At 64.7% G+C, this 115343-nt stretch carries 92 protein-coding genes (2 of these 92 cut by a window edge); 64 read left to right on the forward strand and 28 right to left on the reverse strand.

Annotation, left to right across the window (positions count from 1 at the left end):
* The 13 genes from yidC to J5J83_RS16090 form a co-directional block, all read left to right on the forward strand.
* Positions 1–92, forward strand: partial view of a membrane protein insertase YidC gene (gene yidC / locus J5J83_RS16030; RefSeq protein WP_212350845.1) — the 3' portion only. It extends 1552 nt beyond the left edge of the window; the window shows 92 of its 1644 coding nt (coding positions 1553–1644); its start codon lies beyond the left edge, outside the window; the stop codon is at positions 90–92.
* The gene (gene mnmE, locus J5J83_RS16035) at positions 61–1422 is read left to right on the forward strand and encodes a tRNA uridine-5-carboxymethylaminomethyl(34) synthesis GTPase MnmE (protein WP_212350846.1); all 1362 of its coding nucleotides are present in this window, start codon (positions 61–63) and stop codon (positions 1420–1422) included. The genes yidC and mnmE overlap by 32 nt, the downstream gene beginning before the upstream one ends.
* Before the next feature lie 105 nt (positions 1423–1527).
* The gene (locus tag J5J83_RS16040; protein ID WP_212350848.1) at positions 1528–1812 is read left to right on the forward strand and encodes an oxidoreductase-like domain-containing protein; all 285 of its coding nucleotides are present in this window, start codon (positions 1528–1530) and stop codon (positions 1810–1812) included.
* Complete coding sequence (locus J5J83_RS16045; RefSeq protein WP_212350850.1) at positions 1796–2587, forward strand: methyltransferase domain-containing protein; 792 nt, start codon at positions 1796–1798, stop codon at positions 2585–2587. The genes J5J83_RS16040 and J5J83_RS16045 overlap by 17 nt, the downstream gene beginning before the upstream one ends.
* Positions 2587–3360 (forward strand): TSUP family transporter, encoded by a 774-nt coding sequence (locus tag J5J83_RS16050; RefSeq protein WP_212353249.1) that lies wholly within the window; start codon positions 2587–2589, stop codon positions 3358–3360. Before J5J83_RS16045 ends, J5J83_RS16050 begins: the two co-directional genes overlap by 1 nt.
* A gap of 272 nt (positions 3361–3632) precedes the next feature.
* Complete coding sequence (gene rsmB / locus J5J83_RS16055) at positions 3633–4883, forward strand: 16S rRNA (cytosine(967)-C(5))-methyltransferase RsmB (RefSeq protein ID WP_249116035.1); 1251 nt, start codon at positions 3633–3635, stop codon at positions 4881–4883.
* On the forward strand, positions 4843–5442 hold the full coding sequence (locus J5J83_RS16060; RefSeq protein WP_249115751.1) for a DUF4390 domain-containing protein: 600 nt from the start codon (positions 4843–4845) through the stop codon (positions 5440–5442). Before rsmB ends, J5J83_RS16060 begins: the two co-directional genes overlap by 41 nt.
* On the forward strand, positions 5439–7559 hold the full coding sequence (locus J5J83_RS16065; protein ID WP_212350854.1) for an ATP-binding protein: 2121 nt from the start codon (positions 5439–5441) through the stop codon (positions 7557–7559). The genes J5J83_RS16060 and J5J83_RS16065 overlap by 4 nt, the downstream gene beginning before the upstream one ends.
* A 3-nt stretch (positions 7560–7562) precedes the next feature.
* Entirely contained in the window at positions 7563–8810 is a 1248-nt protein-coding gene (locus J5J83_RS16070; protein ID WP_212350856.1) for a response regulator, read from the forward strand.
* Between the two features lie 131 nt (positions 8811–8941).
* The gene (gene trkA / locus J5J83_RS16075; RefSeq protein ID WP_212350857.1) at positions 8942–10348 is read left to right on the forward strand and encodes a Trk system potassium transporter TrkA; all 1407 of its coding nucleotides are present in this window, start codon (positions 8942–8944) and stop codon (positions 10346–10348) included.
* A 4-nt stretch (positions 10349–10352) separates the two neighbouring features.
* A complete protein-coding gene (locus J5J83_RS16080; protein WP_212350858.1) occupies positions 10353–11825 on the forward strand; it encodes a potassium transporter TrkG in 1473 nt (490 codons plus the stop codon).
* Between the two features lie 174 nt (positions 11826–11999).
* Complete coding sequence (hemE, locus tag J5J83_RS16085; protein WP_212350859.1) at positions 12000–13070, forward strand: uroporphyrinogen decarboxylase; 1071 nt, start codon at positions 12000–12002, stop codon at positions 13068–13070.
* Positions 13071–13472: 402 nt separating this feature from the next.
* On the forward strand, positions 13473–15647 hold the full coding sequence (locus J5J83_RS16090; RefSeq protein ID WP_212350861.1) for a primosomal protein N': 2175 nt from the start codon (positions 13473–13475) through the stop codon (positions 15645–15647).
* A gap of 18 nt (positions 15648–15665) precedes the next feature.
* On the opposite strand, the gene J5J83_RS16095 is transcribed toward J5J83_RS16090, so the two are convergent.
* From J5J83_RS16095 to J5J83_RS16125, 7 genes are all read right to left on the reverse strand, one after another.
* Positions 15666–16577 carry an ROK family protein gene (locus tag J5J83_RS16095; RefSeq protein ID WP_349251907.1) on the reverse strand — a complete coding sequence of 304 codons (912 nt, stop codon included), beginning with the start codon at positions 16575–16577 and terminating at the stop codon, positions 15666–15668.
* Between the two features lie 7 nt (positions 16578–16584).
* A complete protein-coding gene (can, locus tag J5J83_RS16100) occupies positions 16585–17238 on the reverse strand; it encodes a carbonate dehydratase (RefSeq protein WP_212350865.1) in 654 nt (217 codons plus the stop codon).
* 184 nt (positions 17239–17422) lie between these two features.
* Positions 17423–18139 carry a uracil-DNA glycosylase family protein gene (locus J5J83_RS16105; RefSeq protein WP_212350867.1) on the reverse strand — a complete coding sequence of 239 codons (717 nt, stop codon included), beginning with the start codon at positions 18137–18139 and terminating at the stop codon, positions 17423–17425.
* Positions 18140–18145: 6 nt separating this feature from the next.
* Positions 18146–18469: an AzlD domain-containing protein gene (locus tag J5J83_RS16110; RefSeq protein ID WP_212350869.1), complete on the reverse strand. Its 324-nt coding sequence runs from the start codon at positions 18467–18469 to the stop codon at positions 18146–18148.
* Entirely contained in the window at positions 18466–19173 is a 708-nt protein-coding gene (locus J5J83_RS16115) for an AzlC family ABC transporter permease (RefSeq protein ID WP_212353255.1), read from the reverse strand. Before J5J83_RS16115 ends, J5J83_RS16110 begins: the two co-directional genes overlap by 4 nt.
* Positions 19173–20477, reverse strand: a complete 1305-nt coding sequence (locus tag J5J83_RS16120; protein ID WP_349251908.1) for an AmpG family muropeptide MFS transporter — start codon at positions 20475–20477, stop codon at positions 19173–19175. Before J5J83_RS16120 ends, J5J83_RS16115 begins: the two co-directional genes overlap by 1 nt.
* A 69-nt stretch (positions 20478–20546) precedes the next feature.
* Positions 20547–24317: an EAL domain-containing protein gene (locus tag J5J83_RS16125; protein WP_212350871.1), complete on the reverse strand. Its 3771-nt coding sequence runs from the start codon at positions 24315–24317 to the stop codon at positions 20547–20549.
* Positions 24318–24405: 88 nt separating this feature from the next.
* Here J5J83_RS16125 and J5J83_RS16130 point away from each other — a divergent pair, with 88 nt between their 5' ends.
* From J5J83_RS16130 to J5J83_RS16155, 6 genes are all read left to right on the forward strand, one after another.
* Positions 24406–24636, forward strand: coding sequence for a hypothetical protein (locus J5J83_RS16130; protein WP_212350873.1), 231 nt, complete (start codon positions 24406–24408; stop codon positions 24634–24636).
* Between the two features lie 25 nt (positions 24637–24661).
* Positions 24662–24979: a hypothetical protein gene (locus J5J83_RS16135; RefSeq protein WP_212350875.1), complete on the forward strand. Its 318-nt coding sequence runs from the start codon at positions 24662–24664 to the stop codon at positions 24977–24979.
* A 355-nt stretch (positions 24980–25334) separates the two neighbouring features.
* Positions 25335–26468, forward strand: a complete 1134-nt coding sequence (locus tag J5J83_RS16140; protein ID WP_212350877.1) for an amino acid ABC transporter substrate-binding protein — start codon at positions 25335–25337, stop codon at positions 26466–26468.
* Positions 26469–26525: 57 nt separating this feature from the next.
* Positions 26526–27713, forward strand: coding sequence for an amino acid ABC transporter permease (locus tag J5J83_RS16145; RefSeq protein WP_212350879.1), 1188 nt, complete (start codon positions 26526–26528; stop codon positions 27711–27713).
* A gap of 12 nt (positions 27714–27725) precedes the next feature.
* The gene (locus J5J83_RS16150) at positions 27726–28823 is read left to right on the forward strand and encodes an amino acid ABC transporter permease (protein ID WP_212350881.1); all 1098 of its coding nucleotides are present in this window, start codon (positions 27726–27728) and stop codon (positions 28821–28823) included.
* 53 nt (positions 28824–28876) lie between these two features.
* On the forward strand, positions 28877–29605 hold the full coding sequence (locus J5J83_RS16155; protein ID WP_212353261.1) for an amino acid ABC transporter ATP-binding protein: 729 nt from the start codon (positions 28877–28879) through the stop codon (positions 29603–29605).
* A 75-nt stretch (positions 29606–29680) separates the two neighbouring features.
* On the opposite strand, the gene metW is transcribed toward J5J83_RS16155, so the two are convergent.
* Together metW and J5J83_RS16165 are read right to left on the reverse strand one after the other, a co-directional pair.
* The gene (metW, locus tag J5J83_RS16160) at positions 29681–30268 is read right to left on the reverse strand and encodes a methionine biosynthesis protein MetW (protein ID WP_212350883.1); all 588 of its coding nucleotides are present in this window, start codon (positions 30266–30268) and stop codon (positions 29681–29683) included.
* Positions 30269–30270: 2 nt separating this feature from the next.
* On the reverse strand, positions 30271–31398 hold the full coding sequence (locus tag J5J83_RS16165) for a homoserine O-acetyltransferase (RefSeq protein WP_212350885.1): 1128 nt from the start codon (positions 31396–31398) through the stop codon (positions 30271–30273).
* A gap of 460 nt (positions 31399–31858) precedes the next feature.
* Here J5J83_RS16165 and thiS point away from each other — a divergent pair, with 460 nt between their 5' ends.
* The 6 genes from thiS to J5J83_RS16195 all read left to right on the forward strand — a co-directional run bounded on the left by thiS (position 31859) and on the right by J5J83_RS16195 (position 40038).
* A complete protein-coding gene (gene thiS, locus J5J83_RS16170; RefSeq protein ID WP_212350887.1) occupies positions 31859–32062 on the forward strand; it encodes a sulfur carrier protein ThiS in 204 nt (67 codons plus the stop codon).
* 80 nt (positions 32063–32142) lie between these two features.
* Positions 32143–32928, forward strand: a complete 786-nt coding sequence (locus tag J5J83_RS16175) for a thiazole synthase (RefSeq protein WP_212353264.1) — start codon at positions 32143–32145, stop codon at positions 32926–32928.
* Positions 32925–33653, forward strand: coding sequence for a tRNA (guanosine(46)-N7)-methyltransferase TrmB (gene trmB, locus J5J83_RS16180; protein ID WP_212350889.1), 729 nt, complete (start codon positions 32925–32927; stop codon positions 33651–33653). The genes J5J83_RS16175 and trmB overlap by 4 nt, the downstream gene beginning before the upstream one ends.
* A 40-nt stretch (positions 33654–33693) precedes the next feature.
* Positions 33694–35511, forward strand: a complete 1818-nt coding sequence (gene sppA / locus J5J83_RS16185; RefSeq protein ID WP_212350891.1) for a signal peptide peptidase SppA — start codon at positions 33694–33696, stop codon at positions 35509–35511.
* 238 nt (positions 35512–35749) lie between these two features.
* On the forward strand, positions 35750–36928 hold the full coding sequence (locus tag J5J83_RS16190) for an efflux RND transporter periplasmic adaptor subunit (protein WP_212350893.1): 1179 nt from the start codon (positions 35750–35752) through the stop codon (positions 36926–36928).
* Positions 36925–40038: an efflux RND transporter permease subunit gene (locus J5J83_RS16195; protein ID WP_212350895.1), complete on the forward strand. Its 3114-nt coding sequence runs from the start codon at positions 36925–36927 to the stop codon at positions 40036–40038. Before J5J83_RS16190 ends, J5J83_RS16195 begins: the two co-directional genes overlap by 4 nt.
* Positions 40039–40081: 43 nt before the next feature.
* On the opposite strand, the gene J5J83_RS16200 is transcribed toward J5J83_RS16195, so the two are convergent.
* The 3 genes from J5J83_RS16200 to J5J83_RS16210 all read right to left on the reverse strand — a co-directional run bounded on the left by J5J83_RS16200 (position 40082) and on the right by J5J83_RS16210 (position 43407).
* The gene (locus J5J83_RS16200; RefSeq protein ID WP_349251909.1) at positions 40082–40498 is read right to left on the reverse strand and encodes a secondary thiamine-phosphate synthase enzyme YjbQ; all 417 of its coding nucleotides are present in this window, start codon (positions 40496–40498) and stop codon (positions 40082–40084) included.
* On the reverse strand, positions 40495–42612 hold the full coding sequence (gene ovoA / locus J5J83_RS16205) for a 5-histidylcysteine sulfoxide synthase (protein WP_212350897.1): 2118 nt from the start codon (positions 42610–42612) through the stop codon (positions 40495–40497). Before ovoA ends, J5J83_RS16200 begins: the two co-directional genes overlap by 4 nt.
* Before the next feature lie 63 nt (positions 42613–42675).
* On the reverse strand, positions 42676–43407 hold the full coding sequence (locus J5J83_RS16210) for an SDR family oxidoreductase (protein ID WP_212350899.1): 732 nt from the start codon (positions 43405–43407) through the stop codon (positions 42676–42678).
* A 125-nt stretch (positions 43408–43532) separates the two neighbouring features.
* On the opposite strand from J5J83_RS16210, the gene J5J83_RS16215 reads away from it, so the two are divergent.
* The 5 genes from J5J83_RS16215 to J5J83_RS16235 all read left to right on the forward strand — a co-directional run bounded on the left by J5J83_RS16215 (position 43533) and on the right by J5J83_RS16235 (position 49665).
* Positions 43533–44528 carry an alpha/beta fold hydrolase gene (locus tag J5J83_RS16215; protein WP_212350901.1) on the forward strand — a complete coding sequence of 332 codons (996 nt, stop codon included), beginning with the start codon at positions 43533–43535 and terminating at the stop codon, positions 44526–44528.
* 88 nt (positions 44529–44616) lie between these two features.
* Positions 44617–45021 (forward strand): H-NS histone family protein, encoded by a 405-nt coding sequence (locus J5J83_RS16220; RefSeq protein WP_249115754.1) that lies wholly within the window; start codon positions 44617–44619, stop codon positions 45019–45021.
* Between the two features lie 51 nt (positions 45022–45072).
* The gene (locus tag J5J83_RS16225; protein ID WP_212350903.1) at positions 45073–45321 is read left to right on the forward strand and encodes a PsiF family protein; all 249 of its coding nucleotides are present in this window, start codon (positions 45073–45075) and stop codon (positions 45319–45321) included.
* 127 nt (positions 45322–45448) lie between these two features.
* Entirely contained in the window at positions 45449–46594 is a 1146-nt protein-coding gene (locus tag J5J83_RS16230; protein ID WP_212350905.1) for an exonuclease SbcCD subunit D, read from the forward strand.
* Positions 46591–49665, forward strand: a complete 3075-nt coding sequence (locus J5J83_RS16235) for an SMC family ATPase (protein ID WP_212350907.1) — start codon at positions 46591–46593, stop codon at positions 49663–49665. The genes J5J83_RS16230 and J5J83_RS16235 overlap by 4 nt, the downstream gene beginning before the upstream one ends.
* A gap of 217 nt (positions 49666–49882) precedes the next feature.
* On the opposite strand, the gene J5J83_RS16240 is transcribed toward J5J83_RS16235, so the two are convergent.
* Positions 49883–50176 carry a hypothetical protein gene (locus tag J5J83_RS16240; protein WP_212350909.1) on the reverse strand — a complete coding sequence of 98 codons (294 nt, stop codon included), beginning with the start codon at positions 50174–50176 and terminating at the stop codon, positions 49883–49885.
* Positions 50177–50293: 117 nt separating this feature from the next.
* On the opposite strand from J5J83_RS16240, the gene J5J83_RS16245 reads away from it, so the two are divergent.
* On the forward strand, positions 50294–51376 hold the full coding sequence (locus tag J5J83_RS16245) for a metal-dependent hydrolase (RefSeq protein ID WP_212350911.1): 1083 nt from the start codon (positions 50294–50296) through the stop codon (positions 51374–51376).
* 30 nt (positions 51377–51406) lie between these two features.
* Here the strand turns inward: J5J83_RS16245 and J5J83_RS16250 are convergent, their stop codons facing one another.
* The 3 genes from J5J83_RS16250 to J5J83_RS16260 all read right to left on the reverse strand — a co-directional run bounded on the left by J5J83_RS16250 (position 51407) and on the right by J5J83_RS16260 (position 54345).
* Positions 51407–52507, reverse strand: a complete 1101-nt coding sequence (locus tag J5J83_RS16250; protein WP_212350913.1) for a BMP family ABC transporter substrate-binding protein — start codon at positions 52505–52507, stop codon at positions 51407–51409.
* A gap of 33 nt (positions 52508–52540) precedes the next feature.
* Positions 52541–53548: an adenosine deaminase gene (locus J5J83_RS16255; RefSeq protein ID WP_212350915.1), complete on the reverse strand. Its 1008-nt coding sequence runs from the start codon at positions 53546–53548 to the stop codon at positions 52541–52543.
* Positions 53549–53706: 158 nt separating this feature from the next.
* Positions 53707–54345, reverse strand: coding sequence for a TetR/AcrR family transcriptional regulator (locus J5J83_RS16260; RefSeq protein ID WP_212350917.1), 639 nt, complete (start codon positions 54343–54345; stop codon positions 53707–53709).
* A gap of 170 nt (positions 54346–54515) precedes the next feature.
* Here J5J83_RS16260 and J5J83_RS16265 point away from each other — a divergent pair, with 170 nt between their 5' ends.
* From J5J83_RS16265 to J5J83_RS16295, 7 genes are all read left to right on the forward strand, one after another.
* Positions 54516–55703 (forward strand): efflux RND transporter periplasmic adaptor subunit, encoded by a 1188-nt coding sequence (locus J5J83_RS16265; RefSeq protein ID WP_212353287.1) that lies wholly within the window; start codon positions 54516–54518, stop codon positions 55701–55703.
* A gap of 11 nt (positions 55704–55714) precedes the next feature.
* Positions 55715–58873, forward strand: coding sequence for an efflux RND transporter permease subunit (locus J5J83_RS16270; protein ID WP_212350919.1), 3159 nt, complete (start codon positions 55715–55717; stop codon positions 58871–58873).
* The gene (adeC, locus tag J5J83_RS16275; RefSeq protein ID WP_212350921.1) at positions 58870–60273 is read left to right on the forward strand and encodes an AdeC/AdeK/OprM family multidrug efflux complex outer membrane factor; all 1404 of its coding nucleotides are present in this window, start codon (positions 58870–58872) and stop codon (positions 60271–60273) included. The genes J5J83_RS16270 and adeC overlap by 4 nt, the downstream gene beginning before the upstream one ends.
* Before the next feature lie 127 nt (positions 60274–60400).
* Positions 60401–60829: an RNA polymerase-binding protein DksA gene (gene dksA / locus J5J83_RS16280; RefSeq protein WP_212350923.1), complete on the forward strand. Its 429-nt coding sequence runs from the start codon at positions 60401–60403 to the stop codon at positions 60827–60829.
* A 69-nt stretch (positions 60830–60898) separates the two neighbouring features.
* Entirely contained in the window at positions 60899–61159 is a 261-nt protein-coding gene (gene yidD, locus J5J83_RS16285) for a membrane protein insertion efficiency factor YidD (RefSeq protein WP_212350925.1), read from the forward strand.
* A gap of 9 nt (positions 61160–61168) precedes the next feature.
* Positions 61169–62578 carry a DUF2868 domain-containing protein gene (locus J5J83_RS16290; RefSeq protein ID WP_349251910.1) on the forward strand — a complete coding sequence of 470 codons (1410 nt, stop codon included), beginning with the start codon at positions 61169–61171 and terminating at the stop codon, positions 62576–62578.
* Complete coding sequence (locus tag J5J83_RS16295) at positions 62575–63948, forward strand: GTPase/DUF3482 domain-containing protein (RefSeq protein WP_212350927.1); 1374 nt, start codon at positions 62575–62577, stop codon at positions 63946–63948. The genes J5J83_RS16290 and J5J83_RS16295 overlap by 4 nt, the downstream gene beginning before the upstream one ends.
* A gap of 24 nt (positions 63949–63972) precedes the next feature.
* On the opposite strand, the gene J5J83_RS16300 is transcribed toward J5J83_RS16295, so the two are convergent.
* Positions 63973–65637, reverse strand: a complete 1665-nt coding sequence (locus tag J5J83_RS16300; RefSeq protein WP_212350929.1) for an ATP-binding domain-containing protein — start codon at positions 65635–65637, stop codon at positions 63973–63975.
* Positions 65638–65884: 247 nt separating this feature from the next.
* On the opposite strand from J5J83_RS16300, the gene J5J83_RS16305 reads away from it, so the two are divergent.
* The 6 genes from J5J83_RS16305 to recD all read left to right on the forward strand — a co-directional run bounded on the left by J5J83_RS16305 (position 65885) and on the right by recD (position 76793).
* A complete protein-coding gene (locus J5J83_RS16305; RefSeq protein ID WP_212350931.1) occupies positions 65885–66499 on the forward strand; it encodes a MarC family protein in 615 nt (204 codons plus the stop codon).
* Between the two features lie 14 nt (positions 66500–66513).
* Positions 66514–66732 (forward strand): DUF3820 family protein, encoded by a 219-nt coding sequence (locus J5J83_RS16310; RefSeq protein ID WP_212350933.1) that lies wholly within the window; start codon positions 66514–66516, stop codon positions 66730–66732.
* A 98-nt stretch (positions 66733–66830) separates the two neighbouring features.
* Entirely contained in the window at positions 66831–70280 is a 3450-nt protein-coding gene (recC, locus tag J5J83_RS16315) for an exodeoxyribonuclease V subunit gamma (protein WP_212350935.1), read from the forward strand.
* A gap of 31 nt (positions 70281–70311) precedes the next feature.
* Positions 70312–71163: an archaetidylserine decarboxylase gene (asd, locus tag J5J83_RS16320; RefSeq protein ID WP_212353292.1), complete on the forward strand. Its 852-nt coding sequence runs from the start codon at positions 70312–70314 to the stop codon at positions 71161–71163.
* A gap of 30 nt (positions 71164–71193) precedes the next feature.
* Entirely contained in the window at positions 71194–74943 is a 3750-nt protein-coding gene (recB, locus tag J5J83_RS16325) for an exodeoxyribonuclease V subunit beta (RefSeq protein WP_212350937.1), read from the forward strand.
* Complete coding sequence (gene recD, locus J5J83_RS16330; protein ID WP_212350939.1) at positions 74943–76793, forward strand: exodeoxyribonuclease V subunit alpha; 1851 nt, start codon at positions 74943–74945, stop codon at positions 76791–76793. The genes recB and recD overlap by 1 nt, the downstream gene beginning before the upstream one ends.
* Here the strand turns inward: recD and J5J83_RS16335 are convergent.
* From J5J83_RS16335 to J5J83_RS16355, 5 genes are read right to left on the reverse strand one after another with little or no spacing between them, the layout of a single operon-like run.
* Positions 76756–77670 (reverse strand): metal ABC transporter substrate-binding protein, encoded by a 915-nt coding sequence (locus J5J83_RS16335; protein ID WP_212350941.1) that lies wholly within the window; start codon positions 77668–77670, stop codon positions 76756–76758. The genes recD and J5J83_RS16335 overlap by 38 nt on opposite strands.
* A gap of 16 nt (positions 77671–77686) precedes the next feature.
* On the reverse strand, positions 77687–78511 hold the full coding sequence (locus tag J5J83_RS16340; RefSeq protein WP_212353295.1) for a metal ABC transporter permease: 825 nt from the start codon (positions 78509–78511) through the stop codon (positions 77687–77689).
* A gap of 44 nt (positions 78512–78555) precedes the next feature.
* Positions 78556–79314, reverse strand: a complete 759-nt coding sequence (locus J5J83_RS16345) for an ABC transporter ATP-binding protein (protein WP_212350943.1) — start codon at positions 79312–79314, stop codon at positions 78556–78558.
* 1 nt (position 79315) lies between these two features.
* Positions 79316–79474, reverse strand: a complete 159-nt coding sequence (locus J5J83_RS16350) for a hypothetical protein (RefSeq protein ID WP_212350945.1) — start codon at positions 79472–79474, stop codon at positions 79316–79318.
* A 45-nt stretch (positions 79475–79519) separates the two neighbouring features.
* Positions 79520–79996, reverse strand: coding sequence for a Fur family transcriptional regulator (locus tag J5J83_RS16355; protein ID WP_212350947.1), 477 nt, complete (start codon positions 79994–79996; stop codon positions 79520–79522).
* A 115-nt stretch (positions 79997–80111) separates the two neighbouring features.
* Between J5J83_RS16355 and J5J83_RS16360 the strand changes: the two genes are divergently transcribed.
* From J5J83_RS16360 to J5J83_RS16375, 4 genes are read left to right on the forward strand one after another with little or no spacing between them, the layout of a single operon-like run.
* Positions 80112–80624 (forward strand): DUF2796 domain-containing protein, encoded by a 513-nt coding sequence (locus tag J5J83_RS16360; protein ID WP_212350949.1) that lies wholly within the window; start codon positions 80112–80114, stop codon positions 80622–80624.
* Entirely contained in the window at positions 80621–81340 is a 720-nt protein-coding gene (locus J5J83_RS16365; protein ID WP_212350951.1) for an ABC transporter ATP-binding protein, read from the forward strand. The genes J5J83_RS16360 and J5J83_RS16365 overlap by 4 nt, the downstream gene beginning before the upstream one ends.
* Entirely contained in the window at positions 81337–82614 is a 1278-nt protein-coding gene (locus J5J83_RS16370) for an FtsX-like permease family protein (protein ID WP_212350953.1), read from the forward strand. Before J5J83_RS16365 ends, J5J83_RS16370 begins: the two co-directional genes overlap by 4 nt.
* An 11-nt stretch (positions 82615–82625) precedes the next feature.
* Complete coding sequence (locus J5J83_RS16375) at positions 82626–83210, forward strand: DUF3299 domain-containing protein (RefSeq protein WP_212350955.1); 585 nt, start codon at positions 82626–82628, stop codon at positions 83208–83210.
* A gap of 21 nt (positions 83211–83231) precedes the next feature.
* On the opposite strand, the gene J5J83_RS16380 is transcribed toward J5J83_RS16375, so the two are convergent.
* On the reverse strand, positions 83232–83612 hold the full coding sequence (locus tag J5J83_RS16380) for a PilZ domain-containing protein (protein WP_349251911.1): 381 nt from the start codon (positions 83610–83612) through the stop codon (positions 83232–83234).
* Positions 83613–83807: 195 nt separating this feature from the next.
* Here J5J83_RS16380 and J5J83_RS16385 point away from each other — a divergent pair, with 195 nt between their 5' ends.
* The 5 genes from J5J83_RS16385 to J5J83_RS16405 all read left to right on the forward strand — a co-directional run bounded on the left by J5J83_RS16385 (position 83808) and on the right by J5J83_RS16405 (position 92924).
* Entirely contained in the window at positions 83808–86018 is a 2211-nt protein-coding gene (locus J5J83_RS16385) for a type I secretion system permease/ATPase (protein ID WP_349251912.1), read from the forward strand.
* Positions 86018–87451, forward strand: coding sequence for an HlyD family type I secretion periplasmic adaptor subunit (locus tag J5J83_RS16390; RefSeq protein WP_249115756.1), 1434 nt, complete (start codon positions 86018–86020; stop codon positions 87449–87451). Before J5J83_RS16385 ends, J5J83_RS16390 begins: the two co-directional genes overlap by 1 nt.
* Positions 87448–88062: a response regulator transcription factor gene (locus tag J5J83_RS16395; protein WP_212350956.1), complete on the forward strand. Its 615-nt coding sequence runs from the start codon at positions 87448–87450 to the stop codon at positions 88060–88062. Before J5J83_RS16390 ends, J5J83_RS16395 begins: the two co-directional genes overlap by 4 nt.
* A gap of 130 nt (positions 88063–88192) precedes the next feature.
* Entirely contained in the window at positions 88193–92563 is a 4371-nt protein-coding gene (locus J5J83_RS16400; protein ID WP_212350958.1) for a retention module-containing protein, read from the forward strand.
* A 31-nt stretch (positions 92564–92594) separates the two neighbouring features.
* Entirely contained in the window at positions 92595–92924 is a 330-nt protein-coding gene (locus J5J83_RS16405) for a hypothetical protein (protein WP_249115757.1), read from the forward strand.
* Between the two features lie 53 nt (positions 92925–92977).
* On the opposite strand, the gene J5J83_RS16410 is transcribed toward J5J83_RS16405, so the two are convergent.
* Together J5J83_RS16410 and J5J83_RS16415 are read right to left on the reverse strand one after the other, a co-directional pair.
* Positions 92978–94891: a LapD/MoxY N-terminal periplasmic domain-containing protein gene (locus J5J83_RS16410; protein ID WP_212350962.1), complete on the reverse strand. Its 1914-nt coding sequence runs from the start codon at positions 94889–94891 to the stop codon at positions 92978–92980.
* Positions 94892–94919: 28 nt separating this feature from the next.
* On the reverse strand, positions 94920–95630 hold the full coding sequence (locus tag J5J83_RS16415; protein WP_349251913.1) for a transglutaminase-like cysteine peptidase: 711 nt from the start codon (positions 95628–95630) through the stop codon (positions 94920–94922).
* Positions 95631–95919: 289 nt separating this feature from the next.
* Between J5J83_RS16415 and J5J83_RS16420 the strand changes: the two genes are divergently transcribed.
* The 3 genes from J5J83_RS16420 (at position 95920) to J5J83_RS16430 (ending at position 101908) form a co-directional block, all read left to right on the forward strand.
* The gene (locus J5J83_RS16420) at positions 95920–97362 is read left to right on the forward strand and encodes a TolC family outer membrane protein (RefSeq protein ID WP_212350964.1); all 1443 of its coding nucleotides are present in this window, start codon (positions 95920–95922) and stop codon (positions 97360–97362) included.
* Positions 97363–97463: 101 nt separating this feature from the next.
* Positions 97464–100946 (forward strand): ATP-binding protein, encoded by a 3483-nt coding sequence (locus J5J83_RS16425; RefSeq protein WP_212350966.1) that lies wholly within the window; start codon positions 97464–97466, stop codon positions 100944–100946.
* Positions 100943–101908, forward strand: a complete 966-nt coding sequence (locus J5J83_RS16430) for a response regulator transcription factor (RefSeq protein ID WP_212350968.1) — start codon at positions 100943–100945, stop codon at positions 101906–101908. The genes J5J83_RS16425 and J5J83_RS16430 overlap by 4 nt, the downstream gene beginning before the upstream one ends.
* 31 nt (positions 101909–101939) lie before the next feature.
* Here J5J83_RS16430 and gorA read toward each other — a convergent pair whose 3' ends face one another.
* Entirely contained in the window at positions 101940–103277 is a 1338-nt protein-coding gene (gorA, locus tag J5J83_RS16435) for a glutathione-disulfide reductase (RefSeq protein WP_212350970.1), read from the reverse strand.
* 203 nt (positions 103278–103480) lie between these two features.
* On the opposite strand from gorA, the gene J5J83_RS16440 reads away from it, so the two are divergent.
* The gene (locus J5J83_RS16440) at positions 103481–105376 is read left to right on the forward strand and encodes an ABC transporter ATP-binding protein (RefSeq protein ID WP_212350972.1); all 1896 of its coding nucleotides are present in this window, start codon (positions 103481–103483) and stop codon (positions 105374–105376) included.
* The gene (locus tag J5J83_RS16445) at positions 105373–105915 is read left to right on the forward strand and encodes a YgjP-like metallopeptidase domain-containing protein (protein WP_212350974.1); all 543 of its coding nucleotides are present in this window, start codon (positions 105373–105375) and stop codon (positions 105913–105915) included. Before J5J83_RS16440 ends, J5J83_RS16445 begins: the two co-directional genes overlap by 4 nt.
* A 29-nt stretch (positions 105916–105944) precedes the next feature.
* Here the strand turns inward: J5J83_RS16445 and J5J83_RS16450 are convergent, their stop codons facing one another.
* Positions 105945–106457, reverse strand: coding sequence for an RcnB family protein (locus J5J83_RS16450; protein WP_212350976.1), 513 nt, complete (start codon positions 106455–106457; stop codon positions 105945–105947).
* A gap of 61 nt (positions 106458–106518) precedes the next feature.
* Complete coding sequence (dbpA, locus tag J5J83_RS16455; protein WP_212350978.1) at positions 106519–107979, reverse strand: ATP-dependent RNA helicase DbpA; 1461 nt, start codon at positions 107977–107979, stop codon at positions 106519–106521.
* A gap of 160 nt (positions 107980–108139) precedes the next feature.
* Between dbpA and urtA the strand changes: the two genes are divergently transcribed.
* The 6 genes from urtA to J5J83_RS16485 all read left to right on the forward strand — a co-directional run.
* On the forward strand, positions 108140–109396 hold the full coding sequence (gene urtA / locus J5J83_RS16460; protein ID WP_212350980.1) for an urea ABC transporter substrate-binding protein: 1257 nt from the start codon (positions 108140–108142) through the stop codon (positions 109394–109396).
* A 176-nt stretch (positions 109397–109572) separates the two neighbouring features.
* Complete coding sequence (gene urtB / locus J5J83_RS16465) at positions 109573–111192, forward strand: urea ABC transporter permease subunit UrtB (protein ID WP_212350982.1); 1620 nt, start codon at positions 109573–109575, stop codon at positions 111190–111192.
* A gap of 305 nt (positions 111193–111497) precedes the next feature.
* Entirely contained in the window at positions 111498–112697 is a 1200-nt protein-coding gene (gene urtC, locus J5J83_RS16470; RefSeq protein WP_249115758.1) for an urea ABC transporter permease subunit UrtC, read from the forward strand.
* Positions 112694–113557: an urea ABC transporter ATP-binding protein UrtD gene (urtD, locus tag J5J83_RS16475; protein WP_249115759.1), complete on the forward strand. Its 864-nt coding sequence runs from the start codon at positions 112694–112696 to the stop codon at positions 113555–113557. The genes urtC and urtD overlap by 4 nt, the downstream gene beginning before the upstream one ends.
* A 255-nt stretch (positions 113558–113812) precedes the next feature.
* Positions 113813–114505 carry an urea ABC transporter ATP-binding subunit UrtE gene (gene urtE / locus J5J83_RS16480; protein ID WP_212350984.1) on the forward strand — a complete coding sequence of 231 codons (693 nt, stop codon included), beginning with the start codon at positions 113813–113815 and terminating at the stop codon, positions 114503–114505.
* Between the two features lie 35 nt (positions 114506–114540).
* Positions 114541–115343, forward strand: partial view of a LysR family transcriptional regulator gene (locus tag J5J83_RS16485; RefSeq protein WP_212350986.1) — the 5' portion only. It continues 151 nt past the right edge of the window; only the first 803 of its 954 coding nucleotides appear in the window; it begins with the start codon at positions 114541–114543; its stop codon lies beyond the right edge, outside the window.

Raw genomic sequence — 115343 nt, forward strand, 5'->3', positions numbered from 1 at the left:
GGGTGGTGAACAATATTCTGTCGATTGCTCAGCAGTGGCAGATCACGCGGATGATCGAGCGTGGCAAGGCAGGCAGCAGCAAGCCTGCCTGACACCATCGCCGCAATTGCAACGGCGCCGGGCCGGGGAGGTGTCGGCGTCGTTCGCATTTCCGGCGCCGCGCTGGCGCCTTTGGCGCGGGCGCTGAGTGGGCGCGAGCCCAAACCCCGGATGGCCAGCTTCACGCGTTTTCTGGGGAGCGCTGGGCAGGCGCTCGACGAAGGGCTTCTGCTCTACTTTCCTGCGCCGGCCTCATTTACCGGCGAAGACGTCATCGAGCTTCAGGGCCATGGCGGACCGGTGGTCATGCAAATGCTTCTCGACCGCTGTCTCGAGCTCGGGGCGCGGCTGGCGGAGCCCGGTGAGTTTACCCGGCGCGCCTTTCTCAACGGCAAACTCGATCTGGCTCAGGCCGAGAGCGTCGCCGATCTCATCGAAGCCTCCACCGCAGCGGCGGCACAGTCCGCGCTCCGATCGCTATCGGGGCGCTTCTCCGAAGAGATCCAGCTGATCCGCGACGGCCTGATCGACCTGCGCATGCTGGTCGAGGCGACGCTGGATTTTCCTGAGGAAGAGATCGATTTTCTCGAGCAGGCGCGCGCCATGCCGCGGCTGCTCGACATCCGGCAGCGCCTTGAAGGCGTACTGGATCGTGCGCGCCAGGGCGCGCTATTGCGCAGTGGATTGAACGTGGTGCTTGCAGGCGCGCCGAACGTTGGCAAGTCGAGTCTGCTGAACCAGCTCGCCGGCGAGGATCGTGCCATCGTGACCGAGGTGGCAGGCACGACCCGCGACGCCTTGCGAGAGACCATCCAGATTGAAGGCATCCCGCTGCACATCATCGACACCGCGGGGCTGCGCGACACCAGCGATGTGGTCGAGCGGATCGGCATCGAACGCACCCGGCGCGAGCTCGAACGCGCCGATGTGGTGCTGCGCCTGGTCGATGCTGTCCGCCCCGGCGAAGCCGACGGCGGAACGGATATCGATCTCGAGTTGGTGCCGGGGGTCGAGTGCATTACCGTGATCAACAAGATCGACCTGTGCCAGCTGGCGCCCGCGCGGCTCGAACGCGACGGCGTGGTGGTGCTGCAGGTGTCGGCGCGCGAGGGGCTGGGCATCGATCTGTTGCGGCGTGAATTGCTCCGTGTTGCAGGCTGGCATGCGCACGGTGAGGACGTGATCCTCGCGCGGGAGCGCCACCTGCTTGCGTTGAAGGCCGCGCTGGCGCACATCGACCTTGCTGCGGGGCAACTTTGTGCGCTGGAGTTGTTCGCTGAAGAGCTGCGACTGGCCGGGGAGAAGCTGGGCGAGATCACTGGCGAGTTTTCTGCGGACGATCTGCTCGGCGTCATATTCTCCCGTTTCTGCATCGGAAAATGATGGGAAGATTGTTTTTGCATGGCGTTGGCATGAAGGACGGTGCGGTCCTGCGGTTGGTCTTGGCGTGACACCGATACGTTTGCCTGCACCCGGCGGTGATGCACAATGAGCCTCGATCCCTTTGCGCTTCCGTTGAAGAACGTCGATGACGCGCAGCACATGATCGGGCTTGCCCTCGATCTGCTTGCCGATGCCGGCCTGAGCCATCGACCGCCACCATCGCCACCCGACAGTTGCTGCGGCCGCGGTTGCAACGGCTGCGTGTGGGAGGGCTACTTTGCTGCGCTCGGGTACTGGCGTGATCAGGTGGCAGAACGTCTCGCCTCGGTCGAGATGGTGTGCCGTGAAGATTTGATGCGAGTGGAGTCTGGCGATGACGTGGAACGCTGACCAATACCTTACCTTTCACGATCTGCGGCTCAGGCCTGCCCTCGATCTGCTGAACCGGATTCCTGGTATCGAGCCGCGTGAACTTGTGGATCTCGGTTGCGGACCCGGCAATCTGACCGGTTTGCTGTTGCAGCGTTGGCCGCAGGCGCAGGTGCTCGGCGTCGACAGTTCGCCAGCGATGCTGGAGCGGGCACGCGCACGATGGCCGGCCCTGACATGGATCGAGGCGGACCTTTCGCGGTGGATGCCGCGCGAAGCGGTCGACCTCGTGTTTTCCAATGCCGCGCTGCATTGGGTCGACGATCATCCGCACCAGCTCCGACGCCTGGCGGGCATGCTGGCCGACGATGGGGTGCTGGCAGTACAGATGCCTGCGAATTTCTCGGCTCCATCACACCGATTGATCCGCGACATCGCGGCGCGGCCTGAATGGTCGGCGGTGCTCGGGGAAGCGCGGATGGGGGCGGTACTCGATGCCGATGCTTACCATACGTTGCTGAGCGCATGCTTCGCGACGGTGGATGTGTGGCAGACGACTTACTTTCAGGTGCTGCAGGGCGAACATGGGGTGTTCGACTGGCTGGCGGGTACGACGCTGGTGCCGTATTTTTCGAGGCTGGACGTGGTGCAGCGTGATGCCTTCGGTGCGGCGCTGCGCGAGGAGCTGAGTGCAGCTTACCCAGTACGGACTGACGGGTCGGTGCTGTTTCCGTTTACGCGGACCTTCATGGTCGCACGGACACCACAGATCGTTGTTTCACGTGAAACATGCTGATCGAGGGCGAGCTTCTCTTCGTCGTACTCGGGTTGGGTGCCTTCTGTGCGGGCTTTGTTGACTCGGTGGTCGGGGGTGGCGGTCTGATACAGATTCCGGCACTGTTCGCTGCATTCCCATCCGTACAGCCTGCAGTGCTGTTCGGTACGAACAAGGTTGCCAGTATCGTCGGAACGACCAGCGCCGCCGTTCAGTACGGGCGCCGGGTCACGATACCGTGGCGTATCGCGCTGCCAGGCGCGGCAGCTGCACTGGTCGGGTCGTGGTATGGTGCGAAGGCGGTGGTCTTTCTTCCCCCGACCGTACTCCGCCCCTTAATTCTGCTGCTCCTGGTGCTGGTGGCGGGCTATACTTTCATGCGCAAGGATATGGGCTCGGTATCTCGCGAGGCACCCTATACGCTCAGGACGCAACTCGTCGCAGTCGCCATCGGCGCAGGCATCGGTTTCTACGACGGCTTCTTCGGTCCGGGAACCGGCAGTTTTCTGATCTTTCTGTTCATTCGTTGCCTGGGAATGGACTTCCTGCGTGCATCGGTGACTGCGAAGATTCTCAATGTCGCTACCAATCTGGCCGCGATCTGCTATTTCGCTGCGACGGTCGAGATACTCTGGAAATTGGCGCTCGTGATGGCCGCCTGCAACCTCGCCGGTGCCATTGTGGGGTCGCGGACGGCGCTGCGCCATGGCACGGTTTTCGTTCGTAAGATGTTCCTGTTCGTGGTGTCGCTGCTGATTGCAAAACTTGCCTATGACACGCTCGCGGGTGTCTGATGGCAAGGTGTTCCACGTGAAACACGCGAAACCTGTCGTGCGACTCAGCCCATGCGGCGCAGGCGTGGCATCGTGACCCGGCCTCGGAGAAGCGTCCGATGCGCACCGGCAGGAACGAGGCCGTCGCGACGGCCAACCATCCACACAAGAAGATAGCCGTGAATCGACATAGCAAGCGACAAAACGCATCCGCCCGCAGCGGCGATCAGCACCAGGGCTCGCCGCGCCCGCCGGCAAGACCCGTCCTGCCCGAGGACGGGCTCGGTTACGCCCTGCAGCAGGCCGCGTTGCTGGTCGCCCATGTGCTTGACGGCGGCAATCTGACCGATCTGTACGAATCGACCCTGCGCGAAAATCCCCAGTGGTCCGACGCGACCCGGGGGGCGATTCGCGACTTGAGCTGGTCGACCCTGCGCGAATTTGGCCGTGGTGATGCGCTGCTCGTGCAGTTTCTCCATAAGCCGCTGCCGATCTATCTGCACGCACTGTTGCTGGTGTCGCTGTACAGACTCGAGCAGCGGCCCGCACAGTCGCATACCCTGGTGGATCAGGCGGTCGATGCCGCGGCGGCGGTGTACCCCGCGCTCAAGGGCGTGGTCAACGGTGTGCTGCGAAACGTCATGCGCGAAGCGCACCGGCACGACACTTGGCGGAGCGAAGACATCGCGGCACGCTACGCCTACCCGCAGTGGTGGATCAATCGGGTGCGGAGGGATCATCCGCAGGGATGGGAACGCATCCTCGAAGCCGGAAATCTGCATCCGCCCATGGCGCTCAGAGTCAACGCGCGGATGACTTCCCCCGCTGCCGTGTTGGAGACCCTCGATCATGCCGGGATCCCCGCTCGTGTGCTTGACCATGGTGCCGTGTTGCTGCAACAGCCGATCCCGGTCGCGCGTCTGCCGGGCTTTACCGAGGGACGTCTGTCGGTGCAGGATGCCGGTGCGCAATGGGCCGGCGTCTGGCTGGACGCGAAGGATGGTGAGCGTATTCTCGATGCATGTGCTGCGCCGGGGGGTAAGACCGCGCACATACTCGAGCGCGCAGATGTCGAGCTGACGGCGTTGGAACTCGATCCCGTCCGCGCCGCGCGCGTGAGGCTCAATCTCGATCGCCTCGGGCTGAAAGCGAACATCAAGGTTGCCGACTGCCGAAAGCTGTCAACGTGGTGGGATGGCAAGCCCTTTGATCGCATCCTTGCCGATGTGCCCTGTTCCGCGTCCGGCGTGGTAAGACGGCACCCCGACATCAAGTGGCTGCGGCGGGAGGAGGACATCGCCGGGTTCGTCCATCAGCAGGCGGAGATTATCGATGCACTTTGGCAGACGCTGGCGCCTGGTGGCACAATGCTCTACGTGACCTGCTCCGTTTTCGCCGACGAGAATCATCGTCAGATTGCGGCATTTCGCGCCCGCCACCCGGATGCAGAGCCCTATGCCATTGAGGCTGATGAAGCGTGTTTCTTGCCACCGACTGCGGACCATGACGGCTTTTTCTATGCGCGCCTGCGCAAGCATTGCTGATCTCGCCCGGCAGTTGTTCCTGCTGCTGGCGCTGGTTTCGTTTACCGCGCTTGCAGCTGATGAGAGCCGAATCACCCACGCCGAAATCGTCGAGGGGGAGGGCGGCTATGTGCTCAACGCCGACATCGAACTCGACCTCAATTCCCGCCTGACGGATGCCGTCACCCGGGGGGTGGCGCTGTTTTTTGTTGCCGAGGTGATCATCGAGCGGCCGCGCTGGTACTGGATGAACGAGGTGGTCGCCGAGCGCGAGCTCAATTATCGAATTTCCTACCATGCCATCACCCGCAGTTACCGCTTGTCGATCGGCTCCCTGCATCAGAGCTTTGACAGTCTCGATTCGGCACTGCTGACGATGCAGCGTATCCGAAACTGGCAGGTCGCCGGGCTGGAGGATCTGACGCCCGGTGTGTCGCATGAGGCATCGCTGCGTTTCCGCCTCGATACGGCCCAACTGCCCAAGCCATTCCAGGTTACGGCCATTGGCAGCCGCGAGTGGAACGTCGGGACCGACTGGTTACGCTGGACTTTCCTGCCCGGGGCGGCCACTTCCAGATGAAGCGCATCGTCCTTGCCGTCGTCGCCGCCATTGCCGGCATTTCGCTTTACTTGCTCACCTCCGCAAGTGCGAACTCGGATCTGTTTGCCGAGCGCTATCCGTATCTGCTGGCGCTCAATGGGGTCGTCGCGGTCGGTCTGGCGGGCCTGGTGGGGGTGCAGTTACGCTCGCTGTGGCGCGAGTACCAGGCGCGGAAGTTCGGCTCCCGCCTCAAGTACCGCATGATGATGATGTTCGCCCTCATGGCCCTGCTGCCAGGCCTGGTGGTGTATGCAGTGTCGCTGCAGTTTGTGGTGCGCAGTATCGAGTCGTGGTTCGACGTCCGCGTCGATTCCGCCCTCGAAGGTGGCATCGCGTTGGGGCAGAATGCACTCGATTACCTGGTCAGCCAGGTCAATGCCAAAGCCGGCGACATGGCGCTTGATCTGGAGGGGGTAGAGAATTTTTCGCCCACCCATCTGAATCGCCTGCGTGAGAATGCGGGGGTCGGGAGTGTCACGGTGCTGTCGACCGGCGGACAGGTGCTGGCCACCGCCAGTGACAGCCTGTCTGCCCTGATGCCGGACCTGCCCTCGTCGGCGCAGATGCGACAGGCGCGCCAGAGTCGCAGCGTCAATACCGTCGATAGCTACCCGGATGGCAAGCTGTTGATACGGGTCGTGGTGCCGATTCCAAGCCGCTCTTCGCTGAGCGAGCCGAACCTGCTGCAACTCACTCAGCCCGTGCCCGACACCTTTGCCCGCCATGCCGAAGCGGTGCAGGAGGCTTTCCGTGACTACCAGCAACTGACGCTCGGGCGCGTGGGGCTCAAGCGCATCTACAGCCTGACCCTGACCTTGACGCTCCTGCTTGCCCTGCTGACCGCGGTGGCGGTCTCCTTCGTGCTGGCGCGTCGTCTTGCGGCGCCGCTGCTGATCCTGGCCGAAGGTACGCAGGCGGTTGCGCAGGGCGACTACAGCCCTCGCCAGGCCCTGCCCGCAAGGGACGAACTCGGTGTCCTCACGCAGTCGTTCAACCAGATGATCCGGCAGCTTGAAGATGCACGCGCCGCCGCCGACCGTAACCGTGCAGCGGTGGAAGCCGCACGTGCCTATCTCGAGAGCGTGCTTGCCAACCTGTCGACCGGCGTACTCGCATTCGCCAACGATGGCACCCTGCGCGCGGCCAATCGTGGCGCGATGGAGATTCTTGCCGATGACCTGGCCGGTTTCGAAGACATTGCACTTGCCGACTGGGTACGGCACCATGCGTTCCGCGACGCGCTGCTGGAGGGTTTTGCGACGCACGACGGCGACTGGCATGAGCAGATCGACATTCCGTCGCCGGATAGTTCGCCGCTGACGCTGCTGGTCCATGGTTCGCGACTGCCGGAGAGCACCGGCGGCGGGTTGGTGGTGGTGTTCGACGACATTTCCCGCCTGGTCGAGGCGCAGCGCACGGCGGCATGGGCGGAAGTGGCGCGGCGCCTGGCACACGAGATCAAGAATCCGCTTACACCGATCCAGTTGTCCGCCGAGCGACTTGCACTCAAGCTCGCCGATCAGCTCGACGAGAACGGAAGGGCGATGCTGGAGCGCGCGACGCGGACGATCGTGAATCAGGTCGAGGCGATGAAGAATCTCGTCAATGCCTTTCGTGACTACGCGCGTCTTCCGGCGCCCGAACTGGTCGCGCTCGATCTTGCGGCGCTGATACCCGAGGTGCTGCATCTGTACGAGAGTGCGCCGGTGCAGATTCGACTGCAGGTGGACAGGGGGCTGCCCAAGGTGCTTGGCGATGCATCGCAGATTCGCCAGATCATCCACAATATACTGCAGAATGCTCAGGATGCGGTCGCTGGCCGGGACGATGGCGAAGTGTCCCTGATCGTCCGGGTCGAGGGCGACAGGGTGTTGCTGGTATGTCGCGACAACGGCCCCGGTTTTCCGGCGGAAATCCTGGCCCGCGCATTCGAGCCTTACTTTACGACCAAGTCCAAGGGGACAGGGCTTGGTCTCGCAATGGTCAAGAAAATCGTGTCCGAGCACGGCGGCGACGTCAGAATCGCCAATCGTGACAGCGGCGGTGCGGAGATTCGCATCCGCTTGCGGACCACCATGACAAACGGTGAAAACTGAATTATGGCGAAGCTACTCATCGTTGATGATGAAATGGGAATCCGGGAGTTGCTCTCCGAGATCCTGCGTGACGAGGGGCATGACATCGAGCTGGCGGAGAACGCGGCAGCGGCGCGTGCTGCGCGCAATGCCTCGCGCCCGGACATGGTGCTCCTCGATATCTGGATGCCCGATACCGATGGCATCACGCTGCTGAAGGAGTGGTCGGCCAACGGCCAGCTCAACATGCCGGTGGTGATGATGTCCGGTCACGGCACGATCGATACCGCGGTGGAGGCAACGCGGATCGGTGCCATCGATTATCTCGAAAAGCCGATCGCGTTGCAGAAGCTGCTGGCGTCGGTGAAACGCGGGCTGCAACGGCCCGTTGCGGTCGGCACGCCCGCACCGCTGACGCTGGCCGCCTTCACCCGCTCGGCACCCTTGCGCGAACTCAAGCGCCGGATCGAACAGATTGCCGACAGCTCCCGGGTGCTGCTGTTGCGCGTTGGCGGTGGCAGTCTTGCCGAACTCGTCGCACGCAGTCTGCAGGTGGCCGGTTCGCCGTGGCTCGATCTGAGCGCCATCAGCACGCCGCTCGACATCAATCAGTTGCAGGCCAGCCACGGAGGCTTGCTGTACGTTGCCGAACTGTCGCGACTGTCGCGCGCGCAGCAGAAAAACCTCGCATTCGCGCTCGAGCGCCTCGATCGTTACGACCTCCGGCTGGTCGTCGCCACCGAACGTACTCATGACGCGCTACTGGCGGACGGCTGGGACGAAATCGTGCTCGACCGGCTGTTCGAGATCAGTCTTGCTCCGCCAACGATGAGCGACATCCGCGACGATCTCCCGGAGCTGGCGGCGCAGATCCTGCTGCACCTGGTCGAGGCGAGCGATGTTCCTCTGCGAAAGTTTTCGTCCGCCGCCCTGAATCACATGCGTACGCATCCGTGGACCGGGGGCTATGGCGAATTGCGTGCCGCGGTGCGCTCGCTTGCGCTGGCCACGCTCGAAGAGGAAATCGGCCTGTCCGACGTGAGGCGCCTGCTGTTACCCAATGCGGATACCGCATCGAGCGCGATCCCGCTCGACCAGCCGCTGCGTGAGGCGCGCGAGGCCTTCGAGCGCATGTACTTCGAGCACCATCTCCGGCTCGAAAGCGGCAACATGACCCGGCTCGCCGAAAAAACCGGGCTGGAGCGGACGCACCTTTATCGCAAGCTCAAGCAGCTCGGCCTGCAGGCCGGTCGTCGTCACGAGGAAAACTGATGTCGGCATCGCGAGTCCATATCCGCGCGCGAAGGGGCGGAATGCGATTTGCCGCGCTGCAACATTCTGTTTCGATGCCACGCAACACCGCGTAGAATCGCCCGTCTTAGGGTTCATCTGGGGTCATCCCGTTGAAAATCATTATCCTTGGTGCAGGGCAGGTCGGTGCGTCGGTCGCCGAGAATCTGGTCTCCGAAGCAAACGACATCACGCTGGTCGACACCAGTGCGGATTATCTCGCCGAGCTGCGCGAGCGGCTCGAGGTGAGAACCGTGTGTGGCAATGCGGCGTCGCCCTCGGTCTTGCGCGAGGCGGGGGCCGAGGACGCCGATCTGCTGATTGCCGTCACCCAGTCCGATCAGACCAATCTGTGTGCCTGTCGCATCGCGAAAACCCTGTTCAACCTGCCGACCCGGATCGCGAGGCTGCGCTCCACCGATTACGTCGATCACCCCGAATTGCTCGACGACACCAACTTTGCCGTCGACTTCTCGATCTGCCCCGAGCAGATCGTAACGGACCACATCAAGCGTCTGATCGCATTTCCGGAAGCCCTTCAGGTGCTGGATTTTGCCGATGGCGTGGTCAGCCTGATCGGTGTGCGCGCGTTCGAGGGCGGTCCGCTGGTCGGACATCCGCTGAAGGCGCTGCGCTTTCACCTGCCCAACGTCGAAGTGCGCATTGCGGCGATCTACCGTAATGGCGAGCCGATCATTCCGGAAGGCGATACCGTGATCGTGCCTGGTGACGAGGTGTTCTGTCTCGCCGCGACCGTGCATATCCGGCAGGTCATGCGCGAACTGCGTCGCACCGACAAGCCGATGCGACGCATCATGATCGCGGGCGGGGGCAATATCGGTTTCCGCCTGTCACGATCGATCGAGAACGACTACCACGTCAAGATCATCGAGGTCGACAAGCACCGGGCCGACATGCTGGCCACCCAGCTCGGCCGCTCGCTGGTCCTGCGAGGCGATACCACGGACGAGAAGCTGCTCGAGAACGAGGGCATCGATGAAACCGACCTCTTCGTCGCACTGACCAACGACGAGGAGGACAACATCATGTCCGCCTCGCTGGCCAAGCGCATGGGCGCGCGCCGCACGCTGGCGCTGATCAACCGCAAGAGCTACGTCGACCTGGTTCAGGGCGGGCCCATCGACATCGCCATCTCACCGGCCAATACCTCCATCGGCTCGCTGCTCGCCCACGTTCGCCGGGGCGATGTGGTGGCCGTTCACAGCTTGCGCCGTGGCGCGGCCGAAGCGCTCGAGATCATCGCCCACGGCAAGCCGAAGGACTCCAAGGTCGTCGGACGCCGTATCGAGGAGATTCCGCTGCCCAAGGGCGCGTCGATCGGTGCGATTGTCCGCGATGAGCGCCGTGGGGGGGATGGCAAGGTGATCCGCCGCATGGTGATCATTCCGCACCACGATACCTTGATTGAAAGTGGCGATCACGTGATCGTGTTCTGCACCCACAAGAATCTGGTAAACAAGGTGGAGAAGCTGTTCCAGGTCAGCTTCACGTTCCTCTGAGCGCATGTATTCGTCCTTCGTGCGTCCCTACCACACCGCGCTCAATGCGCTAGGCCTGATCATCCTCATCTTCGGGCTGCTGATGCTGTTCCCGCTGACGGTGTCGTTCTCGCTCGATGACGGTGCGACCATGGCCTACGACCAGGCGATCGTGCTCACCCTGCTCAGCGGTGCCTTGCTGTGGCTGTGGACGCGAGGCCAGAGGCGCGACCTGCGGGTGCACGACGGCTTTCTTCTGGTGGCATCCACCTGGGTGGTACTGCCGGTCTTCGGCGCCCTCCCCCTGCTCGGCTACCTGCCCCACCTGTCCTTTGTGGACGCCTATTTCGAGGCTGTTTCGGGACTGACGGCAAGCGGCGGGACGATTCTGAACGGGCTGGACGATCTGCCGATCTCGATCAACCTGTGGCGTACCTTCATGCACTGGATCGGTGGCATGGGGGTGATCGTGCTGGTGGTGGCCATCCTGCCGCTGCTCGGCATCGGTGGCCGGCAACTGTTCAAGGCGGAAGTGCCGACGCCGATGAAGGAGAGCAGTCTCACCCCACGCATCGCGGAGACCGCCAAAGGCCTGTGGGTCACCTACATCCTGCTCACCGTATCGTGCGGATTCAGTCTGTGGTTTGCCGGCCTGGAACCCTGGGATGCGGTGATACATGCATTTTCGGTGGCCGGGCTCGGCGGCTTTTCGAGCAAGGATGCGTCACTGGGGCACTTCCACAATGTGAACGTGGAAATCGTCGCGATGGTGTTTGCGTTGGCGTCCGCGCTCAACTTCGCCACCCATTACCTGGCCTTGTCGCGACGATCGCTGATGCCCTATTTCCGCGATCCCGAAATCCCCTTCTTCTTTGGCGTCCTGCTGGCCAGCACCGCCATGCTGACGGTGTACCTGATGGAAGTGAATGCGCATGCGGATTTCCCGACGACGCTGCGCTATGTGTCCTTTCACGTCGTCTCGCTGTCCACCTCGCTGGGGCTGGCTACTTACGACTACACCCTGTGGCCGATGTTCGCGCAGATCTGGGTGCTCTTTCTCGGCAGCTTCATCGCCTGTTCGGGCTCTGCCGGTGGTGGCATCAAGATGATGCGCGCCATCATCCTGTACAAGCAGGTATCACGCGAGATCATCCGCTCGCTGCACCCCACCGCGGTGCGTCCTGTCCTCATGGGCAGGCAACCCCTGTCGGAGGGCATCCTGCACGCGGTGCTCGGCTTCAGCTTCATGTATATGGTGAGCATCGTGTCGTTGACGCTGATGCTGTCCGCCAGCGGCCTCGACCTGGTCACTGCCTTCTCGGGCGTGGTCGCATGCCTGAACAACACCGGTCCGGGGCTCGATTCGGTGGGTCCGGCGTCGAACTATCAGTCGCTGAACGACTTTCAGACCGCCGTGCTGGCCTTCACCATGATCCTGGGGCGATTGGAGATCTTCACCCTGCTGGTGGTCCTGACGCCGGCCTTCTGGCGTCGCTGAGGCCCGCGCTGCGGCCTTGCAGTGGGCCTGCGGCGGAGCGGGCGTGGATGAGTCGCGGTCGGCGGCGGTCGACAGAACCTCTTCGGGTGCAAACTGACCGCGCTCAACCCATCCGCCCCGATCACAGGCGATAATCACGCTTTGTTGCCAATCGTCTGCAAGAGAGGACACGACGTGAGCCGCCTTAAGAATGACACTTTCCTGCGTGCCCTGCTGCGCCAGCCAACCGAATATACGCCCGTATGGCTGATGCGCCAGGCCGGACGATATCTGCCGGAGTATTGCGAGACGCGCAAGCGCGCCGGCAGCTTCCTGCAACTGTGCAAGAGTCCTGCCATGGCCTGCGAGGTGACGCTGCAGCCGCTGGCGAGATACGACCTCGATGCCGCGATCCTGTTTTCCGACATCCTGACCGTACCCGACGCCATGGGCCTGGGTCTGTACTTTGCCGAGGGCGAAGGGCCGCGTTTCGAACGCCCGCTGCGCGAAGAATGGGAGATTCGCAACCTGTTTGCCCCCGATCCCCATGTCGAACTGCAATACGTCATGGATGCCGTGGCCGAGATCCGGCGTGCGCTCGATGGCAGCGTGCCGCTGATCGGCTTTTCCGGCAGCCCGTGGACGCTGGCCTGCTACATGGTCGAGGGCGGGTCGTCGGACGATTACCGCAAGGTCAAGAGCATGGCCTACAGTCGCCCCGACTTGATGCATCACATCCTTGCCGTGACCGCCGATGCCGTGGTCAGTTACCTGAATGCGCAGATCGAAGCGGGCGCCCAAGCGGTGATGGTGTTCGACTCATGGGGTGGTGTGCTGTCCGAAGCGGCATACAAGACCTTCTCCCTGCCCTACCTCGAGCGCGTGGTGGCAGGCCTGATTCGCGAACGCGACGGTGAACGTGTGCCGAACATCGTGTTCACCAAGGGCGGCGGACTGTGGCTGGAGTCGATCGCCGATATTGGCTGCGACGGTGTCGGACTGGACTGGACCATGGATATCGGCCGCGCACGCCGCCTGGTGGGCGACAAGGTTGCGCTTCAAGGCAATCTGGATCCCAACGTGCTGTTTGCGCCACCGGATGTGGTGGCCGCTGAAACACGCAAGGTCATCGATTCTTTCGGTGCGCACCCGGGACACGTCTTCAATCTCGGTCACGGCATCTCGCAGTTCACTTCGCCTGACAACGTGTCGGTCATGGTCGATACCGCGCACGAGCACAGCCGGATCGTCCGCGCGCGAGGCTGAGCGGGCGCGGTCATGAGGCCGCAGGGTGCCGGATGAGTCGGCGCTTTGCGGTCCGTGTCAAGCAAAAAAAGTAGGTTTTTCGCTTGACTTATACACATCGAAGACCCCCCGCCGGACAATATTCACCGAGATGGTGCGCGTATGCAGTTAGTTTTTCAAGCTGTTGTTTTAATAGAATAAAAAACTTGCTGCATGTTAAGGCAATGTGACAGAAGTGCTTGACCCGCGCCGCTTTCAGCCCGATTCTCCCAGCTTTTGCACAAAGTTATCCACAGGATTTGTGGACAAGCCGGCAGGGGCTTACCCGGCAAGCGCTTACCGCATCTTTTCGAGGACTGACTTCAGGTTTAATCTTCAAGTTGTTGAAAATAAATAAAAAATAGATAGCTTTCCCCCAGCCAAATGCCGATCATCCGTGTCGCTCTTCCCCTGCCAGTTCCACAACTATTTGATTATATTTCGGAAGATGCAAACAATGAGGATATTGGGCGATGTGTTCGGGTGCCCTTCGGTCGTGGTGAAAAGAGCGGCCTGATCGTTTCCCTGCCTGCCGAGCCGGATATCGATCGCACGCGCCTCAAGGCGGTTTCCCACATTCAGCGCGACGTGCCTGCCCTGCCGGCGGACTGGCTCGAGCTGGTCGGTTTCGTCGCGCGCTATTACCACGCGGCACTTGGCGAGGTCATTTCGCTCGCGCTGCCGCCGGGCTTGCGCCGCGCCGACGGCGTCAGCGCGGCGGAGATCGACCCCCTGCTCCAGGTGTCTGCCGCCGGGCATGCGGCGCTGGCCGGGACGCGTCGCGACAGTCGGGCATTGTCGCTGTTGCGCGACACGGCTGCGCTCGGCGAGGCCGCGCGTCGCAGTGTGGTGCGTGCGCTCGAATCCGGCGCGGCAGTGGGCGATCTGCTCAAGCGTGGCTGGTTGCAGCCCGTTGAGCAGCAGCGCCCACGGCACCTGGCATCGGTACGGCCAGCGCTGACCGCGGAGCAGGACACGGCCATCGGCACGGTGCTTGCCGCCGGCGCGGGTTTTCGACCCTGGCTTCTGCATGGGGTGACCGGAAGCGGCAAGACCGAGGTCTACCTGCGTCTGGCCGAACACGTGCTGGCTGCGGGCGGGCAGGTGCTGATGCTGGTGCCCGAGATTGCGCTCACGCCTCAACTGGAAAGCCGCGTGGCGCAGCGTTTTCCCGCTGCGAATGTGGTCAGCCTGCACTCCGGACTGGCCGAGGGCGCGAGGTCGCGGGGCTTCGTCCAGGCCTTGAGCGGACACGCGGATATCGTCATGGGAACGCGTCTGTCGGTGTTTGCGCCGCTGCCCCGGCTGGGCATCATCCTTGTCGATGAAGAGCACGACGCCTCCTACAAGCAGCAGGAAGGGGTGCGGTATTCGGCGCGCGACGTTGCCGTGTGGCGCGCGCACCAGCGTGGGGTTCCGGTGGTGCTCGGGTCGGCGACGCCCTCGCTGGAAAGCTGGCAACATGCAGGCAATAAACGTTATGGTCTGCTGCGCCTGACCCATCGCGCGGTCGCCAGCACCTTGCCCAGGGTGCGCGGGGTCGATATCCGGCGAATGAAGCTGGACGAGGGGCTGAGTCCTGCGCTTCAGGCGGCGATTGCGGAGCGCCTGGCGCGCGGCGAGCAGAGTCTGGTGTTCATCAATCGTCGCGGCTATGCGCCGGTGCTGTCGTGCCCCGCGTGTGGCTGGGTCAGCCATTGTCCGCATTGTTCGGCCAACCTGGTCGTGCATCTGGCCGATCGGCGCCTGCGTTGCCATCACTGCGGTTGCGACGGTGCCATTCCCCATGTGTGCCCGAGTTGCGGCAACCAGGATATCCAGCCTTTCGGGCGCGGCACGCAGCGGGTCGAGGCGAGGCTGAGCGAGCTCTTTCCGCAAGCCCGCGTGCTGCGGGTTGATCGCGATGCCGCGCGCACGCGGGCGCAGTGGGAGGCCCTGCTTGAAAAGATTGCCGCGGGTGAGGCGGACATTCTGGTCGGCACACAGATGATGGCGAAGGGACACGATTTTCCCCGGCTCACGCTGGTGGGCGTGATCGGTGCCGACGCCTCCTTGCACGCGGCGGATTTTCGTGCGCCCGAACGCCTGTTCCAGCAGTTGATGCAGGTCGGTGGGCGTGCGGGGCGGGGCACCTTGCCGGGCGAGGTCCTGATCCAGACCGAATACCCTGCCCATCTGCTCTATCAACACCTCGGGCGGCATGATTTCGATGCCTTCGCGCGCATGGCCCTGGACGAGCGTCGTGTTGCCTGCTTCCCGCCCTTTACCCATCAGGCCATGCTCAGGGCGGATGCCCCTGAACTGTCGGATGCGGTCGAGTTCCTGCAGCATGCACGCCGCCTGGCGCAATCCTGCGCGCCCGAGACGCTGCGCCTGTTTGATCCGGTTCCGATGCGTCTGACCCGTCTCGCGCGCCGCGAGCGCGCGCAACTGCTGGTCGAGGCCGACGGTCGTGCCCCGTTGCAGGCCTTTCTCGGACAGTGGATGGAAATGCTCCATGGCCAGCGCACCCCGCGGCAGCTGCGCTGGCAACTCGATGTGGATCCGCTCGATGTGTGATGGGTGTGTGCCTGCCGTCTAGCGCTTGTTGGCGCCCGCCGGCCACAGCCAGGCCGCACCGCGCACGCCCGACGAATCGCCGTGGCGGGCAGGCCGCAGACGCGTCAGGATGTGGTCGGAGAAGATGTGCTCCGCCCATCGTGCGGGCACGTTGGAATACAGTCGTTCAAGCTTGGAGAGGCCGCCACCGAGCACGATCACGTCGGGGTCGATGAGATTGATGACGGTGCCCAGCGCACGCGCCAGGCGAGCTTCGAAGCGCTGCAGGCTGGCTTCACAGCTGCGGTCGCCGGCGCGAGCCGCGTCTGCGATCTGTTGCGCGTTCAATGTGCCACCGTGCCGGCGGGCGTGGTCGGCGGCAAGCGCCGGGCCCGACAGGTAGGTTTCGATGCATCCATGACGGCCGCAGTAGCAGGCTGGCAGTGGCAGATCGTCCGCGACCGGCAGCGGTAGCGGCGAATGGCCCCACTCGCCGGCAATGCCGTTGGCGCCGATGAGCAGTCGCCCGCCCACGACCACACCACCGCCGACGCCGGTGCCGAGGATGATGCCGAATACCGTTTCCGCGCCGGCGCCCGCCCCGTCTGTGGCCTCGGAGATGGCCAGGCAGTTGGCGTCGTTGGCCAGTCGGACTTCGCGCTCGAGCAGGGTCTCGAGATCCCGTCGCAACGGCTTGCCGTTGAGACAGGTGGAGTTGGCGTTGCGCATGAAGCCGTCGAGACGCGATAGCGAGCCCGGCGTGCCGATGCCGACACTGGCGCGTTCACCGATCCGGGTTTCGGCAAACGTCACCAGTTCGGCAATGGCCTCGAGCGTTGCTCGATAGTCGCCCTGCGGGGTCGGCACGCGCCGGCGCAGCACTTCGCGTCCGTCGCCGGCGAGGGCGACGATCTCGATCTTCGTGCCACCAAGGTCGATGCCGAGGCGCACGCTGAACTCAGCCGCGCGCCATGCGTTCGATGCCGTCGCGATAGCGCTCCAGCGCCTCCTCGCGGCAGCTGGCGCTGATGCCGAGATCATGCACGAGACCGTTGTCCAGGCCATAACACCAGCCGTGGACGCTGACGTCCTGACCGCGCTCCCACGCTTCGCGCAATACCGAGGTCTGGCTGATGCTGACCACCTGTTGCATGGCATTGAGTTCGCACAGGCGGTCAACCCGTTCCGCGTGGCCTTCGACCATGTTGAGCAGGTTCTCGTGGCGATCGCGAACGTCCTGCACATGGCGCAACCAGTTGTCGGTCAGGCCGATACGATTGTCGTTGAGCGCCGCCTTCACGCCACCACAGCCATAGTGGCCGACAACGAGAATGTGCTTCACCCGCAGCATGGCTACGGCATAGTGGATGACCGACAATGCGTTGAGATCGGTGTGTACGACGACGTTGGCGATGTTGCGATGGACGAACACCTCGCCCGGCGCAAGGCCGATGATCTGATTGGCCGGCACCCGGCTGTCGGAACAGCCGATCCAAAGATATTCGGGCGATTGCTGGTTGACGAGGCGGGCGAAGAAATCGGGGTCTTCGCTGTGCATGCGTTCCGACCAGTCCTTGTTGTTCTTGAAGAGGGTGTCGAGCTGATGGCTCATTCGATCGTCCTGACGGAAAAGTGAGCGGTGGATCCGCATGATTATGAATGGCTTGCGACTTGCATGTCAGCAGGGATGGTCGGCGCGAAGGCCGCGCATGGCCGATGATGGCGCCAAAGGCGAAGACCGGAGACGTGACTTGCCGCGGCGGTGCGGCATGCGCACGCCCATCGATACCGCAAGATCACCATATCCCGAGGTCGCTCAGCTGCCTGCTGGCGGCTTCGGCCCAGCCACGGTTGGCGGCAGGGCTGGCGGGACTGGGATGAAGAATGCGCCCTACGCGCAGCCCAGGCCTGCCCGCAAGGGCGCCAATGGCGCGCTGCTCGGCCCACACGCCGATGCCGATTACCCACTCGGGATTCAACGCCTCGATCAGCGCGCGCAGGTGTACATCGCAGGCCGCCAGCAGGGGGCGCTGTTCGGCGACGGGCAGTTTGTCCGGGGTCAGGTTCCGGCCCTCGTCGAAGAAGGCCAGGGGACAGTAATTGGCGACGAAGTGATCGGCAAAGAAGGCCTCGGGGTGGCCGAAGCGATCGCGGAACAACCCCCACAGGCGTTGGCCGCTCACTTCCGAGCGCGTGCATGCAAAGCCTTCCACCGGGCGTTTCGGATTCGGCACGCGCGGTTGCGCGACCGGCCCCTCGAGACCGAGCCAGTCGCGTGCGGTGCTGATCTCGCCAAAAGGCACGCCGATCTGGGCCATGCCGAAGGGGCCGGGATTCATGCCGATGAACACCACCCGCTTGCGGCCCTCGCCATAGCGCCGGAGGTAGCTGTCGTGGATCTCGCCGGCATAGTCGAGCGGGTTGTAGACATGGGTGACGGGCGCGGAAAAACGCATCTCGTCGACGGTGGCGGACAATGTGTGGGCTGCGGCGATCAGGGTGGAGGCGGTCATGAGTGGTCAGAGAATGAGTTTCAGGGCATACAGCGTGGCCATGCCGGTTGCGATCGTGGCCAGCACATTGCCGCTGCGCCAGGCCACCCCGGCTGCAACCAGGGCGGCCCAGGGTCTGGGGGTGTCGAGCGCGATGCTCACTGCACCGCCATCGATGAACAGGGCGCTGGCCGTCAGGGCGGCAAAGCTGGCGGGCGCGATGTACTTGCACAGGACTTGAAGCCAGCCCGGCAGGCGGTTGCCCGCGAACAACCCGATCATGGCGTAGCGGTAGAAAAAGGTGACGGCTCCGACGACGAACACGAGCGCGACCATGGCCAAGGTGTTCATGCCACACGCTCCAGGCGACGTGCTGTCCATACGCCGGCGGCCAGCCCCGTAATGATTGCGATCACCAGCCCGAGCTTGAACGGCAGTGCTGCCAGCAGCAGCGCGGCCGCACCCGCGACCATCGCGGCGGCCTGACCGGCGCGCTCGCGCAACAGCAGCGTGAGCAAGGCGATGAAAGTCAGCGGCACGGCAAATTCGAGCTCCCACTCGGGCGGAATGGCGGCACCGAACACCAGGCCGAAGGCAGTCGACAGTTGCCAGGCAAACCACAGCGTGAAGCCTGCGCCAAGGAAGTACCAGTGGCGCATGTCCGGGTCGGCACTCGCTTCCCGCGCCTGATAATGCAGTACGGCCACGGCATAGGCCTCGTCGGTCAGCAGGTAGGCCAGCACCATGCGCCAGCGTCGGGGCAGATGGGCCAGATAGCCTGCCATCGAGGCACTGTAGAGCAGGTGGCGGACATTGAGCAGGCCCGAGGTCAGCGCGGTCGGCATCAGGCCGGCACCGGCTGCAAGCATCTGCACGATGACGAGCTGTGCGGCGCCGGCAAACACCACTGCCGATGCCAGCTGCGCAAGCCATGCCGGCACGCCCGCTGCCAGCGACGAGATGCCGTACAGCATGCCGAACGGGATCGCGCCCAGCAGCAGCGGCGCCTCGTCGCGACAGCCGGCGATAAACTCGCGGGATGCGGCGCGGTGCATCACGTGTTCGACTCCGGCACCGGCGCAACGCCGACAGGCGAGACGCGATCACCGTTCCACGGTGCGACCCGGAACAGCAATAGCATGCCCGGAAAGGCAAGGAAGAAACACAGCCAGAAGAAGCTGTACCAGCCCATGTATTCGACCAGCCAGCCCGCCGTGGCGTTGATGAAGGTGCGCGGAATCGCCATCAGGCTGGTGAACAGCGCGAACTGGGTGGCGGTGTAGGCCGGATTGGTGGTGCGCGCCATGAAGGCGACAAAGGCGGTCGTGCCAAGTCCCGCCCCGACCGCCTCGCCGGCAATGACGACGGCCAGCACTGCCAGGCGCGCGGCATCCGATTCGCCTGGCCCCAGCCATGCCATCCAGACAAAGCCGAGGATGGTGATGAACTGCACCACCCCGAACAGCCACAGCGCGCGGTTGATGCCGATCTTCACCATCCAGATGCCGCCGAGGATGCCGCCGATGACCATCGGCCACAGCCCGGCATTCTTGGCGATGATGCCGATCTCGGTCTTGGTGTAGCCCATGTCGAGGTAGAAGGGTGTGGCCAGCGCGGTGCAGAGTGAATCGCCCAGTTTGTAGAAGAACAGGAAGGCCAGCACCAGCAGGGCAGAGCGCACGCCGTGGCGACCGAAGAATTCGCGAAAGGGCTCGACGACCGCGTCGCGCAGGGTGCGCGGGCTATTGCTGGCGGCGAAGGGTTCCTTGACCGCCAGCGTCATGAACAGGCCGGGCAGCATGAATGCGGCGGTGATCACGAACACCTGGCTCCAGGGCAGATAATCGGCAAGGATCAAGGACAGCGAGCCCGGCACCAGGCCGGCGATGCGGTAGGCGTTGACGTGGATCGCGTTGCCCAGCCCGAGCTCCGCATCGGGCAGGATCTCGCGGCGGAACGCGTCGAGTGCGATGTCCTGGGTGGCGGACAGAAAGGCCAGGGTGGCGGTGAGGCCGATGACCAGCGGCAGATGCTCGCTGGGCGACAATTGCCCAAGCCACGCGATCGAGGCCACCAGGCCGAACTGCGATACCGCCATCCAGCTACGCCGTCGTCCGAGCCAGGGCAGCAGGCCGAAGCGGTCGAGCAGCGGCGCCCACAGGAATTTCCAGGTGTAGGGAAACTGGATCAGGGCAAACGCGCCGATGGTCTTCAGCGACAGGCCTTCGGTCTTGAGCCAGGCCGGCACCAGATTGAGCAGCAGGTACAGCGGCAGGCCGGAAGCGAAGCCGGTGAAGATGCAGATCAGCATCCGGCGATTGAGCACGATGTTCAGCCAGGCGGGTCGGGAAAGATGCACGGGCGGCTTTGGCTTGGACGAAGCCGCGATTATCCCAGATCGGCGTCGTCCGGGGCGGACGCAATCGAATCAGCGTGTGGCGATACCGGTGCGAATCAATGCCTCGATCTCGTCGGCAGGCAAGGGTATGCTGAAGTGATAGCCCTGCAGCTCATCGCAACCCAGTTCATACAGGCGCGCGACCTGAACGGGCGTTTCCACGCCTTCCGCGATCACCGACAGCCCCAGGTTGTGTGCCAGCGAGACTGCTGCGGCAACAATGGCTGCATCGTTGGCATCGGTTTCGATATCGGAGACGAAGGAGCGGTCGATCTTGAGGTGATCGAGCGGAAACAGCTTGAGATAGGAGAGCGACGAGTAACCGGTTCCGAAGTCATCGATCGCGATCTGCACCCCGAGCCGCTTGAGCTTGCCCAGCAAGGCGGCAGCCTCCTGCGGTTTTTCCATGATCGAGCTCTCGGTGATCTCGAGCTCCAGCAAATGGGGGTGCAATCCGCTGCTGCCGAGCGCGTTCGCTACGCGATCGGTGAGGTCGCCGGCGCGCAGCTGCATCGCGGACAGGTTTACCGACATGCGCAAGGGCGCGATACCAGCCGCCTGCCACTGCCGGGCTTGCTCGCAGGCGGCATGCAGCACCCAGTTGCCGATATCGACGATGAGGCCGGTCTCTTCGGCCAGCGGGATGAAGCGCGCGGGTGCGATCAGCCCGTCTTCAGGGTGGCGCCAGCGCAGCAGCGCCTCGACACCGCTCAGCGTACCGTTCGCTGCACGGTATTGCGGCTGGTACCACAGTTCGAATTGCTGATGCTGTACCGCGTGGCGCAGCTTGCGTTCGAGCTCGATGCGTTCCATCGCACTGCGATTGAGCTCTTCCGCGTAGAACTGGAAATTGGCCCGGCCCAGCGATTTCGCGTGATACATCGCGGTGTCGGCGTTGCGCATCAGCGTGGCGGCGGTATCACCATCTTCCGGGAACAGACTGATGCCGATAGAAGGTGTCGTGTGCAGCACGACTTCATCCAGCTCATACGGTTCCGACAGTCGCGACAGGATTTTACCCGCCGCCAGCGCGGCGTCATTCTGGTCGTGCAGACCCTGGAAGACGACCACGAACTCGTCGCCGCCCAAGCGCGCAACGATGTCGGTCTCCCGCACTGTTTCGCGCAGCCGCGAAGCGACCTGAACCAGCAAGGCGTCGCCGACATGGTGGCCTAGCGAATCATTGATGGTCTTGAAACGATCGAGATCGAGAAACAGCACTCCGACCCTTCGTTCCATGCGTCGCGCGCCGGCGATGGCCTGCTTCAGCCGCACGCCGAGCGAGAAGCGGTTGTCGAGGCCGGTCAGGGTGTCGTGGTGGGCCAGGTGCTGGATGGCCGCTTCGGCACGCTTGCGCTCGGTGATGTCGGAGAAAATCGCGATGAAGTGGGTCGGCGGCGCGTCGACCGTCTCGCGGACCATGCTGATGCTCATCCAGCGTGGATAAACTTCGCCATTGGCGCGGATGCCGGTCGTTTCTCCGGCCCAGAAACCACTTTTCGATGCCGCCGACCAGGGGGTGGCGCGGCCGTCGTCGCCGGCCTGATCCGGCTCGAACACCTGGCCGACGACCTGCGCCTGGGCGTAACCGGTAATGACTTCATGTGCCGGGTTGACCGACAGCACGCGCAACTTGCCGTCGGTGATCACGATGGCTTCCGGACTGTGTTCGAACACCTTGTCGGCGAGCTGCAGCCGTTCTTCTGTCGCGCGCCGCTCGGTGATGTCGGTATAGACGGTGACGAAGCTGCCATTGGCGAGCGGGCTGCCCTGGATATCGAGCACCCGACCGTCGGGACGAACGCGCACGAATTGGTGTGCCTTGCCCTGTCGCGCACGTTCGACCAGAGCACGGGTGATGACGTCCGGGTCGCCGGGGCCGTATTCACCGCGTTCCGCGTTGAATCGCAACAGGACTTCCAGATTGGGCAAGCCGTCGGCGAAGAGCGCATCGGGGAAGTCGAGCAGACGCTTGAGCTGGTCGTTGCAGGCGATGATCTGCAGTTGGTCGTCGATCAGTGACACGGCATTCGGAATGTTGTCGAAGATCGTGCGCAGCGTCTCGTTCCTGGCCTCGAGTTCCTCCTCGATCTGCTTGCGTTCGGTAATGTCCGTATACGTGGTGATGAAGCCCGCGACCTTGCCCTCCATCCGCAGCGGTTCTCCGATCACGAGATGGGAGCGCCCGTTGGGCTTGGTTCGCTCGAAGCGGTGGGGGCTGAACTGCTCGGCCAGCTGGCGCCGCTGCCGCACATGCTCGACGGGGTCGCCTGGGCCATACTCTCCGCGCATGGCCGGCACCATGACCAGATCGTCGAAACTGACGTTTTTCACCACGATATCGGCGGGCAGTTCGAGGACCTCGATGAACTGCGCGTTCCAGTACTGCAGGCGCAGGTGCTCGTCGAACACGCTGATGCCTTGCGGCAGGTGATTGACGATTGCGGTGAGATAGGCCGTCTGCCGGTGCAGTTCGATGGCGATCGTCTGTTGCGCGGTGACGTCCTGCACGGTGCCGATCGCCCTGATCGGCTTCCCGCTGGCGTCGGCTTCGACGCGAATCCGGTTGTGGAAATGCGCAACACTGCCGTCGGGACGAATGACACGGTATGAAACCGAACTCAAACCGGCTGCGGCGTAGGCCGTCTTGAGTGTTGCTTCGAGGCGTTCGCGGTCGGCTGGGTGGACGCGTCGCATGAAGCCTGAATAACTCGCTGGTTCGTCGTCGGGGATGCCGATCAGCGCCCGGGTCTGCGGCGACCACCACAGATGATCATGCTCGAGGTTGCGCTCCCAGCGCCCCAGCTGTGCCATCGACATGGCGTCTTCAAGCTCGCCTTGCATTGCTTCGAGCTTGTGCAGGCCCTGCTGCTCTGCGTCGAGCCGACGCTGGATGAAGCGCTGCTGCCGGTGCCAAATCCGACCGATGGCGAATGCCCCTGCAAGCAATAACAGGCCAGCGACCATGGCGGCCGTCGCAATCCGGGTTTGCGTGCCAGCCAGCACTCGGTCGCGATCGAGGGCGCTCAACACCACCCAGTTGGTGCCACTGATGCGGGTGGCGACGGCGTAGACGATGGCTCCGTCCGGCCCCAGGCGGCCGCTCTGGACCGTACCCGACGTCAGACTCGCCTGCAGCAGCGGGTTGTTCGCCGGAATGGGGTCGAGGGCGGTGAGGGTGCGCTGCCTGGGCTCGAGGGGAACCAGGCGGGTGCCTTCGTCCACCAGCAACAGGTTGTGCTTGCCGCGCACGACGTCCTGGCTGTGCTCGAGAATGGGGAAGATCTGTTTGTCGGGGCGGACCCGCAGCAGAATCGACCGGACCATCCGGGGAGCCTGCCGTGGTTCATCTTGGCGTACCGCCAGCGGGACGGCGAGATCGATGTAGCTGCGTCCGTGATCGTCGTACTGAAGCGCGCTGAGCGCCGGTACGTCGTTTCCCTGTGTATGCGAAATCAGCTGGTGGCTTGCAGGCGAGACCGCATGTGTCTCACCCAGTTCGTACAGGACTTGTGCGTCCGAATCGAGAACGAGCACGCTGTCATAGCCGAAGACGTCGATGTAGCCATTCAGCCATTCGCGCACATCTTTGTCATGCAGGCTGCCGGTGGTCCGAAGCTCGTGCTCAAGTCTGTCCAGGGCGAGACGGTTTCGGCGCAGCACCTCTCCATCGCCAACGCGTTCGGCACGCCAGTGCACGAGTTCCGCCGCAAGCCGGGTCGCTGTGGTATGCAGCTCGACGCCGGCGTTGTGCTCGAGTTGCTCGAGCCGGTTCAGGTAATAGGCTGCAAATGCAAGCACGAACGCCAATGCCACCGCTGCAAGGACGGCGAGCAATTGTCGTGAATACGAAGAGGGCCTGGCGCGAGGCAAATCCTGCGGGAACGAAATGGAGCAGATCTCTGTACGATGGCTGTGCATCTGCGGGATGCACACGGCGCGGGTTGCGAAAAGAAGGCTGGAGGCGCAAAAGCGTGGCGGGATTCTGACAGTCACGGTGGGTGCGAACAAGCTTGCGCTGCAGCATGGGGCGGGCGACGAAGGCCGCTCGTGGTCTACACAATTCGATACGTTCCTTGTGCTGGCAGATCACTACGACAACAATGTCGCCACCACATGAATCCACACGAATGAAGGAGGCCGGCATGTCGCATACCGTGATCGTGTCTTTTGGCGAAAACCGCGAATACGAGTTTCTCGTCCACGATGCGGACGTGGCCGGGTTGGACAAGGATCAGGCCCGCAGCTGGTTGGCGAAGGAGTTCGATGCGCTTGAATGCACACCATCGAATCCAATGGGCAAGGTGCTGGCGCTGGACATGATCCTCAACGTGGCCAAATACGGAGGCGAATCGCGCTTTCAACAGGCCGGCGAATGGGCAAGGAAGTTCGCTGCCATTGTGGCGGTCGTACTCGCGCGACCGGTCATGAAAGTTGATGTGCGAAATTTCACCGTCGGCTGAGATATTGCACTGCGAAATCGCGCAGTCCTGCGCAGAGACGTGATACCCATCGGGTTTTGCGGCAAAGCGGGAAGTCATCAGCATGGAAATCCGCCCGGGCAAGTCCCTGCCCCGGCGGGTTTTTTTTCGTCCGCACGATTGAATACGGTACTACGTAGTTTCCCTAGAGGCATTGCAATCACGTCGATTCACTTTAATACTTAGGACACAGACGAGCGCGGATGTCGCAATGCAAAAGGGATTTTTTGGTGCATGCGTCGCCCCGTTCTGGTGCCTCTGATTCTTTTTGGTGAAACACAGGCAATTCACTGCTGGCCTGCAGGCCAGCAATTCCTGAAACTCCTGGAGATGTCGTATGAAAGCAGTCAAGACCACCATTGCAGTTGTTGCCGCAACGGCCGCACTGGGGCTGGCCACTCAGGCCAACGCCGGTTCCACGCTGGATGCGGTGATGAAGAAGGGTTTCGTGCAGTGCGGCGTGAGCGACGGCTTGCCCGGATTCTCCTACACCGACGAAAAAGGCCAGTATCGCGGCATCGACGTTGACGTATGCCGCGCTGTCGCCGCTGCTGTCTTTGGCGACGCGAAGAAGGTCAAGTTCACGCCCCTGACCGCGAAGGAGCGTTTCACCGCCTTGCAGTCGGGCGAAGTCGATGTGCTGTCGCGCAACACCACCTGGACCAGCTCGCGCGATTCGGCCATGGGCCTGAACTTTGCCGGCGTCACCTACTATGACGGCCAGGGCTTTCTCGTCAGCAAGAAGCTCGGTGTCAAGAGCGCCAAGGAGCTCGACGGTGCCGCGGTGTGTATCCAGGCCGGTACCACGACCGAACTCAATCTGTCCGACTACTTCCGTGCGACAGGCATGAAGTACACGCCGATCAGCTACGACAAGTCCGACGAAACGGTCAAGGCGCTCGAAGCTGGCCGTTGCGACGTGTTGACCTCCGACCAGTCCCAGCTCTACGCGCAGCGGATCAAGCTCGCCAATCCGGATGGCTACGTGGTGTTGCCTGAAGTGATTTCGAAGGAGCCGCTCGGCCCGGTAGTGCGTCAGGGCGACGAAGAGTGGTTTGACGTTGTGCGCTGGACGTTGTTCGCAATGCTCAATGCCGAAGAGGCCGGCATCAGCTCGAAAAACGTGGAGCAGGAAGCAAAGTCCTCCAAGAATCCTGATGTGCGCCGTCTGTTGGGTGCCGATGGTGAGTTGGGCAAGGACCTCAAGCTGCCCAAGGATTGGGTGGTACAGATCGTCAAGCAGGTCGGCAATTATGGCGAAGTGTTCGATCGCAACGTCGGTGCCGGCAGCGAGCTGAAGATTGCGCGTGGTATCAACGCGCTGTGGAACAAGGGTGGGCTGCAGTACGCACTGAGGTGCCCTACGTTTTCCGCCTTCCAAGCGGTCGTCCTTATGCTGCCATTTTCGATCGTACGACGACTACGTTGGAAGACGAAATTCGTGGGGCAGCTCACACCGCCGGTACGCTAAGCCGGATGGCCACCGTTGCAAGACGGTGGCCATTTTCCTTTCAACAAGGACGTTTCCATGCATACTGATCCGCCCAAGGCCGACGCTCCGCGCGGTTCATTACTGACCGATCCGAAAGCGCGCGCCTGGACCTTTCAGATTCTGTCCATCCTCGTCGTCATCGGCGTCGGCTGGTACCTGTTTCACAATACTCAGCAAAACCTGGCAAATCGCGGCATCACGTCGGGTTTTGCCTTTCTCGACAATTCTGCGGGCTTTGGCATCCTGCAGTCGTTGATCGACTATACCGAGCGCGACAGCTACGGCCGCGTGTTCGTGATCGGTCTGCTCAACACCCTGCTGGTATCCGTGCTCGGCATCTTCTTCGCCACCGTTCTCGGTTTTCTGCTCGGCGTGGCACGTCTGTCGCCCAACTGGCTGATCAACAAGCTGGCTACGGTCTACATCGAGACCTTCCGCAATATCCCCCCCTTGCTGCAGATCTTCTTCTGGTATTTTGCCGTGCTGCGGGCGATGCCTTCGCCGCGGCAGAGTTACAGTTTCGGCGACGCACTGTTTGTGAATATCCGGGGTGTGTATCTGCCTGCGCCCGAGGCAGCGGGCGGTCTTGTACCGTTCTTCGTCAGCCTTGCCCTTGTCGTCGTGGCCTGGGTCGTACTTGCACGCTGGGCGCGCCGCCGCCAGGAAGCAACCGGTGTGCGCTTTCCGGTGATATGGGCGAATCTTGCCCTGCTGCTGGCGGTGCCCCTGCTTGTGTCGCTGGTTTTCGGAAAGCCATTCACATGGTCGCTTCCCGAGCTGAAAGGGTTCAACTTCGTTGGTGGTCTGGCGGTGATCCCCGAACTGGTTGCCATCACCTTTGCGCTCAGCATCTACACGGCGGCGTTCATCGCGGAAACCGTGCGCTCCGGCATCCTGGCCGTGAGTCACGGGCAGACCGAGGCCGCGCGCTCACTCGGTTTGCGCCCGGGTCTGATCCTGCGCCTGGTCATCATTCCACAGGCGATGCGCGTCATCATTCCGCCCTTGACCAGCCAGTACCTGAACCTGGTGAAAAACTCGTCGCTTGCGGCCGCCATTGGCTATCCCGACCTCGTGTCGCTGTTTGCAGGCACGGTGTTGAACCAGACCGGTCAGGCCATCGAGACCATTGCCATCACGATGTCGGTGTATCTCGCCATCAGCCTGAGCATTTCGCTGTTGATGAACTGGTACAACAAGCGTATCGCTTTGGTCGAGCGCTAAAGAGTCGAGCCCATGAGCACACATACTTTCAAACCGAGTCTTCCGCCGCCGGTCATGTCCGTCGGCGCAATGGGCTGGATGCGGGCACACCTGTTCTCGAACTGGTTCAATTCCGCGCTGACCCTTCTGGCACTGTATCTGGTCTGGATCACGATTCCGCCCATCATCAGCTGGGCGCTTATCAATGCCGACTGGGTTGGTGACAATCGTGACAGCTGCACCAGCGGTGGCGCGTGCTGGGTATTCATCAAGGTACGGCTGTCACAGTTCTTCTATGGCTTTTACCCGGAGGAGTTGCGCTGGCGCGTCAATCTCACCGTGATACTCGCCATCGTCGGCGCGGCACCCTTGTTCATCAAAGCCATGCCCCGCAAGCTGCGCTATGGCGCGGCTTACCTGCTGATCTATCCGGTGCTCGCCTACTGGCTGCTCCATGGTGGCATCCTCGGCATGACGCTAGTGGAAACGAGCAAGTGGGGCGGCCTGATGCTGACGCTGGTGATTGCCGTCGTCGGCATTGCCGGAGCCATGCCGCTGGGCATCCTGCTGGCCCTGGGGCGGCGCTCCGACATGCCGGTGGTCAGGGTGATCTGCGTCACTTTCATCGAGTTCTGGCGTGGTGTACCGCTGATTACCGTGCTGTTCATGTCGTCGGTGATGCTGCCGCTATTCCTGCCCGAAGAGGTAAACATCGACAAGCTGCTGCGGGCGCTGATTGCCGTCACGCTGTTCGAGGCCGCCTATGTGGCCGAGGTGGTGCGCGGCGGCATGCAGGCGATCCCCAAGGGTCAGTACGAAGCGGCCGGCGCAATGGGGCTGGGCTACTGGCGCATGATGGGTCTGGTAATCCTGCCGCAGGCGCTCAAGCTGGTGATCCCGGGCATCGTCAACACCTTCATCGCGTTGTTCAAGGACACCAGTCTGGTGATCATCATCGGCTTGTTCGATCTCTTCAACAGCATCCACCAGGCGACGGTCGACCCCGCCTGGCTTGGTTTCGCGACTGAAGGCTATGTCTTTGCGGCCCTGATGTTCTGGATTTTCTGTTTCAGTATGTCCCGCTATTCGATGTACCTCGAGCGCAAGCTCGACACGGGCCACAAGCGTTAGGAGTTTAGGTAATGAATGAAGCCAAGATCAAGCATGCGCTCGGCGAGAAGGAAATGATCCGCATCGAAGGCATGCACAAGTGGTACGGCGAATTCCATGTGCTCAAGGACATCAACCTGAGCGTGCGGCAGGGCGAACGTATCGTGCTGTGCGGACCGTCCGGTTCGGGCAAGTCGACGACCATTCGCTGTATCAATCGCCTGGAGGAGCACCAGCAGGGCAAGATCATCGTCGATGATGTCGAGCTCACTTCCGATCTCAAGCATGTCGAAGCCATCCGCCGTGAAGTCGGCATGGTGTTCCAGCATTTCAATCTTTTCCCGCACCTCACGGTGCTCGAGAACTGCACCCTGGCACCACTGTGGGTACGCAAGATTCCCAAGCGCGAAGCGGAAGAAGTTGCGATGGAGTACCTCAACCGGGTCAAGATACCCGAGCAGGCGCACAAGTATCCGGGGCAGCTATCCGGTGGCCAGCAGCAACGCGTGGCAATTGCGCGTGCATTGTGCATGAAGCCAAAGATCATGCTCTTCGACGAGCCGACATCGGCGCTAGACCCCGAGATGGTCAAGGAAGTGCTCGATACCATGATCGGACTGGCCGAAGACGGCATGACCATGCTGTGCGTCACCCACGAGATGGGCTTTGCCCGTACCGTGGCGGACCGGGTGATCTTCATGGACAAGGGCGAGATTGTCGAGATGGCGGACCCGGAGACCTTCTTCTCCAGCCCGAAGTCCGAGCGTACCAAGCTGTTCCTGGGACAGATCCTGAACCACTGATCACCGCCGACGAGAGAGAACGCCCCGCCATTGCACTGGCGGGGCGTTCTCCGTTTACGCGCCGGGATCTGGCAATCAGTTGCGCCCGAGGCGGTACACCGCCATGCTGCCGAGAAAATTCGGCTCGTCCGTCACCACTTTGCCTTCGTCGAAGGCCAGCCGTTCACGCACGGCAATGCCGTTCATCTCACATAGCGCATCAAAATCGGCAATGGTGAAGAAGCGCACATTGGGGGTGTTGAACCACTGGTGCGGCAGGCTCTCGGACACCGGCATGCGGCCGTTGATGATGCTCTGACGGTGGCGCCAGTAGCCGAAGTTGGGAAAACTCACCACGGCTTCGTGACCGACGCGCAGCATCTCGGCCAGAATGCCCTGGGTGTTGTGCATGGCCTGCAGCGACAGGCTCATGATCACGTGGTCGAAGAAGCCGTCTTCGAAATCGCTCAGGCCCTTGTCCATATTGGCCTGAATCACGTTGATGCCGTTCTTCACGCAGGCCAGCAACTTGTCGGGATCGTTCTCCACCCCGTAGCCTTGCACCTGGCGCACGTCGATCAGGTGCTTGAGCAGGCTGCCGTCGCCGCAGCCCAGGTCGAGCACTTTCTCGCCCGTCTGGATCCACTGGGCGATGACGTCGTAGTCGTAGCGGTAGGCGGCCATGCTTACACCTTGATGCGGTCGAACCACGCGGTGAGCACTGCGTGGTATTGGGGTTCATCGAGCAGGAAGGAGTCGTGACCCGCTGCACAGTCGATTTCGGCGTAGCTGACGTTACGCTGGTTGTGCAGCAAGGCATAGACGATCTCGCGCGATCGCGAGGGTGAAAACCGCCAGTCGGTGGTGAAGGACACCACCAGGAAGTCGGCTTCGGCCTTGGCCAGCGCCGCCGACAGATTGCCGCCGTGGGCGAATGCAGGGTCGTAGTAATCCAGCGCCTTGGTGGTCAGCAGGTAAGTGTTGGCATCGAAATAGCCGGCAAACTTGTCACCCTGGTAGCGCAGGTAGGATTCGATTTCGAACTCGACGTCGTAGCTGTAGACGGCCTTGCCGTGACGCAGGCTGCGGCCGAATTTCTCCCCCATCGAGTCGTCGGACAGATAGGTGATGTGACCGATCATGCGCGCGAGTTTCAATCCGCGCACCGGCACCACGCCGTGATCGTAGAAGTTGCCGCCATGAAAGTCGGGATCGGTGAGGATGGCCTGGCGCGCCACCTCGTTGAAGGCGATGTTCTGCGCCGAGAGCTTGGGCGCGGACGCGATCACCGCGGCATGGCCGACGCGGTCCGGGTATTGCAGGGTCCACGACAGTGCCTGCATGCCTCCCAGACTGCCGCCGACGACGGCGGCAAAGCGCTTGATGCCGAGTCGGTCGGCGAGGCGGGCCTGGGTGTCGACCCAGTCTTCCACGGTGACGAAGGGAAAGGCCGCGCCCCAGGGTTTGCCGGTGGCCGGATTGATCGAACCGGGCCCGCTGGAACCGTAGCAGCTGCCGAGGTTATTGACGCCGATGACGAAGAACTTGCGCGTGTCGAGCGGCTTGCCCGGTCCCACCAGGTTGTCCCACCAGCCCAGGCTGTCGGGCTCGTCCGCGTAGCGGCCGGCGACATGGTGCGAGCCGGAGAGCGCGTGACAGACGAGGACGGCATTGGAGGCGTCGGCGTTGAGCGTGCCGTAGGTTTCATACACCAGGTCGTAACTCGGCAGCGTGCCGCCGCTGCGAAGCGGGAGGGGCGTTTCAAAGTGGGCCGTCTGCGGCGCCACGATGCCCACGGATTGCGGTTGGATCATGGTCGGTATCTGCAAAAAACAAAAAACCCAGCCGGCTGAAAAACGCGGACTGGGTTGCCCTCGCTTTAGCCGTATTTATTGAGCGCCCGCAAGCTATGGATCAAATCGGCGCTGAGTGAAGCGAAATTAGCGCGCGTAACTGCAAATGTCAAACCCGCGCGCACTGCGAGTCGTGCCTATGGTGGGGCTTGTGGGGCGGGGCAGCATGCCGGGCAGACGTTCGCGGCCTTCGGCTTCCCGGCTGGCAGGCCCTCATCGGGGCGGCGATGCAAACTCGCCCGATGAGGCCGGGCTCAAACATGCATCGCCTTGTTTCCCGCTGAGCACCTTCCAGCCGGCGCTCTCGACAGCCCGTCACGCTGCCCCGCCCCACAAGCCTTGTCGTTCCTCAGCAATCGCCACGAGCGAGCTGGACCCACGTGGTAAAATCGCAGCCCTTGAACCCGCCAAATCCTGCAGCATGATCAGCATCATCCTCAACGGCCAGCCCGAAACCCTCGACGACGGTCTCACCGTACTGGCCCTGCTCGAACGCCGCGGGCTCGTCGGCAAACGTCTCGCGGTCGAGCGCAACGGCGACATCGTGCCGCGCGCACGCCATGGTGAAACCGCGCTGGCCGACGGCGACTGCCTCGAGATCGTCGTTGCGGTCGGCGGCGGCTGAACCTTCGTGGTCCCGTTCGTGTCGTCTTCAGTCAGCGCATCGCGCGACCTTTCCGATCTTCCTCTACAGGTCCAAACATGATCAATGATCCCCTGGTGATTGCCGGCAAGCACTATGGTTCCCGCTTGCTGGTGGGTACGGGCAAATACAAGGACTTCGCCGAAACGCGCGAGGCCATTGATGCCAGCGGCACGAACATCGTCACCGTGGCCATCCGTCGCACCAACATCGGCCAGAATGCGGACGAACCCAATCTGCTCGACGCCCTGCCGCCCGATCAGTTCACCATCCTGCCCAACACCGCCGGCTGCTATACCGCCGAGGATGCGGTCCGCACGCTGCGCCTCGGCCGCGAACTGCTCGACGGTCACGCCCTGGTCAAGCTGGAAGTGCTCGGCGACCCGAAATCGCTGTTCCCGAACATGCCGGAAACACTCAAGGCCGCCGAAACCCTGGTCAAGGACGGCTTCGACGTCATGGTGTACTGCGCCGACGATCCGATCCAGGCCAGGATGCTGGAGGACATCGGCTGCGTTGCCATCATGCCGCTGGCCTCCCTGATTGGTTCTGGCATGGGCATTCTCAATCCCTGGAATCTGCGCCTCATCATCGACACCGCCAAGGTGCCGGTGATCGTCGATGCGGGCGTGGGTACTGCGTCCGATGCCGCGATCGCGATGGAGCTGGGTTGTGACGGCGTGCTGATGAACACCGCGATCGCGTTGGCGGGGCAGCCGGTGCTGATGGCCAGCGCCATGAAGAAGGCGGTCGAGGCCGGCCGCGAGGCCTTCCGTGCCGGGCGCATGCCGCGCAAGTTCTATTCGGCCGACCCGAGTTCGCCGACGACGGGGCTGATCGGTTCATGAGCGACACCCACGAGCGGGTCGAGATCATCGGCCAGGACAGCCCGGAACATCGCTTCTCCAGTCGCAGCATCCGCAGTTTCGTGCTCCGGCAGGGGCGGATGTCCGGGGCGCAGCAGCGCTTCATGGACGACATGCTGCCGAAGATCGGCGTGGCCTATCAGCCGACGCCGCTCGATCTCGATGCCGTTTTCGGGCGTCACGCACCGAAGATCCTGGAAATCGGCTTCGGCATGGGCGAAACCACGGCGAAGATTGCTGCGGCTGCGCCCGAGCGCGACTTCCTCGGCATCGAAGTGCACACCCCGGGCGTTGGCGCATTGTGCAAGCTGGTCTCCGAGCACGCACTGCACAATGTCCGTATCATGCAGCATGATGCCGTCGAGGTGCTGCGGGACATGATTCCAGACGGCAGCCTGGCCGGTGTGCACGTGTTCTTTCCCGATCCGTGGCGCAAGGCGCGGCATCACAAGCGACGCATCATCCAGCCCGACTTTGTCGCGCTGGTGGCGAGCAAGCTGGCGCCGGGCGGTTATCTGCACTGCGCGACCGACTGGGAGCACTACGCGCACTGGATGCTCGACGTGCTGGCTGCGGAGCCGGCACTCGAGAATACCGCGGACGGTTTTGCGCCACGGCCGGACTATCGGCCGTTGACGAAGTTCGAGAACCGCGGGCTGAAGTTGGGGCACGGCGTGTGGGATCTGGTGTTCCGCCGACGAGGCTGATTTGATCAACGAATAGCGAGGCAACACGGCGATGGGTGGCATGTTCAGGTTTTTCGGTCGGGTGTTGCGCGCACTCTGGCGTTTCGTCGATCTGATCCGCCGCACGGTGGTCAATCTGGCGCTGCTGGCCGTGATCGTCGGGCTCGTCGCGGTTTTCTTTCATCCCGAACCGGACGTTCCCGACGGTGCCGTCCTGGTGCTTCGCCCTGCCGGTGCACTGGTCGAGCAGGCCATGCTCGACGATCCGCTGGCCTTGCTCGGGGTTGACGGCAAGGGCGGACAGACGGTGCTGCATGACTTGCTCGAGATCGTGCGTGCCGCGCGCGACGACAGCCGCGTTGCCGCACTCGTGCTCGAGACCGACGATCTGGAGGCTGCCAGTCTGTCGAAGCTGGCGGAACTGCGCGCGGCGATCGCCGAGTTCAAGGCGACCGGGCGACCGGTGCTGGCGCGCGGTGATCGCTATACCCAGGGACAGTACTATCTCGCCTCCATCGCCGATGACGTGCAGATGGCGCCTGACGGTTTCGTGCTGCTGAGCGGCCTGTCGCGCTATACGAGTTACTTCCGCGGCGCGCTCGACACGCTCGGGGTCAAGGTCCACGTGTTCCGTGTCGGGGAGTACAAATCCTTCTCCGAGCCCTTCACCCGCAGCGACATGTCCGACGAGGACCGCAGCGCGACCCGTGATCTGCTCGAAGGCGTGTGGCAACACGTGCGCAAGGACCTGGCTGCGGCCAGAAAACTCACGCCCGAGACGCTCGATGGCTACATCGTCCATTATCGCGATGCTCTCGCCGCCACTGCCGGCGATACGGCCGAGGCGGCGCGCCGCGCCGGACTGATCGACCGCTTCTCGACCCGTGACGAATGGCGTGCCCAACTCATCGAGCGTTTCGGCGCCGACGGCGCCGGCAAGGATTTCCTCCGCATCGACGCCGACACCTACCTGGCTGCGTTGCGTGCCGCACGCAAGCCGTCTTCGGATCACATTGCGGTGTTGGTGGCACAGGGGGCAATCACCGATGGCGAGCAACCACCCGGAGTGGTGGGGGGCGAGACCTTCTCCCGCCTGATCCGAGAGGCCCGCGAAGATGACACGGTCAAGGCGCTCGTTATTCGCATCGACAGCCCCGGCGGCAGTGCCTGGGCCTCGGAGCAGATCCGTCATGAACTCGAACTCATGCGCAAGGCGGGCAAGCCGGTGGTGGCGTCGATGAGTTCGGTTGCGGCGTCCGGCGGCTACTGGATTGCGGCAGGTGCCGACGAGATCTGGGCATCGCCGACCACCGTCACCGGGTCGATCGGCATCTTCGCGCTGTTTCCCGAGTTCGCCGAGCCCCTGCGTCGCATTGGCGTGACCGTCGATGGGGTGGCAACCGGGCCGCTTGCAGGGGCGCTCGACCCGCGCCGCCCGCTCGACCCCGACGTTGCCGATGCCATGCAACTGGGCATCGAGCACGGCTATCGACGCTTCCTGCAGATCGTCGCCGAGGGGCGTGGCATGAAGACCGACGAGGTCAATCAGGTCGCGCGCGGAAGGGTGTGGACCGGCGAAGCCGCGCTCGGGCTGGGGCTGGTCGACGCACTCGGCGGTATCGATCCGGCCGTCAAGGCGGCTGCAAAGCGCGCCGGGCTCGAGGACTATGCGCTGCTGTGGCCGGCAGTGGGGCTGTCGCCGCGGCAGATGCTGGTGCAACGTTTCCTCAGTTTCAGCGGCTTGGCAGGCGGGGTGACACACAGCTCCACTGCGCCGGTCGCGCAACTGCTGAGCAGGCTCGAAGCGGATGCGCGTGCGCTGCTGAACTGGAACGATCCGCAGCACATTTACGCCCACTGTCTGTGCGAGGCGCCCTGAGCGCTTCGATCGCGTAGGGGAACCTGGCGGTGGTCGAAGGCGTCCGATTCCGGGTCGGGCAGGCCGATGTCGTGTTGCACGAAGGCTTGAAATGTCTCGACCCGCTTCCGCCGCATTCAGTAAAATCAGTTTTCGCTAATAAACAAGCGGAATTGGAATTCATTGCCTGTTGCAGCCGGTCGGCCCACGGTCGCCCTTGAGAGGTGCTGGCTTCTGTTCCACGACCGGATGAATCCCCATGCGTCGCCGCCTGCTTCCCCTCGTCATCATCGCCGCCGCCGTTGGCATCTTTGTCCTGCTCAAGTCGACGCGTCCTGCGCCGCCAGTGGTCGAAGCGCGCGAGCGAGTCTGGCGCGTGGAGGCGATGGTGGCCGAGCCGGTCACCGCCAGACCGACGCTGGTGCTGTACGGGCGCATCGAGGCACCCGACCGGGTGCGCGCGGCTGCGCCGGTGGCCGGGCGATTGCTCGACGTTGTGGTGCGCGACGGTGATCGGGTTGCTGCCGGGACCGTGCTGGCACGACTCGATCCGCGTGATCTTCAGCCGCGCGTGACCCAAGCGCGCGGGGATGTCGAGCGCGAGATCATCCGCCATCGCAGCGATCTGGCCGCGATCGAGCACGAGAAAACCCTGCTGGCGCTGGCCGAAGCCAAGCAGGCACGCTTCGAGAAACTGCGCAATGCGCGGCTGGGCGCCGAGAGCGCATTCGATCAGGCGCGCGAGGAGCTGGCGCGGGTGCGACTGTCCTTGACCCAGCGCCAGCAGGCCATCGCCGAACATCCCGCACGCCTTTCGCAACTGCGGGCGAAACTGGCCGAAGCCGAACGCGACGCACGCCGGGGCGAGATCGTGGCGCCTTTCGCCGCACGCATCGGCAAGGTCGAAGTCGCGGCGGGTGACCAAGTGCAGCCGGGTCAGACGCTGCTCAGCCTGTATGCTTCGGACGCGCTCTTCCTGCGCGCCCGCGTGCCCGCCCTCTATGCCGAGGAATTGCGCATGGCGCTGGTCCGTGGGGAGCAGCTGGAAGCGACGGCCGATTTCGGCGCCACCACCATTCGTGCCAGTCTGGAGCGCATCGGCGGCGAAGCCGACGCGAGGGGGGTGGATGTTCTGCTGCGTATCGACAACGGTGCCAACCTGCCGGTGGGCGCCTTCGTCAATGCGGTGCTGGCGCGTCCGCGCGTCTCCGGCGTGCTGCTGCTGCCCTATTCCGCCCTGCACGGCGGCGACCGTATCTATGCCGTGCGCGATGATCGTCTGGTGAGTCTGAAGGTGGCACGGGTCGGCGAGCGCCGCGAGGCGGACGCCGTTCAACTGCTGGTTCGTGCAGCCGATGCACGGCCCGGCGAGCGGGTGATGCACACGCACCTGCCCAACGCCATCGACGGTCTCGCGGTCGAGGTGATCGAGCCATGAAGCAACACGGCCTGCTGGCGGCGCTGGTTCACCACAAGGTGGCGGCCAACGTCCTGATGCTGCTCGCCTTCGTCATCGGCGTGATCGGCATCACGCGCATGAACGTGCAGTTCTTTCCGACCTTCGAGCTCGACATCATCTCCGTGCGCGTGGTGTGGACCGGCGCCTCCGCGGAGGATGTCGAGATCGGCATCACCACGCCGCTTGAGGAGCGCCTGAAGACCGTCGACGGCCTGAAGAAGATGTCGTCTACGTCGGCGCAGGGGGTATCCAGCATCACGCTGGAACTGCGCGAGGGCACGGAGCCCCTGCAGGCGCTCGATCAGGTGCGGCAGCGCGTGGATGAGTTCCGCAATTTGCCGCGCGATGCGGAAACGCCGCAGGTCAGCCGGGTTTCGCGCTACGACCAGATCGCGCGCCTGCTGATTCGTGGCAGCAGCGTCGCGGAGTTGCGCCCCTGGGTGCGGCGCTTCGAAAGCGAGCTGCTCGCGGGCGGCATCGACAAGGTCACCATTACCGGCATGCCGGAAGAGCGGATTGCGATCGAACTGCCCTCGGCGGCGCTGGAAACGCTCGGCCTGTCGCTGGCCGATGTCGGCGAACGCGTTGCCCAGGTGTCGCGCGACGTACCGGCCGGGGTGGCAGGCGAGCAGGATGGCGCGCGCGAGATCCGTGGCCTGGAACAACGCCGCGATGCGCTTGCCTTCGACAACCTCGCGGTTGTGAGCGATGCCCGTGGGCGGATTACGCTGGGCGAGCTCGCGTCCGTCACCCGCGAGCCGCGCGCGGGCGCGCTGGCATTGAGCGAGGGCGGCGACGTCGTGATCGAGATGCAGTTGCAGCGCGCCGAAAGCGGGCATTCGCTGAAGGCGGCGCAGGTGTTCGATACCTGGCTGCAGAAGACGCGTCCGACCTTGCCGGCCTCGATCAGGCTCGAGGTCTACGACGCGCAATGGGAGCTGATTCGTGACCGCATCCAGTTGCTGATCAACAACGGACTGTCCGGCCTGTTGCTGGTGGTGCTGGTGCTGTATGCCTTCCTGCCGGCGCGGGTGGCGTTCTGGGTGATGGTCGGCATTCCCACGGCCTTTCTCGGCACGCTCGGGCTGATGCTGGTGTTCGGCGGCACGATCAACATGATGAGCCTGTTCGCACTGATCATGGCACTGGGCATCATCGTCGATGATGCGATCGTGGTCAGCGAGGATGCCGATACCCATCGCAGCATGGGCGAAGGGCCGGAACAGTCGGCGCTGGGCGGGGCCAGGCGCATGCTGCTGCCGGTGCTGGCGGCATCGCTCACTACGGTGGCCGCCTTCATTCCCCTGATGATGGTGGGCGGCATCATCGGCAACATTCTCGGTGACATTCCCTTTGTCATGGTCATGGTGATCCTGGCCTCGCTGCTCGAGAGTTTTCTCATCCTGCCCGCCCACCTCAAGCATGCGCTGCAGGGCGAGTTGTCGCGCAAGACCTCGCGCCTGCGCCAGCGCCTCGATGCGGCCTTCGCGGGGTTTCGCGACGGTCCCTTCCGTCGCGCGGCGACGCTGGCGCTCGACTGGCGCGGCACGACGGTCGCCATCACCCTGGCGACGATGGTGCTGGCCATCGGCCTGCTGGCCGGCGGGCGTATCAACTTCGTGTTTTTCCCCACGCCGGAAGGACAGGTGGTCTATGCCAATGCCACGTTCGTTGCCGGCACGCCGCGGGCTCAGACCGCGGCTTTTCTCGCCGACATGGAACGCGCCCTGGCCGAGACCGAGCGCGAACTGGGCGATGGCCTGGTGCACACGGCGGTGTCCCGCCTGGGCGGCACGATCAGCAGCGCGGCCGGTGCCGCGGCCAAGGGCGACCAGCTTGCGTCGATGATGATCGAGCTCAGCCCGCCGGACCAGCGCAGCGTGCGCAATGAGCGCTTTCTGGCAACCTGGCGCAGCAAGCTGGTCGAGCCCCCGGGTCTCGAACTGCTTACTTTCAACTCACGCCAGTCCGGACCGCCAGGACGCGATCTCAATGTGCGCCTCACCGGTGACGACGCAGAATCGCTCAAGGCCGCGGCACTCGAGCTGGCGGAAACGATGAAGAGCATCGACGGGGTCGGCGAAACCGAGGACGACATGCCCTTCGGACGGGAACAGCTGGTGTATCGGCTGACGCCGGCCGGCGAGGCGCTGGGTCTGACGACGGAGAGCCTCGGCCGGCAGTTGCGTGCGGCCTTCGACGGCCATCTCGCGCAGCTGGTGCAGGTTGGCCGCGATGAACTCGAGGTGCGGGTGATGCTGCCACGCAATGAGCGCGAACGTCTCGATGTGTTCGAGCGCCTGAGCGTCAGTCTGCCCGACCGCAGCTTTGCGCCCCTGGCCACGGTGGCCAGCTGGGAATCACGCCGCGGTTTCGAGGCGCTGCGTCATGCCGATGGCCGGCTCGCGGTCGAAGTCTCGGGCGAGGTCGATACCAATCGCACCAATGCCAATGCGGTGCAGGCCGAACTGCTGCGCGATGCCCTGCCCCGCCTGGCCGGAAAATACGGTCTCGCCTACAGCTTCGAAGGGCGCTCGGCCGACCAGCGCGAAACCATGGCCGACATGCGCAATGGTCTGGTGATCGGCCTCGGCCTGATCTATCTCGTGCTGGTGTGGTCCTTCGCATCCTGGAGCTGGCCGCTGGTGGTGATGTCGGCCATCCCGCTCGGCCTTGCCGGTGCCATTTTCGGCCACTGGCTGCTGGGCATGAATCTCACCATTCTGTCGATGTTCGGCCTGTTCGGCCTGTCCGGCATCGTGGTGAACAATTCCATCATCCTGGTGAGCCTGTTCAAGGACCTGCATCACAAGGGGGCCGATGTGCATGACGCGCTGATCGGTGCCGCCTGCGGGCGTTTGCGCGCAGTGCTGCTGACCTCGCTCACCACCATCGGCGGGCTCATGCCGCTGATGTTCGAAACCTCGCTGCAGGCCCAGTTCCTGATCCCGATGGCGACCTCGATCGCGTTTGGACTGGGCGTGTCGGCAGCGCTGGTCCTGTTCTTTGTGCCGGCGCTGTTGTCCTTGCTGGAGAGTTTCAAGGACTGGATCGGCAGGCTTTACGGCAAGGCTTCGCCCGCAAGCTGACCGGTGCACGGCGGCAGGGGGTGTAGGGTCTGCCCCTGAGATGTCAACACGGGATGATGGTGACGACGATCTCGCGCTCGTGCCCCTGGTTGCGGTGCTCCCACAGGTAGATGCCCTGCCAGGTGCCGAGGAGCAGCCTGTCGTTCGCGATGGGCACGGTCAGCGACACCGCGGTCAGTACGCTGCGGGCGTGGGCGGCCATGTCGTCGTCGCCTTCGAGTGCGTGACGATAGGCCGGATCGCCGTCCGGCGCCCAGCGCCGGGCGAGTGTCTCAAGGTCGCGACGCACGTCCGGGTCGGCGTTCTCGGTGATCAGCAATGCGCAACTGGTGTGCCGCACGAAAATATTGGCGATGCCGCTGCCGACACCGCTGTGCGCAACCAGCGCGGCGACCTCGGCGGTGACGTCGGTCATCGCACGGGCACGCGTCGAGATCGTGAAACGCGTCTGACGGGTCACGACCGGCGTTTCCAAATCGTCAGCTCCGACAGCGTGTGCTGATGCTTGCGCCGCGTCTCGCGGATTACGAAAGGCACGGCCTGCGGTCCCTGTACGAGTTCGAACTGTGGCGTGAGGATCTCCTTCAGGCCATCGAGGGTGGTCCACGACTCGCCATCCTTCTTGAAGCCGCCGATCCACTCCTCGCGCCTGGTGTGTTCCTCCAGCCAGGTATAGGGCGAAGCCAGGATCAGCAGTCCGCCCGGATTGAGGCGGTGGGCGACGTCCCTGAGGAAGCGGCGCGGGCTGTACAGACGGTCGATGAGGTTGGCGGCGAGGATGAGGTCGAAGCCGGTGTGGATGTCTTTCAGGTTGCAGGCGTCGCCTTGCCAGAATTCGACACGGCCGGCGGTGTCGGCGAGGCCGAGCTCGTCCAGGCGGCGCTCGTGGTAGCTGACCAGCTCGCCCTCGTCCGGCAGGGTGTAGCGCAGGCTGCCGCTTTCGGCGAGCTTGACTCCGGCCTGGATAAAGCGTGCCGAGAAATCGATCCCGACCACGCGCTTGAAGGCGCGCGCCAGCTCGAAGCTGGCACGACCGGTGGCACAGCCCAGATCCAGTGCGCGCTCGAAGCTGCGATTGCCGAGGCGTTTGTGGGCGTCGATGGCGATGTCGGCAAGCGCTTTGGGGAAGTTGGGTACGCCGAAAATCTCGTCACCGTAATGGAACTCGGCGTACTGCGACAGCAAGGCGTCGGTTTCGTAGGCCGATGCGGGATTGGTGACCGGGGTGTCGGTGACCACGTAGCGGAAGCCGGCGTGCTGGAAGAAGTGGCGGCGGAAGGCGTAGCGCGACGCATGGCGCGACTCGTTGCCGGTGGCGATCCAGCTGCCGCCCTTGATGATGTTGTGACGGTCGTCGAAAGTCGGCGTGGTGAAGTCGTCATAGATCGGGTGCACCGCGAAGCCGTCGAAAGGATAGGTCGGCGTCTCGCACCATTGCCATACATTGCCGACCACATCGAAGAGCTCGCCGTGGGCGAAGCGATCCACCGGGCAGCTCGAGGCACCATGATCGAGGTGCAGATTGGCCCCCGCCGGTGCGTTGTGAGGTACGTCCGAGAGTCCCGCATGGTCGTACAGGCGATGCCATTCGTCTTCTGTCGGCAGCCGCACCGGCAGGCCGCTTTCGCGTGATTTCCAGCGACAGAATGCGCGCGCCTCGAGACAGTTGGTCTCCACTGGCCAGTTCCAGCGCATCGGCACCTCCGCGGTCATCAGGCGCAGCTTCCAGCCCTTGCCGTCCGGTATCCAGAAGGTCGGGTGTTCGGCGCGGGCAAAGCGTTTCCAGCCCTTGCCTTCCTCGTCCCACAGGCTGTCGTCCGCGTAGCCGCCCGCCTCGACGAAGGCGCGAAACTCCTGGTTCGACACCAGGTGTCGTGCCGCCTTGAAGGCGGCGACGTCAGCCTTGTGACGGCCGTACTCGTTGTCCCAGCCGTAGTAGGGGTCGTCCAGCGCGCGGCCCAGGCTGACGGTGCCTGCCGGGATGTCGACGAGAGTGTTTTCCGGGGCCATGCCATGTTCGGCGGAGGCTTGCCATGCCGGGTGCGGCCTGACGAAGTCGAGCGCATGCTGGCGGATCAGCACCGATGAGGTTTCGAGGTGAATGCGTTCATGCTCGATGCCCATCAGGACCGCCCACATCGGATCGCTCCAGCCGATCGGCAGCGTGAAGCGCGTGTCGCGGATGACCCGCTCCACCATGGCGCGCACCTTGCGCCGGTAGTCGGCGACCTCGGCCACGCTGGGCCAGTCGTACCGCGCGTCGTCGAGGTCGTCCCAGCTCATTTCGTCCACCCCGACCGCGAACATCGACTCGAGCCGCGGATCGATGCGCTCTTCGATCAGGCCGGCGAGGATGAACTTGTTGACGAAGAAGGTCGCCGTGTGACCGAAGTAGAAGATCAGCGGATGGCGCAGGCTGATCGGCTTGATGGTGTAGGCCGTCTCGCCGACGAGGACCTCGAACAGCGATTCGTAGCGATCGAAGGTGGCACGAAAGTAGTCGAGCAGTTCGGCGCGTTTGGCTTCGACGTCCTGCCCGTCCAGTTGCGGGCTGCGGGGAAAGAGTGGATTCATGTGGGCACTGGGCATCGGCGGAACGTCTTGGTAAATGGTGGGGGGGCGGATCCGGGGCGGCAGTCAGGCCAGTTCCCTGAGGTCGGCGACCGGCGTGCGTCCGAAGGCATCCGACAGCACATGGCTGACCAGTGCAGCGGCACAATGTTCCGGGCGCGCGAGTGCGCCACTGCGCTTCAGGTCTGCGAATCGCTCACGCTGGGGGAAAGCGCTTGCTTCGGTCGCGCGAATTTCGCCCTGCATGTCGGTGTCGACGACGCCGGGGGCGAGACTGCAGATCTGCAGGCCAGGCCGGGCTTCCTCGGCGACGGCGCGCGCATGGTGATCGAGCGCGGCCTTGGTTGCGCAATATACGCTCCAGCCGCTATAAGGCGAGCGTGCGGCGCCGCTGGAGATGTGCACGATACGTCGCGGGTGCGCGGCGCTGGCGCCCGCTGCAAAGGCATTGGCAAGCATGAGCGGTGCCGCCACGTTGGCACTGACGGTCTGCGCAATCCCGCCCGCCGGCTGTGTGCCGAGCGGACCGATGGGCTGGAGCAGGCCGGCATTGTTGATCAGTATCGCCGGGCTTTCGGCGCCGACGAAACCGGCGAGTTCGCCGCTGCTCAGCCAGTCGTCGAGTGCGTCGAGCTTCGACAAATCCAGTGCGGTCTGCCGCAGCAGCCCCGGAAAGCGCGTTGCAAGGCCGGCATTCCCATGGCGCGCAATTCCGAGCACGGTGACGCCGCGCTCGAGCAGGTTCTCAGCAATCGCCGCGCCGAGCCCGCGGCTATGTCCGGTCACAATGGCGCGCATGCCTTCTTCCTGTGGAGAAAACCCGATTGTGGGCAGTAATTGGCGTCCGGATCAAGTTGCCGGCATGCCTGCCTCTTTGATCGAAAGCGCTGCCCGCAAAGCCATGCTCTGATATTTTCTTCTCCATGACCGGCCTTCAGCCCTTTCATCTGTTGTATCCGCTTGCGCTCGGTGGCGTTTTGCTCGCCCTGCGCGCGGGTATGCGTTACGCAATCCGCACCGGGCTTGCTGCGCCCCGGATTGCCGAGACCGCAGGCCCCGAGTCGCTTGGGCTGGGGTTTTCGACCGAATTTATCCCGACTGCCAACGGCAAGAGTCTGCACGCATGGTTGATTCCACCCGATCCCGATGCCGACGCGGCGGGAACGGTCATCGTGCTGCATGGCTGGGGCGGCAATGCGCAGATGATGCTGCCGCTGGCGCGACCATTGCACGAAGCGGGATGGGCGGCCTTGTTCATCGACGCGCGCTGCCACGGGCGCTCCGATGGCGACAGCTTCGCCTCGCTGCCACGCTTCGCCGAGGACGTGGAGGCCGCCTTCGAGTGGCTGGTGGCGCGCCCGGGGTCGAGCACTGGCCGGCTTGTCCTGCTCGGCCATTCGGTCGGCGCTGGCGCGGTGCTGCTGGCAGCAACACGACGTCGCGAAGTGGCGGCCGTCGTCAGTGTGTCGGCCTTTGCCCATCCGGCAGACATGATGCGCAGCTGGCTCGCCGCCAAGCGCATTCCACGCTGGATCGAGGCCTACATCCTCGATTACGTGCAGGCGACCATCGGCTTTCGTTTCGACGACATTGCGCCGCTGACCAGTATCGCTCACCTGCATTGTCCGGTGCTGCTGGTGCATGGTGAACATGACGAAGTGGTGCCGGTGGCAGACGCCTCCCGCCTGCACGCGGCGCGTGCCCACGACAGGGTGGAGCTGCTCACCCTGCCCGGGAATCACGCGTCCTTCGAAGACATGGCGCAGGACATGAACAACATCATTGCGTTCCTGCGCGCCGCGCCAGCTGTGGCGCCATCGGCCGCCGCCGACGTCGATCCGAAGTCGTCCTTGCCCACCCTTGCCGTCGCGGCCAAGTCACCGCGCTTGCGATCGACCGCGCGTTCGTCCAGCCCCTGACTTTAGTTGTATATTCGCCGCGCTCTTCGTCGTGCGTCGTGGCATCATTGAACACTGATTCAGTCACGCAAGGATCGCCGCACGCATCATGGTCATCGACCTGAAAAGTTATAGTCTTACCCAACTCAAGACACTCGAGGTTCGCATCGCGCGCCAGATCGAGCGCCAGCAGTCCGCGTGCAAGACGCGACTGCGAAGGCAGCTTGAGACGCTGGCGCGCGAACACGGGCTTGCGCTGGAGGATGTCTTCAGTCCGACGGTTACGGATAGAATCGTGGAGCGCAGCGCGCCCGATCACGTGAAGGCAGCGGACACCGAGAAGCCGCGCCCGGCAAGATATCGCCACCCGAGCAATCGCGACCTCGCCTGGTCGGGCCGCGGTCGCCCGCCGCACTGGGTCACGGCGTGGCGGGCCAATGGCGGATCGATGGACGCGCTCGCGATCGCTGCGGAGAAGCTCGCACCCAGGCCCCGCCGCGTGAATTTGAGTTGAACCCGCTTCAACCTGCTTTATCGACAGACTGCAACACCACGGAGAGCCACGATGAAAAGAGTTTTTATTGCGGGCCTGCTGGGCCTGTTCGCGTTTTCGGCGTATGCGGAGGACATGAGTTGCAGCGCCGCTGCAGTGGAGAAGAAGCTTGCGGGCGCCGCCAAGACCAGTTTCATGAAGAAGTGCGAGCGTGATACGCAGACCCGCTGTGAAACGGCTGCAGCCGAAAAGAAGCTTGCGGGCGCCGCCAAGACCAGTTTCACCAAGAAATGCGTGCGCGACGGGGTGGGCGCCAACTGAGCGTTCCCGCATGGTGGGCGCGTCCTGGATGCGTCCGGACGTGGCGGGCTGAGGGGCGATGTGCGGCCCATGAGTCGGGGAGGGTGTGCGACACTTCCACCCCGACAACATGGCTGACCGGGCTCCAATGCGTTTCCTCCACACTGCCGATTGGCATCTTGGCCGCGTCTATCACGGTGTTTCGCTGCTGGAAGACCAGGCGCATGTGTTGCGCGGGTTCGTGCGCATCGCCGCAGAACTGCGTCCCGATGCAATCCTGATCGCGGGCGACATCTACGACCGTTCGGTGCCGCCTGCCGATGCAGTGCGCCTGCTCGACGAGGTGCTGACCGAGCTGGTCTCGGGGCTCGGGATTCCGGTGGTCGTAATTGCCGGCAATCACGATGGTCCCGACCGGCTGGCCTTCGGCTCGAGTCTGCTCACCCGGGCCGGACTGACCGTGTGCGGGCCGGTGAGCGCAAACGTGCAGCCGCTGATGCTGCGCGATGCGGACGGCGAGGTCGCGGTCTATCCCCTGCCCTACGCCGAGCCTGCGCTGGTGCGTGCGGCGCTGGGTGACGACACGATCCATGATCACCACGCTGCGCTTGCTGCCCAACTGGACGCGATTCGGGCAAGCCACCCAGAAGGCGTGCGTTCGGTCGTGATGGCGCATGCCTTTGTGCTCGGCGGCAGCGAGTCGGAGTCCGAACGGCCACTGACCGTGGGTGGTACCGGTGCCGTCGATGCCAGCGTGTTCGAGGGCTTCGACTACGTCGCGCTCGGGCATCTGCATCGGCCGCAGCGCGCCGGAAGCGATCGTGTGCAGTATGCCGGTTCACTGCTCAAGTACTCCTTCGCCGAAGCCGGTCACCTCAAGTCGGTCAACCTGGTCGAGCTCGACGGCGCCGGGCAGTGCCGTGTGGAGCAGATCGCGCTCAAGCCGCGGCGCGATCTGCGCATTGTCGAAGGCAGGCTCGAAGACATCGTTGCCGCGGCTGCCGATGATCCGGGCCGCGCCGACTATGTGCTGGCCCGTCTCAGTGACAGTGGCGCCCTGCTCGACGCGATGGGCAAGCTGCGCTCGGCCTATCCCAACGCGCTGGCGATCGAGCGCCCGGCGCTGCATGGCGAGGGCGAAGGGCGGGCGGCGGCCGATCACAGGCGAGTCCGGATCGACGCGCTGTTTGCCGGTTTCTACACCGAGATGACGGGGCAGGCGCTCGACGGGGCCGGTTCCGCGGTGCTTGCCCGCATCGTCGATGCGCTCGAACACGAAGGGCGCCACGCATGAAGCCGCTCAAACTCGTCCTGCAGGCCTTCGGTCCGTTCGCCGGCCGCGAGGAGATCGACTTCACGCTGTTGCCGGCAGGCGCGTTGTTCTTGATCTCCGGACCCACCGGTGCGGGCAAGACCTCGATCCTCGACGGCATTACCTGTGCGCTTTACGGTGACACCTCGGGTGGCGAGCGCAGCGCACGCGAGATGCGCAGCCATCACGCCGACCCCGCTGTGCTGACCGAGGTCGAGTTCGAATTCGCCCTTGGCAGTGAGCGCTACCGGGTGCAGCGCACGCCCGAGCAGGAACGCCCGGCGCAGCGCGCGACCCGCAGCGGCGACACCATGGTGAAGGTGCCGGCGAAGGCCGCCCTGTACCGTTTCGACGCGGCAGCCGACGGCGACGGCTGGGAGCCGATGTCGAGCAAGAGCACCGACGTGACACAGGATGTCACCAGATTGCTCGGCTTCGAAGCCGAACAGTTTCGTCAGGTCGTCCTGCTCCCTCAGGGCCAGTTTCGCAAGCTGCTGGCGGCCGGCTCCGGCGAGCGTGAGAAGATCCTCGAAACCCTGTTCGGCACCATCGCCTACAAGCGGGTGCAGGACGCGCTCAAGGCCGAGGCCGCCGCCTTGAGCAAACGCGCCGAGCATGCCCGCATGCAGCGCCAGATCCTGCTGGAGCAGGCCGGGGCGGACTCAGCGGAAGCCCTTGCTGCCCAGCGTCAGGCGCTGGACGAGGCCTTGCGCGCGCTGGTCGAAGACGAGAAGCGCGCACGTGAAGCAGACCTTCAGGCGCGGATTGCCTTGCAGGCGGCACGGGCGCTCGACGCCCGCTTCGTCGAGCGTGAGGCGGCGGTGGCAGCCATGCAATCGCTCGAAGCGCGTCAGGCGGAAGCGGATCGCCAGCGCAGCCGTCTCGGCATGGCACGCAAGGCTTTGCAGGTGCTGCCAGCCGACCGTTCGTTGAGTGACGCGCGTCATCAGGCGAAAGGCGCTCGTGAGGCGGTGACAAGGCTGTCGCAAGAGGCGGGCAGGCTTGCCGATGTGCTGCGCGCGGCGGCTCAGGTGCTGGCGCGTGAGCATGGGGACGCTCAGGTGCTGGCACGCGAAGCTGCCCAGCGTGAAGTGCTGCGCTTGGAGGGGCTGGCGGAGAAAGTACAGCAACTAGCGCAGGCCGAATCCGAACTGCAGGTGCTGCAGAAGGCCAGGGCTGTGGCCGACGCGGCGCTGGCCACGGCGACGAAGGAGGCGGAAGCACTCGGCACGCGCCGGCTTGCGCTGGCACAGCGGATCGAGGCATTGCAGCCGCAGGCGGCGGGCGTCGAGGCACTGGAGCTGCGACTCAAGCAGGCCGAGCAGCGCGAACGTGCAATGCACCATCTGGCGCAGCAGCAGCGCAAGCGCGACGGCTTCCTGCACGCTGAAGCCACGCAGCAGCGTGTACTCGATCAGGCAGCCGCCGCCCGCGACAGCGCCCGGCAGGCGTTCGAGGTACTGGACGCCACCTGGCGCCAGGCTCAGGGCGCGATTCTCGCCCGCCATCTGCATGATGGTGCGCCCTGCCCGGTATGCGGCAGCGCCGAGCACCCCGCACCAGCCCGTTTCGATGGCGAACTGCCGACCGAAGCCGCGCTCAAGGCGGCGCGTGAAGCCGTCGGTCGTGCCGAAGAGGCCCGCGAAGCGGCGCGTACCGCCTTCGACACCGCGTCGCGGCAAACCGCGGCCGCGCAGGCCGAGGTCGATGCCTTGATGGCGGCGTTGAATGCGAGCGCAGGTGAGGAGGAGTCGGGGCCGGGTACGGTCGCTACGCTGCGCGAGCAGTTGCGGGCCGCCACTGCCGCACAGACGGAACTCGTGTCAGCGCGCTCGCAGCTCGCCACGTTCGAGGCTGCGCAACTGAAATCTGCGGCGGCAGTGGACGAGACCCGTGGTGCGGCCAGCAGGGCTGCAAGCGAGGAGCAGGGGGCGCGGCAGGTGTTTGAGGAGCGTCGCGCTGCGGTTCCGGAGCCCTTGCGGGAGCCGGCCGCGCTCGGTGCCGCGCTGGCGCGGGCCCGTGTCCATCGGCAGACGCTCGAGCAGGCGCTGAGTCAGGCCCAGGCGGCGCACCACAAGGCCGTCAGTGAGGACGCCGCCCTGCGTGCCCGGCAGGACGAACTGGAGAAGGCGCTGGCATCTGCCACCGGCCGCGAGGCCGGCGCGGCTGAAGCGTTCGCTGCTGCGCTTGCGGCCACGGGATTTGCCGATGAGCCCGCCTATCGCGATGCGCTTCTCGATCCGGCTGCGATCGACACGCTGGCGGCCGAACTGAGCCGCTTCGACGAGGGCCATGCCGCGGCACGCGAGCGGCGCAAGCTCGCCGAGGCCGCGATCGAGGGGCTGCAGCGGCCTGACCTCGTGGCGCTTGACGCAACGGCGACGGCGCTGCGCGCGCGCCTGGATGTCGTGCTGGGTGAGCTCGGCCAGCGCAAGGTCGAACGTGACAAGATCGTCAGCGCTCTGGCAAAGCTGGCGGAAATCGATCGCGAAACCGGCAGCATCGAAGTGGAATACCGTGTCGCCGGTCATCTGGCGGCGATTGCCAACGGCGACAATGGTCGCAATCTCACCTTTCAGCGTTACGTGCTGGCGGCCCTGCTCGACGACGTGCTGCGTGCCGCCTCCCTGCGCCTGCGGGCAATGAGCCGCGGGCGTTACCTGCTGCAGCGGCGCGACGAGGTGGCCGATGCGCGCCGTGCGGCCGGCCTCGACCTCGAGGTGATGGACGATTACACCGGCCGGGCGCGGCCGGTGAGCACGCTGTCCGGGGGCGAGGGCTTCATGGCCTCGCTGGCACTGGCGCTCGGCCTTTCCGACGTGGTGCAGGCCTACGCCGGTGGCGTGCAGCTCGATACCCTGTTCATCGATGAAGGCTTCGGCAGCCTCGATCCGGAGTCGCTCGACATGGCAATGAAGGCCCTGATCGACCTGCAGCAGCGCGGCCGCATGGTGGGCGTGATCTCCCATGTCGATGAGATGAAGCAGCAGATCGATGTCGCCATCGACGTGGTGCAGGGGACAAGGGGCAGCAGGGTGCGCATCCGGGCGTGACCGTGACGAAGGCAGATGGATGGCTGGCGCAATGCCGGAGCAATACTCTGTTGCATTCGGCTTGGGAACCCGTGCACGCGTGCGCCGCTCAGAAACGGGTCTTCAACAACCATAACGAGAGGTGATGCATGAGCCAAGACACCCTGACACATTTCATTCAGGTTTCTGCCTGCTACCTGGGGGTTCGTCCGCGCACGCTGCAGGCTGCCTGACCCGGCTATTGCCGATGGTGGCTGCGCGCCTGGTCGGTGCGCGCCACGGCAGGAATCTCCACCCGTTCCTGCCGCATCAGCGCAGGGTCGGGCGCCGGTTCGAGGTAGAGAGCTTTCAGTTCCAGGCCCCGACTCAGCTCGGCCAGACGGAAACGTCCCATTGCCTGCGTGCGGGCCCAGATCACCGCGTCCTCCTCCGATACGAAATCGAGCGATTCAAGCGCCGCTTCGCCCCCGTACCATGCCTGCAGTGATGTGTAAAACGCGACCTTCCACGCGGGAGAGACGGGGTCGTCCATATTGTGTGCTCCGTGCGGAAGGTGGAGTGGAATTCGATTGACGACGTGGCGGCTTGTTCCCTGTCGGCGCTGTTTGCGTAGCGGGAACGATTCTCGTCATCTCCATTCAAATCCGCCATGGATACCCTGACCCATGCTCTTTCCGGCGCGCTTGCCGGGCGTTTGCTGGCGTCGCGCAAAGGCGTGGCGGGTGCGCCGCCGCCGCCGGTCTGGCAGGCTGTCGCGGTCGGTATGGCGGCCGCGACCTTTCCTGACGTCGATTTCGTCCTCGGGTTCGTGTCCGAACTGACCTATCTGCGCGGGCACCGGGGGGTCACCCACTCCCTGCTGCTGATGCCGATCTGGGCCTTGCTGGTCGCAGCGCTGATGGCCGGTCTGTTCCGTCTGCGACGCGGACGCGAGGCGCCGGCAAGCTGGCGTGCGTTCTACCTGATCGCCTGCGCCGGCATCTTCATCCACATCCTCGGCGACCTGATCACCCAGTTCGGCACCATGATTCTGGCGCCGTTCTCGGACCGGCGGTTTGGCTGGGGAACGACTTTCATCATCGATCTGGGCGTTACCGGCATCATCGTCACCGGCTTGCTGGCGAGCGCGTTCTGGCGTCGCAGCCGGCTGCCGGCAGGGCTGGCACTGATGGCGCTCGTCGGTTGGGTGGGGCTGAGCGCGGCGGCGCGCACCGATGCGATCGCGTTCGCGCGTGCCCATGCCGAGACGAACGGCATCGGCATCGTCAGCGTGGATGCGGTGCCGCGGCCGGCGTCGCCATTCAACTGGACGGCGGTGGTGTTCGACGGCGAGCGCTATCACTTTGCCCACATCAATACACGGCGTCGCGAACCGCTGCGCGCGGACGACACCGACAATTTCATCCGCCGCCTGTCGGCGGCCTACCGGCCGCTGCCGATGGCGCAATGGATCACCCGTCCGGTATTCGGAGATGCTGACGTCACCGCGCTTGCACGACAGGTGTGGGCGGAAGAGCAATTCGCCTTCTACCGCTGGTTCGCAATGTTCCCGATGCTCGACCAGGTTGAGCCGGCAGAGGGCGGCAGCGTCTGTGTAAATTTCGTCGACCTGCGTTTCGACACCCCTGGGCGCGCCGGTGCGCCGTTTCGTTACGGTCTGTGTGGCGGTGCGACCGAGGGGTGGAAAATCTTCGAACGGGTAGGCGGCGGACGCCGGTGGATCGGGGATTGAGCCCCCTCGCGTCGCCGCGAGGTCGAGCGCCTACTTGCCCCCGGGGACGTTGCCTTCGACGCCTGCGAGATAGTCGTTCATCGCCAGTTTGTCCTTGTCGTCCATGTCTTTTCCGGCGGCGACAATCTCCTTGCCGCCCTGATCATGCAGCGGTCCGGCGAACACCGGGCGGCTGCCGTCGATGATGCCCTGACGGCGCTCGGCGACCAGTTGCTTCACGTCGGACGGCAGCATGTCGCCAAGATGGCCGAGGTCGATCGCACCTTCCTTGAGGCCGTACCATACCTGCTGCTGTGGCTTGAACGTGCCTTCGAGCATTTCGCCGACGACCTTGGCATACCACACCCCCCAGTTGATCTCGCTGGCGGCCAGTTGCGCCTTCGGACCGTAGGCGTACATGTCGGAATCCCAGCCGAAGGCATAGGCCCCCTTTTCCTGCGCGGCCTGCAGCACGGCCGGTGAGTCGGTATTCTGCATCAGCACGTCGGCGCCCTGCGCGAGCAGGGTCAGCGCGGCCTGGCGCTCCTTGCCCGGATCGAACCAGGAATTGACCCAGATGACCCGCGTGCTGGCGGCCGGGTTCACACTGCGCGCACCCAGCGTGTAGGCATTGATGTTGCGGATGACCTCCGGAATCGGGTGCGAGCCGACCACACCGAGCTTGCCGGATTTGCTCATCCTGCCGGCGACGACGCCGGCAAGATACGCGCCCTCGTAGGTGCGGACGTCGTAGGTGCCCAGGTTGGCCGCCGTCTTGTAGCCGGTGGCATGCTGGAACACCCCTTTCGGGAACTGGCGGGCCACCTTGAGCGTGGCGTCCATGTAGCCGAACGAGGTGGTGAAGATCAGGCCATGTCCGTCCTGTGCCAGGCTGCGAATGACGCGCTCGGCGTCCGCGCCTTCAGCCACGCTCTCGATGAAGGTCGTCTTCACCTTGCCCGGGAAGGCCGCTTCGACCGCACGCCGGCCAAGGTCGTGGGCGTAAGTCCAGCCCGCCTCGCCCACCGGACCGACGTAGACGAAACCCACTCTCAACGGCCCGCTGCCTTGTGCATTCACGGCCGAAACGGGGAGCAGCGTGGTCGCAGCCAGTGCTGCACTCCACTTGAGGACGGTACGACGGTCAGTCATGGGCGAACTCCGGGCGGTGGAAGACGTGAGAGATCAGTTTTCGGGCAGTGCGTCCAGGCGTGCGAGCCAGGGCGCGCGCTCGACTTCGGTGACGAAGCTCGCTTCGAGGCTGTTGCGGGCGATGCGCTTGAGCTCGGCACGGCTCAACTTCAGGGCTTCGGCGGTGGCGAGGAAATTCTGCCCGATGTAGCCACCGAAGTAGGCCGGATCGTCGGAGTTGATCGTGACTTTCAGCCCCGCGTCGAGCAATTGCTTCAGGTTGTGCTCCCCAAGCGTGCGGAAGACGCACAGCTTGACGTTGGACAGCGGGCAGACAGTGAGTGGAATCTGCTCGCGTACCAGGCGTTCGACCAGCGCCGGATCCTCCGCAGCGCGTACGCCATGGTCGATCCGTTCGACCTTGAGCAGGTCGAGGGCTTCGACGATATAGGCCGGTGGGCCTTCCTCGCCGGCGTGGGCGACGACGTGCAGGCCCAGTTCGCGGCAGCGCCCGAACAGGCGGGCAAATTTGGAGGGTGGATGCCCATTTTCCGATGAATCGAGGCCGACACCGTGAATGCGGTTCAAGTGCGGTACGGCCTGGTCCAGCGTGGCGAAGCCGTCGTCCTCGCTGAGGTGGCGCAGAAAACACAGGATCAGGCGCGAGCTGATGCCGTACTGCACCCGTGCTTCGTCACAGGCGCGTTCCAGACCATCCAGTACGGTGTCGAATGCGATGCCGCGGGCGGTGTGGGTCTGGGGGTCGAAGAACAACTCGGCATGCACGACGCCGTCAGCCCGGGCGCGGGCGAAGTAGGCCATGGCGAGGTCGTAGAAGTCCTGCTCGTGGATCAGCGCGGCCGCGCCGGCGTAGTACAGGTCGAGAAAGCTCTGAAGGTTGCTGAAATCATAGGCGGCGCGCGTGGCCTCGACGCTGCGCCACGGCAGCGCCACGTGATTGCGTTGTGCGAGCGCAAACATCAGCTCGGGCTCGAGCGAGCCTTCGATATGCAGGTGCAGTTCGGCCTTGGGCAAGGCGCGTACGTAGCTTTCGAGGTCCATTGCGATCTCCAGGGAGGGATTGTGCCGGCCGCATGTCGTGCTGCATTGCCGCAGAATACCTCAGGAAGATCATGGTGTCAGTGCGTGATGGGGGGGGGCAGTCCGGGAGCAATCCCCACCATGAATTGACTCAGACAGGGCGCGATCGAGCCGTCTGCTCATGGACGCGAAACGTGTTCGAAGCCGGGGCCGGTGACGAGGTCGCGCACGACGCGTCGAAACGCCGCCGCGATCAATGCGGCATCGAAGTCGGGATTGCGGACGCTGCGTGCCAACAGCCCCTCGAACATGGCCGTCATGACTTCAACGATGCTGGCGATGGTGGTGTCGTCCGTACTCAGGCCCCTGGCGGCGCGTGCCAGCCGGAGCGTTTCCGAGATGCTCGAATTGCAGCGCTGGTTGACGCTGCGAACAATCTTTGCCACCTCCGGGTTGCGTGAGGCTTCGGCGAGGATCTCGAGCTTGAGGCTGGCGACGTTCCTGTCGAGCTTCTTTCCGACGCCCTCCTCAATGCCTTCGAGCATGGCGTCGAGCACATCGGCCGCCGCTCGCCACGAGGCACTGAGCGTCAGCAACTGATCGAGGTCGTCGCCGACGATGGCGGCAATGATGGCCTCCTTGTTCTCGAAATAATGATAAATGTGTCCCGCGCTCATGCCGGCGGACTTGGAAATCTGCGAAATGCTGGCACCATGGAACCCGTGCGCACGGAAGCAGTCGGAAGCGGCAGCAAGAATCTGGCTGCGGCGTGCTTCGGCGCGGGAAGAGTCGGTGGATGGTTGCGCATCCGCGTTCATGGCTTGTCTCCAATCCGTAATGAGAATGTGTTTTAACTGACTTGCACAGGCCAGAACCTTAACATAGAATGAGCGTTCAATCTAGAATAAGCATTCTACAATCCTGGTGGTCGTCTCCCTTTACCCAGGAAGGCGCTTGCACCAATCCGAAATCCTCGAGAGGCATGTCCATGCACAACCGCGCTCCACAGCTTGCCAAATCGCTCGCCGCCGCACTGGCCGGCATCTTTCTTCTTGCGTCCTGCAGCGGTGGTGACAAGGGCGGCCAGGGGGCAGGTGGTCCGCCGCCGGCCCCCACCGTGGGGGTTGTCGTGGCCGCCACCGAGTCGGTGCCCCTGATCAGCGAGCTGCCGGGACGGACGACCCCCTTTCTCGTTGCGGAATTGCGGCCCCAGGTCACCGGCATCGTGCAGAAGCGGCTGTTCGTCGAAGGCAGCGAAGTCAAGGCCGGACAGACCCTCTACCAGATCGATCCGGCCGTGTACAACGCAACGTATGAGAGCGCAAAGGCGGCGCTGGTCCGTGCGGAAGCCAATGCGCACAGTGCGCGCCTGAAGGCCGGACGCTACGCCGATCTGGTCAAGATCGAAGCGGTCAGCAAGCAGGCGAACGACGATGCAGTGGCGGCGCTCAAGCAGGCCGAGGCCGATGTCGCATCTGCGCGCGCGGCGGTCGAATCCGCCCGTATCAATGTTGACTTCACCCATGTCGCCTCGCCGATCTCGGGACGAATCGGACGCTCTGCGGTGACGCAGGGGGCGCTGGTAACCGCCAATCAGGAGACGGCGCTGGCGACGGTCCAGCAACTGGATCCGATCTATGTCGATGTCACCCAGTCGAGTGCCGAGTTGCTGGGTCTGCGGCGCGCTGCCGAAGCGGGCAAGCTCAGCCGCAACGGCGCGCAGAACGTTCCCGTGCGGCTGGTCCTGGAGGACGGCAGCCTCTATGGGGCGGAAGGCAAGCTGGCCTTCTCCGAGGTGACGGTCGATGCCGGCACCGGCAGCGTGATCCTGCGTGCCGTGTTTCCCAACCCGAAGGGCGAGCTTCTGCCCGGCATGTACGTTCGTGCCCGTCTGGCCCAGGGCCAGGCCGACGATGCGATTCTGGTTCCGCATGCCGCCCTGAGTCGCGACCCACTGGGTAATGCGGTGGTGATGGTGGTGGGGGCGGAAGACAAGGTGGAGCAGCGCAAGGTCACCGCCAGTCGCTCGCTGGGGGACAAGTGGGTGGTGACCGCTGGTTTGTCCGCCGGCGACCGTATCATCGTCGACGGTTTGCAGCGCGTGCGTCCCGGCGCCCAGGTGAAGGCGCAGGAGGCGGGCGCCTCTGCCCCGGCTGCCGCGCCGGCAGCGAAGTGAGGGTCTGAAAAATGGCTCGCTTCTTCATCGACAGGCCCATCTTTGCATGGGTCATTGCGCTGGTCATCATGCTTGCGGGGGCCCTGTCCATCCTCGAGCTTCCTGTGTCGCAGTACCCCGCGATCGCGCCCCCGGCCGTGGTCATCAATGCGAAGTATCCGGGCGCATCCGCCCAGGCCGTGGAAGAGTCGGTCACCCAGATCATCGAGCAGAAGATGACCGGGCTCGACGGCCTGCTGTACATGAACTCGTCGAGCGATGCATACGGCTCGGCCTCCATTACGCTGACCTTCAATGCCGGGACCGATCCCGACATCGCCCAGGTTCAGGTGCAGAACAAGCTGCAGCTTGCCATGCCGTTGTTGCCGACGGCAGTGCAGGCCCAGGGCGTACAAGTGGCGAAGTCGGCGCGCAACTTCCTGATGGTGGTCGGTTTCGTCTCGCCCGACGGCACGCGCACTGGCGTCGACCTTGCCGATTTCGTGGTGTCGTCGGTGCAGGATTCGCTGTCGCGAGTGACCGGTGTCGGTGAAGTGACGGTGTTCGGCTCCCAATACGCCATGAGGGTGTGGTTGTCGCCGGAGAAGCTCAACAACTTCAAGCTCACCCCTGCCGATGTCAAGACGGCCATCGAAGCGCAGAACACCGAAGTATCGGCCGGTCAACTGGGTGGCACGCCGGCCGTGTCGGGGCAGGGTTTCACTGCGTCGATCACGGCGCAAAGCCGCTTGCAGACGGCGGCGCAGTTCCGCGACATTCTGTTGCGCACGTCCGCGCAGGGCGGCGAGGTGCGTCTGGGCGATGTGGCCAGCGTCGAGATCGGGGCCGAGAACTACGGCACCGTGGCGCGCTACAACGGCAGCCCTGCAGCCGGTGTGGGCATCAAGCTGGCCGCAGGGTCGAATGCGCTGGCGACGGCGACGGCGGTGCGTGCCAAGCTCGACGAGATGAAGCGCTATTTCCCCCAGGGCATCGACGTCGTGGTGCCCTATGACACCACGCCTTTCGTGCGCATTTCGATCGAGGAGGTGGTCAAGACCCTGCTCGAGGCGATCGTACTCGTCTTCCTGGTGATGTACCTGTTCCTGCAGAACATCCGCGCCACGCTGATTCCGACCATTGCCGTACCGGTGGTGCTGCTCGGCACTTTCGGCGTGATGGCGGCCTTCGGCTTCTCGATCAACACCCTGACCATGTTCGGTATCGTGCTTGCCATCGGCTTGCTAGTGGATGACGCCATCGTCGTGGTGGAGAACGTCGAGCGGGTGATGAGCGAAGAGGGGCTGCCGCCCAAGGAGGCGACGCGCAAGTCCATGCGCCAGATCACCGGCGCGCTGGTCGGTATCGGCCTCGTGCTGTCGGCGGTGTTCGTGCCCATGGCCTTCTTCGGCGGCTCGACCGGCGTGATCTACCGCCAGTTCTCCATCACCATCGTGTCCGCCATGGCCTTGTCGGTACTGGTTGCGATCGTCTTCACCCCCGCCTTGTGCGCGACCATGCTCAAACCGGTCGAAAAGGGTCATGACATCGGTGAAGGCGGGATGTTCTCCGGATTCTTCGGCTGGTTCAACCGCATGTTCGCGCGCAACACGCAGCGCTACGAATCCGTGGTCGGCGGTCTGCTCAAGCGCAGCGTCCGATTCCTGCTGATTTATGTCGCCATCGTCGTGGCGCTGGGCTTCCTGTTCGTGCGCATGCCGACCTCCTTCCTGCCGGAGGAGGATCAGGGCATCATGTTCAACCAGATCATGCTGCCGGCCGGGGCGACCCAGGAGCGCACGATCGAGGTGCTGAAGAAGGTGGAGAAGCACTTCCTCGAGGACGAGAAAGACACTGTCAAGGCCTTGTTTACGGTGGCTGGCTTCAGCTTCGGCGGCAGTGGGCAGAACATGGGCATCGGCTTCGTCAACCTGAAGGACTGGAGCGAGCGTAAGGGGCCGGGCATGAGCGTGAAGGCGGTCGCGGGGCGCGCGATGGGCGCGTTCTCGCAGATCCGCGAGGCCATGGTGTTTGCCTTCGTGCCGCCCGCAGTGATCGAGCTCGGTACCTCGAATGGCTTCAACGTGCAGCTCCAGGACCGCTCCGGACTCGGGCACGAGGCGCTGGTCGCCGCGCGCAACCAGTTCCTCGGCCTGGCCTCACAGGACAAGCGTCTGGTCGGGGTGCGGCCGAATGGCCAGGACGATACCCCCGAGTTCAGGCTCGAGGTGGACCACGCCAAGGCTGGGGCGCTGGGCGTGACCGTTGCCGATATCAACGACACGCTGGCCACGGCTTGGGGCGGTCGCTATGTCAATGACTTCATCGACCGCGGCCGCATCAAGAAGGTCTACGTGCAGGCCGAAGCGTCTGCGCGCATGACCCCTGGAGACATGGACAAGTGGTACGTGCGCAACAAGAATGGCGAGATGGTGCCGTTCTCGGCCTTCGCCAAAGCGCACTGGACCTTCGGTTCGCCCCGCCTCGAGCGCTATAACGGTCAGCCCTCGATCGAGGTGCTGGGGCAGGCGGCGCCCGGTCTGTCCTCGGGTGAGGCGATGAACGCGGTGGAAGAAATCATGGCCAAGCTGCCGCCGGGCATCGGCTTCGAGTGGAGCGGCACGTCGTTCGAGGAGCGTCGCTCGGGTGCCCAGGCGCCGGCGCTGTATGCCCTGTCCCTGCTGGTGGTCTTTCTCTGCCTGGCGGCACTGTACGAGAGCTGGTCGGTGCCGTTCGCGGTGATGCTGGTGGTGCCGCTCGGCGTGCTCGGCGCGCTGCTTGCGGCTACCGGCCGCGGACTGTCGAACGACATCTACTTTCAGGTGGGGTTGTTGGCGACCATCGGCCTGTCGTCGAAGAATGCCATTCTGATCGTGGAGTTTGCCAAGGCCGAGATGGAAGCGGGCAAGGACCTGATCGAGGCTACCTTGGCCGCGGTACGGATGCGACTGCGCCCGATTCTGATGACCTCGCTCGCCTTCGGTCTCGGTGTGCTGCCGCTGGCGATTTCAACCGGGGCAGGTTCGGGCAGTCAGAACGCCATTGGTACCGGCGTGCTCGGCGGCACCATTGCCGCGACTGCGTTGGGCATTTTCTTCGTGCCTTTGTTCTACGTCGTGATCAAGCGCATTTTCAAGGACAGGCCGCAGTCTGAAACAGTGACTGCGGCCGCTCCGGAGGACCGGACATGAGTTCCATTCGTAGCCTGAGCATTGCCGTGGCGGCAAGCCTGCTCGGCGCGTGCACCACCCTGATTCCGGACTATCAGCGTCCGGCCGCGCCAGTACCCGCGAATTGGGCTGGTCAGGGCGAGCCGGTCGCAGCGGCCACCGCGGTCGCCGATATCGACTGGCGAGACTATTTTGCCGATGCGCGCGTGCGCGAGCTCATCACCATGGCGCTGGCCAACAACCGCGACTTGCGTGTCAGTGCGCTCAATATCGAGAAGGCACGTGCGCAGTACCGCATCCAGCGCGCCGGCGAGTATCCGGCGGTAAACCTGAACGGTGGTCAGAATGCCCAGCGTTTGCCGGGCGACCTCACGAACAGTGGCGAGCCGAGGATCTCGCGCCAGTACTCGGCGACCGTCGGCATCGCAGCCTGGGAGCTCGACTTCTTCGGGCGCGTGCGCAGTCTCAGCGATCAGGCACTGGAAACCTATCTCGGTACCGAAGAGGCCCGACGCAGCGCGCAGATCAGCCTCGTCGCCGAAGTGGTGAATGCCTGGCTCACGCTGGCGGCCGACCGCGAACTGCGCGATCTGGCGCGCGACACCTGGCAGACGCAACAGAAATCGGTCGATCTGACGCAGCGCAGTTTCGATGCCGGCGCGGTGTCGGCGCTCGACCTGCGCCAGGCGCAAAGCGCGATGGAGCGTGCGCGTGCCGATGCGGCGCGCTATGCGGCACAGGTGGCGAAGGACGAAAACGCGCTCGAACTGCTCGTTGGCACGCCGGTGCCGGCCGCGCTGAAGGCGCACAAACTCGTCGACGCAGTCAGCGCCATTGCCGACGTGCCGGCGGGGGTCCCGTCCGAGGTCCTGGTGCGTCGCCCCGACGTGTTGCAGGCCGAGCGCGCGCTCAAGGCGGCCAACGCGAGCATCGGTGCCGCCCGCGCCGCGTTCTTCCCGCGCATTTCATTGACGGCGACGGCCGGTACGGCGAGCTCGAGTCTCGACGGATTGTTCGGGTCCGGTTCGGGCACGTGGACCTTCGTGCCGCAAATCAGTCTGCCAATCTTCAATGCCGGTTCGCTCAGCGCCAGTCTAGACGTGGCCACGGTGCAGCGCGATATCCAGGTCGCCCAGTACGAGAAAGCGGTCCAGCTCGCGTTCCGCGAGGTGTCCGATGCGCTGGCCGAACGTGCAACACTGAGCGACCAGCTTGATGCGCGGCGCAAGCTGGTCGAAGCCAGTGCGGAAAGCTATCGTTTGTCGGATGCGCGCTACCGCAACGGTATAGACAGTTATCTTGTTCTGCTCGACGCGCAGCGTTCGCGGTATGCTGCCGAGCAGGAGCTGATCGCCGTGCGTCTGTCCGAGGCATCGAACCGGGTTGCCCTGTACAAGGTGATGGGTGGCGGTTGGCAATAGGGTGATGTCATTCCGGTACGAAAGCCGGCTGGCGGGGTTGTCGTAAGGAGTATGTCGCAACAAATCCCGCTTTGCGGTATGGTCACGCCCTGCCAGTCCGGACGGATGCCGAACAAGGAATCACAACATGAACGCAACCACTACTCCTGCCCTGATGACCGAAGCTGAAATCCTTGCTGCGCCGGAGTCGGATTACATGTCGCCGCGGCAACTGGCTTTCTTCCGTCACCGTCTGCAGACGGAGATGGAACAGTTGCTCGAGAATGCCCATGAGACCACGACTCATCTGCAGGATAACGAGGCCACGCCAGACCCTTCCGACCGTGCCAGCGTCGAGGAAGAGCACACCCTCGAACTGCGGGTGCGCGATCGCGAGCGCAAGCTGCTGAAGAAGATCGGCGAAGCCATCGCCCGCATTGATGCCGGCGAATATGGTTGGTGCGAGGAAACCGGCGAACCGATCGGTATCGGCCGCCTGCTGGCAAGATCCACGGCCACGCTGTCGCTCGAAGCCCAGGAGCGCCGCGAAAAGCTCAAGAAGATGCATGGCGGTTGAACAGGCGCCATTGTCCGGCGCGTGGGCGGGGCCCGGCGTCGGACACCGTGGCCGAATCGAATTCATCTGATGCGCTGGCTATTGCGCGGCCTTATTCGCGGCTATCAGCTCTTCATCAGCCCGCTGCTCGGGCCGCGCTGCCGTTTCTATCCGACCTGCTCGCACTATGCGCTTGAGGCCATCGATACGCATGGCGCGCTGAAGGGTAGCTGGCTTGCCCTGCGGCGGCTTTTGCGCTGCCATCCGTGGAGCGCCGGCGGGGTCGACCCGGTGCCGCCCGTCTGCTGCAAACCTCATCCGCCGAACGATCCCCACACCCACCGGCACTAGGAGCGCAGTGTGAATACTGCCGCGCCTATATCCGCACTGGAACATCGCTGGCTGGCCGAAGTGGTTCGTCGCCACGAAGCTCGACACGGCCACCTTGAGGATGCGGCCGAGCTGATCGAGGCCCGTCGCGCGCCTCCCGATCTCGAAACCCGTATCTGCCGTCGCGCCGAACTGCTCGGGGTCCGCGAAGGCTGGCGCGATGCCATCCTGCACTGGCATGGGCGCGCACGGCTGATCCTCGTCTTCGCCTGCGTGCTGGCGCCGATGCTCGGTGCGGGCACGGCCGCGGCCGTACTCGGCGATGGCAGCCGGCCCGTCAATGTGGTGTGGGCGCTGGGAGGCTTGCTCGGCGTGCACCTGTTCAGCCTCTTGCTGTGGCTGCTTGGCATGTCTGTTTCCGGTCGCGGACGAATACATGGCGGCAGCGCCCTGGGCGCGCTGTGGCTGCGCCTGATCAGCGTGTTCGACCGCAGCCCTGCGGCTGCCGAGCTGCCGCTCGCACTGGGTGGCCTGCTCGCTCGGGGGCGTCTCGCAAGCTGGGGGCTGGGCGCGGTCAGTCATCTGCTGTGGTTTCTTGCCCTCGTCGGTGCGGCGGCGGGTCTGCTGGGCCTGCTCGCGGTGCGACGCTACGGCTTCGTGTGGGAGACCACCATTTTGCCCGGCGACGCGTTTGTCTCAATGACCGCCATGCTGGGTATCCTGCCCGGGCAGCTCGGTTTTCCGGTACCGGATGTCGCGCAAGTGCTCGCCAGCGGCGATGCGGTCATGGCGGGCGAGGCCGGGCGCAGGGCATGGTCGGGCTGGTTACTGGGTTGTGTGCTGGCGTATGGGGTGCTGCCAAGGTTGTTGCTGTTGCTGGTCTGCATGCAGGGCTGGCGGCACGGATTGAGTCGCCTGCAGCTGGACCTCGCGCTGCCTGGATACGCCCGTCTGAAGCCGCGCTTGCTGCCGGACAGTGAGCGTATCGGCATCAGCGATCCCGCGCCGGCTCGGATGCCGCAACCCGGGCGCCATGGACACGCCGCGGTCGGGGCGGGCACGGCGGTGATGGTGGCGCTCGAGCTCGGCGCAGACCTGCCCTGGCCGCCGCCCGGCTGCGACATGCTGGCCGTCGATGGCGGTCGTCTCGACAGCCGCGAGCAGCGCCGAGCAGCGCTTGCCCGTTTCGCCACGACCCCGCCCGCTCGCCTGTTGATCGCCATCGATGCGCGACTGACGCCGGATCGCGGCAGTCTGGGCCTCATCGCCGAGCTTGCCGATCATGCGGGTGCGACCCGGGTGTGGGCCTTGCCGCCGCCGGATGGCGCCACTGGTCGCCTGCGGCTGTGGCAGGATGGTCTGGCTGGCCTTGAACTCGATGAGGGCGCATTGATGGTGGATCAGGATCAGGTGCTTGCCTGGCTGGGAGCGTCGGCATGAGCGTATTGCTGAGCGTGGCCGTGGTGGGGCATACCAATACCGGCAAGACGTCGTTGCTGCGAACGCTCGCCCGTGATGCAGGTTTCGGTGAAGTCTCGGATGCTGCTGGCACCACCCGCCATGTCGAGGGCCTGCGCCTGATGGCGGACGGCGTGCCGGTGGTCGAACTCTATGACACGCCGGGGCTGGAGGACGCGATTGCGCTGCTCGAGTTCATCGACGCGCTGGTGTCGCCGGGCGAGCGCATCGACGGTCCCGACCGCATCGGCCGCTTCCTGGCCAGCGCCGAGGCCAATGCGCGTTTCGAGCAGGAGGCCAAGGTACTGCGCCAGGTACTGGCGAGCGATGCGGCCCTGTATGTCGTCGACGCCCGCGATCCGGTGCTTCCCAAACACAAGGACGAGCTCACCCTGCTCGCGAGTGCGGCCAGGCCCTTGCTGCCGGTGCTGAACTTCGTCGCCTCGCCCGCCGCGCGCGCCGACGACTGGCATGCCGCGCTGGCCCGTCTCGGCCTGCATGCGGTGGTGCGCTTCGATACCGTGGCGCCGGCCGTCGATGGCGAACGCAGGCTGTTCGAGACGCTCGCGACAATGATGCATGCGCATCGCCCGGCGCTCGAGGCGCTGATCGCCGACCGCGAAGAAGAGGCCGTGTCGCGACGCACGAGCGCGCGCCGGCTGGTGGCGGAACTCCTGATCGAACTTGCCGCCCGCCGCGACCTGGTCGATGCCGATGACGCCGCCGATCTGCAGGCGGCCGTCCACGCGCTGCGCGATTCGGTGCGGGCGCGCGAGCAGGCGTGTGTCGACGCCTTGCTGCAGCTCTACCGCTTTCGGCCCGGTGACGCCCGTGCCGCCGAATTACCGCTTGCCGACGGGCGCTGGGACGACGACCTGTTCAATCCCGAAACCCTGCGTCAGATGGGTGTTCGGCTCGGCACCGGCGCCGCCGCAGGTGCCGCAGCGGGGGTCGGCATCGACCTGATGACCGGCGGCCTGACGCTGGGGGCAGCGGCGGCGCTGGGTGCAGTGGCCGGGGGGCTGTGGCAGACCTTTGGCCACTATGGCGAGCGTATTGCCGCGAGGCTGCGCGGCCATCACGAGCTCACCGTGGATGACGCCATCCTGCGCCTGGTCGCATTGCGTCAGCGGCAGTTGCTGATCGCGCTCGAAGGCCGCGGCCACGCGGCGATGACGCCGATCGAACTGTCACTCGACGTCACACCGGCGGCCGATGCGGACAGCACCGACTGGCGCGATGGCCGTCTGCCCGATGCGCTGCGGCAGGCACGGGCTCATCCGGAGTGGGCGTTCGAAGGCGACGATGACAAGGACGAGGCCGAACGCCGCCTCGCCGGGTACCTGGGCTGAAGTGCCGCGGGGCGCCGTGCGGGCTCAGTCAGTGTCCTGTGCAAGCACGGCCGCGGCCCGTTCCGAGGCGACGAAGATCACCTTCATTGTCGCTCGCGTGGCGCCGACGAATAGCTTGCGCATGGTCAGCTCGTCGACCGCCTCGAAGTCGATCTCGGTGAAGATCACGCAGGCCGCCGATTGGCCCTTGAAGCGATAGACCGAGTCGATCAGAAGGTCGCCCTCGCTGTACTCGGCCTCGCCGAACAGGTCGTAGCGCCCGCGAAACGCGCGCAGGCGGTGCGGACCGAGGTGGGTGAGCGGGGTGAAGCGCGAGGATTCTCGGCCACGAAAGCTGATGATGGCGATCATGTCACGGCGGAAGCCGAGGCCGATGGCGCGGGTAATGGCGCGTTTCGTGGCCTCCATCAGGCCGCTCTCGTCGTCCCAGCGCATCACCTCCGGTCCGCTGTCGGCGACCGGGCTGCCGGCAATGATCGGTGTCGGCAGGGGCAGGCGCGCGTTGAGCAGGTCGAGGACGTCGGCCGGGGTGCGATAGTTGGTGTCGGCGCTGAGTCCGGCCCAGCCGGTCAGTGTCACCGGCGCGCGTCCGTAGAGGTTCTGTAATGGGTCCTCCAGCCACCATGCGCGGCCATCGGGCTTCAGTAGCGCGAGCAGGCTGTCGCGCCAGGCGTCGGTGAAGTCCTGCCCCTCGTCTACGATCAGCTCGTCGAAGCGCCACGCCGGGTCGTCGTCTCCGGCCGCGAGCAAGGCGGCGAAGTCGGCCTCCATCCGGCGAAAACGGTCGGGCGCGGAGAAGTCCGGCGTGCGTCCGGCCGCGCGCAGACGGCGGTCGCACAGTTGATGGTAGGTGGCGACTTCGCCGCCCGGTGGCACGATATGGGCGAAATGATCCGCCAGCGGACGGTTGTAGCACACGTACAAGGGTCGCCGCCCGGCGTGCAGGGCGTCGGAATAGGCGGCCAGGGCGAGCTGGGTCTTGCCGCTGCCGGCGGTGGCGGTGACCCGCAGGCGGTGCGGATCGAGGCGGATGCGCCGTGCCCACTCGGCCAGTCCGCCCGAGAGGCGGGTCGTCAGCGCCACCGCCTGCCCGGCCAGTGCCTGCACGTCGGGAACGAGCTCGAGCAGATCGGAAAAGAAGCGATGCAACGCGGGGCGCTGGGCGCTGTCGCCTGCGCCGCTGTCGTCCGCTTCCGGCCCGCACAGCGCACGCACTATGTCGAGCAGGCGTGCGCGCCGGGGAGCGTCGACGATGCGCGCCGGGTCGAGTCCTGCCGTGCCGGGCTGGCGCACGGTGTAGTCCGGACAATAAAGCAGGCAGTCGAGCCGGGGCTCCGCGCCGTCGAGCAGCGGGCGCAGTCGGGCCCGCAGGGCGTCTGCCGTGCGGGCAAGGTCGAGGCTGATGTCGCGATTGCGACGTTTTCCCGGTCGTAGCAGGCCGGCTGCACTCTCGTCGAGAAAGCCGGACTGCTGTTCGATCAGCACGATGCGCCCGCCCGGTCCAAGGACGACGAAGCCGATCTCGCCGAATACCGCATGCGGTCCGTCGGCACGGGTCCAGTGGAGGCCGTGGTAGACGCTGAAGTCGTCGCCGAGACCTTCGGCCAGCAGCGCGAGGGTGGCGATCTCGCGCCCCTTCGCGCCGCTCGTGGGCAGGTGCCGCCAGCCTTCGGGGTGGATATGGGCCATGTTCAAGCCGCCATGCAATGGGTATCGATCGAAAAACGTGTCGTGGTGGCCATGGTCGGGGTGGTGAAGGGAAATCGCAAGCTCTGATTCGCGTCATGCGAATGGGGACGATTCAGCTGATCGCAGATGGCAACAGTGTTGGGTTTTCCACAAAGTCTCACAGATGCGGCAGCGGTCGATGCGCTATGCTCGCCGACCGTGGGGTATCTGGACCACCCTTCGGACTTCTGCCCCGGAACGGTATGCCATGGAAACACTGAAAGTCTTCATTACCCTGCTCGCCCTGATCAATCCCTTCGGGGCGATCCCGATGTTCCTCAGCCTCACTGCCACCCAGACCCCGCCGCAGGTGCGCGGTACGGTGAACACCGCATCGATCGCGACTGCCGTGGTGCTGGTGGTCTCTGCCCTGTGCGGTCAGACCTTGCTGAGCATCTTCGGCATCTCGATTGCGTCGCTGCAGGTCGGCGGTGGCATCCTGCTCTTCGTGATGGCGTTCCGCATGTTCAATGCCGAGCCGGGCCGAGCCCGCACGACGCCCGAGGAAGCGGACGAAGCCGCTGCGCGCTCCAGTATTGCCGTCGTACCGCTCACCATTCCCTTGCTGACCGGGCCGGGTACCGTCAGTACCGTGATCATCTATTCCGAACGCATCCAGCACTGGTGGGAGATGCTGGTCCTGGTGCTGATCGGCCTTGTCATCGGCGGTGTGGTGTGGGCGACCTTGCGTCTGGCCGGTCCCATCAGCCGACTCGCTGGGCAGACGGGCCTCAACATCATGACCCGGCTGATGGGTCTGGTGCTGGCCGCGCTGGCCGTGGAGTTCGTCGCCGTCGGCGTACGGACCCTGGCCGCGGCCTGACGAGCGTTCGGGACGTGAACCCCGAAGACCTGAGCCTGCTCCTTACCCGAACGATGCCCTTCGGCAAGTACAAGGGACGCTTGATCGCCGACCTGCCTGGCCACTACCTCAACTGGTTCGCCCGTGATGGCTTTCCCAACGGCGAGATCGGTCGCCTGCTCGCGCTGATGCAGGAGATCGACCACAACGGCCTGTCGGCGCTGCTCGACCCTCTGCGCGAGGCGCAGCGCTAGTGGGTGACGGTCGCGGAGGAGGCCTGGCGCGCGGTTGCCGAGGATGACAGACGCGCGTCGCTCCGCCATCATTCGCCGGCTCATCCCGGTGCCTCGTCATGTTCTCCATTGCTTTCTCCAATCGTTTCGAGATCCTGCTCGATACCCTGCTCGACCGGCTGGCGGACGAGCAGCCGGGGCCGTTCGGGCGGCGCGAGGTGGTGGTGCCGAGCAGCGCGCTGCGGCGCCAGGTCGAGTTGGCCATTGCCGATCGCGAGGGCATCTGCGCCAATGTCGATTTCGGCTATCTGGCGCAGTGGCTGTGGACCCAGATCGGGCGCGTGGTCGAGGTGCCCGCGCGTTCGCCGTTTGCACCGGTGCTGCTGGCATGGCGGGTGTTTGCGCTGATCGATGCCGATTCCGAGGCGGGCGCCTGGGTGGCAGCGCATCCGCGACTGGCGCACTACCTGCAGGGGGCGGATGCGCGCATGCGCTTCGAGCTGGCCGAGCGTATCGCGCGCGTGTTCGATCACTACCTTACCTATCGTCCGCAGTGGCTGCCGCGCTGGGCGGCGGGACAGGCCGCCGGGCTGGGCCAGGCGAGCGAGGCCGAGGCCGCCGACGAAGCCTGGCAGGCCGACCTGTGGCGCCGCATCCATGACGGCCTCGCATTGCGTCAGGCGCATCCGGCCGCGATCTTCCTGAGCCGGGTGACGACGATGGACGACGCCGAACTGGCCGCCATCGGGCTGCCGAAAGCCGTGCATATTTTCGGCTTGCCGGCCCTGCCTCCGCTGTACCTGGACATGCTGCGCGAACTGTCGCGAGTGGTGGACGTGCGGCTGTACGTGCTCAACCCCTGCCGCGAGTTCTGGTTCGAGATCGTCGATGCGCGCAGGCTGTCGTGGCTGGCGGCGCGTCAGGAGGACATGTTTCACGAAACCGGCAACCGCCTGCTTGCCGCCTGGGGGCAGCAGACCCAGGCGCATATCGGCCTGCTGTTCGAGGGCGAACATGCGGTGGTCGAGGACGTCGCCTTCGAGCCCCACCCGGGGCGCCATCTGCTAGCCCGCCTGCACAACGCGATTCTCGATCTCGAAGATCTCGAGCCGGGCAGCATCAGCCTGGCTGCAGGGGATCGCAGTATCGAGCTGCACGTGTGCCATTCGCGCACGCGCGAGCTCGAAGTCCTGCACGACCGCCTGCTTGGCCTCTTCAAGGGCCCCAATCCGCCGCGGCCCGACGAGATCGTGGTGCTGACCCCCGATCTCGATGCGTGTGCGCCGCTGATCGAAGCGGTGTTCGGCACGGCGCCACCGGCCCGGCGCATTCCGTGGCGCATCACCGGCCTGGGCGGCACGCAGGAAAACCAGGTGGCGCAGGCGCTCGACCGTTTGCTGGCGCTGTTGGTCAGCCGCTTCCCCGCGAGCCGGGTGTTCGATCTGCTGCAGCAAGCGCTGGTGGCGGCGCATTTCGGGTTGAGCGATGCAGAGATCGAAACGGTGCATGACTGGATGCGCGCCGCGGGCGTGCGCTGGGGGCTGGATGCTGCGCAGGCCGAGGCCGCCTCAGCAGTGCCGCAGCACACCCTGGAAGAGGGGCTGCACCGCCTGTTTCTGGCGTGGGCAGCGGGCGACGCCGCGCAGGCTGCCCCGTTTGCCGGGCGCATCGGCGCGGGTGCGCCGGAGGGCAGTGCCGGCCTTGTGCTCGGCCGCTTCTGGCGTTACGCCGAGACCTTGCAGCGACTGCGCGGCAGCCTGCTGCATGCGCACGATGCCGAGGGCTGGCGGCTGGCCCTGACAGGTGCGCTCGAGTCCATCGTCGGTGAGGCGGTCGACCAGGCCGAAGCCGTGCGCGAAGTGCGTGCCGCGATCAATGCACTGGCCGACGACATGGGCGCCGCTTACGCTGGCGGCCGGGTGGCGCTCGATGTCGTGCATCCGGCGCTCGCGGCGCGGCTGGACGATCCTGCGCGTGGCGGCGTGCCCGGTGGCACCGTCACCTTCTCGGCGCTGTCTTCGCTGCGCAACCTGCCGTATCGGGTGGTGTGCGTGATCGGGCTGGATCAGGGCGCCTTTCCCGGCAGCGACCGCGCCGCCGAATTCGATCTGATGGCCGCCCGCCCGCAGCGCGGCGACCGCCAGCGCCGGCTCGATGACCGTAACCTGTTCCTCGACGTGGTGCTGTCGGCGCGCGATGTCCTGCATCTGTCCCATGTCGGGCGCAGTGTGCGTGACGGCAGCCCGCTACCGCCCTCGGTGCTGGTCGATGAGCTGCTCGATGCACTCGCCACCGCCTGTGCCGGCGACGCATCGCAGCCCAATCAGCTGGCGGCCGCGCGGCGCCGGCTCACCGTGTCTCATCCGCTGCAGCCCTTTTCGATCGAGTATTTCGTTGCCGACGCATCGTCGGATGCGCGCCTGAGCAGCTTTCACGAGGACTACGCGGCCGCGCTCGCTGCGCGCTTGCGCAGGGCGGCCAGCCATGCAGAGGCGCTGCCGGACAGTGCGTGCGACGAGGCCGACGAAGACGAAGCGAGCAAAGATGACACGGCCCCTTCCGTGCCGCAGCGTCCGTTTTTCGAGACTCCGCTCCCTGCCCCGGAAGCGGCTTGGCGGGAGGTTGGGCTGGAGCAGTTGATCCGCTTCTTCCGCAATCCCTGCCGAAGCCTGCTGCGCGACCGGCTCGGCCTCGACCTGCCCGAGGCCGACGAGGAACTGGAGGACGTCGAGCCCTTCCTGCCCGACTGGCCAGGTCGGCAGGCGCTTGCCGCGCGCCTGTTGCCGGCCCTGCTCGCGCGCGACGCGACGATGCTTGCCGCCGAAGGCGGTGACGCCGCATTGCTCGAATTGGCGCGTGCCGGCGGCGAATATCCGGCCGGGGTGCTGGGCGAAGCTTCCCTGCAAGGCGAGGTCAGGACGCTCGACCACTACGCCCGGCGCGTTTCTGCTGCGGTCGCGACGCCGCTGCCGGCCCATACCTGCATCCTCGAGTTCGACCTGGCGTCCGACGTCGGGGGCGAGGTTGAACGGTGGACCCTGAGTGCGGCCTTTGGCGACCTGCATGCACAAGGCCTGGTTCGCCATCGCTATGACGACACCCGCCCCGTGGATTATCTGGCCGCCTGGCTCGCGCACCTGGTGCTATGCGCCGTGCCGGCCCCGGGCGTGGCGTGTGAGACGCTGGGGCTGTCGCGCGACGGCTCCTTTCGTCTGCATGCGGTGGCACCCGATATCGCAAGGCGGCTGCTTGCGGATCTGCTGGCGCTGTACCGGCAAGGCCTGAGTGCACCGCTGCACTTCTTTCCGAAGTCGGCCTGGGCCTTCATTATCAATCACGAAAATGCCGGCAAGGCGCGGGCGAAGTGGAGCGGCGGTCAGCGTGCCGAATACGGTGAAGCGCAGGATCCGGCGTATCGACTGGCCCTGCGCGGCCTCGGTGACCCGCTGGACGAGGCTTTTTTCGATATTGCGCGGCGGGTGTTCGGGCCTTTGCACGCGCAGCTGGAGGACGGGCGGCTCGGGCTGATGCCTGCGCGGAACGAAGCGAGGACACGGCCACCGGTATAATCCGCAGCTGTCCTTGTCTCAGGTATCCGTCGTGTCCGACCGTCTCTCCGTTTTGCCCCAATACCTTCTGCCCAAGCAGGCGCTTACCGTTCTGGCGGGCAAGCTGGCCGGCATGCAGGCGGGCGGCCTCACCACGGGCGTGATCAAGTGGTTCGTCGGCCGCTACGGAGTCAACATGGAAGAGGCGGCCAACCCGGACTTCGGCAGTTATCCGAGTTTCAACGCGTTCTTCACCCGACCCCTGCGCGACGGCGCGCGGCCGCTGGCTGCGGCCGACCTGATCAGCCCGGTGGACGGCGCCATCAGCCAGTTCGGTCCGATTGTGCGCGACCAGATCTTCCAGGCCAAGGGTCATGCCTACTCGACCACCGCACTGGTCGGTGGCGATGCGAAACTGGCGGCGGGCTTCGAGGACGGCAGCTTTGCCACCCTTTACCTCAGCCCGCGCGACTACCACCGCATCCACATGCCCTGCGACGGCCGTCTGACGCGGATGATCTACGTGCCGGGCGAGCTGTTCTCGGTCAATCCGACCACCGCACGCGGTGTGCCGGGATTGTTCGCACGCAACGAGCGCGTGGTGTGCGTGTTCGAGTCGGCTTTCGGCCCCTTCCTACTGGTGCTGGTCGGGGCCACCATCGTGGGCAGCATGGCCACCGTGTGGCACGGTGTGGTGAACCCGCCGCGTGCGGCCAACGTGCGCGAATGGTGCTACGAGGATCAGGACATCCGGCTCGCGCAAGGCGAGGAGATGGGGCGTTTCCTGCTCGGCTCCACCGTGGTGATGCTGTTCCCCAAGCCGCGGGTGAGCTTCAACCCGGCGTGGGCGCCCGGTGCATCGATCCGCATGGGTGAGACCATGGCTGCGCTGGCAACGGCCTGAGCCTCACTTCGACGCCGCCCGCTCGCGCCCATGGCCTCGTCCGACATCGATCTCGACGTTTTCAGCTGTTCGCTCGACGGTATCAGCCTGATCGAGGCCTCGGCCGGTACCGGCAAAACCTGGAACATCTGCGGACTCTACTTGCGCCAGTTGCTCGAGCGCGATCTGCAGGTAGGTGCGCTGCTGGTGGTGACCTTCACCAAGGCTGCAACCGCAGAGCTTTCCACCCGCATCCGCGACCGCATCGTCGATACCCTGCGCGTGCTCGACGGCGGCGATGCCGGGCCCGACCCCTTCGTGCCGCAGCTGATCGCCACCGTCCGCGCAGCCGGTGTCGATCCGGTGCAAATGCGCACGCGCCTGCGTCATGCGCTGCAGACTTTCGACGAAGCGGCAATCTTTACGATCCACGGTTTCTGCCAGCGTGCACTGGCCGACACGCCGTTTGCCGCGGTGTTGCCCTATGCGGTCGAGCTGGTCGAGGACGACAGCAATCTGCGCCTCGAGGTCGCGCAGGATTTCTGGCGCCGCGAGGTGGCGAGCGGCGCACTGCCGCAAGTGCTGGTGGAACTGCTGGTGCAGCGCGGTGACTGCCCCGACACCTGGGCCGCGCAACTCAAGGCGGCGATGGCGCGCCCGCTGGCGCAGGTCCGCTGGGATGCAGCGCCGTCGGTGAGCGAGCTGGACGCGGCCCGCGATGAACTGATTCGCGCCTACGACGAGGCGGTCGCGCAGTGGGAGGATGCAGATTCGGCGATGGCGGCGCTCGTCGTCGCCCTAGACGGCCTGAACAAGAACAGCTACAAGCCGGAAGCCGTCGAGCGTGCACGCCAGCAGTGGGAAGACTGGCTCAGCGCCGGGAACGCATTGCACCCACTGTCGGCAGAAAAGGATCGCAAACTGCATCTGCTGGCAGCCGGCAATCTGAGCGACAAGACCACCAAGGACGGCCTCAAGCGCGGCATCTCGCCGCCGCAGCACGGGTTTTTTGACGCCGCAGCCGCCTTGCTCGAAGCTCGCGCGCGTACCGACGAGGGGCTGGAGGCCGCGCGGCTGCAGTTGCTGCGCCGCTTTCTCGAGCGCGGTGCGGAGGACTTGCGCCGGCGCAAGCGCGAGCGCCGCCTGATCTCCTTCGACGACATTCTGTGGAATGCCTACGAAGCCCTGCATTCGGGTACGCAGTCGTGGCTGGCGGCGGCGCTGCATGCGCGCTACCCGGTGGCGTTGATCGACGAGTTCCAGGATACCGATCCGCTGCAGTTCGCGATCTTCGATCGCATCTATCGCCATGAAGGCCGTCACGGCAGTCTGTTCCTGGTCGGCGACCCCAAGCAGGCGATTTACAGTTTCCGCAGCGCCGATCTATTCACCTATCTCAGCGCCCGCGACAGGGCCGACACACGCTACAGCCTCGGCCGCAACCAGCGCTCGACGCCGGCGCTGATCGAAGCCTGCAACCGGCTGTTCGGTGCCAATCCGGCGGTATTCATGCTGCGCGGTCTCGACTATCGCGCGGTCGGCAGCGGCGATCGCGCGCGTGCGCCGATGGTGGATCGAACCCGTTCCGGCGCCAGCCCCGCCGCCCTGCGCCTGTGGCGCATCCCGCGCGATGAGGCGCAGGACGGCGAAGAAGGCGGCGACCGCCTGCCGCGTGCGGTGGCGATGCAGCGTTCTGCGGCCGCCACCGCGGCCGAGATTGCGCGCCTGCTGGCAGCGGGTGCCAGGGGAGAGGTCCGCATTGGCGATCGCGGTCTGGTGCCGGGCGATATCGCGGTGCTGGTGCGCAGCCACAGCCAGGGCGCACGGATGCGCCTGGCACTGGCGCGGATGGGGGTGGTGAGCGTCGAGCTGTCGCAGGCCAGCGTTTTCGTCACCGAGGATGCGGACGAGCTGGAGCGGGTGCTGCTGGCGATCAGCGAGCCGGCGCGCGAGCGCCGGGTCAAGGCTGCGCTTGCCACCACGCTGATGGGGCGCGATGCGCAGGCGCTGGCCGCACTGGCCGACGACGAGGCCGCGCTGCTCGACATGCTCGACCGCTTCGCCAGCTGGCGCGACACCTGGTTGCGGCACGGCTTCGGCGTCATGTTGCGGCGCTGGATGGTCGATGATGGTGTGGCGGCCAGACTGCTCGCACGCGACGATGGCGAACGTCGCCTGACCAACCTGATGCACCTTGCCGAGTTGCTGCAGCAGGACGCCGGCAGTGCCTCACCCGAGGTGCTGCTGCGCTCCTTGGCCAGCCGGCGCGCCGATGGCAGCGGTGGCGATGCCGCCCAGTTGCGGCTCGAGTCGGACCGCAACCTGGTGCAGATCATCACCATCCACCGCGCCAAGGGGCTGGAATACGGCGTGGTGTTCTGCCCTTTCCTGTTCGATGGCCACCGCTCCAAGGGCGACAGCGGGCCGATGCGCGCCTGGCATGACGACAGCGACCAGCTGATCCTCGACTATCGTCGGGCATCGGCCGATGACGACGACATCGCGGCACGCCAGCGGCGCGAGCTTGACGCCGAGGACATGCGCCTGCTTTACGTGGCGCTCACCCGTGCCGTGTATCGCTGCTATCTCACCGTTGGCTGCTACGCGACGACGAACTTCGGCCGTCCGAGTTACAGCGAGGGCGCCCGCAGCCTGCTCAACTGGATGGTGGCCGGTGCCGAACTCGGCATCGACAAATGGCACGAAGCAAAGCTCAGCCCGGCCGAGGTCGATGCGCACTGGCGCAGCCTCGTCGTTCGCAGCGTGCTCGACGGCCAGCCGGTGATGGCGCTCGAGGACCTGCCCGATGGCAGTGGCGAGCCCTTGCCGCCCGCGGCGGCTGGCGGCCGTCCGCCGCGGGTGCAGCGCCCGCCGCAGATTCCGTCGGGCTGGCGCATGGGCAGCTTCAGTGCGCTGATTTCCGGCGCAGCGCATGAATCCGCCGCGCTCGATCACGATGCCCGCATCCTGCCGCAGTTTGCACCGGCGGCTGACATGGCGGTCGATGAGCCGCCCGTGCCGCCTGCGGCCGACGATATCCTGCGCTTTCCGCGCGGGCCGGCGGCGGGCGATTGCCTGCATGCCGCGTTCGAGAACATCGACTTCACCGATCCGGAAACCTGGGGCGAGGCGATTACCGCGGCCCTGCGCGCTCATCCGCAACCCGCGGGCAATGCGGTCGAGGCCGAGCGCCATCCGCGCATGTTGCGCCGTCTGCTCGATGACGTCCTTGCCACCCCACTGGTGGAAGCGGCCGGGCGGATGCCGCTGCTACTGTCGCACATTCCGAAGACGCAGCGCATGGTCGAACTCGGCTTCCAGCTGCCGGCACCGCAACTGTCGGCGGCGCGCCTCAATGCATGGCTCGCAGACGCGGGTTACCGCATGCCACGGCTGGCGTTCTCCGATCTCGCCGGCTACCTCAAGGGCTTCATCGATCTGGTGTTCGAGCACGAGGGTCGCTTCTGGGTGCTGGACTGGAAGTCCAACCACCTTGGTGAGCGCCCTGCGGATTACGGCCCGGCCGCGCTTGAAGGCGCGATGCAGTCACACGGCTATCATCTGCAGCATCTGCTCTACACCGTGGCCCTGCATCGCCACCTCGGGCGCACGCTGCCCGGCTACGACTACGACACACATTTTGGCGGCGTGCTCTATCTCTTCGTGCGTGGCGTGCGTCCGGGCTGGCAGGTCGCCGGGCAGCCGGCAGGGGTGTTCCGCGACCGCGCGCCACGGCAGGTGATCGAGGCGCTCGACGATCTGCTGGCGGCGCGCGCGCGCGTCGAGGTAGAGGCGCACTGATGGCTGCACCGGAATCGATGCCGCAGTTCGATCTTGCCGAGGGCTTTTCCCGTCACCTGCAGGACTGGGCCGCTGCGCTCGGTGCGCCCACTGAGACCCTTGCCGTGCTGCCGGCGGTGGCGCGCAGTCTTGCGCTGGCCGCGAGCGAGGGCAATGTGTGTCTGCCGCTGGCGCAGCTTGCACAGAACGAAGCCATTGCCTGCTCGCCGGACCTTCTGCGTGCACACCTGCTCGAGAGTGGGGTGGCGGTGCTGGCGGTGCCGCTGCCTCCCCGCACCTGTGCCCATCCGCTCGTGCTCGATGCCGATGACCGCCTTTATCTGCGGCGCTTCTTCGATCTCGAACAGCGCCTGGCGGCGGCGCTGGTGAGGCGTGCCAGTGCGCCGGCTCAGATCGTGCCGCCCACCTTGCGCGCCACGCTCGACAAGTTGTTCAAGCCGCGGACCGCGCCCGGTCCCGACTGGCAGAAGCTGGCGGTTGCGCTCGCGCTGCAGGGGCGGCTGACGGTGATCAGCGGCGGGCCGGGCACGGGCAAGACCACGACGGTGGCGGCGCTGCTCGCCTGTCTGCTGGAGTTCACGCCCACGCTGCGCATCGCGCTTGCCGCGCCGACCGGCAAGGCGGCGGCACGGATGCTCGAAGCCCTGCGCGCCCGCGCGGCCGAGCTGCCGGCGAAGCTGCGCAAGCGCCTGCCGGTCGAAGCCCATACCCTGCACCGGCTGCTGGGGGTGACCCCGATTGCCGGCCAGTTCCGGCACCATGCCGGTAATCCGCTGGCGGTCGATGTACTGGTGGTGGACGAGGCCTCGATGCTCGATCTCGCTCTTGCCACGCGCGTGCTCGATGCCCTGCCGCCCGACGCGCGCCTGATCCTGCTCGGCGACAAGGACCAGCTCGCCGCCGTCGAGGCCGGCGCGGTGTTTGCCGAACTCTCTTCGGCGCGCGTCTTCAGTGCCCGCGTTATCGAGCAGCTGGCGCTGCTGACCGGCACGCCGGCAGCGATGCTGGCGGATTTGCAGGTGCCTGCCACGGCGTCGGCGCTGGCCGACAGCGTGATCTGGCTGACCGAGAGTCACCGCTTCCGGCACGACTCCGGCATCGGACGCCTTGCGGCCAACATCAACGCCGGTGAGGGGACTGAGGCGCTGACCTGGTTGCGTGGCGGAGAAGATCCGTCGGCGCGCTGGATCGACGATGAAGGCGCACGCCCGGGTGACGCCACGCTGGCGGCGATCGAAGCCGGCTATGCGCCTTATGTGGCGGCCCTGCGTGCGCCGTTTACCGATGCGCAGGCGCGCGCGGCGGAGGCCTTTGCGGCATTCGACCGCTTCCGCGTGCTGGTGGCCGTGCATGAAGGCGGGCGCGGGCTGGTCGCACTCAACGCCCATCTGGAACGCGTGTTGCGTGCTGAACTGGACCTGCCCGCAGCGCGCGGTGGTGCGCAGGCCTGGTTCGGCCGCCCGGTGATCGTGCTGCGCAACGATGCGCTGCTCGGCCTGTACAACGGCGACATTGGTCTGTGTCTGCCGGACGACACGGGGGCACTGATGGTGTTCTTTCCGCAGCCGGGCGGTCGCTATCGCTGCGTTGCGCCCATCCGCCTGCCGGTGCACGACACCGCGTTTGCGCTGACGGTGCACAAGAGCCAGGGGTCGGAGTTCGAAGCGGTGTTGCTGGTGCTGCCGGCTGCGCCAGTGCGCGTGCTGACCCGCGAGTTGCTGTACACCGGGGTGACGCGCGCGGCGCGCCAGGTCACGCTGGCGGGGCCGGCGCGGGTGTTTGCCGCCGCCTGTGGCCTGCGGACGGTGCGCCTCAGCGGGCTGGCGGCGCGGATGTCAGCGCAGCCATGAGGGTGTGGAGGTTGTGCCGCATCATCGTCACATAGGTCGGGGCCGGGCCGCTCGCGGCCGACAGCGCGTCCGAATACAGCGTGCCGCCCATGACTGCCCCGCTCTCAGCGCTGATGCGTTCGCTCAGGCGCGGGTCGCTGATGTTTTCGATGAAGACCGCCGGGACCTTTTCCTTTCTCAACTGCTGAATCAGTCGTGCCACGCCTTTTGCCGTCGGTTCGGCATCGTTGGACACGCCGACTGGCGACAGGAATTGAAGGTCGTAGGCGTGAGCGAAATAGCCGAAGGCGTCGTGCGAGCTGACCACCTTGCGCTGCGCGGCAGACAGGCTGCCCAGCGCCTCGCGGATCTGCGCATCGAGTACCTTGAGTTCGCCGGCATAGCGCGCGGCATTGGCACGGTAGGTGTCGGCGCCCTCGGGATCGACCTCGATCAGCGCTGTCGCGATGTTGTCGACGTAGCGCTGCGCGTTGCCCACATCCTGCCATGCGTGCGGATCGATGCCGTGCCCGTGCCCGTGCTTGTCGGCGTCCATGGCAAGGGTGGTGACGCCGCGACTGGCGATCACGACCGGTCCCTTGTAGCCCCCCGAGCGCGCAAGGCGGGCCATCCAGTCGTCGAAACCGAGGCCGTTGACGACGACCAGCCTTGCGTTGCCGATGCGGCGCGAGTCCGACGGACGTGGCTGGAAGGCATGGGCGTCTTCGTCAGCGCCAACGAGGGTCTGGACCCGGATCCTTTCGCCACCGACTTCGCGCACCATGTCGCCGAGGATGCTGAAGCTGGCGGTGACGTCGATTGGCGCAGCCTGGGCAGCACCCGGACTCAGCGACAAGGTGACAAACAGGATGGCGGTGAAGCGTGACAGCGACAGCATGATGACTCCGCGAGGATCAGGATTCGAGGTGTTTGCGAACCGGCAGGCGTCCGGCCAGCAGTCCGCCGGGCGCAGCCAGCAGGGACGCGAAATAGACCAGACCGCACATCAGCACGATGGCGGGGCCGGCGGGGACGTCGGCATGGAAGGAGAACAGCAGTCCGGCGATGCTGCTGGCAAGCGCGGACAGGCTGGCGAACAGCAGCATCGCCGGCAGGTTTCGCGTCCACAGGCGGGCCGCGGCCGAAGGCAGGATCATGATGCCGACGGCCATCAGTGTGCCGAGGGCATGGAAGCCGCTGACGAGGTTGAAGACCACCAGCAACAGAAATCCGTAGTGCGCGACCGGCGACAAACGGCTGACCGCGCGCAGAAAGGAGGGATCGAAGCACTCCAGCACCAGCGGCCGGAACAGCAGGGCGAGGCCGAACAGGGTCAGGCTGGTGATGCTGGCGATCAGCAGCAGCGAGTGGTCGTCCAGTGCCAGCACCGAACCGAACAGCACATGCAGCAGGTCGAGGTTGCGCCCGCGCAGCGACACGATCATGACCCCGGCCGCGAGCGACAGCAGGTAGAAGGCGGCGAGACTGGCATCTTCCTTCAGCACCGAGGCCCGGGTGACGAGGCCGGCGGCAAACACCACGACCAGCCCGGCCAGAATGCCGCCCACGGTCATCGCGCCGAGCGACAGGCCGAAAGCCAGGTAGCCGAGCGCAGCGCCGGGGAGGATGGCGTGGCTCATCGCATCGCCCATCAGGCTCATGCGCCGCAGCAGCAGGAACACACCCACTGGCGTGGCGCCGAGCGATAAGGCGAGGCAGCCGGCCAGCGCGCGGCGCATGAACCCGAAATCGGCAAAGGGGGCAAACAGCAGTTCGTACGGACTCACGCTGCCTCCGCTACATGGCACTCGGGTGCGTTGTCATCGAAGGCTTCGGACAGGTGGCGGGCGCGGGCGAGCAGGGCATCGGTCATGACCGCCGCGGTGGGGCCGAAGGCAACCAGCTCGCGAGCCAGCAGCAGGCAGGTACTGAAGTGCCTGCGCACCTGTTCGAAATCATGCACCACGGTCAGCACGGTACGGCCTTCGGCGTGCCAGTGCAGGATCAGGTGAACGAGGTCCTCAACGGTACGGGCGTCGATCGCGGCGAAAGGCTCGTCGAGCAGAATGATCGGTGCATCCTGCAGGATCAGGCGGGCAAAGCGGGCGCGCTGCAGCTGTCCGCCCGACAGCGAGCCGATCTGGCGCGCCTCGAAGCCGGACAGGCTGACAGCCTCGATGGCGTTTTCGACACGTTGGCGCTGGCCGCGGCTGAGGCCGCCGAAGGCACCGATCTCGCGCCACAGCCCCATTGCGACCATGTCGAACACGGAAACCGGGAAGCTGTGGTCCATCTCGCTGCGTTGGGGCATGTAGGCGATACCGCCGCGGGGCAGTTCGGGCAGGTGGATGTGGCCGCCGATCGGGCGCAGTTCACCCGCCACGCCCTTGAGCAGGGTCGACTTGCCCGCACCGTTGGGGCCGACCACGGCCACCAGCGCACCGGCGGGGACATCGGCCGAAAGGTGGTGAATGGCGGGATGGCGCTCGTAACCGAGCGTCAGGTTGTCGAAGCGGATCAGCGGGGGCATGGATGCCTGCATGTCAGTTCACCGCCCACAGGACCGTGGCCCACAGCAGCGTCGAAGCAGCGGTGGCAACGAGCAGACGCAGTCCGAGGCCGGTGCCGAGGGGACTGAGGCGCAGCGGCGGACGATGCCTTGCAGGGCCGTGTGAATGCGGGTGCGAGTGTGTCTGGTTCATGATCATGCGTGTGCCGCGGGCACGCGCTCTCAATAGGGATGGGGTTCAGTGCTGACCGGGGTCGTTGTCGCTCCCCGGTCCGTCACCACAGGTCGCGCATGCGCCGTGCAGCACCAGTTCGGCGCGGTCGAGCTGGTAGCCATCGGGCAGGCTGACGGCCGACGACGGTTGCAGGCTTTCCAGGCAGATCACCCGGCCGCAGCGGTCACAGTGGAAATGCGCATGTCGATGACTGTCGGGTCGAACCACCTCGAAGCGCCAGGCGCGGTCGCTGCCGGCGATGCGTCGCGCGATACCCTGCTCGACCAGCCAGTCGAGGGCGCGGTACAGCGTGACCCGGTCGTGAGGAATGTCGTCCGCCGCGAGCGCGGCGCCAAGATCCTCGTGCGACATCGGCGCGGGCGCAATCTGCAGGGCCTCGATGACGGCCACACGGGTGCGCGTGACCCGTCCGCCGTGGTCGGCAATGAGGTCTTTCGCCGCACGGTTGCCGGAGCGGACGGAACCTTTGCTGAACGACATGATCATCTGGCCCTCACCGTTTACGAATGCTATTGCAACATTGTAGCATTTACGTAATCGTATTGGCGCATGCTGATGCGTGTCTGTCGATTCCAAGCCATATTCAGGAGTACCCATGAAGCGAACGATTGCCGGCCTGTTGCTGGTGTTTGGCTGCGGCGCGGCGTCTGCCCAGCATGCGCCGCATGAACACGGTGTAGCGGAGCTGCGCGTGGCAGTGGCCGGAAATACGATGCAGATCGAGTTCGAGAGCCCGCTCGACAATCTGGTCGGTTTCGAGCATGCGCCGCGCACCGACGCCGAGCGGCAGTCGCTGGCTGCGGCCGGGGCGGCGCTGAAGTCGGTCGAGCGTGTCGTGTCGGTACCTGCCGCGGCCGGCTGCGCGGTGGTCTCCACCCAGCTCGAACAACCTTTTGCCGAACACGAAGGTCGCGGGCATGACGACGGCCATGCCGAAATGGCCGTGACCCATGTCCTGCAATGCGCCAAACCCGCGGCGCTCGACCGGCTTGAAATCAGGCTCTTCGCGCTGTACCCGCGGCTCCGGCAGATCCGTGCAGAGCGTGCTTCGCCGCGCGGACAGACCGCCAGCACGCTTACCGCCGAACAGCGAATGCTCGACTTGTGAGCCCGACCGCCGTCGATCTGCAGGCGCTGCGCTTCCGCTGGCGGGGGGCCGCGTCCGATTGCCTTGCGATCGACGCATTTGCGCTTGCGCCGCGTGAGCGGGTATTTCTGCAGGGGCCAAGCGGCAGCGGCAAGAGTACGCTGCTGGCGCTGATCGGCGGCGTGTTGACGCCGTCGACAGGACAGGTGCAGGTGGCAGGGCAGGCCCTTAGTACGCTGTCGTCCGCGGCGCGGGACCGGTTCCGCGCCGACCATATCGGATTCATCTTCCAGCTCTTCAATCTGCTGCCCTACCTGTCGGCTCGCGACAACATCATGTTGCCGTGCCGGTTTTCGGCGGCACGGCGGCAACGCCTGCAGCAGGCAGGGCAGACGGCGGCTGACGAGGTCCTGCGCCTGGCCGAGCACCTCGACCTGTCTCCGGCCCTGCTCGGGCGGCCGGCGTCCGAGCTGTCGGTGGGCCAGCAGCAGCGGGTGGCGGCGGCGCGTGCCCTCATCGGCCGCCCCGGCCTGATCGTCGCCGACGAGCCCACGTCGGCGCTGGATGCGGACAGGCAGTCGGCGTTTCTCGATCTGCTGCTGGGCGAGTGCGCTGCGAGCGACGCTGCCCTGCTGTTCGTCAGTCACGACCCCCGCCTGGCACAGCGCTTCGATCGCGTCCTGAATCTGGCCGATATCAACCGGGCCGCGCCCTCCGGCAGCGGAGGCATGGAATGAGCCCGATCTGGCATCTGACCTGGCGCAGTGTGGCCAACCGTCGTCTGTCGGTGTTGCTGACCGTGATCGCGGTCGCACTCTCGGTCGCCATGTTGATTGGCGTCGAACGCTTGCGCAACGATGCCCGTGAAGGTTTCGCGCGCACGATTGCGGGGACTGACCTGGTCGTCGGCGCGCGTGGCGGCGCGGTACAGCTCTTGCTGTATTCCGTGTTTCACATGGGCAATGCCACCAACAACATGTCCTGGGAAAGCCTGCAGAAGATCGCCGCCTTGCCTCAGGTGGACTGGGTGGTGCCGCTGTCGCTTGGAGATTCGCACCGCGGCTTTCGCGTCGTCGGTACGTCTTCCGGATTTTTCGAGCACTACCGATTCGGCGAGGATGAGTCGCTCCGCTTCGCCGCCGGGCGCGCGTTTGCCCCGGCACCGGAGGGCATCTTCGACACCGTGATCGGTGCCGAGGTGGCTGCGCGCTTCGGCTATCGCGAAGGCGACCACATCGTGCTCAGTCACGGCAGCGGCGCAGGGGTGAGCTTCGCGGATCATGCCGACAAGCCCTTTACCGTGGTCGGCGTATTGGCGCGAAGCGGCACGCCGGTGGATCGCTCGGTGCTGGTCAGCCTGGAAGGCATCGAGGCGATCCACATCGACTGGCAGGGCGGTGCGCAGATTCCCGGTTTGCATATCTCACCCGAGCAGGTGCGCAAGTTCGACATCCGCCCCAGGACGGCCACCGCGGCGCTGGTCGGGCTGAAGAACCGGGTCACGGTGTTTCGTGTGCAGCGCTGGGTGAATACCTTTGCCGATGAGCCGCTGACCGCGATTCTGCCCGGCGCAACCCTGCAGGAGTTGTGGAATCTGCTGGGCGTGGCTGAACAGGCCCTGTTGGCCGTGTCGGCGTTGGTGGTGGTGGTCGGCCTGGCCGGGCTGATGGCGGTGATGGTCGCCAGCCTTGGCGAGCGTCGTCGTGAACTTGCCATCTTGCGTGCCCTCGGTGCGGGGCCGAGACAGATCCTGGCGCTGCTGATGCTCGAGAGCATGACGCTGGCGCTGACCGGGATCTGTGCGGGTCTCGTGTTGGTGACTGCAGCCAGCGCGGCACTGGCCCCTTGGCTGGCATCGACCTACGGTCTGCGTCTCGGCATCGGCTGGCCTTCGATGTCAGAATGGGTGCTGCTCGGGGCGGTGTTCGCCGCCAGTGTGCTGGCAAGCCTGGTGCCGGGCGTCCGGGCATACCGCTATTCCGTGGCCGATGGCATGACAATCAGGATGTGATGATGAGAACAATGAAGTTCACACTGGCAGTGCTGGTCGCGGTAGCGACGGTCGCAGGTTTGCCCGCGGCGGCGAAGGATGAGTATCAGGTTGGCGAGCGCCTGGGCAAGAGTGCGGCGGGCAAGACCGGGGATTTCCGGGAGATCAGCTGGGATGACCTCATTCCTGCCGACTGGAACCCGGAAAAGTTCTTTGCCGGGCTGAAGATCGAAGACCTCAAGGACAGTGACCCGCGCACGCTGGAGGTGATGCAGAAGATTCGCGACGAGTGGGATCGTGCGCCGCTGGTGACGCGGTTTAACGGTCAGCAGGTGCGCATTCCCGGTTTCATCGTGCCGCTCGAAACCGACGGCAAGCGCATTCGCGAGTTCCTGCTGGTGCCGTACTTCGGTGCCTGCGTGCATGTGCCGCCGCCGCCCGCCAATCAGTTGATCCACGTCATGCCCGACAAGCCGGTCGACGCCCGGCTCGAGATGGCGCCGGTGTGGGTCAATGGGGTTCTGAACGTTGCCCGCTTCGAGTCCGATATGGGCAATGCCGGTTACCAGATGCGCGGTATCAGGGTGGAGGAATACAAGGAGGCGATGCCGAAGTGAGCAGCTCGCCAGGCCGCGGAATCAGGGCGCAGGCCTGGCGATGAGTGCGGAGAGCTCACGGCTCAGGCCTTCGGCGTCACCGAGATTGAGCGCGAGCAGACGGCGCAGATGGGTGATGCTGTCGAGATCGATTTCCCGGCATGCGAGACCGAGGTGCGGGCCCTCGACGTGCGCCTGCACGCCTTCCATGCGGATGGTCGCGAGTCCATCGTCGAGACCGATTTCGAGCAGGCAAGGTTCGTTCGCTGCGATCGCGGGCCGCTCATCGTCAAACGCCAGCAGTGCGCCCTTGAGCGAGAGATCGAGCACCTCGCAGCGGTATTCGTGATCGCCTACAAGCAGTCGCGCACCGCTGCTGAAGCGGATGCGGCTGTAGTGCCGGCGCTGGGCGTTGTTCATCATTGTTTCTCCACCTTGTGTGGCTGCCGTGCGTATTCTGCGACCACTGACCGGGTACGGCAAGCACGTCCTGGCGTCATTTCGCGGGTTTTGCCCCGAATTTCGTGTGGTTTTTGTTCATGGCGCTCAAGTATTCCTTGAGCGCTGGCGAATCCTGTCTAGAATCGGCCTTCGATCAATACTCGGTCTGGGGAATGCGTGAGCGATTCGATGGCGGATGCAGTGGCCGCGATGGCGAAGCCGGACGATCTCGGTGGTGCCGATGAAAGTGAAAATGTGCGCGATCGGCGCCTGGTCGACGATGCGCTGCTCGGGTGTCTGCTGCTGGTGTCGAGAGGCCATGGCAAGGCGCTGACTCCGGACGCGTTGCTGTCGGGCTTGCCGCTCGAGAACGGCAAGCTGACGCCGGCGCTGGTATCGCGCGCGGCGCGGCGTGCCGGTTTGCAGGGGCGTATCGTTCGCAGCACGCTGGAACGGATCAATCCGGCCCTGCTGCCCGCGATCCTCTTGCTCGACGACGAGCGAGCCTGCGTACTGGCCGGCTGGTCGGACGACCGCAGCGAAGTCGACGTGGTGTTTCCCGAACTCGGCGAAACGGCGATCACGATGCCCACAGCGGAGTTGGCCGTACGCTACGCCGGCCACGCCATCTATCTTCGTCCGGGCTTTCGCTTCGATGCGCGTGCGCCGGGTGTGCGCAAGACGCGCGAGGGGCACTGGTTCTGGAGCGTGATCGCCGACAACCGCGCGCTGTACCGCGATGTGCTGCTGGCGGCGTTCATGATCAACATATTCGCCGTGGCCATGCCGCTGTTCGTGATGAACGTGTACGACCGCGTGGTGCCCAATCACGCCACCGATACACTGTGGGCGCTGGCGCTAGGGGTGGGCGTGGTGATTACCGCCGATCTGGTGTTGCGCACGATGCGGGGCCATTTCGTCGATCTTGCCGGCAGTCGCATCGATGTGAGACTGTCGAGCTTCATCATGGAGCGTGTGCTGGGCCTGCGCATGGAGGCCAGGCCGACGTCCGCAGGTTCGTTCGCGGCCAATCTGCGCGCGTTCGAGTCGGTGCGCGACTTCATCAGTTCGGCGACCGTGGTCGCTTTCATCGATTTGCCCTTCGCGCTGCTGTTCCTGGTGGTCATCGGCTGGATCGGGTGGCCGCTGCTGATCCCCTTCGCCGTTGGCGTGGTGGTTCTGCTGGTGTATGCGATCACGGTGCAGGGGCGGATGCACGAGTTGTCCGAAACCACTTATCGGGCAGGCGCTCAGCGCAATGCGACGCTGATCGAAGGCCTGGTCGGGATGGAAACGATCAAGGCGCTTGGCGGGGAGTCCGCTATCCAGCGCAAGTGGGAGAGCAGTGCCGCGCTGCTCGCGCGGGTGGGGGCGCAACTGCGCTTGCTGTCGGCGACCACTACCAATGGTGCGCTGTGGATCCAGCAGATGGTGAGCGTGACCATCATCCTTATCGGTGTGTACATGATCGACGAGCGCCTGCTCACCATGGGCGGCCTGATTGCCTGCTACATGCTGTCCGCGCGCGCGATGGCGCCGATCAGCCAGGTCGCCGGCCTGCTGGTGCAGTATCACTCGGCGGCCACTGCGCTGAATTCGCTCGACGAACTGATGCAGCGTCCGGTCGAACGCCCGGACGACACCAGCTTCGTCAGCCGTCACGGGCTCAAGGGCGACATCGAACTGCGCGACGTCAGCTTCTCCTATCCGGGCGAGGATACCCATGCCCTGCGCAACGTGTCGCTGCGCATCCGGCCGGGTGAGCACGTGGCGATCCTGGGGCGGATCGGCTCCGGCAAGACCACGCTGGAGAAGCTTATTCTCGGCCTCTATCAGCCCACTTCCGGGGCCGTGCTGGTCGATGGCATCGACCTGCGCCAGCTCGATCCCGCCGAACTTCGGCGCAATATCGGCTATGTGCCACAGGATGTGACGCTGTTTTACGGCTCCCTGCGCGACAATATCGCGCTGTCGACACCTCTGGCGGATGACGCCGCCATCGTGCGCGCGGCGCAGATTTCCGGCGTGCTCGATTTTGCCAATGCGCATCCGCGGGGTTTCGACATGCTGGTGGGGGAGCGCGGTGAATCGCTCTCCGGCGGTCAGCGTCAGGGCGTTGCGATTGCCCGCGCCGTCATCGCCGACCCGCCCATGTTGTTGCTCGACGAGCCCACCGCGTCGATGGATCACTCCAGCGAGGAGGCGGTCAAGGCGCAATTGCGCAGTTTTGCCAAGGGCCGCAGCATGATTGTGATCACCCATCGCACCTCGCTGCTCGATCTGGCAGACCGCATCATCGTCATCGATGCCGGCAAGGTGGTGGCAGACGGGCCGAAGGCCCAGGTGGTGGAGGCCCTGCGCCAGGGTCGCATCGGGAGGGCGCTGTGATGCGTAGCGGAGAGCACGCGGCGGGCATGCAGGAGCGCGCCTTCAGGGGCATCGGCACGATGTCGGCACATGTAGACAAGCGTGCCCGGCCGCTTGCCGAACGGCTGTTCGGGCGCTTTGCGCCGCCTGCGCGGGAAGACGCGCTCGACTGGGCCGGCGATGCGGACTGGGCACGCCTGCAGCAGGAGCCGCTGCGCGCGCGCCTGCTGCTGCGCGGTGTGGCGGCGGTCATCGTCATCCTGCTGGTGTGGGCGGCGTTCGCACCCATCGATGAGGTGACGCGCGGCGAGGCCAAGGTGGTGCCATCGACCCAGCTGCAGGTCATCCAGTCCGTCGATGGCGGGGTCGTGGAAGAGATGTCGGTCCGCGAAGGGCAGATCGTCAATGCCGGCGACCTGTTGCTGCGCATCGATCCTACGCGCTTCGTGTCGTCGCTGCTGGAGAACCGTGCGCAGTACTTTGCCCTGCAGGTTAAGGCCGCGCGCCTGCAGGCGCTGACGGCCGGTACGCCACTGAAGATTCCGCCCGAGGCCGAGCGCGAAGTGCCCGACATCGTGGCTCACGAGCGCCGACTCTATGACTCGACCCGCGCCGAGATGGATGCGCAGCTGTCGATCGCGCGCCAGCAACTGAACCAGCGCGAGCAGGAACTCAACGAGGTCCGTTCCCGCCGCGAGCAGGCTGGACGCTCCTTTGATCTGGTGCAGCAGGAACTGACCGTGACCGAGCCCCTGCTGGCGTCGGGCGCGGTGTCGGAAGTCGAGTTGCTGCGCTTGCGCCGGGACGTGTCGCGCCTGCGCGGAGAGCGCGACCAGGCCGCCTCCCAGATCCTGCGCATCCAGTCCGCGATCAGCGAGGCCACGGGCAAGATCCAGGAGGTTGAACTCAACTTCCGCAATCAGTTGCGCAATGAACTCTCCGACACCATGAACAAGCTCGGCAGCCTGTCCGAAGGCAGTCGCGCGCTGGAGGACAGGGTCAAGCATGCCGAGATCCGGTCGCCGGTGCGGGGGACGGTCAAGCGCCTGCTGGTCAGCACCATCGGCGGGGTGGTACAGCCCGGAAAGGAAGTGGTGGAGATCGTGCCGCTCGACGACGCGCTCATCCTCGAAGCGCAGATCAAGCCCAAGGACATTGCCTTCCTGCGTCCCGGCCAGGAGGCCGTGGTCAAATTCACCGCCTATGACTTTGCCATCTATGGCGGACTCAAGGCGGTGGTCGAGCAGATCTCGGCCGACAGCGTGACGGACGAGAAAGGCAATGCCTTCTACCTCATCCGTGTTCGCACCCTCAAGAGCAGCCTTGGCGAGAATCTGCCGATCATTCCCGGCATGGTGGCCGAGGTCGACATCCTGACCGGCAAGAAGACGGTGCTCTCCTACCTGATCAAGCCCGTGATCCGGGCGAAGGCGAACGCCTTGAGCGAACGATGACCAGACACTACTTCCTCACCCCCGAAGCCCATCTGCTGCCGCGCTGGCAGGCTGCGTTTGCCGATGCACTGCCGATATCCGTCCTCCCGAAGGCCGATACGGCCGATGCCGTGCTGTGGATCAGCACGCGGCTGCCCGAGTGGCGCGCAACCCTGGCGCAGGGTGGCGCTGGCGAGCATGTCCGTATCGTCGTCATTTCCGACAGCCCGACGCAGGCCGAAGGGCTCGAGGCACTGGAGGCGGGCGCCAGGGGGTACTGTCATGCGCTATCCACGCCAGCCATGCTGCGTGAGGTGGCAGTGGTCGTGCTTCACGGTGGATTTTGGGTGGGGCCGGAGTTGATGGCCCGCGCCATCCGTGCGACCACGGCCCGCCAGTCCGTCATCGCGGACATGACGGATCCGGTGCTTGAGCGCCTGACTGAACGCGAGCGCGCGGTGGCCCTTGCGGTGGCACGTGGCCTGACCAACAAGGAGGCCGCCGCCACGCTGGATATTACCGAGCGCACGGTCAAGGCCCATCTATCCGCCATCTTCGAGAAACTCGCAGTGCGTGACCGCATGCAGCTTGCACTCAAATTGTCTCCTTACGGAGAACTGGCCACTTCCTGAGTGTGCGCTTTGTCACGGCCTGTCCACTGGTCCAATGGAGCCGGGCAGGGTGTCACATTATGGTGACGCCATCGAACCCGTTACCCGTTGCGCTTTTCCCGCGCGGGTCTGTTGATCAGGAGATGAGCACATGGCAAACGCACAGGCAATCGCAACCGTCGTCAGCGTCAGTGGCAAGGCATACGCCAGGGACCACGATGGCAATACTCGCGAACTCAAGGCGGGTGATGCGCTGCTGGAAGGCGAAACCCTGATCACGTCAGACGGTGGCCGGGTCGAACTGGCCATGGTCGATGGCAGCGTCGTCCCGGTCGAAGAAGGGCGCTCGATCCTGATGACTGCCGAGCTGGCCGACACGACCCGCCCGCACGCCCCCGACGCGCAGCTTGCCGATGGCACCATTCAACAGGTGATCCAGGCGCTCGATGCCGGTGACAACCTGGACAACGTCATTGAAGATCCTGCCGCAGGTCTGGCCGGTGGTGGCGGAGGCGATGGCAGCAGTTTCGTGCGCCTGCTGCGGATCTCGGAGGATGTGAATCCGCTCGCGCTCGATGCGACGACTGCGGATGCGCAGACACAGAACGCGCTGCTGGCTTCGGCGGCCGACAATATCGCGCCGGAGACGGAAGATACTGTGTCCAGCGGCGATGAAGACACGCCGGTTTCGGTCAATCTGCTGGGTTCCGACGTCGATGGTACGATCGCCCATTTCATCATCCGCTCGCTGCCGACGAACGGGCACCTCGAGCTGAACGGCGTGGTGCTGAACATTGGTGACGAGGTGCCGGCCAGCGGAAATGCGGCGGCGGTGACCTTCGTGCCCGACGCCAACTGGAACGGCGAGACCGCTTTCGAATATACGGCCGTCGACGGCCAGGGACTCGAGGATCAGACACCGGCGACGGCGAATATCGTCGTCAACGCGGTCAACGACCCGCCGGAAACCGACGATACTGCATCCGCCGGCAACGAAGACAGTCCGGTCGCGGTCACGCTGTCGGGTTCCGATATCGACGGAACCGTCGATCATTTCGTGATCAAGTCCCTGCCTTCCAACGGCAGCCTCCAGCTCAATGGGGTACCGCTTCATGTCGGCGACACAGTGCCGGCCAGCGGCAATACGGCTGCTCTTGTCTTTGTGCCAGCGGCGAACTGGAACGGCGAAACGTCGTTCGATTACGCTGCGGTTGATGATCAGGGCCTGGAGGATGGAACGCCAGGCACGGTGACGATCTCGGTTGCCTCGGTCAATGACGCGCCGGAAACGGCCACCACGGTGTCCAGTGGTGACGAAGACACCGCGATTAGCGTGAGTCTGTCGGGTTCGGATGTCGACGGCTTCGTGACGCATTTCGTGATCAAGTCCCTGCCCGCAAACGGCACGCTGTTGCTGAACGGAACACCGGTTGGTGTGGGCAGTGAAGTGCCGGCAAGCGGAAATGCCGCTACGCTCACCTTCGTGCCGAATCCGGACTGGAATGGCTCGACGTCGTTCAACTATGCCTCTGTCGATAACGAGGGTCTGGAGGACGCCACGCCGGGAACGGCGTTCATCAACGTCAGCGATGTCGTGGACCTCCCCCCGGAAACCGGTGGCAATCCTGCGGCACCGGAAACGAATGCTGTGAGTGGCAGTGGTGATGCGGATACGGACATCAGCGTGAGCCTGTCCGGTTCGGATAGCGATGGCACGGTGGACCACTTCGTGATCAAGACCTTGCCGACCGACGGTACGCTGCAACTGAACGGCACGCCGCTCAATGTCGGTGACACGGTACCGGCCACGGGCAACGCGGCCACCGTGACTTTCGTGCCGAACGCGAACTGGAACGGCCAGACCAGCTTCGACTACGCTTCGGTCGACAACGACAGCCTGGAAGATGCCACCCCGGCGACCGCCACGATCACGGTGAACGCGGTCGACGCGCCCAATGTCGCGCCGGAAACGAATGCCGGCAGTGGCAGCGGCAATGAGGACACCGACATCAGCGTGAGCCTGTCCGGTTCGGACAGCGATGGCACGGTGGACCACTTCGTGATCAAGACCTTGCCGACCGACGGCACGCTGCAACTGAACGGCACGCCGCTCAATGTCGGCGACACGGTGCCGGCCACGGGCAATGCGGCGACGGTGACCTTCGTGCCGAATGCGAACTGGAACGGCCAGACCAGCTTCGACTACGCTGCAGTCGACAACGACGCGCTGGAAGACGCCACCCCGGCGACCGCCACGATCACGGTGAATCCGGTCGACGCGCCCAATGTCGCGCCGGAAACGAATGCGGGCAGTGGCAGCGGCGACGAGGACACCGACATCAGCGTGAGCCTGTCCGGTTCGGACAGCGATGGCACGGTGGACCACTTCGTGATCAAGACCTTGCCGACTGACGGTACGCTGCAACTGAACGGCACGCCGCTCAATGTTGGCGACACGGTACCGGCCACGGGCAACGCGGCGACGGTGACCTTCGTGCCGAATGCGAACTGGAACGGCCAGACCAGCTTCGACTACGCTGCGGTCGACAACGACAACCTGGAAGACGCCACCCCGGCGACCGCCACGATCACGGTGAATCCGGTCGATGAGCCCAATGTCGCGCCGGAAACGAATGCCGGCAGCGGCAGCGGCAATGAGGACACCGACATCAGCGTGAGCCTGTCCGGTTCAGACAGCGATGGCACGGTGGACCACTTCGTGATCAAGACCTTGCCGACTGACGGTACGCTGCAACTGAACGGCACGCCGCTCAATGTTGGCGACACGGTACCGGCCACGGGCAACGCGGCGACGGTGACCTTCGTGCCGAATGCGAACTGGAACGGCCAGACCAGCTTCGACTACGCTGCAGTCGACAACGACAGCCTGGAAGACGCCACCCCGGCCACTGCCACGATCACGGTGAATCCGTTGAACGACCCGCCTGAGACGGAGGCGACGAACGCAAACGGCGACGAAGACACCAGTATTGGCGTGAGCCTGTCCGGCTCGGACATCGACGGCACGGTGGACCACTTCGTGATCAAGACCTTGCCGACCGATGGTACGCTGCAACTCAACGGCACGCCGCTCAATGTCGGCGACACAGTACCGGCCACGGGCAACGCGGCGACGGTGACCTTCGTACCGAACGCGAACTGGAACGGCCAGACCAGCTTCGACTACGCCGCGGTCGACAACGACAGCCTGGAAGACGCCACCCCGGCCACCGCCACGATCACGGTGAATCCGGATGCCCTCGTCGTGACCCATCTCGAGCCGACGACGGAAGCCGTGCCGCCAAGTGTGCAAGGATTGTCCGGCGCCTACTATGGATACAATGACAACCAGTCGAATTCGATCGATGGCATCGTCAACGGTGTCCGGGTGCACACCAATGACGGCACCGTCGGCAACCTGACATCCATTCAAAAGGCTCAGCAGATCATCGCTGGCAGGGCTGCGCCTGATGCCACCTTTACTGCGAATTCGCTTGAATTCGGTCTTGTCGAGAACACCAACGATCCGCTGTTCTCGAACGATCTCGGGCGCAACTCTGCTGTCTTGGCCGGAGACGCGGTGCCAAGCACGGGCAGCAATCTCTACCGCTTCCTGACCGGATCGAATCCGGGCAATGCCGGGAATCTGGTTTCGGTCAGTGGCGTTGCCTTCACGACCGATGCCATCATTCACCTGACTGGGCAGATGGCGGTTCCGCAAGGCATTTACGATGTCCGGATCACCGCTGACGACGGCTACGATGTGCTGATTGGCGGCAAGTCGATTGCCGAATACAACGGCATTACCTCAACCAAGGTAACGACCTTTACCGGAGTCGATATCGGTGGCGGCCTGCAATCGCTCGACGTGCTGTATTGGGACCAGGGTGGTCACGCGACTTTCCGCATGGAATTCAAGCCTACCGGAACGGACGACAGCGCCTACCAGCCGTTGGGGGAGCACGATTACGGCCTGTTCTCCTCCAGTCTGGTCGTGCCGACCGGTAGCGAACTGGTGCAGGCAGGCGATGGATCATGGCTGATCCAGACCGGCGCAAGCTTCAGCGACACCGACAATGTGCCCAACGAGGTGCATGGCACGGTTGCTGCGGATACCATCCACGGCGGTGGCGACGATGACACCTTGTATGGCGGTCTGGGTGCCGACACTTTTGTGTGGAAGCTCAATGATGGCGGCCACGAAGGCGCACCTGCCATTGATACCATCAAGGACTTCAAGCTGGGGACGTTTACCGGCAGTGGCAATGCGGATCGTCTGGATCTGGCGGATCTGCTGCAAAATGAGAGTAGCTCGACGATCGACCATTTCCTCAATGCCGAACAGGTCGGTGGGCATACCGTACTTCATGTGAGCAGCAACGGTGGCTTTGCCGGCGGTTATGCGCCCGGCGCGGAGGATCAGACCATCGTGCTGGAGAATGTCACCTTCGATAGCGGGCTGAACAGCCATGATATCGTTGCCCAACTCGTGGCCAACCATCAACTGCTCATCAATGGTTGAGTCGCCCGATATTCCACGGAGGCAGGATGCGGTGTTCGTAAAGCGTGATGAATCGGGGCGTATCGTCGCCGCGAGCCTTGAGATTCGCGGCGACGTCTGCGAACCGGTCGAGGAGGGGGCGCCCGAGTTGCTGGCGTTCGGGCGCGGCGACAGCAGTGAAGCCACGCTGACGGCATCCGATCTGCGCCTGGTGCGGGTGCTTGAAGACATCGTCGATCTGCTCATCGAGCGTGATGTCATACGCTTCACCGACCTGCCCGAACAGGCGCAGGAGAAGTTGATGGAGCGTCGCTCGCTGCGTGCGTCGATGCGCAGGGGGCTGGACTTGCTCGGTGCCGCCGACGACGACGGGCTGATCTGATCGACGCGAATGCGCCCCCGGAGGCCGGGGGCGCATTCGCTTTGCGCCTTGGTTCAGTGGATACCGGGGCCCGTCATCGCATCGAAACCGACGTCATTGAGCGTGGATATCGCGTCGTTATTGTCCACGCCTTCCGCGATTACCGTCAGGCCAAGTGCGTGTGCAAGCATGCACAGGCTGCGCGCAAATGCCTGGTTGCCGGGGTTGCCGGCGAGATCTCTGAGCAAGGACGCGTCGACCTTGATGTAGTCGAGACCGAGATCGTGCAGGTCGCCCAGGTCGTTGAAATGGGGACCGGCATGCTCGAGCCCCAGTTTGCATGCCATGGGTTTCAGCGCCAGGCAGAATGTCCGGAAGTCGGTCTGGTGGCGTGCAGCGCCCTGCTCGGGCACCTCCATCCACAGCTTCGCGGCCTCGTTCGGTGCCGTTTCCAGTTGGTGCAGCAGATCCGCAATGAAGCCGGCATCACGAATGGCCTGAGCCGAGATGTTGACTGCGACCGACTGGCCCGTGCTGCGGATCAATTCGATCGCGGCGCGGACGACAGCGGCATCGATCTGCCCCATCAGCCCCAGGCGCACGGCCCAAGGCATGAAGTAAGCCACGCCGCGCCAAGCGCCGTCCAGTCGCAGTCGCAACGGGGCCTCGACATGGAGCAGCGAGCCGCCAACATCGCGCACCGGATAGGTCTCAAGTCGGAGTTCCCCTTGTTCCAGTGCGCGGGAGATGACCTGGCGCCACTGTGACTGGTCGTGCTGCGGCTGCGCCAGGCGAACCCAGGCATCGAGCTGCACGGCACGACTGCCGGCAAGTTCGGCTTCGGCGAGCGCGGTGTCGGTCCGGGTGAGAACCGTCTGCAGTGACTCACCGGCACCATAGAGCGCTGCGGCGATGGGCAGCGCGACGGCGGCATCCGTGCCGCCGGGGGCGGCGCGATCGACGACATCATGCAGGGCCTTGGCGAAGCGCTCGGCCCACAGCGGCAGATAGCTGACGCCCGGGGCCAGCACACTCAGGTCGGTGCCGTTGAGGCGTCCGGCAATCCAGGCCGGTTGGTCGGCAAACTGCGCACGCAGTGCGTTCGCCAGATCGACGAGCAAGGCATCGGCGGATTCCCGGCCCAGCGTGCGGTTGAGCTCGGCAAGATTGCCGATGCGCGCGATCAGGAGCGCGCCGCCGTCCCCGTCATCATGATCGGCGAGCTGTGCCTCCAGTACATTGAGAAACTGACGTCTTTCGAACAGTCCGGTCACCGGGTCTTCCTGTGTCTGTTTGCGCAGAACCTCCAGGCGGCGGGCCTCGTCCACCAGCATCAGGCGTACGCGATCGGACAGGGCGTTCATCGATCTGACCACGACGCGCAGTTCGGCGGTGGTGGGCTCGGGGGTGGTGACGAAGCGGCGTTCGCCGATGGCTTCGGCCTGGCCGACGAGCTTTCGCAGCGGTGCGGTGATACGGCCCAGCAACAGACTGCCGGCCAGGCCGGCCATGGCGGCCATCACGCAGAACCAGATCAGCAGCTGGCGAAGACTGCGCCACAGTTCGGTATAGGCGTAACTGGTCTGGCTCTCCAGCGTCAGGGTCGCGAACTGCTGCCAACCATCTTGCACATGCGCGACACCTGGGTGGGCCTCGATCGAGGCAAGGCGTACGAACCAGGTCGGCACATCGTCGACACGCGACTCGGCTGCGCGCTCTACCATCGTCTTGCCGTCAGGGCCGACCAAGCGGATCAGCCGGTAATGACCGGCGTCGAACTGCGCGGCAACCTGCAGCTCGACGGTGACCGGATCCTTGGGCATCTGGGACAGCGACAGGGCCAGGGCGGTGGCGTTATCCACGTTCTTCACGTTGAGCTGCTCTTCAAGATAGCGTTTCGCTGCCAGTGTGCTCACGACCAGGCTGCCGCCGAGAGACAGCAGGGTGACCATGACGATGGCGATCCACAGTTGCTTGATCAGGGACATGGACGTCGTGCTCCGGGAAAGGTCGATTTCATTGCGATCCTTCGCTGCGCATGCGCTCGAGCACATCGCGCCAGCGTGACAAACGGGTGGTCGGGTCGGCCGAGGAGGCACTGGTTCCGCCCACCCACAGGCCTTCATTATTAAAACTGAACACCGGAAACAGATCGGGGCGCCTGCTCGCGGGCCGGATCTCGCTGATCAGGTTGTCGAGTACCAGCGGCTCGGCCGCCGGCGTGTCGAAGAAACTCAAAACCATGTGCGCCTGGGTAATGGTGCTGTCCGCAGCGCCGATGCGGGCGCGGACGTAGACCAGGCGTAATTTCTCTGCCGGGATGTCCAGCAGGCGCAGGCTGATGTACTTGGCAATGGAGAAATCCTCGCAGTCGCCGGCCCCGCGGCCGAGGGTCTCCATCGGCGTCGCCCAGTAGTCGGCCTGCTTCCAGATGACGATATCGTCCTCGAAGCGGATCCTGCGGTTGAAGAAGGCGTTTACCCGCGAGAGCTTCTCCGTGTCGTCGAGCGCGCGCGCTTCGCCGAGCATCCGGCGCCAGGCAGCGACCGATTCTCCGGCTTCCGCACCGTAACGTGCGACGGCAAGCGACTGCATATGATCGAGGTCGGGGGCTGCCGCGCACAAGCCGATTGCCAGTCCGAGCGTCGCGAGCAGACGCCGTCCCACGCGCAGGCAGGCGCCGGACGTCGAACTGTTATGCGCCGCGGGATGGGACGAGAAAGGCATCGGTGCTCTGCATGTGCGTGTCCCGGCATTATCCGGAATCGGCGCTCGTTGCGCTGCGCATTGTTGCGCATCTGTTGTGGACGCTTCCGCACGGCCGGTGCGTACGTGCATGCATCGGGAATTGTCGCCGAGCATGCCGAAATGACCTTCCTGCGCGCTTTTCGGCACGCATCTGTTGAATTGTTGGCGTTTTGCTTGTGGGTGTTGCGTATATCATTCGTGCCTTCCGAATTGGCAATCACCGATGCGCTTCTGCGTGCAACCTTCAACTTGCAGTACCGGAGTCCCGATGAAACGAATGTGTTCCCTGATCTCGCTGGCGATTCTGGCGGTATTGCCGGTGACCGCGTCTGCCGTGGTACCGGCTCCCTTGCGCGATGCTGCACGCAAGGCCGTGGTAAGTAATCCCGAGGTGCAGGCGCGCTGGCATGCTTTCCTGGCCGCGTCCGCCGACCAGGATGCCGCGCGTGGTGCCTACCTGCCCCAGGTGGACCTGAGCACCGGCATCGGTCGCGAGAGTCAGAAGCGCCCGGGCGCTTCGACTGCTTACTACACGCATGGCAATACCACCCTGTCGCTCAACCAGATGGTGTATGACGGTTTCTATACCCGCAGTGAGGTCTCGCGCCTGGGTTATACGCGCCTGGCACGCTACTACGAGATTGTCGATGCATCCGAGTCGGCCGCACTCGAAGCGGTGCGCGCCTTTGCCGATGTGCAGCGCTACCGGGATCTGGTGAGGCTGGCGAAACAGAATTACGTCGAGCACAAACAGGTCTACGACCAGATCGCGGAGCGCGCCGGTGCCGGCGTCGGCCGCCGTGTCGATCTCGAACAGGCCACCGGGCGTCTGGCATTGGCCGAGTCCAATCTGCTCACCGAAGTATCTAACCTGCATGATGTCAGCAGCCGCTACCAGCGTATCGTTGGTGAATTGCCGGCCGACAGCCTGCCGGCGATGGGCGACCGGCTAGGCGCAGATGGCGTGCCGGCGTCGATTGGCGATGCATTGCGCGAAGCCTTCAACTCGAGCCCGGCGCTGAATGCAGCGGTCGAAAGTGTGCGTGCCGGTCAGGCCTCGATCGAGACCCGGCGCGCGGCCTATCAGCCGCGCGTCGATCTGCGTGCCAGTCAGGCCTACGACCGCAATCTGAACAACCTCGACGGCCACTCGCGCGATGGCGTGGTCGAAGTGGTGCTCAGCTATAACCTGTTCCGTGGCGGCGCCGACGATGCACGCCTGCGACAGGCTGCGGAATCGCTCAACCAGGCCAAGGACCTGCGTGAAAAGGCATGCCGCGATCTGCGCCAGACGCTCGCGATCGCATACAACGACGTGCAACGCCTGCAGGAGCAGTTGCGCTATCTCGACCAGCACCAGTTGTCGATCGAGAAGGCGCGCGAGGCCTATCGCCGCCAGTTCGATATCGGCCAGCGCACGCTGCTCGACCTGCTCGACACCGAGAACGAGTACTTCCAGGCGCGTCGTGCCTACACCAACGCCACGTACGACCGCATCACCGCCGAAGCGCGCACCCTGGCGGGCATGGGGCACCTGATGCGTGCGCTCGAGGTGGCACGCGAGGACCTGCCCACGGCATCGGAGCTTGGCCAGGACCGCAATGGTGTGGATGTGGCCGAGATGTGCCCGGCCGATGCGCCGAGCCCGTTGCAGATCGACAAGGCCGCGCTGCTGCAACAGACGCTGAAGGAGATGGGCGGCAAGCGCTGACTCCCCGATGGAGGCCCCGGCGGGCGAAGATTCCGCGCGCCGGGTGAAGGCTCACATAGAATGGCGCAATCGCTTCCTGATTTGCGCCATTTTCCATTCCAATGAACGCTGTGGACCCGCTCGCCGAAGGCCGTCCCGACGCCGATTCGTCGGCCGACGGGCGCAGTGCCGCGCCGCAGCGCGTGGTGAAGATTCGCCGTGACTACAACACCTGGGTGGCCAATGAAACGCTTGAAGACTATGCCTTGCGTTTTACCCCGCGCAGTTTCCGCAAGTGGTCCGAGTTCCGGGTAGGCAACACCGCCTTCGGCGCAGCTTCGTTCCTGGTGCTCGAGGCAGTTGGCGCAACCATGCTGGTGAGCTACGGCTTCATCAACAGCTTCTGGGCCATTCTTGCCATCGGTCTCATCATTTTCCTGACCGGCTTGCCGATCAGCCTCTATGCGGCACGCTACGGCGTGGACATGGACCTGCTGACGCGCGGTTCGGGGTTCGGCTACATCGGCTCCACGATCACCTCGCTGGTGTATGCCTCCTTCACCTTCATTCTGTTCGCGCTCGAGGCTGCCATCATGGCCTATGCGCTGGAGATGGCGCTGGGAATCCCGCCGAGCTGGGGTTACCTGATCTGCGCGTTGGTGGTCATTCCGCTGGTCACCCACGGGGTGACCGTGATCAGCAAGTTGCAGACCCTGACCCAGCCGATCTGGCTGTTTCTGCTCGCGCTTCCGTTCATCTTTCTGCTGCGCGAAGATCCGGCGGCCCTGAAGGGCTTGTGGCAGTACCCCGGCGTCGACGGCCATGGTGGCGCGTTCGATCTTCACCTTTTCGCCGGCGCGATGACGGTCGGCATTGCGCTCATAACGCAGATGGGCGAGCAGGCCGATTACCTGCGGTTCATGCCGGCGCGCACCGCGGCAAATCGTAGGCGCTGGTTGTTCGGGGTGGTGCTGGGCGGGCCTGGATGGGTGCTGATCGGCGTGGTCAAATTGCTCGGCGGTGCCCTGCTGGCGTGGATGTTGTTGAGCAGGGGCATGGCGCCGGACAAGGCGGTCGACCCCAACCAGATGTATCTGCTGGGCTTTTCCGCCGTGTTCGACAGCTCGCTGTGGGCGGTGGTGGTGACCGCGCTGTTTGTCATCGTGTCGCAGTTGAAGATCAACGTCACCAATGCCTATGCCGGTTCGCTGGCCTGGTCGAACTTCTTTTCGCGTCTGACCCACAGCCATCCGGGGCGGGTGGTGTGGGTGGTGTTCAACATCCTGATTGCCCTGCTGCTGATGGAGATGAACGTCTTTCAGGCACTGGGCCAGGTACTCGGGCTGTATTCGAACATCGCGATCTCGTGGATGGTGGCGGTGGTCGCCGATCTGGTGATCAACAAGCCGCTCGGGCTTTCGCCCAAGGGAATCGAGTTCAAGCGCAGTCATCTGTATGACATCAACCCGGTGGGCGTGGGGGCGTTGCTGATTGCATCGGGCCTGTCGATCAGCACCTTCCTGGGGGTCTATGGTCCCGGTCTGCAGCCGTACGCGCCATTCGTGGCATTGATCACGGCCCTGGTCAGCTCACCGCTCATCGCCTGGCTCACCGGCGGGCGTTACTATCTTGCGCGAGCGCCGGAGGCGGTGAATACCGGGGGCAAGGCCTGGGTCAAAACGCGGCAATGCTGCATTTGCGGCGAGCATTTCGAACCGGAAGACACCAGCCACTGCCCGGCCTATCAGGGCACGATCTGCTCGCTGTGCTGTTCGCTCGATGCACGCTGTGACGATCAGTGCAAGCCGCATGCGCGCCTGTCGGCGCAGTGGTCCGGGCTGCTGCAGAAGGTTCTGCCGAAATCCATGCTGCCCTATCTCGATGCCGGTCTGGGCCACTACCTGTTGTTGATGGCCGGGATGACCGGGTTTCTTGCCTTGCTGCTCGGCACGCTTTACTACCATGAGCTGCTCGCCCGCAGCACGGACCTTGGCAGTGGTGCCGACCTGGGCAGTGGCGACCTGAAAAGCGTATTGCTGAAAGCCTTTGCCGCGCTGTTCCTGATGGGCGGGATCGCGGCCTGGTGGATGGTCCTGACGCACAAGAGCCGGCAGGTGGCGCAGGAGGAGTCGAATCGCCAGACACGCCTGTTGATGCAGGAGATCGAATCGCACCGACGCACCGACGAACAGTTGCAGAACGCGCGCCGGGTGGCGGAGCAGGCCAATCATGCCAAGAGTCGCTACGTGACCTCGATCAGCCACGAGTTGCGCACGCCGTTGAACAGCATTCTCGGCTATGCGCAGATTCTGGACGGCGACGAGGCGATTCCGCCGCAGCGGCGGCAGGCGGTGAGCGTGATTCGCCGTAGCGGCGAACACCTGTTGTCGCTGATTGAGGGCACACTCGACATCGCCCGCATCGAGGGCGGCAAGTTCGCGCTGGAGATGCGCCCTCTGGCGTTTCCGGACTTCGTGCGCGAGCTCGTCGGCATGTTCGAACTGCAGGCGCGCAACAAGGGCCTGGGCTTTCGTTTCGAGACTGTCGGCACCCTGCCGGAGGTCGTTCGTGCCGACGAGAAGCGCCTGCGCCAGATCCTGATCAACATCATCGGCAACGCGGTGAAGTTCACCGCGCGCGGCTCGGTCCAGGTGCGCCTGAGCTACCGGCGCGAAATGGCCCTGTTCGAGGTGGAAGACAGCGGCCCCGGCATAGCGGCGGAGGAAATCGCGCACATCTTCGAACCCTTTGCGCGCGGCAGCAGTGCGCGCGGCGGCACCACCACGGGTACCGGTCTCGGGCTCACCATCAGCAAGATGCTGACGGACCTGATGGGCGGGGAGCTGACGCTCGACAGCCAGCCCGGGGTGGGCAGCGTATTCCGCATCCGCCTGTTCCTGCCGCAGTTGCACGATACACAGGCAGCCGAGGTGCAGCCGCGGGTTCAGCGCATCGGCTACAAGGGCGTGCGAAGGCGCATCCTCACGGTGGACAATGAACATGTGGACCGCGAACTGCTGGCAACGCTGCTCGAGCCGCTCGGTTTCGAGGTTGGACAGGCTGCGTCTGGCTACGATTGCCTGGAGATGGTGCCGAGCTTTCGTCCCCACCTGATCTTCATGGATCTGGCCATGCCCGGCATCGACGGATGGGAGACCATTCGCCGCCTGCGCGCGGCAGGGCTGGACGAGGCGCCACTGGCCGTCATCTCCGCCAATGCCTTCGACAAGGGGCTGGACAACGATGCCGGTATCGCCGCAGAGGACTTCATCCTCAAGCCGATCCGGGTGCAGGAGCTGCTCGACTGGATCGGCCGCCGCCTGCAACTCGAGTGGGTGTGGGCCGACACGCCCGCGATGAAAGAGGAGCCCGAAGCCCCCCGCGCGGTGCCGGAACTGGTGCTGCCGCCAGCGCCCGACTTGCGGGCACTCGACGAGTTGATCGAACTCGGTTTCCTGCGCGGCATCCTTGCCCGGCTGGCCGAAATCGAGCGCGCCGACCCGGTCTATGGCGAGTTCGTGCGGGTCGAACGCGAGCTTGCGCGCCAGTTCCAGTTCGACGCCATGCGCGAGATACTGCGGCGCCAGGAGGAGGGCCGTTCATGAGCCTGCAACACCTGAGTACGGCCGATTCGACGGCAGCCGGCATCGTGCTGATCGTGGACGACGTGCCGGAGAACCTGTCGCTGCTGCACGACGCGCTGGATGAGGCGGGTTATCTGGTGCTGGTTGCCACCAACGGCGACAGTGCACTGGCACGTGCGCGGCAAAGTCTGCCCGACGTGGTCCTGCTCGATGCGGTGATGCCGGGCATGGACGGTTTCGAGGTGGCGCGACGACTCAAGGCCGATTTCGCGACCCGCGCGATCCCCTTGATCTTCATGACCGGACTCACCGAGACCGAGCATGTCGTGGCCGCCTTCGCGGCCGGTGGTGCCGATTACGTGACCAAACCGATCAAGCCGGCCGAAGTCCTGGCCCGTATCGCGGCCCATGTGCAGAACGCGCGCCAGATGAAGCAGGCGCGCAGTGCGCTGGATGCGTTCGGTCAGGCCACGGTGGCGGTGCGCGCGCGCGACGCGCGCCTGGTATGGCAGACGCCGCTGGCGCGACAGCTGATCCGCAGCTGGTTCGAGCCTGAACGCAGCGAGCCGGGCGAGATTGCTCCCCCGCGTCTGCTCGACTGGATTCACGCAGCCGAACTCGCCCGCCGCGAACGGCGCGAAGTCTCCAGTCTCGTCGTCAGCGCCGGCGCGCGCCGACTGCTGGCCTCATTTCACGACCAGACCGGGGACGAAGAGTGGCTGGTCGTGCTGCGCGAGGAGAACGACGCCAGTGCGATCGAGGCGCTGATCGCCGCCTTTCGCCTGACCAGCCGCGAGGCCGAGGTGCTGTACTGGGTCATCCGCGGCAAGACCAACCGCGATATCGGCGACATTCTCGGCACCAGTCCGCGCACCGTGCACAAGCATCTCGAGCATGTGTTCGAGAAACTCGGTGTCGAGACCCGCACCGCGGCGGCCTCGATGGCGATGGCAAAGATCCGTGCTGCGGGTGAAGGCGCATAGGTGCCCGTTCACCGCCCGTCCCGGAAAGCGCTCAGCGCATCGTCACCAGCTCTTCGGCGCTGGTCGGGTGAATCGCCACGGTGGCATCGAAATCGGCCTTGGTCGCGCCCATCCTGATCGCCACGGCAAAGCCCTGCAGCATTTCGTCCGCGCCTTCGCCGATGATGTGGCAGCCCACCACGCGCTCATCCTCTCCGGCACACACCAGTTTCATTGCGGTCCTGGGTTTGTGTGCGGTGAGGGCGTGGTACATGCCGGTGAAGCGGGTGGTGTAGACCTTGACCGACTGGTGCTGCGTGCGTGCCTCGTCTTCGGTGAGACCGATGGTGCCGATGGGTGGATGGCTGAAGGTCACCGTGGGAATGTTGGTGTAATCCAGACGGGCGTCGGCCTCGCCCTTGAACAGGCGGGCCGCGAGCTTACGACCGGCGGCGATGGCGACCGGGGTGAGTTCGGCACGGCCGGTGATATCGCCGATGGCGTAGATGCCCTCAGCGTTGGTGTTCTGAAATGCATCCGTGTCGATGACGCCATCCCCGCGCACGGCAATGCCCGCCCGCGCAAGTTCAAGCTGCGCGGTATTGGCCTCGCGGCCAATGGCCCAGATCAGGGTGTCGACTTCGAGGTGCCGGGTCCCGCAATCGACCCCCAGCGCGCCGTCACCCAGGTGGCTGAGGGACTGCGGCTGGGTCCGGATGTGGACGTTGACCCCGGCTTCCCGCATCTGCGTGGTCAATTCATCGCGGATCATCGCATCGAAGGGGCGCAGCAGGTGTTCGCTGCGCACGAGCAACTCGACCTTGCTGCCCAGCGCATTGAGGACGCCGGCCAACTCGACGGCGATGTAGCCGCTGCCGACGATGGCGACGCGCTTGGGCAGGTGGTCGAGCAGGAAGAAGCCATCGGAGGTGATGCCCAGGTCGGCGCCGGGCATCTCGGGTACCTTCGGTCGCCCGCCGGTGGCGATCACGATGTGACGGGCCGTGTAGTGCTGGCCATCGACTTCGACGCTACGTGCGCCCGCAAAGCGGGCGTACCCTCGTACCAGGGTGACGCCGGCCTTCTCCAGCATGGTGGCGTAGATGCCGTTGAGACGTTCGATGTAGGCATCGCGCGCGTGCTTGAGTGCTGCCCAGTCAAAACCCGTCTCGCCGATGCTGAAGCCATAGCCGGGCGCGTCCGCAAGTGTCTGTGCAATGCCGCCGGCGTACCACATGACCTTCTTCGGCACACAGCCGACGTTCACGCAGGTGCCGCCGAGGCGGCCGCCTTCGATCAACAGCACCCGCGCGCCATATTCTGCCGCGCGCCGTGCGGTCGCCACGCCGCCGCTGCCTCCGCCGATGACCAGATAGTCGTATTCACGCATGCCTGTTTCTCCTGAATGTGCTGCGGGCCGTTTTCGTCGCCGCTGTTCGCCTGCTTCTTACAGTATCAAAATACGCGACCGGGCAGGCATGCATGAGGGGGATCCGGTGCCGCCGGTTGTTTTCATCCTGCAGCAGGTTGCTCGGGCATCTTCTGGTATACCGCTTGTCGACTGACTGGCCGCCGCGTTCGCGGCCGGTATCCATGGAGAGTCATCGCGTGTTCCGTCTGTTCGAAAACCTGGTCAACCCTTATCCCGATGCGGTGCCGGCCTCGCCGCCGCGTGGCTTCTTCGCCTTTCTGTGGGCGGGCACCGCCGGTCTGCGACCCTTCATCGCCGGCATGACCGCGATGACGGCGATCATCGGCGCTTTCGAGGCACTGTTGTTCGCGATGCTCGGCCGCGTGGTCGATTGGCTCGCAAAGGTCGAGCCTGCCAGCCTGTGGGCCGAAGAGGGCGGTACGGTGCTGCTGCTCGCAGGGGTCATTGCCGGCAGCAGCGTGCTGGTGGCGGTGCAGACCATGCTCAAGCACCAGACCCTGGCGGGCAATTTTCCGATGCGCCTGCGCTGGAACTTCCATCGCATGATGCTGGCGCAGAGCATGTCTTTCTATCAGGACGAATTTGCCGGGCGGGTGGCGGCCAAGGTCATGCAGACTGCGCTGGCGGTGCGCGATACCTGCCTGATCCTCACCGACATCCTGGTCTTCGTCACCATCTATTTCGTCACCATGGCGGTCGTGGTCGGCAGTTTCGACAGCTGGATGCTGTTGCCCTTCCTCGGCTGGCTGTGCTGCTACATCGTGTCCTTGCGCTGGTTCGTGCCGCGGCTGTCGAAGGTGTCGCGCGCGCAAGCTGATGCGCGTTCGCTGATGACCGGCCGCATTACCGACGCCTATACCAACATCGCCACGGTGAAACTGTTCTCCCACGCCGGACGGGAGGCGGCCCATGCCCGTGGCGCAATGCAGGAGTTCCTGCACACGGTGCATGCGCAGATGCGTCTGGTGAGCAGTATCGAGGTGGTCAATCACAGCCTGAGCATGGGACTGATCATGAGTACCGCCGGGGTGGCGCTGTGGTTGTGGACCCAGGGCACGGTCGGGGTCGGTGCGGTCGCTGCGGCGACGGCAATGGCCCTGCGCCTGAACGGCATGTCGCACTGGATCATGTGGGAGATGGCCGCCCTGTTCGAGCACGTCGGTACCGTGCAGGACGGTATCAACACCTTGTCGCGGCCTCATCGGGTGGTCGATCAGCCCGATGCCCTGCCGCTGAAAGTCAGCCGTGGCGAGATCCGTTTCGAGCACCTGAGTTTCGCCTATGGAGAGCGGGATCCGCAGGCACGCAAGGTCATCGACGATCTCACGCTGGTGATCCGGCCGGGGGAGAAAATCGGGCTGGTGGGCCGATCCGGCGCTGGCAAATCCACCATCGTCAATTTGTTGCTGCGCTTCTACGACGTGGACAGCGGACGCATTCTCATCGATGGTCAGGACATTGCCCATGTCACCCAGGACAGTCTGCGTGCGCAGGTCGGCATGGTGACGCAGGACACCTCGTTGCTGCACCGCTCGGTGCGCGACAACATCCTCTACGGGCGTCCGGATGCCACCGACGCCGACATGATCGCGGCAGCGAAGCGGGCCGAGGCCGACGAATTCATCCGCACGCTGACCGATCCGCACGGCCGCAGTGGCTACGATGCGCATGTCGGCGAACGTGGGGTGAAGCTCTCGGGCGGACAGCGCCAGCGCATTGCCATCGCGCGGGTGATGCTCAAGGATGCGCCCATCCTGCTGCTCGACGAGGCCACCAGTGCGCTCGACTCCGAAGTGGAGGTGGCGATCCAGGCCAGTCTGTATCGCCTGATGGAGGGCAAGACGGTGGTGGCCATCGCGCACCGGTTGTCCACCATCGCAGCCATGGATCGTCTTATCGTGCTCGACAAGGGACGCATCGTCGAGGAGGGCGATCACCGCAGTCTTCTGGCGCAGGGCGGGTTGTATGCGCGGCTGTGGGCACATCAGAGCGGTGGCTTCCTCGGTGAAGAGGCTGGCGACGAAGGGGTGGCCGATATGGCCGCTGAGGTCGCATGAGCGAAGCCCCCCGGATGAAATACCTGGCCGCCTATCCCCAGGGGCTGGTCGACCAGGTACGCCAGCTCATGGCGCAGCAACGTCTGGCCGATGTGCTCGTGCAGCGCTATCCGGATGCGCATGAGGTGCGCACCGACGGCGCGCTCTACGACTACGTGACGACGCTCAAGGCGGATTTCATGCGCAAGGCGGCACCGCTGTCACGCGTGCTCTACGACAACAAGCTGCATGTGGTGCGGCATGCGCTGGGCACCTATACCGCCATATCGCGGGTACAGGGCGGCAAGCTCAAAGCCAAGCGCGAGATCCGCATTGCCAGCGTGTTTCGCGACATGCCACCGGCCTTTCTGCGCATGATCGTGGTGCATGAACTCGCCCACCTGAAGGAAAGGGAGCACGACAAGGCCTTCTACCAGTTGTGCACCTACATGGAGCCGGCCTACCACCAGCTCGAGTTCGATTTGCGCGTGTACCTCTGTCACCTGGATGCGGGTGGCCAGCCCTTGTGGTCGGCTGGCCCCGAAACGACTGCCGGTTAGTCGCAGGCAGGGTATCGGCTGCGCCTGACCTACCAGCGCAGATCCTCAATCGCATCCACCACCATGCCGGTACCGATCGCGATCATCAGGATGTCGGACGCAACACGGACGTAGCGGTGACCTGCGGGTGGCGCACCGATTTCGACCACGACGGCGGGCGGCAGATCGTAATAGACAACGTCGCGCGGCAGCGGACGTCCCCGGGTCCATTTTTTCGCCAATCCGGGAGGCATGCAGCCATTCCCCTTCTTGCTCAGCCCGGGTGGGCAACGTGAGCTCGAGTAGGTCTGGCGATAGTAGTTCTGGATCACGATGCGGTCATGATCGTGGTCGCGGAATCGATAGCTGCCTGCGCGCTCCTGTCGGTCGTCGCGGGAATACGACCTGCCGTCGGCCTGCCCCTTGCCACCCTTGACCCGCTGTTCGTGCTTGCCCTTGTCCTTGCCAGCCCACTCCGGTTTCTCCGCCAGAGCCGGGGCACTCAGGATCAAGCCGAGGGTGATGCAGGCCAGCAGGCGGCCCTTGATCATTCCGTTTGCCATGATTCTCATCCTTGTCGTTGAGGTCTGGATCAGGGCACGCCGCTATCCTCGTGTGAAGCTTCTAGAGCGCCCTGACCTTGACCTTCTTTCCCTTGATCTTGCCGTCTGCCAGCTTGCGAACGGCCACTGACACGATATCGCGCGCAACCGCCACATAGGTGTAAGCATCCGTGACCTGGATCTTGCCGACCTGTTCGCGGCTGAAGCCGGCTTCGCCGGTGAGCGCGCCGAGCACATCGCCCGGCCGGATCTTGTCCTTGCGCCCGCCGAGGATCTGCAGTGTCGCCATCGGTGGCAGCAAGGGTTCGTCACTGATCGCTTCCAGCGCATCGAGCCTGTGCCATTCGGGCTCGAAATTCTGCGCTTCGGCGATGGCTGCAATGCGGCGTTGATCGGCACGGCTGGCCAGGCTCAGCGCCCAGCCATCCTCGTCGGCGCGGCCGGTCCGGCCGATGCGGTGCACGTGAATTTCGGGGTCGGGGGTGACGTCGACGTTGATCACCGCCTCCAGCCCGGCAATGTCGAGGCCGCGGGCCGCGACGTCCGTGGCGACCAGTACCGAACAGCTGCGGTTGGCAAACTGCACCAGCACCTGATCGCGCTCGCGCTGCTCAAGCTCGCCGTGCAGGGCAAGCGCATGGATGCCATGTGACTGCAGCACGTCAATCAGGTCGCGGCATTGTTGCCGGGTGTTGCAGAAGGCCAGCGTGCTGACCGGGCGATAGTGCTGCAGCAGCGTCACCACAGCCTCGAGGCGCCGTTCGTGCTCGACCTCGTAGAAACGCTGGCGGATCTTGCCGCTGTCGTGTTGCTCTTCGAGTTTGACTGTCTTCGGCTGGCGCAGGAAGCGCGCCGCCAGGCGTGCGATGCCGTCCGGGTAGGTTGCGGAAAACAGCAGCGTCTGGCGATGTGGCGGGCAGGCGTCGGCCACGGCAACGATGTCGTCGAAGAAGCCCATGTCGAGCATGCGATCGGCCTCGTCCAGCACCAGGGTGTTGAGGGCTTCGAGCCTGAGGGTGTCGCGCTGCAGATGGTCGAGCAAGCGTCCCGGTGTGCCGACGACGACGTGGGCGCCGTGCTCCAGGCTGTTGATCTGCGGCCGGATCGGCGAGCCGCCGCACAAGGTCAGCACCTTGATGTTCTCCGCCGCGCGCGCCAGACGGCGGATTTCCTTGGCTACCTGGTCGGCCAGTTCGCGCGTCGGGCACAGCACCATGGCCTGTACCCGTGTGCTGCGCGCATTGAGCTTGCCCAGCAGCGGCAGGGCAAAGGTGGCGGTCTTGCCGCTGCCGGTCTTGGCCTGGGCGATCAGGTCATGCCCGCCCAGCGCCAGCGGCAGCGCCGCTGCCTGGATCGGCGTCATCGTGACGTAGCCAAGCTGGTTCAGGTTGGCGAGGACTTCGGGCGCGAGCGCGAGGTCGGCGAAGGCCGGCGTGTTCGAGCCGGGAGCACCGGAAGGACTGCTCGAGGTGGATGCATCAGGCAGAGAGCCGGTTTCCGGGTTGTCAGGTGTCGAGTTCATACCGGATTATACGGGGCTCTCAGCAACGGCAAGGTGATGCCGAGCAGGGACACTGCGTACCCCCTACGCAATCTTGCGTATTCCTGCATCCCCACGAACTCCCTAATCTGGCATTGCAGCGCAGCAATGCGCTTCCACTACCGATTACTGGGAGACCCACATGCAGACTCGTCGCAGCTTCATCAAGGCACTGGCCCTTTCCGCTTCCATCGCAGCGATCGGTGCGCCGATCGGCGCACATGCCGCCGAGACCATCAAGGTCGGCATCCTGCACTCGCTGTCGGGCACGATGGCGATTTCCGAAACGGCGCTGAAGAACGTCGCGCTGATGACGATCGAGGAGATCAATGCCAAGGGCGGCGTGATGGGCAAGATGCTCGAGCCGGTGGTGGTCGATCCGGCGTCCAACTGGCCGTTGTTCGCCGAGAAGGCCCGCCAGTTGATCAGCCAGGACAAGGTCGCCGCGGTGTTCGGCTGCTGGACCTCGGTGAGTCGCAAGTCGGTGAACCCGGTGTTCAAGGAACTCAACGGGCTGCTGTTCTACCCGGTGCAGTACGAAGGCGAGGAGCTGGAAAAGAACGTCTTCTACACCGGTGCCGCGCCCAACCAGCAGGCGATTCCTGCGGTTGAATACCTGATGAGTGCAGAGGGTGGTTCGGCCAAGCGCTTCGTGCTGCTCGGGACCGACTACGTCTATCCGCGCACCACCAACAAGATCCTGCGCGCCTTCCTCAAGAGCAAGGGCGTGGCCGAAGCCGACATCATGGAGGACTACACGCCTTTCGGTCACTCCGATTACCAGACCATCATCGCCAACATCAAGAAGTTCGCTTCGGAAGGCAAGAAGACCGCGGTCATCTCGACCATCAACGGCGACTCCAACGTGCCCTTCTACAAGGAACTGGGCAACGCCGGCCTGAAGGCGACCGACGTGCCGGTGGTGGCGTTCTCGGTGGGTGAGGAAGAGCTGCGCGGTGTCGATACCAAGCCGCTGCTCGGCCACCTTGCCGCCTGGAACTACTTCATGACGGTGAAGAACCCGGAGAACGACGCCTTCATCGCCAAGTACAAGGCATGGGCGAAGAAGAACGGTGTGCCCAACGCCGACACCGTCGTCACCAACGACCCGATGGAGGCGACCTACGTCGGCATCAACATGTGGAAGCAGGCGGTCGAGAAGGCCAAGTCGACCGATACCGACAAGGTGATCGCCGCCCTGGGTGGCCAGACCTTCAAGGCGCCGTCCGGCTTCACGCTGACCATGGACAAGACCAACCATCACCTGCACAAGCCGGTATACATCGGTGAAGTGCGCGCCGACGGCCAGTTCGACGTGGTGTGGAAGACGAAGTCGCCGATCCGTGCCCAGCCGTGGAGCCCGTTCATCGCCGGCAACGAAGGCAAGCAGGGGCTCTGACGGGCCGACGGGCGGATCTCGTATCGAGGTCCGCCCGTGCCCGGTGCGCGGGTGCGGCATCGGGCGGGTCTCCGGGCACAGGTCCGGAGCCGGTTTTCCCGGCCACGCGATATGGGCCGGCGGTAATGGAATGTTCCGATCCCGTCGTGCGGGCGGTTGATCGGTTGGAGCCTGCAATGAACCGACTACTGATGCGGCTCGCGCTGCTCTTCGCTACCCTGAGTTGTCTTGCCGGCCCGGCCCGCGCGGCGCTTGATCCTGCCATGGTCGCGGGGTTCGCGGGCGACTTCACCAGCCGGATCAATGCCATCGAAGCGCTTGGCGTGGATGGCAGCGAGGATGCCCGCCGCGTTGTTGCTGCGCTTGAAGCCGGCAATCTTGGGGTGATCGCCGACAAGGTCGTCATACTCGACGGTGACATCGTGCGTGATGCCGCCAGCGGAGAGGTGGTGGAGTCTGCTGCCGCCGATGTCGACACCATCACTGTGAATAACCGCGTGCGGCGCTCGATCGCGACCGCCAACGCCGCATTCGAACTGGTTTCCGCCGACCCCGCAAAGCGTCTGGCGAGCGCCAATGTACTGATCGAAAATGCCTCCGAGGCCTTGTTGCCCTTGTTCGAGCGTACGCTTGCGAGCGAGCAGGATGAAGCTGTGCGCAGCCTGATCAGCCGCGCGGCCGCCCGCATCAATCTCGGTTCGACCGATGCCGCCAAGCGTCTGAAGGCGGTCGAGGCGCTGGGGGATTCGTCCGATCCCGCAGTCAAGAACATGCTCGGGGCCCTGCTCGAGAAGCGGGGCGAAGGCAAGCAGGCAAGCTGGGTCGAGCCCGATGCGACGGTTCGTGAGGCCGCCCAGGCCGCGATACGGTCGATCGATGGCCGCATTGCCACCGCCCAGACCATCGGCACCGTGTTTTCCGGCCTGTCGCTCGGCTCCATCCTGCTGCTTGCCGCGCTCGGCCTCGCCATCACCTACGGCGTGATGGGCATCATCAACATGGCTCACGGCGAACTGCTGATGGTTGGCGCCTACGCCACCTTCCTGGTACAGGGGCTCTTTCGCCACTATTTGCCGGCCTACGTCGACTGGTACGTGATCGCAGCAATTCCGGCATCTTTCTTCGCTGCGGCATTGGTCGGCGTGGCAATGGAGCGCCTGGTACTGCGCCACTTGTATGGCCGCCCGCTGGAGAGCCTGCTCGCGACCTGGGGGCTGTCGCTGGTGCTGATCCAGGCTGCGCGGGTGATCTTCGGGCCGCAGAACCTCGAGCTGGCGAACCCGACCTGGATGTCGGGCGGCATCGAGCTTGCAGCCGGCGTGGTGTTGCCCTTCAACCGCATCGTCATCATCGGCTTCGCCGGCTTCGTGCTGGTGCTGATCTGGTTGATGATGCAGAAGACCCGGCTCGGCATGTTCGTGCGTGCGGTGACGCAGAATCGTCCGATGGCGGGTTGCGTGGGGGTGCCGACGGCGCGTGTCGATACGCTCGCCTTTGCCATCGGTTCGGGGGTGGCCGGTCTGGGCGGTCTGGCGCTGTCGCAGATCGCCAATGTCGGGCCGGCCATGGGCACGGGCTACATCGTCGATGCCTTCATGGTGGTGGTGCTCGGCGGCGTCGGCCAGTTGGCCGGTGCGGTGTGGGCGGCGCTTGGTCTGGGCATCGTGGCCAAGTTCCTCGAGGGCTGGGCGGGCGCGGTGATCGCGAAGATTCTGGTGCTGGTGTTCATCATCATCTTCATCCAGAAGCGGCCGCAGGGGATCTTTGCCCTGAAGGGGCGGTTTGCGGATAGCTGATTCTGGCGTGGTGCCACGAGTGAGACAGTCGGGTGCATTTGCTCCAGGGCTGCGGAACTCGCTCGGACAGCCCTCGCCCTTGCACAAACACACCCGACTGTCTCTGGCATCGGGGCATCACTAGGCAAAAAAGGCGTGAGCGGACCAGCGATGGGTGGGGTGTTCGTGGCGCAGGCGAGGACTGTCCGAGCCGAGCGCAGCGAAGGTGAGTTCCGCAGCCTGCAGAACGAATGCCCCATCCATCGCGAAGCGCAGGCACTGCCCGTCGGGCCACAACGAATCAAGGCAACCAAGGAGGCGCCAGAATGCGCACCCCATTTACCGTAAGACTGATCCAGAGCATGCCGCGAAGCGGCTGGATTGCGCTCGCGATCTTCGCCGCCATTACCTGGATCGGCATTCCCGCAGCGCACCTAATGCTGCCGGAATCGAGCCCGCTACATTTGTCCGCTTACACCATCAGTCTGCTCGGCAAGATCCTGTGCTACATGGTCGTTGCCGTGGCAATGGACCTGATCTGGGGCTATGCGGGCATCCTCAGCCTGGGGCACGGGCTGTTCTTCGCGCTCGGCGGCTACGCCTTCGGCATGTACCTGATGCGCCAGATCGGTCGTGACGGCAGCTATGGTTCGGATCTGCCAGACTTCATGGTCTTCCTCGACTGGAAGGAGTTGCCCTGGTACTGGGCGGGCTCGGACTCCTTCCTGTGGGCCATCTTCCTCGCCATGGCACTGCCCGGCGTGGTCGCCTTCATCTTCGGCTACTTTGCCTTCCGCTCGCGGATCAAGGGCGTGTATTTTTCCATCATCACCCAGGCGCTCACCTACGCCGCGATGCTGCTGTTCTTCCGCAACGAGACGGGCTTTGGCGGCAACAACGGCTTTACCGACTTCAAGCGCATCCTCGGCTACAGCATCACCTCGCCCGAGATGCGTGTCACCCTGTTCGCGCTATCGGCGGCGCTGCTGGTGGCTTGCCTGATCCTCGGTCGCTACCTGGTGAGTTCACGGTTCGGACGCGTGCTCACCGCGATTCGAGATGCCGAATCGCGCGTCATGTTCATCGGTTACAACCCGCTGCACTACAAGCTCTTCATCTGGACCCTGTCGGCCGTGCTGTGCGGTCTTGCGGGTGCGCTTTACGTGCCGCAGGTGGGCATCATCAACCCGTCGGAAATGAGTCCGGCCAACTCGATCGAACTGGCCGTGTGGGTGGCTGTCGGCGGGCGCGGCACGCTGATCGGCGCGGTGCTGGGTGCCGGCATCGTCAATCTGGCCAAGAGCTACTTCACCGTCACCGTGCCGGAGTACTGGCCGTTCTTCCTCGGCTTCCTGTTCATCGCCGTCACCTTGTACCTGCCCGATGGCGTGGTCGGTCTTTGGCGCAAGCTGCGCGCGCGAAAGGGACCGGACAGTGCGGGGGTGAGTGAGACGGCGGTTCGTAAGGCGTCCGAAACCGAAAACACGACGCCGGCCAATTCGTCAGCCAATGGAGCACGGGCATGATGCAGACCACCGATATCGAGCGTGCCGCAAACGAATCCACGGCGAACGCAGGCAACCTTCGCGAACAATGGGAAAGCGAGGCAACGACCAGTCACCTGGTGACGGGCGAGCTCGACCTGTCGCATAACGTCATTCTGTATCTCGACGACATCACGGTCAGCTTCGACGGTTTTCGCGCACTGAACAAATTGTCGCTCGCCATCGATGCCGGCGAACTGCGCTGCATCATCGGGCCCAACGGTGCGGGCAAGACCACGATGATGGATGTGATCACCGGCAAGACCCGGCCGGACGAGGGCAAGGCGTTCTTTGGCCAGACCATCGATCTGACCCGGATGACCGAGCCGCAGATTGCGCATGCCGGCATTGGCCGGAAATTCCAGAAACCGACCATTTTCGAGAAGCACACCGCGTTCGAGAACCTCGAGCTGGCGATGAAGGCCGACAAGCGCGTGCGCCGCAGCCTGTTCGCGAGTCTGTTCGACGACGAGCGCGACCGCATCAGCGATGTGCTGAAGCAGATCCGGCTGGACAAGGAGGCCGATCGCAGCGCTGGCCTGCTGTCGCACGGGCAGAAACAGTGGCTGGAGATCGGCATGCTGCTGATGCAGGAGCCGCGTCTGCTGTTGCTGGACGAGCCGGTCGCCGGCATGACCGACGATGAAACCGAGCGCACTGCCGAGCTCTTTGTCAGCCTCGCGGGCAAGCACTCGCTGATGGTGGTCGAGCACGACATGGCCTTCGTCGAGGCGCTGGGGGGCAAGGTCACCGTGCTGTGTGAAGGTTCTGTGCTGGCTGAGGGTGACCTGGCTACGGTGCAGGCAGATCCGCGGGTGATTGAGGTTTATCTGGGGCGTTAGTGTTTTGTTTCTGTGTTGTATGTGCCGCTAACGGCGGTCCCGCGGGGTATTTCTACCATGGGCTGCGGAACTCGCTCGGACAGTCCTCGCCCATTACGGAAATACCCGGCGTCGCTGGCGGTAAGCAGCACAGTCCGCCTCCTCGCAGAACCATAAATTTGTCTTGAACTGGCAAAACCGCGCCCGATTCTTGCTAATGAAACCCTGACCCAAGGCCCCGGGCCACGAGCCAGGAAGCGCCGAAAGGAAAACATCATGCTGAAAGTCGACAACCTGAATCAGTACTACGGCGGCAGTCACATCCTGCGCGGGCTCTCGTTCGAGGTCCCGGTGGGCAAGGTCACGACCCTGCTCGGGCGCAATGGTGTCGGCAAAACCACGCTACTGAAGACCCTGATGGGTCTGGTCCCGGCAGCCAGCGGTTCGATCCACTTTGGTGCGCAGGACATCACCCGCGCACCATCGTACAACCGCGTGCGTGCCGGCATCGGCTATGTCCCGCAAGGGCGCGAGATCTTTCCGCGTCTCACCGTCGAGGAAAACCTGCACATGGGGCTGGCGACGCGTCCCAGCGGTGAGAGCATTCCGACCCGGATTTTCGACATGTTCCCGGTGCTCAAGCAGATGATGAGCCGTCGCGGCGGCGACCTCTCGGGCGGTCAGCAACAACAGCTCGCCATCGGGCGGGCACTGGCCTTCGGCCCCAAGCTGCTCATCCTTGACGAACCGACCGAAGGCATTCAGCCTTCCATCATCAAGGACATCGAACGTGCCATCCGCAGCCTGGCCGCCACGGGCGAAATGGCCATCCTGCTGGTGGAGCAGTATTACGATTTTGCCCGCGCCCTGTCCGATCAGTATCTCGTCATGGAACGTGGCGAGATCGTCATGCGAGGGGCGGGCGAGGATATGGATGCGGACGGCGTACGCGAAGCGCTCGCCGTCTGACACCGGGCCCCGGTGGCCCGTACAGGAGAACCGGTATGGCCAACGGATGTAGCTGGGATTCGCTCGACGCACACCTGTTGCGCGTGCTTCATGTATTGCTTACCGAAGGCAGTGTGTCGCGCGCGGCGCGTCGCCTCAATCTGTCGCAGCCTGCGGTCAGTACCGCCCTCAAGCGCTTGCGCGACATCACCGGCGATCCGCTGCTGGTGCGCTCGCGCGGCGGCATGACGCCGACCGAGCGCGGCGCCGAACTGCTCGAGCCGATTCGCATCGTGCTTGAACAGCTCGAACGCATCGCGGAAGGCCCGAGCGGGTTCGATCCCGCCAGCACGCGACGCAGTTTCAACGTGGCGACGCCGGACTACCTCAACGCCATGCTGCTGGGCGAGGTCGTATCCGATGTGCACAAATGTGCGCCGAAGGCGCAAATCGTGTTTCACTCGATGACGCAGAGTTCCGATTATCCGCGTGCGCTCGAATCCGGCGAACTCGATCTGGTCATCGGCAACTGGCCCAATCCCCCGGATCACCTGCGTACCGCCCCGCTGTTCGAAGACCGCATGGTGGTGATGATGCGCAGCGGGCATCCGCTGGCAAGCGCGCAGCTGGATATGGGAGACTGGCTCGCCGCCGACCATGTCGTGCCAACGCCGTACTCGGTGGGGCAGCGTGGCGTGGTCGACGTGTTTCTTGCCCGCGAACGACTGCGCCGCAACGTGGTGGCGCACGTTCCCTATTTCCACATGGCCCCGTTCATGTTGATCGATTCGGAGCTGATCTTTACCGCTCCGGCGCGTTTTGCCGAGCACTATACGACCATGCTGCCGCTGTGCATCGT

This window comes from Azoarcus sp. L1K30 (assembly GCF_018122735.1).
Taxonomy (GTDB): domain Bacteria; phylum Pseudomonadota; class Gammaproteobacteria; order Burkholderiales; family Rhodocyclaceae; genus Parazoarcus.

Bases quoted from the DNA above. Each gene is read 5' to 3' on its own strand.
- J5J83_RS16040 (WP_212350848.1), top strand. From the start codon at position 1,528: ATGAGCCTCGATCCCTTTGCGCTTCCGTTGAAGAACGTCGATGACGCG.
- J5J83_RS16045 (WP_212350850.1), top strand. From the start codon at position 1,796: ATGACGTGGAACGCTGACCAATACCTTACCTTTCACGATCTGCGGCTC.
- J5J83_RS16060 (WP_249115751.1), top strand. From the start codon at position 4,843: ATGACGGCTTTTTCTATGCGCGCCTGCGCAAGCATTGCTGATCTCGCC.
- J5J83_RS16065 (WP_212350854.1), top strand. From the start codon at position 5,439: ATGAAGCGCATCGTCCTTGCCGTCGTCGCCGCCATTGCCGGCATTTCG.
- J5J83_RS16070 (WP_212350856.1), top strand. From the start codon at position 7,563: ATGGCGAAGCTACTCATCGTTGATGATGAAATGGGAATCCGGGAGTTG.
- J5J83_RS16080 (WP_212350858.1), top strand. From the start codon at position 10,353: ATGTATTCGTCCTTCGTGCGTCCCTACCACACCGCGCTCAATGCGCTA.
- J5J83_RS16090 (WP_212350861.1), top strand. From the start codon at position 13,473: ATGCCGATCATCCGTGTCGCTCTTCCCCTGCCAGTTCCACAACTATTT.
- can (WP_212350865.1), bottom strand. From the start codon at position 17,238: ATGAGCCATCAGCTCGACACCCTCTTCAAGAACAACAAGGACTGGTCG.
- J5J83_RS16105 (WP_212350867.1), bottom strand. From the start codon at position 18,139: ATGACCGCCTCCACCCTGATCGCCGCAGCCCACACATTGTCCGCCACC.
- J5J83_RS16110 (WP_212350869.1), bottom strand. From the start codon at position 18,469: ATGAACACCTTGGCCATGGTCGCGCTCGTGTTCGTCGTCGGAGCCGTC.
- J5J83_RS16115 (WP_212353255.1), bottom strand. From the start codon at position 19,173: ATGCACCGCGCCGCATCCCGCGAGTTTATCGCCGGCTGTCGCGACGAG.
- J5J83_RS16130 (WP_212350873.1), top strand. From the start codon at position 24,406: ATGGAGCAGATCTCTGTACGATGGCTGTGCATCTGCGGGATGCACACG.
- J5J83_RS16135 (WP_212350875.1), top strand. From the start codon at position 24,662: ATGTCGCATACCGTGATCGTGTCTTTTGGCGAAAACCGCGAATACGAG.
- J5J83_RS16140 (WP_212350877.1), top strand. From the start codon at position 25,335: ATGAAAGCAGTCAAGACCACCATTGCAGTTGTTGCCGCAACGGCCGCA.
- J5J83_RS16145 (WP_212350879.1), top strand. From the start codon at position 26,526: ATGCATACTGATCCGCCCAAGGCCGACGCTCCGCGCGGTTCATTACTG.
- J5J83_RS16150 (WP_212350881.1), top strand. From the start codon at position 27,726: ATGAGCACACATACTTTCAAACCGAGTCTTCCGCCGCCGGTCATGTCC.
- J5J83_RS16155 (WP_212353261.1), top strand. From the start codon at position 28,877: ATGATCCGCATCGAAGGCATGCACAAGTGGTACGGCGAATTCCATGTG.
- metW (WP_212350883.1), bottom strand. From the start codon at position 30,268: ATGGCCGCCTACCGCTACGACTACGACGTCATCGCCCAGTGGATCCAG.
- J5J83_RS16165 (WP_212350885.1), bottom strand. From the start codon at position 31,398: ATGATCCAACCGCAATCCGTGGGCATCGTGGCGCCGCAGACGGCCCAC.
- thiS (WP_212350887.1), top strand. From the start codon at position 31,859: ATGATCAGCATCATCCTCAACGGCCAGCCCGAAACCCTCGACGACGGT.
- trmB (WP_212350889.1), top strand. From the start codon at position 32,925: ATGAGCGACACCCACGAGCGGGTCGAGATCATCGGCCAGGACAGCCCG.
- sppA (WP_212350891.1), top strand. From the start codon at position 33,694: ATGTTCAGGTTTTTCGGTCGGGTGTTGCGCGCACTCTGGCGTTTCGTC.
- J5J83_RS16190 (WP_212350893.1), top strand. From the start codon at position 35,750: ATGCGTCGCCGCCTGCTTCCCCTCGTCATCATCGCCGCCGCCGTTGGC.
- J5J83_RS16195 (WP_212350895.1), top strand. From the start codon at position 36,925: ATGAAGCAACACGGCCTGCTGGCGGCGCTGGTTCACCACAAGGTGGCG.
- ovoA (WP_212350897.1), bottom strand. From the start codon at position 42,612: ATGAATCCACTCTTTCCCCGCAGCCCGCAACTGGACGGGCAGGACGTC.
- J5J83_RS16210 (WP_212350899.1), bottom strand. From the start codon at position 43,407: ATGCGCGCCATTGTGACCGGACATAGCCGCGGGCTCGGCGCGGCGATT.
- J5J83_RS16215 (WP_212350901.1), top strand. From the start codon at position 43,533: ATGACCGGCCTTCAGCCCTTTCATCTGTTGTATCCGCTTGCGCTCGGT.
- J5J83_RS16220 (WP_249115754.1), top strand. From the start codon at position 44,617: ATGGTCATCGACCTGAAAAGTTATAGTCTTACCCAACTCAAGACACTC.
- J5J83_RS16225 (WP_212350903.1), top strand. From the start codon at position 45,073: ATGAAAAGAGTTTTTATTGCGGGCCTGCTGGGCCTGTTCGCGTTTTCG.
- J5J83_RS16230 (WP_212350905.1), top strand. From the start codon at position 45,449: ATGCGTTTCCTCCACACTGCCGATTGGCATCTTGGCCGCGTCTATCAC.
- J5J83_RS16235 (WP_212350907.1), top strand. From the start codon at position 46,591: ATGAAGCCGCTCAAACTCGTCCTGCAGGCCTTCGGTCCGTTCGCCGGC.
- J5J83_RS16240 (WP_212350909.1), bottom strand. From the start codon at position 50,176: ATGGACGACCCCGTCTCTCCCGCGTGGAAGGTCGCGTTTTACACATCA.
- J5J83_RS16245 (WP_212350911.1), top strand. From the start codon at position 50,294: ATGGATACCCTGACCCATGCTCTTTCCGGCGCGCTTGCCGGGCGTTTG.
- J5J83_RS16250 (WP_212350913.1), bottom strand. From the start codon at position 52,507: ATGACTGACCGTCGTACCGTCCTCAAGTGGAGTGCAGCACTGGCTGCG.
- J5J83_RS16255 (WP_212350915.1), bottom strand. From the start codon at position 53,548: ATGGACCTCGAAAGCTACGTACGCGCCTTGCCCAAGGCCGAACTGCAC.
- J5J83_RS16260 (WP_212350917.1), bottom strand. From the start codon at position 54,345: ATGAACGCGGATGCGCAACCATCCACCGACTCTTCCCGCGCCGAAGCA.
- J5J83_RS16265 (WP_212353287.1), top strand. From the start codon at position 54,516: ATGCACAACCGCGCTCCACAGCTTGCCAAATCGCTCGCCGCCGCACTG.
- J5J83_RS16270 (WP_212350919.1), top strand. From the start codon at position 55,715: ATGGCTCGCTTCTTCATCGACAGGCCCATCTTTGCATGGGTCATTGCG.
- adeC (WP_212350921.1), top strand. From the start codon at position 58,870: ATGAGTTCCATTCGTAGCCTGAGCATTGCCGTGGCGGCAAGCCTGCTC.
- dksA (WP_212350923.1), top strand. From the start codon at position 60,401: ATGAACGCAACCACTACTCCTGCCCTGATGACCGAAGCTGAAATCCTT.
- yidD (WP_212350925.1), top strand. From the start codon at position 60,899: ATGCGCTGGCTATTGCGCGGCCTTATTCGCGGCTATCAGCTCTTCATC.
- J5J83_RS16295 (WP_212350927.1), top strand. From the start codon at position 62,575: ATGAGCGTATTGCTGAGCGTGGCCGTGGTGGGGCATACCAATACCGGC.
- J5J83_RS16300 (WP_212350929.1), bottom strand. From the start codon at position 65,637: ATGGCCCATATCCACCCCGAAGGCTGGCGGCACCTGCCCACGAGCGGC.
- J5J83_RS16305 (WP_212350931.1), top strand. From the start codon at position 65,885: ATGGAAACACTGAAAGTCTTCATTACCCTGCTCGCCCTGATCAATCCC.
- recC (WP_212350935.1), top strand. From the start codon at position 66,831: ATGTTCTCCATTGCTTTCTCCAATCGTTTCGAGATCCTGCTCGATACC.
- recB (WP_212350937.1), top strand. From the start codon at position 71,194: ATGGCCTCGTCCGACATCGATCTCGACGTTTTCAGCTGTTCGCTCGAC.
- recD (WP_212350939.1), top strand. From the start codon at position 74,943: ATGGCTGCACCGGAATCGATGCCGCAGTTCGATCTTGCCGAGGGCTTT.
- J5J83_RS16335 (WP_212350941.1), bottom strand. From the start codon at position 77,670: ATGCTGTCGCTGTCACGCTTCACCGCCATCCTGTTTGTCACCTTGTCG.
- J5J83_RS16340 (WP_212353295.1), bottom strand. From the start codon at position 78,511: ATGCGCCGCGCGCTGGCCGGCTGCCTCGCCTTATCGCTCGGCGCCACG.
- J5J83_RS16345 (WP_212350943.1), bottom strand. From the start codon at position 79,314: ATGCAGGCATCCATGCCCCCGCTGATCCGCTTCGACAACCTGACGCTC.
- J5J83_RS16350 (WP_212350945.1), bottom strand. From the start codon at position 79,474: ATGAACCAGACACACTCGCACCCGCATTCACACGGCCCTGCAAGGCAT.
- J5J83_RS16355 (WP_212350947.1), bottom strand. From the start codon at position 79,996: ATGTCGTTCAGCAAAGGTTCCGTCCGCTCCGGCAACCGTGCGGCGAAA.
- J5J83_RS16360 (WP_212350949.1), top strand. From the start codon at position 80,112: ATGAAGCGAACGATTGCCGGCCTGTTGCTGGTGTTTGGCTGCGGCGCG.
- J5J83_RS16370 (WP_212350953.1), top strand. From the start codon at position 81,337: ATGAGCCCGATCTGGCATCTGACCTGGCGCAGTGTGGCCAACCGTCGT.
- J5J83_RS16375 (WP_212350955.1), top strand. From the start codon at position 82,626: ATGAAGTTCACACTGGCAGTGCTGGTCGCGGTAGCGACGGTCGCAGGT.
- J5J83_RS16380 (WP_349251911.1), bottom strand. From the start codon at position 83,612: ATGATGAACAACGCCCAGCGCCGGCACTACAGCCGCATCCGCTTCAGC.
- J5J83_RS16390 (WP_249115756.1), top strand. From the start codon at position 86,018: ATGCGTAGCGGAGAGCACGCGGCGGGCATGCAGGAGCGCGCCTTCAGG.
- J5J83_RS16395 (WP_212350956.1), top strand. From the start codon at position 87,448: ATGACCAGACACTACTTCCTCACCCCCGAAGCCCATCTGCTGCCGCGC.
- J5J83_RS16400 (WP_212350958.1), top strand. From the start codon at position 88,193: ATGGCAAACGCACAGGCAATCGCAACCGTCGTCAGCGTCAGTGGCAAG.
- J5J83_RS16410 (WP_212350962.1), bottom strand. From the start codon at position 94,891: ATGTCCCTGATCAAGCAACTGTGGATCGCCATCGTCATGGTCACCCTG.
- J5J83_RS16415 (WP_349251913.1), bottom strand. From the start codon at position 95,630: ATGCCTTTCTCGTCCCATCCCGCGGCGCATAACAGTTCGACGTCCGGC.
- J5J83_RS16420 (WP_212350964.1), top strand. From the start codon at position 95,920: ATGAAACGAATGTGTTCCCTGATCTCGCTGGCGATTCTGGCGGTATTG.
- J5J83_RS16425 (WP_212350966.1), top strand. From the start codon at position 97,464: ATGAACGCTGTGGACCCGCTCGCCGAAGGCCGTCCCGACGCCGATTCG.
- J5J83_RS16430 (WP_212350968.1), top strand. From the start codon at position 100,943: ATGAGCCTGCAACACCTGAGTACGGCCGATTCGACGGCAGCCGGCATC.
- gorA (WP_212350970.1), bottom strand. From the start codon at position 103,277: ATGCGTGAATACGACTATCTGGTCATCGGCGGAGGCAGCGGCGGCGTG.
- J5J83_RS16440 (WP_212350972.1), top strand. From the start codon at position 103,481: ATGGAGAGTCATCGCGTGTTCCGTCTGTTCGAAAACCTGGTCAACCCT.
- J5J83_RS16445 (WP_212350974.1), top strand. From the start codon at position 105,373: ATGAGCGAAGCCCCCCGGATGAAATACCTGGCCGCCTATCCCCAGGGG.
- J5J83_RS16450 (WP_212350976.1), bottom strand. From the start codon at position 106,457: ATGGCAAACGGAATGATCAAGGGCCGCCTGCTGGCCTGCATCACCCTC.
- dbpA (WP_212350978.1), bottom strand. From the start codon at position 107,979: ATGAACTCGACACCTGACAACCCGGAAACCGGCTCTCTGCCTGATGCA.
- urtA (WP_212350980.1), top strand. From the start codon at position 108,140: ATGCAGACTCGTCGCAGCTTCATCAAGGCACTGGCCCTTTCCGCTTCC.
- urtB (WP_212350982.1), top strand. From the start codon at position 109,573: ATGAACCGACTACTGATGCGGCTCGCGCTGCTCTTCGCTACCCTGAGT.
- urtC (WP_249115758.1), top strand. From the start codon at position 111,498: ATGCGCACCCCATTTACCGTAAGACTGATCCAGAGCATGCCGCGAAGC.
- urtD (WP_249115759.1), top strand. From the start codon at position 112,694: ATGATGCAGACCACCGATATCGAGCGTGCCGCAAACGAATCCACGGCG.
- urtE (WP_212350984.1), top strand. From the start codon at position 113,813: ATGCTGAAAGTCGACAACCTGAATCAGTACTACGGCGGCAGTCACATC.